Origin of the sequence: Thioclava sp. ES.031, assembly GCF_002563775.1 — a bacterium.
Classification (GTDB): domain Bacteria; phylum Pseudomonadota; class Alphaproteobacteria; order Rhodobacterales; family Rhodobacteraceae; genus Thioclava.
In genome coordinates this window covers 1-110,812 of sequence record NZ_PDJO01000001.1, presented here as the reverse complement: position 1 = coordinate 110,812, position 110,812 = coordinate 1, and the positions used below count along the sequence as shown (strand labels likewise).

The window sequence follows — 110,812 nt, the reverse complement described above, 5'->3', positions numbered from 1 at the left end:
GCGTGTCAGCGGACGGTCGATGCCGGGCGACGACACTTCCAGCGTATACTTGTCCTCGATCGGGTCTTCCACATCGAGAGCCGCGGACACGGCGGTCGAGATCGCGGCGCAATCGTCCACGACGATACCGCCATCGGGACGGTCTGCCATGATCTGAAGCGTGGCCGTCTTGCCGCCCTGCAGCCGCAGCCGCACGAGCTCGAAGCCCAGCCCCTCGATCACGGGGGCCACGATCTCGGCCAGACGCCGGTCGATGGCGGTCTTGGCGATCAGGTCGGTCATGTCTCTCTTTCCGATCCTACAAAAACAAAAAACGGGCCGTTGCGGCCCGTCACACGTTTCCGGTGGGCGTCAGGTTTGGACCCCGGCGCGCCGCTGTTGATGGCGATATAGTCCTGTATTGCAGATTCCGCAAGGGGAATCAGCCGCGCGCACCCGCTCCGGGGTTGTCGCGCCAGACGCGGAAGTTCAGCGCGCCCGCCAATGTCAGCCAAACGAGATAGGGGAAGACCAGCAATCCGGCCAGCATATCGAGCCGCAGGAAGGCCAGCATCATCGCCGCGACGGCGACCCACAGACAGATCAGGACAAGGAGCCCGAGCCACAGCCGATGCGCCCCGAAGAAGACCGGCGTCCAGAGCGTGTTCAGCGCGATCTGCACCGCGAAGAGGGCGAGCGCGATCTGGCTGCCCGCCTCGGGGGCGATGCGTGCCGCAGCATAGGCGACCGAGACGTAGAGATAGGTCCAGGCGACCGGGAAGACCCAGTTGGGCGGCGTGAAGCCGGGCTTCTTCAACCCGACATACCATTCGCCCGGCTTGAAGATGATGCCCGTCGCAGCGGCGGCCGCGGAGGCCACGAGAAACAGCAGGAAATAGGTAAGCGTCATGGCGGCCTCGATCGAAATCTTTCGCTAGATCAGGATCTAAGCTCATCCATCGCGCGGACAAGCCCGGCGGTGATCCCCGGCTCGGAAAGCGCATGCCCCGCCATCGGCACCAGCTGCAGCTTCGCCATCGCCCAGCCCTGCGCCAGCCGATAGGCCGAGGTCGGCGGGCAGATCATATCGAGCCGCCCCTGCACGATGGTCGTCGGGATATGCTCGATCTTGTGACGGTCGCGCAGGATCTGTTCGTCCTCTTCGAGGAAGGCCGCGTTCTGGAAATAGTGGTTCTCGAGCCGGGCGAAGGCGCGGGCGTAATCGGGCGAGGCTTCGCCGGGCGGCCCGTCATAGCGCACCGAGGCCAGCGCGTTTTCCCACATCGCCCAGTGCCGCGCATAGCGCGCCTCGGCCATGTAGTCGCCCGAGAACAGCCGCTTGTGATAGGCCCCGATCAGATCGTGCTGCTCGTCTTCCGGAATCGGACGCCGGAAATTCGCCCAGAGGTCGGGATAGAAATTCCCCGCGCCGCCGCCATAGAACCAGTTGAGCTCGGCCTGCGTCGCAAGGAAGACGCCGCGCAGAATCAGATTCGTCGCCCTGTCGGGATGCGCCTGCGCGTAAAGCAGCGCCAGCGTCGCCCCCCAGCTCCCCCCGAACACCATCCAGCTGTCGATGCCGAGCGTCCGGCGGATCTGCTCCATATCCGCGATCAGATGCCAGGTCGTATTATCCGCGACGCTGGCATGCGGGCGCGACAGACCGCAGCCGCGCTGATCGAACAGGATGACCCGATAATGCTGCGGATCGAAGAATCGCCGCATCGTGGGCGAACAGCCGCCCCCCGGCCCGCCATGGCAGACCACGACCGGCTGCCCCTCGGGGTGACCCGATTGCTCGACGTAAAGGATATGGCCATCGCCCACGTCGATCCGGCGCTGATCGAAAGGCTCGATCGGCGGATAAAGATGGGCGCCCGATGCGCGCTTTTGCCCTGCAGTTCTGTCCATGTCTGGACTATATAGAGCAAAAGGCGCGCCCGCCATGGGCTGCCCTAAAATCAATGCGAGGAGAGCAATGGCAGATCCGGCAAACAGCATCGACCCGTCCGAAGTCGCCAAATTCGAGGCGATGGCCGCCGAATGGTGGGACCCGAACGGCAAGTTCAAACCGCTGCACATGCTCAACCCCTGCCGGCTCGATTACATCACCAAGCAGATCGCCACGCAGTTCGGCCGCGACCTGAAAGCGCCGCGCCCGTTCGAGGGGCTGCGCCTGCTGGATATCGGCTGCGGCGGCGGGCTTCTGTCCGAACCGATGGCGCGGCTTGGCGCCGAGGTCGTGGGCGCGGATGCGGCGGAAGGGAATATCCCCGTGGCGCGGCTGCATGCCGAACAGTCGGGGCTCGAGATCGATTACCGCCATTGCGCGGCGGAAGATCTGGCCACGAACGGCGAGCAGTTCGACGTCGTCCTCGCGCTGGAGATCATCGAACATGTCGCCGACCCGCAGGGCTTCGTGAACACGATCCAGAGCCTGATGAAACCGGGCGGGCTGATGATCTGCTCGACGCTGAACCGCAATCCGAAAAGCTACATGGTCGCGATCATCGGCGCCGAACGGGTGATGCGCTGGCTCCCAGTGGGCACGCATGAATGGTCGAAATTCGTCACGCCCGACGAGCTCTACGAGTTGTCGCGCAACGCCGGCCTCGACCCGGTCGACCGCCGCGGCATGGTGTTCAATCCGCTGAGCTGGACCTGGTCGCTCTCGGCGCGCGATCTTTCGGTGAATTACGCCATCGCAGCGGTGAAGCGGTAAGGGGCGCTGCCCCTCTTCGCTTGCGCGAATTCACCCCGGGATATTTCCGCCAATACGAAGAGAGGCGATTTTCGCCTTGGGTCAAATATCCCGGGGGAGTCTCTGAAAGAGACGGGGGCAGCGCCCCCTTCTCGACCGTTGATTGTCGCCATACGGCGACGGGGGCAGCGCCCCCTCTTACTTTTTCTTCGGACGGAAGGCTTCGATCCGAGCCGGATCGGTCTCGATATAGCCCGCGCCGATCAGGTCGAGGCAATAGGGCACGGCGGCGAAGACCGCATCGAGACAGGTCGCGATGGCCGAGGGCTTGCCCGGCACCATGATGATCAGCGATTTGCCCGCGATGCCCGCCGACTGGCGCGACAGGATGGCGGTCGGCACTTCGAGAAGCGACGCGCGGCGCATTTCTTCGCCGAAGCCCGCCAGTTCCTTCTCGATCACGTCGAAGCAGCCCTCGGGCGTCTCGTCGCGCGGCGCGGGGCCGGTGCCGCCGGTGATCAGAATCAGATCGGCTTCGGCCGCGACCAGTTCGCGGAGTTTCGCCGCGACCGACTCGCGCCCATCGGGGATGATGTGACGCTCGATCTCCAGCGGCGAGGTGACCACGCCGCGCAGGTAGTCTTCGCAGCCCGGACCGCCCTTGTCCTCGTATTCGCCCCGCGACGCGCGGTCGGAGACGGTGACGATGGCGGCCTTGGGCTGCGAAAAGCTCATTTCTTCACTCGCGCGTTGCGGGTTGCGATCAGTTTCAGGCGCAGCGCGTTGAGCTGGATGAAGCCCGCCGCGTCTTTCTGATCGTAGGCACCTGCGTCTTCCTCGAAGGTCACATGGGCCTCGGAATAGAGCGAGTAATCCGACCAGCGCGCCACGGTGCGGGCCGCGCCCTTGAAGAGCATCAGCTTCACCGTGCCGGTGACATATTCCTGCGTCTTGTCGATCAGCGCCTGCAGCGCCTCGCGCTCAGGGCTGAACCAGAAGCCGTTATAGATCAGCTCGGCATAGCGCGGCATGATCGAATCCTTCAGGTGGCCCGCGCCGCTATCGAGCGTAATCTGCTCGATGCCACGGTGCGCTTCCAGCAGGATCGTGCCGCCGGGGGTCTCGTAGACGCCGCGCGACTTCATGCCGACGAAACGGTTTTCGACGAAATCGAGACGACCGATGCCGTGGGTCTTGCCGTATTCGTTGAGCTTGGTGAGGATCGTCGCCGGGCTCATCGCCTCGCCGTTGATCGACACGGCGTCGCCCTTCTCGAACCCGATCTCGATATATTCGGGCTCGTTCGGGGCCTGCGTGATCGGATCGTCGGTGCGCTGATAGACGTAATCGGGCGCCATGTCGGCCGGATCTTCCAGCACCTTGCCCTCGGACGAAGTGTGCAGAAGGTTCGCATCGACCGAGAACGGCGCTTCGCCGCGCTTGTCCTTGGCGATCGGGATCTGGTTCGCCTCGGCGAATTCCAGAAGTTTGGTGCGCGAGGACAGGTCCCATTCGCGCCACGGCGCGATCACCTTGATCGACGGGTCGAGCGCATAGGCGGACAGCTCGAAGCGGACCTGATCGTTGCCCTTGCCGGTCGCGCCATGCGCCACCGCATCGGCGCCGTGCTGATGCGCGATCTCGACGAGATGCTTGGAGATCAGCGGGCGCGCGATCGACGTGCCCAGCAGATACAGCCCCTCATAGACCGCATTGGCGCGGAACATCGGGAAGACGAAATCGCGGACGAATTCCTCGCGCGCGTCGAGAATGTGGATATTCTCCGGCTTGATGCCGAGCATCTCGGCCTTGCGGCGCGCCGGTTCCAGCTCTTCACCCTGACCGAGATCGGCGGTGTAGGTGATGACCTCGCAGCCGTATTCGGTCTGCAGCCATTTCAGGATGATCGAGGTATCGAGGCCGCCCGAATAGGCAAGCACGACTTTCTTGGGCGCGGACATGCGGCATCTCCCGGTTTTCTTGTTCCGCGACGGAATAGAAGCTTTTTTTCCAATGAACAAGGGCCGCCCCGAAGGACGGCCCTTTCGAAAGCGCTCTGCGCGAGATCAGCTCTCGGTGGACGGGTCCACGAGCGGATCGGTCGTGGTGTCCCCGGTCGAGGCGAGATCGCCATCGACGGTCGTCCCGTCGCCGGTCGTTCCGTCACCGCTCGCCACATCGCCCTCCGCAGGTGCCTCTGCGGTCGCGGTTTCCGGCGGGGGCAGATCGAGCAGCTCGTGCAGATAAGCGAGCGCCTCGGGCGAAAGCTCACGCCCGTTCGATGCGGCGAGAAGCGCGTCGTTTTCTTCCGTCGCGGCATTGGCGATCTCGGCTTCCATATCGGTGACCGCCTGCTGGGCAGCGGCCAGATCGGCCTCATAGGTCGTCGCTGCGGCCTTCTCGTCCTCCAGCGTCGTGACCGCTTCGTCATAGCCCTCGGCTTCGGGATCGAGCGCGTCGATATCGGCTTGGATCGCGTCCACGCTGCGGACATCCTGCGCTTCCAGCGCCGCGACAGCGTCCTGCGCGTCCGTCAGGTTCTGCTGGGCCTCAGCCGCAGCCAGCACCGTGTCGCGATAGGTCGCAATCCGGCCCACCTGGCTGTTCGGCGAAGCGTTGGCGAGCGCGGTCGCGCTGGCATGGGCCGCGTTCAGGCCCTTCAGCTCGGAAGCCAAGGCGCCGTGATTGCGCAGCTCACCCTCGCTCACGCTCGGTTTGCCGTTCGGACGCGGCGACTCGTTCACCGCGAATTCGGTCGGAGTGGTCGAGCGCGTCTTGGTCGCGGTGGTCCCGCGCGACGCCGTTTTCACAGTGGCACGGTTCGTGTGCTGCTTCTTCTGCAGCTTGCCGGAGAAGAGATTGTCGAGGAATTTCGCAGGGCCGCCGCCATGGGTTGCCGCTTTGCCGGAATTGCCCGGGCTCGTCGGACGCCCGGCCGATGCGGATTTGCCTGCCGCGCCGGACTTGCCGCCCGCGTTGCCGCCGCCATGGCCACCGCCATTACCGCCGCCGTTGCCACCACCGTTTCCACCGCCATTGCCGCCGCCGTTGCCGTTCTTGGCAAACGCGGCATCCGCGCCGGTGAAATGGCTGGTCGCCACCGGGGCGACGACGAAGCTTGCCGCGACAAGGGCGACGATCGAAGTTTTTCTCAGGCTCATTCGGCCCTCCTCTTTTAATGCTCGCGACACGGTTTCACCACGATTAGCCCCGAAAGTGGGCAGAAAAACGGCAGACTTTGCAAAATGCGCAGAGTTTCGCTCAATGCGCCGCCCCTTCGGCGCGGACTTGCTCTTTTTCGCCCCTATCACACGGAGAATTCACCGAAGGCGCGCAGAACGTGCTTTGACTGCGGTGAGATCTAACCCCAACGGTGAATTATTAAATGACATTCTTTGGGGGCAAAGTGATGAATGTATTGGGGGTTTTCGGACACTCGTTCCGGCAGGTCTTTGGAAATTGGGGGCAGACCCTTCGGATCTCGGCGCTTCTTCTCTTGATCATGATCATCGGGCAGCAATGGCTTATCGAGAGCGTGATGCAGGCCGGAGCATCGCAACACCAGAGTCTCGAAGAATCACTGTTCATTTTGGTTTTCAACACGTTCATCCTGCCGATCCCGATGATCATCGCGGCAGTGAACTGGCACAGGTTCATCCTTCTCGGCGAGCGCGTCGGCTGGCTGCCGCGGATTCATCTGCGCCGCGACGTGAGCTATTTCTGGCGTGGAATAGTGATCACGCTCTGTGCCATGGCAATCATGGTCCTAGGAGCCGCGATTGTTTTTCTTTTCGCCCTCGCGGCGCAGGAAATCATTCCGAACCAGGCCGCTGAAACCGTTCTACTTGCCGTGGTGGGGCTGGCATTCTTCATTGTCGTGTATGCCTTCATGCTCCGTCTCGGAGTATCACTGCCCGGGGCCGCGATCGGCGGCGCCACGATCCGCGACAGTTGGCGCGCGACTCGCGGCCAGTGGCGTGGCTTCGCTTTGCTCACTCTGCTGGCATTTCTCGTGGTACTCCCTTTCTTTGCGGTGAGCATGCTTTCGATGCTGGCGCCACATGATCTCGCGGATGATATGGTCGTGGTCGCACTCAAGCTGCTTTTCGCTGTGCCCACCGTGATGCTGCTGCTGTCGATCCTAACGACGCTCTACGGTCATTTTGTCGAGCAACGCGCCCTCGTCTGAGCTTGCCAAAGCGGGCGGCGCGCGTCACATCTGGCGGTATGAGTGAGTTCGCCCTTTCCGCCCAAGCCGCCACCCGCGCGCTGCGTGCGCTCTTCGAGCCGACGCCGCTGCAACTCAATGCCCATCTGTCGAAACGCTTCGACGCCGAGGTCTGGCTGAAGCGCGAGGACCTGACGCCGGTGCGCTCCTACAAGATCCGGGGCGCTTTTACCGCGATGCGCAAATTGCGCGAGCGCGATCCGTCGGCGGCGCATTTCGTCTGCGCGAGCGCCGGGAACCACGCGCAGGGCGTGGCCTTCGCCTGTCGGCATTTCGGGGTGAAGGGGACGATCTTCATGCCGGTGACGACGCCGCAGCAGAAGATCGACAAGACCAAGACCTTCGGCGGAGATGCGGTCGAGATCGTTCTCACCGGCGATTATTTCGACGACACGCTGGCGTCGGCGCAAGAGTTTTGCCGCGAGGCCGGGGCGCATTTCCTCGCGCCTTTCGACGATCCGGATGTGATCGAGGGGCAGGCGTCGGTCGGGGTTGAGATCCTCGACCAGTTGGGCGGCGCGCCGGATATGGTGATCCTGCCCGTGGGCGGCGGCGGTTTGGCCGCGGGCGTCACCGGTTATCTGCGCGCGACCGCCCCCGACACGGAATTTCGCTTCGTCGAGCCTTTGGGCGGCGCGAGCCTGACCGCTGCGGTCAAGGCGCATGAGCCCGTGACGATCTCGCAGGTGAACAGTTTCGTCGATGGAGCCGCGGTTGCCCGGATCGGCGCGCGCCCCTTCGCGGAGCTTGGTTGGGTCACGCCCGAGCAAGTTCATCTCGCGCCGGAGGATCGCATCTGCATCACGATGCTTGAGATGCTGAACGTCGAGGGCGTCGTGCTGGAGCCCGCCGGCGCGATGTCGATCGACATCCTGCCCGAACTGGCCGAGACGATCCGCGGCAAGCGCGTGGTCTGCGTGACTTCGGGCGGCAATTTCGACTTCGAACGGCTGCCAGAGGTGCGCGAGCGCGCCCAGCGCTATTCCGGCTTGAAGAAGTATTTCATCCTCCGCCTGCCCCAGCGCCCCGGCGCCCTGAAGGATTTCCTGCAGATGCTTGGCCCTGACGACGATATCGCGCGCTTCGAGTATCTGAAGAAATCGGCGCGGAATTTCGGCTCGGTCCTGATCGGGATCGAAACGAAACGCGCCGAGAACTTCACAGAACTCTTCGCGAAGCTCGACGCCGAGGGCTTCGTCTGGCGCGACATCACCGAAGACGAAACCTTGGCTGAGTTTCTTATCTGAGGCCTTCATTTCGATAGAGCGGCCGCCAGACGGACGAAACAAACCGGTCCTTCGCCGTTTTTGCACTGTGGAGCCTTCTCAACTCCTGCGCTCACGGCCCGCGATAGGCACGCGAGTTCCCAAAATATGACCGCACCCGCGCCCAACGGGTGCAACTTCGTGCAATATGTGCTCGGCGCAGCTCAATCTGCTCAGCACCTCGCGCTATGCCGCCGGAGTAAACTCCGATAGCCGCCCCATGAACTGCGTTTTGGACAGGCTATAGGTCTCGCGGATCGCGCTCAGATCGACCTCCACGGCGCGTCCGGCCGCGGCCATTCGTTCTCCCTGCTGACAGGCTCCGCCGAAATCGCGGAACCCGAGATTCCAGGCGGACCCTTTCAAGAAGTGCAAATCTTCTTCGACCCGGTCGGGACGCCCGCCAAGCCCCATCACCACGGCCTCGACCTCGTCGAGAAAAAGGTCCACGACTTCGGCAAAGCCATCGGCGCCAATTTCCGAGCGCAACTCCTGCACCCGTTCCCAATCAATCATTACGCCCTCCAGGCCACTCGTTCCGACTCCACCCGAGACTGACCGTAGCGTCGCACCCTTTCGATTTTCTTAACGTCTGATCAGGGCTGGTTTTCACCGAATCTTAGGGAGTTTGCGGTTTCGTGAGGGCAGAGGTTTCGGATGATGCAGATGGTGCAAAGACAAGAGGCCCCCGCAGATGCGGGCCGACGACCATTGGCGGGCGCTGCGCGGCACGTTCTCGTCGTGGACGACAGCCGCATGCAGCGCCGTATCCTCTCGGCGCAGTTGTCCCGCTCCGGCTATCAGGTGAGCGAAGCAGAAAGCGCAGAAGAGGCGATCGCGATCTGCGCCCAATGCGAGCCCGATATCGTGATCTCGGATTGGATGATGGCGGGGATGAGCGGTCCTGAATTCTGCCACGTCTTCCGGGGCTTACCGAGACGAAGCTACGGGTATTTCATCCTCTTGACCTCCAAGGCCGAGAAGACGGACGTCACGCGCGGATTGGAAAGCGGCGCCGACGATTTCCTGTCGAAACCGGTCAATGGCGCAGAACTTCGGGCGCGCCTGAGCGCGGGCGCCCGCATCCTGACCATGCAGGAGGAGTTGAGCGAAAAGAACCGCCTGTTACGCGAGGCGCAGGAGGTGATCGACCGCGACCTGCAAGAGGCGCGGAAACTGCAGCAAAGCCTCGTGCGGACACGACACGCGCGGTTCGAAGCGGCGGATGTCTCGCTGCTCTTGCGGCCCGCAGGCCATGTCGGCGGCGACCTCGTCGGGTTCTTTCCGATCAATGAGCGCCGGGTGGGCCTATACGGCATCGACGTGTCGGGGCATGGCATCACCTCGGCCCTGATGATGGCGCGGATCGCGGGCTATTTCTCCGGCACCACCCCCAGCCAGAACCTCGCGATTTACCGCAACGCACAGGGCGAATTGCGCGGACGACGCCCGGCGGAGCTCGCGCAGCGCCTCAACGATCTCGTGCTGAGCGAGATGAGCACCGAGAGCTATTTCACCCTTATCTACGCCGATGTCGATCTGCGCACCGGCAAGGCGGAGTTGGTTCAGGCGGGCCACCCCTACCCGGTCCTGCAACGGCGCAACGGCACGGTGGAGTTTTTCGGCGAGGGCGGGCTGCCTATCGGCCTGATCGAAGGCGCCGAATACGAGACGCTCACGGTTCAACTGACCCCGGGCGATCGGCTGGTGCTGGTCTCGGACGGGATTACCGAAGCCAGCGACCGCAGCGGCGAGATGATCGATCAAACCCGGCTGGCCCGGATGCTTCGCAAATTTTCCCAGATGCCGGGGCCCGGGCTTCTGGATGCGCTCTATTGGGCCACCGAGGAATTCGCGGAGGGCGAGATCGGGGATGATGTCTCGGCTGGCGTTTTGGAATTTCACGGCCCCGGCAGCACCGAGCGACGTTCGGAGGGTGCGTCAGACTGCAGAGACCATCCCCGCGGAGAGACTTGAGAGGAGAACGCACCAGTTCAGCTACATCTTAGGCGAACGAAACGCCCGCGCCTTTTCAGCGACGGACGAACCGTTGGAAAAACGCGCGCTCGCCTTCATTCGCTAGCAGTTCGAGCGCTTCTTCGGGATCGGCCCAATGCGCCGTGTGGTGCGGCTCTGGCGGCAGACCGCGCTTCAACACCGGGCGCGCGAGCCAGACGGAGCAAAGCTTTTCCGCCCAGAACTCGTATTCGGGCATATAGGTGAAACGCCGATAGGCCCCGAGGCGGCGCAGCCCCGTAATCGCCCAGCCGGTCTCCTCGAAGACCTCGCGATGCAGCGCCTCGATCGGCCCCTCGCCCGGATCGATCCCGCCGCCGGGCAATTGAAACTCCGGTATGGGATGCGCCTGATGGGTCAGCAGCACCCGCCCGTCGCGGATCAGGATCGCGTAGGCACCGGGGCGCAAACGATACTGCTGACCGGATTTCACCCGCTCTCCAAACCTCGCGATCATGTGCTCTCCCTTGGGTCTGCGGTTGCCGCGCCTATATTGGGGCTGTATGGCAGGCTCCGCGCTGCCCGAAAACCCCTCTGAGCCCCTCAGGAGCACCATGTCCAAGCTATCCCAAATCGCATGGGACGATACAGTTCTGCCGTTTCAGCTCGACCGCTCTGACATCCGCGGCCGGGTTGCCCGCCTCGACGGCGTGCTCGACACCGTCCTGTCGCAACATGATTACCCCCGCGCGGTCGAAATGCTGGTGGCCGAAGCCGCCCTTCTGACCGCGCTGATCGGCCAGACCGTCAAACTGCGCTGGAAACTGTCGCTGCAAATCCGCGGCAACGGCCCGATCCGCATCATCGCCACCGATTACTACGCCCCCGAGAAGGAGGGCGCGCCGGCCCGCATCCGCGCATGGGCGAGCTTCGATGACGAGAAGCTCGATCCCAAGGCCGACCCGTTCGAACAGATCGGGCAGGGCTATTTCGCGATCCTGATCGACCAGGGCAAAGGCACGACCCCCTATCAGGGCATCACGCCGCTGTCCGAAGGCTCGCTGCGCGCCTGCGCCGAGGCCTATTTCGCGCAGTCCGAACAGCTGCCCACGCGGTTCTCGCTGTCCTTCGGGCGCTCGATCCTGCCCGGACAGGGCGAAAGCTGGCGTGCGGGCGGCGTGATGCTGCAGCATATGCCTCCGGCCTCGCCCTTCGTCGCTCAGGAAGGCTCGGGCGATCAGGGTCTGCTGACCGCCGACGACATTCTCGAAGGCGAGGAAGGCGAGAACTGGGCCCGCGCCAATATCCTGCTCGACACGGTCGAGGATATGGAGCTAATCGGTCCGACCGTGCAGCCGACCGAGTTGCTGGTGCGCCTGTTCCACGAGGAAGCGCCGCGCGTCTTCGATCCGCAGCGGGTCGAGTTCGGCTGCACCTGTTCTGCCGATCGTGTGCGTCAGTCGCTCTCGATCTACTCGGCGCGCGACATCGCGCATATGACCACCGATGAGGGCACGGTCACCGCGGACTGCCAGTTCTGCGGCGCGCATTACATTTTCGATCCGCTGACGCTCGGCTTCGAGGCGCAGAAGAACCCCGACGGATCGCTGCGCGAAGCGGGAGACGAGGGAACGAATGAGTGATCCTCTCGCCCCGGTTCTCGACGCCTTGGCGCGACCGGGGCGGCCCTCTTCGGATTACGATCTGAACCCGGAAGTGATCCTGCCCGAGGGCCGCAAGCTGCGGCCTGCGGGCGTTCTCGTCGCCTTCGACACCTTCGGGCCGGAGCCGCGCCTGCATCTGACGAAGCGCAGCTCGCATCTGCGCCATCACCCCGGCCAGATCGCCTTTCCCGGCGGCAAGGTCGATCCAGATGACGAAGGCCCGGTCGGCGCGGCTCTGCGCGAGGCGCAGGAAGAGATCGGCCTGCCCCATGCCCATGTCGAGGTGCTGGGCACGCTCGATCCGCATGAGACCGTGACGTCCTTTCTGGTAACGCCGGTGCTGGCCCGCATTCACACGCCCTTCGAGGTCATCCCCGAAGCGGGCGAGGTGGCCGAGGCGTTCACCGTGCCGCTCTCGCATATCACGCCCGGGAATTTCCGCGTCGAATCGCGCCGCTGGCGCGGCTCCCGGCGCAGCTATTTCGTGGCGCCTTACGGGCCCTATTACATCTGGGGCGCCACCGCGCGTATATTGCGCTCATTGGCGGACCGGATGGCGGAATGAAACTGACCGGAGACTGGATCGAGGCAGAGCCGACCCAACGCGTGCTGAAGATGCTCGAAGAGGGCGGGCATCAGGCGCTTCTGGTGGGCGGCTGCGTGCGCAACAGCGCCTTGGGCGCGCCGGTCAACGATATCGACATCGCCAGCGACGCGCGCCCCGAGCGGGTGATCGAACTTGCGAAGGCGGCCGGGCTGAAGCCGGTGCCGACCGGGGTCGATCACGGCACGGTCACGGTCGTCGCGGAGGGGCATCCGCATGAGGTCACCACCTTCCGCCGCGATGTGGAGACGCATGGGCGGCATGCCACAGTCGCGTTTTCCGACGATATCGCGGAGGACGCGGCGCGGCGCGATTTCACGATGAACGCGCTCTATGCCCGCTCGGACGGCACGGTTCTCGACCCGCTGGGCACAGGGCTGGAGGATCTGGCGGCGCATCATGTGCGCTTCGTCGGCGAGGCGGAGGAGCGGATCCGCGAGGACTACCTGCGCATCCTGCGCTTCTTCCGGTTCACCGCATGGTACGGGCACGACCTCGACCCTGACGGGTTGGCCGCCTGCGCCGAGAATATCGCCGGAATAGAGACGCTTTCGCGCGAGCGCCTCGGCGGCGAGATGCGCAAACTGCTGGCCGCGCCCGATCCCGTGCACGCAGTGGCGGCGATGGCGCAATGCGGGGTCCTCACGGCCGTGCTGCCCGGCGCGGATGCGACCGCGCTCGGACCGCTCGTCCATCTCGAGGGTCGCCCCGCCGATCCGATCCGCAGGCTGGCGGCGATTGGCGGCGAAGACGTCGCCGAGCGTCTACGCCTGTCTAAGAAGGACACAAGGCAGCTCGAGGCCCTGCGCGCCTCGCTGTCCGACAGTGATGACGCGGCGGTCCTTGGATATCGGCTCGGGGCCGAGACCGGGGCCGATGCGCTTCTTCTGCGCCATGCGCTGATGGGGCAGGAAATGCCGGAAGGCTGGCAAAACAGGGTCTATTTCGGCGCAAAACAGCAATTTCCGGTGCAAGCGCGAGACCTGATGCCCCGCTATGAAGGCAAGGCATTGGGAGAGACGCTGAAGACGCTCGAGGCACGCTGGATCGCCTCTGGATTCACGCTGACGCGCGAGGATCTGCTCGCCGCGCTTTGATCCGCGCCGCAACCGCCTATATCGGGAGAGGAAAGAGAGACTCATGTTCGATCCCTTCTCCCCCGCCGAAGGCGCCCCGCCGCGCCAGCTCGGTGCCTTCTTCCGCTGGTGCCTCAAGGGCAGCTGGGGCGCGATTGCCGTGGCCAGCTTTGGCACGACCATCGCCGGCGTGATGGAGGTCGTCTCCGCCTGGCTTCTGGGTCAGGTGATCGACGCGGCGCTGAACAGCGAACGCGCCGCGGTGATCGGGGCGAATCTCGGGCTTCTCGTCCTGTTCGTCGCGTTCTTCCTGCTGATCCGCCCCCTGACTTTCGGCATCAGCTCCGCCACCAACAACCTGCTGATCAGCCCCAACGTCATGCCCTTGGTACTCTCGCGGCTGCATCGCTGGACGATGGGCCAGTCGGTCACCTTCTTCGACAACGACTTTGCCGGGCGCATCGCGCAAAAGCAGATGCAGACCGCGCGCGCCGTCACCGATACCGTCACCGAGATCATCAATACCGGCCTCTTCGCGCTGGCCTCGATCGTCGGCTCGCTGATCGTTCTGGCCCAGATCGACCGCTGGGGGGCGGTGGGCCTCGTGTTCTGGACCTTCGGGCTCTACCTGATCATCCGCCTCTTCCTGCCCCATATCCGCGGACGCTCGCGCGAGCGGGCCTCGGCGCGGGCGATGGTGACGGGGCAGGTCGTCGACACGGTCACGAATATCAAGACGGTGAAGCTGTTCGCCCATGCCGAGCACGAGGATCGCGCGGCGCTGGAGGCAATGCAGAAGTTCCGCGAGAAGACCTATTCCTTCGGCATGATCCAGAGCCTCTATCGGGTGGTGCAGATGGCCTATGCCGGGCTCGTTCCTGTGATGCTGGTGGGCGGCGCGATCTGGCTCTGGTCGCAGGGCGAGGCGACCGCGGGGGCCATCGCCACCTCGGGCGCCATCGCGATCCGGCTGTCGCAAATGTCGGGCTGGGTGAGCCAGGCGCTGATGTCCGTCTGGACCCATATCGGCGAGGCCGAGGACGGGATGCGGACGCTCGCGCATATGCATGACCTGACCGACGCGCCCGACGCACGCACGCTGCGCAACGTCGAAGGCGAGATCCAGTTCGACAATATCGATTTCGCCTATGGCCGTCGCAGCGGCGGGATTGCGGATATCAATCTGACCATCGCGGATGGCGAGCGGATCGGGATCGTCGGGGCCTCGGGCGCGGGGAAATCGACGCTCGTGGCGCTGCTGCTGAGGCTCTATGATCCCGAAAAAGGGTCTATTCTGATCGACGGGCAGGACATTCGCGAGGTCACGCAGGAAAGCCTGCGCCGCAACATCGCGATGGTCACGCAGGAGACCGCGATGTTCAATCGCTCGGCGCGGGAGAACATCCTTTACGGCAAGCCCGACGCCACGGACGAGGAGATGATCGCGGCGGCCAAGCAGGCCGAAGCCGACGACTTCATCCGCGGCCTCGCCGATCACGAAGGCAATCGCGGCTATGACGCCAAGCTGGGCGAGCGTGGGGTGAAGCTGTCGGGCGGCCAGCGCCAGCGGATCGCCCTTGCGCGCGCCTTCCTGAAAAACGCGCCGATCCTTGTGCTGGACGAGGCGACCTCGGCGCTCGACTCGGAAGTCGAGGCGCAAATTCAAACCGCGCTGCACCGGGTCATGGCGGGCAAGACCGTGCTGGCGATCGCCCACCGCCTCAGCACCATCGCCGAGATGGACCGGATCGTCGTGCTGGAGGAAGGCCGGATCGTCGAGCAGGGCAGCCATGACGAGCTGCTGGCGATGAACGGGCTCTACGCGCGCTACTGGGCACGCCAGTCCGGCGGTTTCCTGACCTGCGATGACGCGGAGGATGCGGCGGAATAGGGTCTTTTCTGACCCGCGCCGCGCAGCTAGAGAAGGCGCATGACCTACGAAATCGAGCGACTGTCCCTGCATGCCGACGGCGTGACCCATGGCCCCGAGGGGACCGTGCATGTCGCCATGGCGCTTCCCGGTGAAGTGGTCGAGGGCGAGGTGGTCGACGGCCGCATCGCGCAGCCGAAGATCGTGAAGCCTTCGCCCGACCGCGTCAAAGCGCCCTGCCCGCATTACCGCTCCTGCGGGGCCTGTTCGATGCAGCACGCGTCGGAGGCGTTCACCGCCGAGTGGAAGATGGACGTAGTGCGTCAGGCGCTGGCCGCGCGCAACCTGCCCCAGCCGGAGATGAGCATCGCGACCTCGCCGCTCAATTCGCGCCGGCGGGCGACGCTTTCGGGACGGCGCACCAAGAAGGGCACGCTGGTCGGGTTTCACGCCCGCGCCTCGGACACGGTCGTCGAGATCCCGCACTGCCTGATCCTGCGGCCCGAACTGCTGGCCGCGATCCCGATGCTGCATGAGGCGACCGCGATTGCAGGCTCGCGCAAAGGCGAAATCGCCTTCACCCTGACCCTGTCGGAGGCCGGGCTGGAACTGGCGGCACAGGGCGGAAAAGACCCTGATACGGCCCAATTCGAGGCTTTGTCGGGTCTGGCGCGCAGCCACGATCTCGCCCGGCTCAGCTGGAACGGGCAGGTCATCGCGGGCCGCCGCCCGGCGATCCAGCAATTCGGCAAGGCCAAGGTCGTGCCGCCGCCGGGCGCGTTTCTGCAAGCGACCCATCACGGCGAAGCGGTGCTGACCGCCTTCGCCAAAGCGGCGATTGGCAATGCGAAAAAGGTGGCCGATCTGTTCGCCGGTTGCGGCACCTTCTCGCTGCCGCTGGCCGAACTGGCCGAGGTCCACGCGGTCGAGGGGGTCGCGGCGATGACCGAGGCGCTCGATCAGGGCTGGCGTCAGTCGCAGGGCCTGCACCGGGTCTCCACCGAGGCGCGCGATCTGTTCCGCCGTCCGCTTCTGCCCGACGAGCTGGCGAAGTTCGACGCGGTGGTGATCGACCCGCCGCGGGCAGGCGCGCAGGCGCAGATCGCCGAGATCGCGGCGTCGAAGCTCAAGCGGCTGGTGCATGTCTCCTGCAACCCGGTCACCTTCGCGCGCGACGCCGAGACGCTGATCGCGGCGGGCTTCACGCTCGACAAGCTGCTGGTGGTGGATCAGTTCCGGTTTTCCGCTCATGTGGAGCTTGCGGCCCTTTTCACCCGCTAGATGCGACGCCGAAAATCGGATAGAAAGACTGCAAAACAGCAGTCTCCGAATACAGGCCGAACATGAACCGTCGAACCCTCCTCTTGGGCGGATGCGCCCTTGCCACGCTGGCCGCCTGTGGCGACTCCAGCAAATTCAAATCCTATAACGGCCCCGCCGTGACCCAGATCCAGATCTTCAAGTCTCAGCGGATGATGTATCTGCTGCATGGCGACGAGGTGCTGGAGAAGTACAAGATCGGCCTTGGCGGCGATCCGGTCGGCCCGAAGCAGTTCGAGGGCGACGGCAAGACCCCGGAAGGGCTCTATTACATCAACCGGCGCAATCCGAATTCGGCCTATTACCTGTCGATCGGCATCAGCTATCCGAACCCGCAGCAGGTCGCCTTCGCGGAGTCGCAGGGCAAGAAGGCGGGCGGCGATATCTTCATCCATGGCCGCGACGGGAAGAACAAAGGCAAGGGTCGCGACTGGACCGCGGGCTGCATCGCGGTGAAGGACAAGGAAATCAGCGACATCTACGCGATGGTCCGCGACGGCACGCCGATCTTCATCTTCCCCTGATCGCAGCATCCCCCGGAAATGACAAAGGGCCCCGCGTGGGGCCCTTTTTGATTGCGGCGGGTCTTCGGCTCAGTTGCCGGTGACCATCGTCCACCAGATCTTGCCGGAGGGCTCCTGATACCACGAGAAGCCCATCTGCGTCGCCGCCGGGTTCAGGATCACGTCGCGCGTATCGGCGACCTTCATCCAGGCTGCGAGGGTCTCCATCTCGGTCTCGTAGGTCTCGGAGATATTCTCGCCCAGAACCTGCCCCGGATAGCCGGCACGCTGCGCCCGGGTCAGCGGCGAGGAGCCGTCGGACCCCCAGTGCCACGGGCGGTTCTGCACGGCCATGTCCTTGGAATGGGCCAGCGCCGCCGTGGTCAGCGCGTCGTTCAGCACCAGCGGCGCGGCACCGCGCGCGGAACGCAGGCTGTTCACCGATTCCAGCACGCGCTGCGGGATCACCGAGCGATCGCTCGCAGTGATGTTATAGACTTTCGGCAGCGGCAGGCCATCGGGCCCGAGCTTGGGCTGCGTGTCGGTCGGCTGGCAAGCCGCCAGAGCCACGATCGCGGAGCAAGCAAATACGGTAGCGCGCAACATTTTTGGCCAGTCCCTCGTTAAACCGTCAATCTGCATTACACGCTTGTCCCCATCCGCGCAAACCCCTCTGACGCTTTGCAGGCACATCCTCGCCAGTTTGATTTGCCGCCGCCCCGCGATCACATTATATTTATCGCAATTGACCCCGTCGCGAACCCGGAGCCTCAGATGTCGCATACGCGCAAGCCTTTTGATCGCCGCGCCTTTCTCGGCGCCGCCGCCTGCCTTGGTGCGGGGCTCGCGCTGCCCGCCCGGGCGCAAACGCCCGATTACGGTCAGGAGCAGTTCGAGACGAGCGCCTTCACCAACCAGCGCCGTAATATCTCGAGCTTCCAGAACCGCGACTGGCAGCCCTATTTCTCGAACCTCCGCAACGGGGCGATCCTTGTGGATACCCATTCGCGGGCGCTGCATTACTGGTCGGCGGATCAGTCGATCTACCGTCTCTATCCGACCTCTGTGCCGGTCTCGGAAGAACTCACGCGGCGCGGCCGCACCGAAGTGATCCGCAAGGTCGAAGGGCCGAGCTGGGCGCCGACGCCCTCGATGAAAAAGCGCAACCCGGAATGGCCCGACTACGTCCCGCCGGGCCCCGATAACCCGCTGGGCACCCATGCGCTTTATCTGTCGTGGCGCTATTACCGCATCCACGGCACGCATGACACGCGCAAGATCGGCCGCAAAAGCTCGAACGGCTGCATCGGTCTTTACAACGAACATATCCAGGAGCTGTTCGGCTTCGCGAAGATCGGCACGCAGGTTCTGCTGATCTAAGCCGGACCGCGCGTCGCACAAAGAAAGACCCCCGGCACCGCATAGGTCCGGGGGTTTCAATTTACGCGGCTGCGGTCAGTCGTGCTCGCCGCTGTCGTGCTCGTGGTCGGATCCGTCGCCCGAGCCATCGCCAGAGCCGCCAGACAAGCCGTCGAGCTTGCCGTGGGCGCTTCGCACCATGACTCCAAGCATCTCGTCTTCGCCGGGCGTGTCGACGGATTGCTCAAGGTTTTCCTCGTGATTTTGCGAATAAATCACGTCGTCCTCGGTCGCCCAAGGATTTGCATGACCGGCCCAGGAAGCGCCAGCATAGAGAGCCGCCAAGGCGACCAGTCCCATAGTCTTGATCATTCTCATTCCTTTCTGCTCTGCGCGTCCCGGTCGTTGCCGGTCCGCAGGGTGCGCCTTCACGGCGATCCCTTGCCCCCGCGTCAGAACATATAGGAAGAAAGATTCACAAATCTGTGAGGCAGGTCGTCGCAGATCGAGACAGTTTTATCAGTCGATCCAACCGGCGAGGTTTTCTCCGACCACCTCCATCAGCGCCTTGATGTGCAGGTCGTCGTCGTTGAGGCAGGGGACATAGGTGAATTTCTCACCGCCCGCATGCTCGAACGCCTCGCGGATTTCGCCGTTGATCTCTTCGAGCGTCTCGATGCAATCCGCGCTGAAGGCGGGCGAGATCACCGCGATGTTCTTCTTGCCCTGCTTCGCCAGCTCCGCGACATGCTCGACCGTGTAGGGCTTGAGCCATTCCTCGGTGCCGAAGACCGACTGGAAGGTCGTGTCGATCCCGTCCTTGTCCCAGCCGAGCCGTTCACGCAACAAGCGCGAGGTCTTCTGGCACTGGCAGTGGTAGGGGTCGCCTTCCATCAGATAGCGCTTGGGCATCCCGTGATAGGAGGCGACCAGCACATCGGGCTTCTCGTCGAGCGTGGCATAGACCCGCTCCACCGATTGAGCGAGCGCGTCGATATAGGAGGGCTTGTCGAAATATTCCGGCGCGACGCGCGCGGCGGGCTGGCGCTTCTGCTTCATCAGCGCGCGGAAGAACTGGTCGTTCGCGGTGGCCGAGGTGGCGCCCGCATATTGCGGATAGAGCGGCAGGAACAGGATCTTCTCGCAGCCCTGCGCGACCATCCTGTCGACGACCGACTGGGTCGAGGGATTGCCGTAGCGCATGCAGTAATCGACGACGACCTCCTGACCGTAGCGCGCCGAGACCGCATCGCGCAGCTTCGCGACCTGCTGCTTGGTGATCGTCATCAGGGGGCTTTCGCCCGCCTCGTTATTCCAGATCGTCTTGTAGTTCGCACCCGAGGTGAAGGGGCGCTTCGACAGGATGATGAGTTGCAGCAGCGGCTGCCATTTCCATGCCGGGTAATCGATCACGCGCCGGTCCGAGAGGAACTCGTTCAGATAGCGACGCATCGACCAGTAGTCGGTGTTGTCCGGGGTTCCGAGATTGGCGACGAGCAGACCGATCTTCGCTTCCTTGACGGGCGGGTGATCGGCGGGGGCATGGGCAAGGCGCGGATTTGCGGCGTTGGTCATCGTGTCACTGTCCTGTCGTCATTAATCGCGGAACTCCAACCCGACTTAACGGGTTTCCCGATCTGTGCCAATGCGGCTCTATTCAACCGGGACAGGATCACTTACGGTCTTCACATGGCAATGGATGACATGACCGGGAAAAAACCGGCCCCGCCCGCTCTCGACCCGTCGCGAGATGCGTTGTTCCTCGATTTCGACGGATGTCTGGTGGATATTGCGCCCCGCCCGGATGCGGTGATCGTGCCGCAGGATCTGCCGCGTTTGCTCGAGCAGCTCTCGGATGCGCTCAACGGGGCGCTTGCGGTTGTCTCGGGGCGATCGCTTCACGAGCTGGAGCGTTTTCTCGACGGGTTCGACGGGTTTATGGTCGGCTCGCACGGCTCGGAAGCGCGCGGCATGGAGCCGCCAATGGCCGAGACCCCCCGACATCTGGGCGCGCTGAAAGAGGATATGGCCGGGTTCGCCAAGGACCACGATCTTATCTTCGAGGATAAAAGCCACGGCGCCGCGGTCCATTTCCGCTCCAATCCCGCCAAGCAAGGTCAGGTCGAAGCCTTCACCGAAGAGCTGACCGCGCGCTATGACGGATTCACGATCCAGCCTGCGAAAATGGCGGTCGAAATTCGTCCCGAGGGCTTCTCGAAGGACGGCGCTCTGGCGATCCTGTCAGACCTCGTGCAGTTCGGCGGCCGCAATCCGGTCTATGCGGGCGACGACACGACCGACGAGCCCGCGCTGGCCTGGGCCGAGGCGCATGGCGGTTTCGGCATCAAGGTCGGTGACGGAGAGAGCGTCGCGCGCTATCACCTTGCCGAGCCGATGGATGTGCGCGCCTGGCTCGCCGCTGCCGTGGCACGCTGAATGAGGAACGACGAATGGGCCGCCTGATCTGCATCTCCAACCGTATTCCCACCGGGGCCAATCCTTCGGGCGGGCTGGTCGTGGCGCTTGGCGATGTGCTGGAGGAGACCGGCGGCATCTGGATCGGCACCTCGGGCGAGATCGCCGACAAGCCCGCAGCGGAACTGCGCGAGATCGAGGGCGGGCCGTTCAAGCGCTACTGCTTCGATCTGACTCAGGAAGAACAGGACAACTATTACGCGGGCTATTCGAATTCGGTGCTCTGGCCGCTGTTCCACGGCCGCGCCGATCTGATGGATATTCATCAGGAATATCTGGGCGTCTACAAGCAGGTGAACCGGCGGATCGCGAAGCTCGTGGCGCCGTTCCTGAAGCCCGACGACCGGATCTGGGTGCAGGATTACCATCTGCTGCCGCTGGCCTACGAGCTGCGCCTGATGGGCGTGACCAATCCGATCGGCTTCTTCCTGCACACGCCCTTCCCCGGCCCGACTGCGATGCAGGCCCTGCCCAACGGGCGCGAGGTCTGCCAGTGGATCGCGAATTACGACCTCGTGGGCCTTCAGGCAGAGCGCGACGTGCGTGCCTGTCTCCATTCGATGATCGAGATCGCCGACGCCTCCAATCTGGGCGCCGGCTATGTGCATCTCTCGCCCCGCCAATGCCGGATCGCCGCATTCCCGATTTCGATCGATGCGCGAGAGTTTCAGGAACTGGCGGAGACCGAGTTCGACAAATTGCCCGCCGGGATCGTGAAGGACCATCGTCGGCTGATGATCGGCGTCGACCGGCTGGATTATTCCAAAGGCGTGCCGCATCGCTTCCGCGCTTTCGGCGAGTTTCTCGAGCGGCACGAGGACTGGCATCGTTACGTCTCGCTCTTGCAGATCTCGCCGCCGACCCGCGAGGGCGTGCAGGCCTATGACGATATCCGTGAAGAGACCGAGCATCTTTCGGGCCGGATCAACGGGCAATTCGCCGACATCCAGTGGGTTCCGATCCGCTTCATCAACCGCGCAGTGCCGCGCGAGGTTCTCGCGGGGCTCTATCGCGCCTCGCATGTGGCGCTGGTGACGCCGCTGATGGACGGGATGAACCTCGTGGCGAAGGAATTCGTGGCCGCCCAGAACCCCGACGATCCCGGCGTTCTGATGCTGTCGCAATTCGCGGGCGCGGCCGAACAGATGGATGCGGCACTGATGGTGAACCCGCACGATCCCGAACAGGTCGCGACCTCGATGCTGACCGCGCTGATGATGTCGCGCGGGGAACGTCGGGAACGGTATCGGTCGCTGATGGAGGGGCTGACCACCTATGACGTGCATTGGTGGTCGAAGTCCTTCCTCGACGCGCTAGGCTGAGCCGGGCTTGTCGCCGCTCGGGCGCTCGGTGGTGCCCAGCGCATCGGCGAGCCGCTGTGCCGCGGATCCCGGACGCAACGGTTTTTGCTGATCGGGATGCGGCTTCCAGCCGGTGAGCCAGACCATGTCGAAGGTCGCACGCACCCGACCATCGGGCTCCTGATAGGTCTCGACATACAGCCGCAGCGCCTCGGTCAGAACGTCGCGGCGCAGGAAGCGGCGATCGCGGGCGGCGAGCGCATTGGTCTCGCCCATCGCGCGCAGGTCCGACAGCAGCCGCAGCGGCGTCTCGTAGGTTACCTTGCGCGTCACAGCATCGGCCACCGGCAACGCCAGCCCCGCCCGCTGGATCAGCGCCCCGAGATCGCGAATTTCGCCCATCGGCACGATCCGCGGGCTCAAGCCTCCGGTGATCGCGGCCTCGGCCTGCGCCAGCGCCGCGCGCAGCTCATTGAGCGTCTGGCCGCCAAACATCACACCGATGAACAGCCCGTCGGGTTTCAGCGCGCGCGAAGCCTGCACCAGCTGCCCGACCGGATCATTCGCCCAATGCAGACAGAGCGCGTGGACCACCAGATCATGCGCGCCTTCCTCCAGATCGAGCACATCCGTATCGGCCACGATCTTCGCCTTGGGAAGAATTTCGCGCCACGGCTCGGGAAAAGCGGCGATCAGGGCGGGGGCCGTAAAGGTTCTGTTAACCTCTTGCAGCCTTTCCTCAAGTTCAGCCGCCGCGTCCTCGTGCAGAAACAGTTCGGGCGCACGGGCGGCGCGAAGTCTATGGCGCTCGAGAGCGGCGCGGTCGGTCAGAAGGGGCGGCGTATTCATGGCAGAAACCCTTAACGAGGTTCGAGGCCGGATGCTAGCGGCGGGACGTCTGGGATTGCGCGCGCTCTTTCCGCCGCGCTGCATCGCGTGCGGCGACGCGGTCGGCACGGATTTCGGGCTCTGCGGCGCCTGCTGGTCCGAGGCCACTTTCGCGCGCGGTACGGTCTGCGACGCCTGCGGCACGCCCCTGCCCGGCGAAAGCGACACGGCCATCCTTTGCGACGACTGCCTCGCCCATCCGAGGCCGTGGGCGCAGGGGCGTACGGTGATGCATTACGCGGGCACCGGGCGCGATCTGGTGCTGGCGCTGAAACATGGCGACCGGCTCGATCTGGTGCCGCCGCTGGCGGATTGGATGGCGCGCGCGGCCGGGCCGCTCCTGACGCCCGACACGCTGATCGCGCCGATCCCGTTGCACAGGTTGCGCCTGCTGCGACGGCGCTACAATCAGGCGGCGGAGCTGGCCCGCGCATTGGCCCGGCGCACCGGGCACGCCTATTGCGCCGACCTCTTCACCCGCGCCCGCCCGACGTCGAGCCAAAAGGGGAAAAGCCGCGATGAGCGGCACGCCAATCTCGACGGCGCGATCACCGTCACGCCGCGCCACGCCGCGCTACTGCGCGGGCGTCCGCTCCTGATCGTCGATGACGTGATGACCTCGGGGGCCACGCTTTCCGCCGCGACGGAGGCGGCATTGAGCGCAGGTGCAGAGCCGATCTGCACTGTGACACTGGCACGCGTTGCGAAGGCACCCTAAATCCCTATAGTCTCGCAGACCAAAGGGAATTGAGAATGAAACGCGTCGAAATCTACGTCACCAGAACCTGCCCCTTCTGCATCATGGCCAAGCGCCTGTTGGACAAGAAGGGCATCTCCTACGAGGAAACCGATGTCGGCCGCGAGCCGCAACTGCGCGCCGCGATGACCCAGCGCGCGAATGGCCGCCGGACCGTCCCGCAGATCTTCATCGGCGACGAGCCGATCGGCGGCTGCGACGAGCTGCATGCGCTCGAACATTCGGGCAAGCTCGATCAGATGCTGGCGAGCTGACACGATGAAGGCGGCGCTCGTTCAGCTTTCGGTCACGGATGATCCGGCACAAAACCTGCCGGTCACGCTCGACTTCATCCGCGATGCCGCGTCGAAAGGCGCGCAGCTGATCGCGACGCCGGAATGCACCAATCTGATCTCGTCGGATCGCGCTCATCAGAACGCGGTCCTGCATCACGAGCATCACGACCCGACGCTGGAGGCGCTTTGCAACGAGGCGGAGCGCCTCGGCGTCTATATCCTGATCGGCTCGCTCTGCCTGAAATCCGGAGACGATGCGCGCTTCGCCAATCGTTCGTTCCTGATCGGGCGCAAGGGCAATATCAAAGCCCGCTACGACAAGATCCACATGTTCGACGTGGACGTGTCCGAGACCGAACGCTACCGCGAATCCGAGGCCTATCGCCCCGGGCGCGAGGCGGTTCTGGGCGCCACGAAATACGCCCAGCTCGGCCTGTCGGTCTGCTACGACCTGCGCTTCCCGCATCTCTACCGGACGCTGGCGCAGGCCGGGGCGCAGGTGCTGACGATCCCGGCGGCGTTCAACGACACGACCGGGGCCGCCCATTGGGAGGTTCTGGTGCGTGCCCGCGCGATCGAGAATACCTGCTTCGTGCTGGCGCCCGCGCAATGCGGCACCCATGCCGCGCATGGCGGTCGGCCGCGCCGGACCTGGGGCCATTCGCTGGCGGTCGATCCGTGGGGCAAGGTGCTTGCCGATGGCGGCACCGAGCCCGGCGTGACGCTCGTCGATCTCGATCTCGATCAGGTGGACGCGGTGCGCTCGCGCCTGCGTTCCCTGTTCCATGACCGGAGCTTCGACGCGCCGTGAGCACCCCGCCCGAGAACGATCCGCTCGCCGCGACGCTGTTCGCCGAGGTCTTCATGGCCGATCAGCTGGCGCGCAACGTGGTGAGCCGCGCCCTGCCGAAGGGCATGGAAATCTCGCATTTCTCGGTGCTCAACCTGCTGGCCCATATCAATGAAGAGCGCACGCCCGCCCAACTGGCCGAGGCGCTGCATGTGACCCGCGGTGCGATGACCAACACGCTCGCCAAGCTGGAATGGGCGGGGCATGTGCATATCCGGCCCGACTGGGACGATGCGCGGCGCAAATGGGTGTCGCTCTCGCCCTCCGGCAGGCGGGCGCGCGATGCGGCGCTGGCCTCTCTGATGCCGATCATCGGGGGGATCGTGCGTGATCTCGGCCCCGATAAGGTCCGCGCCACCCTGCCGGTGCTGCGCGAATTGCGCGCCCGCCTCGGCCAGGCCTGAATGCGGCAGGGGCGCTGCCCCTCTGGCCCGCGGCCATTCACCCCGGGATATTTCCGCCAAGCCGAAATCCGGCTCTTCGCTCTTGTGCAAATATCCCGGGGGAGCGCGAGCGCGGGGGCAGCGCCCCTTTTCATCATCGGCACAAACGAAAAGACCCCGCCGTTTCGCACGGCGGGGCAAGGCGCGTGCCGAGGAGCGGCCCTCGGCACCGGCGGTAACTTCTAATTCTTGAGAGAGGGCTGAGCCTCAGTTCATCTCGGCGCGGATCTGCTGGCGCAGCAGGTCGATCGGGACCTGTTTGCCATCGCGCTTGAACGTCCAGTAGGTCCAGCCATTGCAGGAGGGTGCGCCTTCGAGATGGGCGCCGACCTGATGGATCGAGCCTTTCACGTCGTCGCCGATCAGCGTGCCATCGGCACGGACCTTGGCCTTGTGGCGACCGTTGAGCGAGTAAAGCTCTTCGCCCGGGCGCAGCATCCCGCGTTCGACCAGCTGGCCGAAGGGCACGCGCGGCTCGGCGCGTTTCGAGGTGGAAACTTCCAGCGCTTCCTTGTCGAACTTGCGGATCTTGGCGAGGCGCTTGAGCGCGACTTCGCGATACGCTTCTTCGCGCTCGATACCGATGAAGTCACGGCCGAGCATCTTCGCCACGGCGCCGGTCGTGCCGGTGCCGAAGAACGGGTCGAGGATCACGTCGCCGGGATTGGTTGTGCCCACGAGGATACGGTGCAGCAGCGCCTCGGGCTTTTGGGTCGGGTGGGCTTTCTCGCCGTTCGCATCCTTCAGACGCTCGCCGCCATTGCAGATCGGGATCACCCAGTCGGAGCGCATCTGCACCCCTTCATTGAGCGATTTCAGCGCCTCGTAGTTGAAGGTGTATTTCGCGCCTTCGGATTTCGACGCCCAGATCAGCGTCTCATGCGCGTTGGTCAGGCGCTTGCCGCGGAAGTTCGGCATCGGGTTCGACTTGCGCCACACGACGTCGTTGAGAATCCAGAAGCCCTGGTTCTGCAGCTCTGCGCCCATGCGGAACACGTTGTGATAGGAGCCGATCACCCACATCGCGCCATTCGGCTTGAGAATGCGGCGTGCGGCCTTCAGCCATTCACGGGTGAAATTGTCGTAATGCGCGAAGGAGCCGAACTGGTCCCACGCGTCATCGACCGCGTCGACCTTGGAATTATCGGGGCGGTGCAGGTCACCGCGCAACTGTAGATTGTAGGGCGGATCGGCGAAGATCAGGTCCACGCTGTCCTCGGGCAGCGAGTTCATCATCTCGATGCAATCACCATCAAGAATTTCGTTCAGGGGCAGTGCATTTCGCACCACCGGAGCTTTCGTCTTTGCCATTTTTAGCCTCTTAACTGCCCGCCTCAGGGCCCAATATCTGGGAGCCGGCTTTGTGCCGATCTATGGCTATAAAAATGAGTCAAAGGCGATTCATCGTCAATTTCTTTTTTGAATCAAGGAGTTACATTATTCGCTTGGCACAAGATATTGTGGACCGGCTTGAAGCTTCGTCTATGAACGGGGGTGACCCCTAAATCTAGAAGCGCCTGCAGATGATCCTTGGTCGGGTAGCCCGCATTCCGCTCCCAGCCGTAGCCCGGATACTGTTGCGCCAAATCCACCATGAGCAAATCGCGGGCCTCTTTCGCGAGGATCGAGGCCGCCGCGATCGACAAAGAGCGGGCATCGCCCTTCACGACCGGCTCGCTGGACAACTTAAGGTCGCGCGGCACGCGGTTGCCGTCGACAAGCACATGATCGGCGGTGCGGGCCAGCCCTTCGACCGCGCGGCACATCGCGAGATGCGAGGCGTGGTAGATATTGAGTTCGTCGATCTCCTCGACGCTGGCATGGGCCACGCAGAACTCGGCGCAGTCCATGATCTGCGCGGCCAGATCGGCACGGCGCTTCGCGGTGAGCTTCTTCGAGTCGTTGAGCCCTTCGGGAATACGGGCGGGATCGAGAATGACTGCCGCTGCCGTCACCGGACCGCAAAGCGGACCGCGGCCCACCTCGTCCACGCCTGCAACGATGGTCAGGCCGCGCGCGAAGGCGGCTTCTTCGAAAGAGAAATCGGGGTTCTGTGCCATGACTTCGCAATGCCCCGGAACGGCAGGTCTGTTCAATGAAAAAGCGGGGACCCGAAGGCCCCCGCACTGCTCGACGACGCTCTTATGGCGTCTGCCGCATCACTCAACGCCGGCTGAGACGGATCCCGCGATCCTCGAGGCAGTTGCTGCCATAGACTTTCTCGACGCCGTGACGGCCGGTCTTCATCGTGAAGGCGCAATTGGCGGGCAGGCGGCGTTCGGTGCGGCGATCGAGGCAGGAGGCGGAGACCACCTCGCCCCAGCCGTGGCGGGTCTTCACGCGCTGCACGCATTGCGCGGGGAGGCGGATACGGTCGCGGCTGTAGCGATCGCGGTACCGGTCATGGTCGCGGTCGTACCGCTCCTGCGCGCGCTGGCGGCGGGCCTCGGCTTCGCGGCGCTCGCGCTCGCGGCGTTCACGTTCCAGACGACGCTGCCGATCCTGCCAGCTCTCGTAGCGCGGCTGCGCCTTCTTCGCCTTGTGATCCTTCTTGTTCATCCCGTCGAGGATCAGCGCGGCGGCACCGACCCCAAGCAGAATGCTCAGCGCCTGACGGTCCTTCTTGCCCAGCGCGGCGGCGGGCGTCGCGCTGATCGCAACGGAGCCCAGCGCGAGGGCGATGGCGGTGATAGCGGCGGTGGCCTTGGTCTTGAGGCTCATGGCTTCGGTCCTTTCACTCGGCAGCCCGAAGGCCGCATGACGTCGATGAACCGAGATTGGGCCGGGGCGCGAAAGTCAGGCAATAACGGCCCCCTGCTATCGGATAACAGGCGGGCCAACCCCCTTTGGCTATTGAATAACACGGGCATTGCGCGCAGCGTGTTCCACATGAAACACGCAGTCCTCATATTGGCGTTTCTCGCCTCTGCCTCGGCCGCGCAGGCCGAGTGCTATGCCGATTACAAGGCCAAGCGCGACAACCCGTTGCAGCTGCAATACGGGGTGGCGCAGGTCTCGGATTCGGCCTGTTCGAAACAGGCGGCGGCGCGCGAATTGGCGCCGAAGCTGAAAGCCGATGGGTGGACCTTGCTGACGGTTCTCTCCACATTCGGCGCGGAAGGCTTGGAGCAAAGGAAGGCCAGTGCCGGACAATATTTCCTCCGTTACTGACAGTCTGCGATTGGGCTCGCGCGCAGTCGTGGGCGGCATCGTCGCCGTGGTCGCGATTCTCGCCGTGGCCGCGGTGCTGCTGTTTGCGAACCTGCCGAATGCGGATGCGTTCAACGCGCGGGTCGAGCAGATTTTCGTGCAGAACGACAACCTTACCTCGCAGGCCGAGATCAAGCTGCTGGAAGTGCTGGCGCAGTCGGGCACCGCGTTCTCGGACGTGCTGGCGAATTACCGGGTGATCATCTTCATCCTGCTGATCTTCGCCGCGGCATTGCTGATCGCGACGATCGTGTTTTTGCTGCTGCTGATCGCGCTGAACAAGCGGATGACCGAGATTCGCCGCGCCGGAATCGAGGTGCAGAGCCTGCGCATCCTGCGGGGCGAGAACGCGGTGATGCTCAACGATATGGGCTTCACGCTGACCCCGGCCGCGATCGAGACACTGTCGGTACTGGCCGAGGCGCGGATGGATGACGACATCCTCACCGGAGCGCAGATCGAGGCGATGATCTCGGGGCGCGACGAGGCCGATTGCGACGAGGCCGCCGGCGCCACGCGGATCAAACGGCTGCGCGACAGCCTCGGAAATCAGCTCGTCAGCGAGCTTCTCGTGCGCAACATTTCCCGCAAAGGCTATGCACTTAGCGTGGCCAAGGATGCGATCCGAGTCGACTGATCCGGTTGCGCCACTGTCACATGCGCCCTATATCGCAGGGTCTGTTGACACGAGGGAGAGCCATGTCCGACACGCCCTTCTACCTGATCGACGAGGCGCGCCTGCGCGAGAACATGCGCAAGATCGAGCGTCTGCGCGAACGTTCCGGCGCGAAAGCTCTGCTGGCGCTGAAATGTTTCGCCACGTGGTCGGCCTTCGACATCATGAAGCCCTACATGGATGGCACGACCTCCAGCTCGCTGTTCGAGCTGCATCTGGGGCGTGAGAAATTCGGCAAGGAAACCCATGCCTATTCGGTCGCCTGGGCCGATCACGAGATCGACGAGGCTATCGGCTATGCCGACAAGATCATCTTCAACTCGCTGAGCCAGCTGGATCGCTTCGGCGACAAGGCCGCGCATATCGAGCGTGGCCTGCGCCTGAACCCGCGGTTTTCGACCTCCGGCTTCGATCTCGCGGACCCGGCGCGGCCCTTCTCGCGTCTGGGCGAATGGGATGCCGAGCGGCTGGAGGCGGCGATGGATCGCATCTCGGGCGTGATGATCCACTACAATTGCGAGAACGCCTATTTCGCGCTGTTCGACCATCAGCTTTCCCGCATCGAGGCAGAGTTCGGCGATATCCTGAAGCGTCTGAAATGGGTGAGCCTCGGCGGCGGCATCCATTTCACCGGCGACGATTACCCGCTCGACGCGCTCGCCGACCGGCTGAAGAAGTTCTCCGAGGATTTCGACGTGCAGGTCTATCTGGAGCCCGGCGAGGCTTCGATCACGCAAACCGCCTCGCTCGAGGTGACGGTGCTCGACATTCTCGACAACGGTAAGAAGATCGCCATCGTCGATAGCAGCATCGAGGCGCATATGCTCGACCTGCTGATCTATCGCGAGACCGCCAAGCTGCCGCAGCAGGGCGAATATGAATACCAGATCGCGGGCAAGACCTGCCTCGCGGGCGACATCTTCGGCGAGGCGCCGTTCGACAAACCGCTCGAAATCGGCGACCGTATCTCGATTGCCGATGCCGCCGGTTACACGATGGTCAAGAAGAACTGGTTCAACGGCGTGGCGATGCCCGCCATCGCCATCCGCCGCGAAGATGGGAACATCGACCGGATTCGCGACTTCACCTATGAGGATTATCGCGCCTCATTGTCCTGAGGGCCCACAAGAGCCCCCTTCCCCTGTCCGCAGAAAAAGGAGACAGCCGAAGTGAAAAAGAACGTGCTCATCATCGGAGCGGGCGGCGTCGCCCAGGTCGTGGCGCATAAATGCGCGCAGAATAACGACATCCTTGGCGATCTGCATATCGCCTCGCGCACCAAATCGAAATGCGATGCCATCATCGACAGCGTGCACGAAAAGGGCGCGATGAAGGTGGACGGCACGTTCGAGGCGCATGAGGTGGATGCGACCGATTCCGAGGCCGTCGCAGCCCTGATCCGCGAGACCGGCTCCGAGATCGTCATCAACGTGGGCACCGCCTTCGTGAACATGCACGTCCTCGACGGCTGCATCGCGACGGGCGCCGCCTATATCGACACCGCGATCCATGAAGAGCCCGACAAGATCTGCGAAACGCCGCCGTGGTATGCCAATTACGAGTGGAAGAAGCGCGATCTGTGCACCGAGCATGGCGTGACCGCGATCCTCGGCGCAGGTTTCGATCCGGGCGTCGTGAATGCCTACGCGCGTTTCGCCATCGACCAGATGGACGAGGTGAAGTCGATCGACATCGTCGATATCAACGCAGGCTCGCACGGCAAGTATTTCGCGACCAATTTCGACCCCGAAATCAACTTCCGCGAATTCACCGGTGTGGTCTATTACTGGGAAGACCAGCAGTGGAAAGAGACGAGCATGTTCGCCTCGGGCCACAAATGGGATCTGCCCGTCGTCGGCCCGTCGCAGGCCTATCAGTCGGGCCATGACGAGGTGCATTCGCTCGCCACCAACTATCCGCAGGCCGATGTGCGCTTCTGGATGGGCTTCGGCGATCACTATATCAACGTCTTCACCGTGCTGAAGAACCTCGGCCTTCTCTCCGAACAGCCGGTGAAAACCGCGGAAGGTCTGGAAGTCGTGCCGCTGAAAGTGGTGAAGGCCGTGCTGCCCGATCCGTCGAGCCTCGCGCCGAACTACACCGGCAAGACCTGCATCGGCGATCTGGTGAAAGGCACCAAGGACGGCAAGGACGTGGAGTATTTCGTCTATAACGTCGCCGATCACAAAGAGGCCTATGAAGAGGTCGGCTCGCAGGGCATCTCTTACACCGCGGGCGTGCCGCCGGTCGCCGCCGCGATCCTGATCGCCCAAGGGGATTGGGATGCGAAGACGATGAAAAACGTCGAAGAGATGGACCCCAAGCCCTTCTTCACCGAGCTGGACCGCATCGGCCTCCCGACCCGCGTGATGGTCGGCGGTCTCAAGGGCGAGGACAAGGCCTGGACCGAGGTTTAAGCGGTCTCGCCAAGATAAGAAGTCGTCTCGCAAACTCCTGCGAGACGATTTTCTTGGGGACATTTTTGTGGCTAACCTTGGGGGTATCTCGAAAAATCGAGTCCAATCAGTCATTTAGAATTTTTTTGTTAACCCCATGAATCTCAAGTGAATCTTTCCTGCAACAGTTGACTCACAAGAGTGCCCATAGGAGAATCCCAAGTGTTCTGTTAGCCGCGCTGACGAACATGCCATGCGTGACACGGTGATATTCTGCCGGCCGTAACACCAGTTTTTTCTGGGAGTGCTATGTGGGGTTCGAGGCAGGCCCCACCGCATGGCCATAGTTTACCAATGCTGCCGAAGAATAATGCCTTTTTCCAAGGCTTTCCGAATTTTCCTTTTCCGAGTGCGGTGTAGAGTCATCACGTAACTTCTAGTCCTATCATTCGTCACTTTAACAGCCGATACATAGCGCCGGGCCTCAGCCTCGTTCCAATATGAAACGTTGCAAGAGTTTTGCCTGTCAGCGATCCACAATCCCTCACGCAATATGGTTGGGATGAATCGGAGATCGCCTTCGATTATGTGATCTCCGTGGCGATCAAAAATGTGCTGCGCGGATTCTTTCGTCAAAAACACCGCATCGCGCGAGCAACCGAAGTGCTTCGCTACTTCGTAGGGCATAGTACCGACTTGCAGCTCCGGCCGCCGGCCAGCTAGCAAGTCGAAAACCTCATCCGCCGAAATCTGAAACAAACTTCAAAGCCCCAAGCAAAGTCGCTCTGCGAGAATAGTAGTCAGTCTCAAAGAATACCGAGTACCTGTCTATATAGAAGACTTACCCGTATTCCGCTGGCGATCCCGGCAGGATTCGAACCTGCAACCTGCCCCTTAGGAGGGGGCTGCTCTATCCAGTTGAGCCACGGGACCGCGCTGCGCCTTTGATGCCGCCAAAGCGCTTGTGGCGCAAGACCATCGCTGCGCTGCAACAGAAAACCGCGCGCATATTCCTATGCCTGCGTGTCTTGCAGAAATTTCAGGATTTCGGGGGAAGGAGAGAAAAGGGAGCGCAAATTGGCCCACTGCGCCCCCTTTCGCATCCCTCGCCATGACGAATCCGACACTGGCGCGGGTCTGTCCAGGTATCGGGCGGAGATTATCCGACCCTACAACCGTTAACGCTAACATACTTGGCATCATTCGCTTGCGCAAGGGAAATGTTTGGCGCTAACAAGAGGAGAACCTTGAGGAACCGCCCTTGTCTCGCCCTATCGAAACCCGCCGTCCATTGACCCTGCGCGATGTCTCCGAAGCCTCCGGCGTCTCGGAGATGACCGTCAGCCGCGTGCTGCGCAATCGCGGCGATGTCTCTGATGCGACACGCGAAAAGGTCCTGCAGGCCGCGAAAGCGCTTGGCTACGTGCCCAACAAGATCGCGGGCGCGCTGGCCTCTCAGCGGGTGAACCTCGTGGCCGTGATCATCCCGTCGCTGTCGAACCTCGTCTTCCCGAAAGTGCTGTCGAGCGTGTCCGACGAGCTCGAGGATACCGGGCTGCAGCCGGTCGTGGGGGTGACGAATTACTCGCCGGAGAAGGAAGAGCAGGTTCTCTACGAGATGCTCTCGTGGCGGCCTTCGGGGGTGATCATCGCCGGGGTCGAACACACGCCCGCCTCGCGCGCGATGCTGCAGAATGCGGGCATTCCGGTGGTCGAGATCATGGATGTCGATGGCGAGGGGATCGACTCGGTCGTCGGCATCTCGCATCGCCGTGCCGGGCTGCATATGGCCGAGGCGATCGTCGCCGCGGGCTATCGCAAGATCGGGTTCCTCGGTACGAAAATGCCCGAGGATCACCGGGCGCGCAAACGGCTCGAAGGGTTCAAGGAAGGGCTCGCCAAGGCGGGGATCGAACTGGCCGACACCGAGTTCTACGCGGGCGGATCGGCGCTCGCGAAGGGCCGCGAGATGACGGAGACGATGCTCAAGCGCTCGCCCGATCTCGATTTCCTTTATTATTCCAATGACATGATCGGCGCGGGCGGTCTGCTCTGGTGTCTCGATCATGGGATCGACGTGCCGAACAAGATGGGTCTGGCCGGGTTCAACGGGCTGGAGCTGCTCGACGGGTTGTCGGTGCGCTTGGCCTCGATGAATGCCTGCCGCGGCGAGATCGGCCGCAAGGCGGCGCAGATCATTTCGGGGCGCTCGCAAAGCGGGATGATCGGCGGCGAAGTGATCGAGCTCGAACCGACCCTCGATCCGGGCGATACGATCCGCAAGACCTGATCCGCAAAACCTAATCCGACGGCGGCGCAAGCCTCCGTGCTTCAGCGCCGCGCGCCCCAGCTGAGCGACGCGTATTGGCGCGTGTAGAACTCGCCCAGAAGGCCGATCATCAGGATCGCGAGCCCGACATAGAGCGGGTATTCCCAGTTCGAGAAATGCGGATTGTAGTTGATGAAGGTGTAACCCCGCGCCTGATCGATCGTGTGGAACAGCGGGTTCCAGTTGAACAGGATCAGCATCTTGTGCGGCAGGTTGTTGGCGAGGAACATCTTGCCCGAGGCGATCATGTTGGCGCGGGTATAGACCTGCTGGATCACGCCGACCACTTCGGGCGCCCAAGGCTTCGCGGCGAGCAGCACGATCCCGATCGCGAGCCCCGTGAACCACGCCAGCAGCACCATTCCGAACGCGCCGACCCAGTCGTAGATCTCGATCGGTTTGAAGGCCGCGTGGTAGATATAGAGCACCGTCACCATCGACAGCACCTGAATATAAAGCGCGCTCAGCGCCGCCGACGAGATCGAGATCGCGGTGGTCATCGGCGCGTGTTTCATCATCGCCGAAGTGGGCCCTTCCGACCCGAAGACCGCGCCGAGGGTCTTGGTGTGGGTCATGTAGAGGAAGATTCCCGTCATGATGTAGAGCAGGAAATCGCCCCGCACCGAGCTCGACCGCATCCCGAGCACGCTGAACATGATGTAGAAAGAGATGACCAGCAGCATGGTCTGAAACATATTCAGCAACAGACCGATCAACGCATTCCCGTGGTTCTTGCGCAGATTGCGCACGGTGGCGTGATAAATCAGCTCCAGCAGGCTGAAGGTCGTGCCGAGCTTGGTCGTTTTCGTCTCTGGTCTGAACATGTCCCTGCCGATTCGGGCGTCGTTGCGGCCCAAGCTAGGTCGGATTGCTTGCTCAACCCTTGTCGCCGCATCATAAGGGGGGAGTTGGAGCATAGCAATTGGGCCTTAACAAGGCCGGGAGAGGCGTGACGATGGATTTCGAACATCTGATGCGAGTGATGCGGCGACTGGCGCTCGAAGCAGGCGACAAGATCATGGAGATCTACGATTCGCCCGAATTCGAAGTGAAGTCGAAGTCGGATAACTCCCCGGTGACCGAGGCCGACGAGGCCGCCGACGCTTTGATTTCCGCGGGGCTGCGCGCCGAGTTTCCCGATATGCCGCTCGTCACCGAGGAGCAGGCGGCGAGCCATTCGCAGGACGTGTCGACTTTCCTGATCGTCGATCCGCTCGATGGCACGAAGGAATTCGTCAAACGCCGTGGCGATTTCACGGTGAACATCGCCTATGTCGAGAATGGCAAGCCGGTGCGCGGCGTGGTCTACGCCCCCGCCAAGGGACGTCTGTTCTACACGCTGGCAGAGGGCCGCGCGGTCGAAGAGGATGGCCCCTTCGACAAGGAACGCCCCGGCAAGCAGCATCCGATCACCGTCTCGATGCCCGACAATCGCGGGCTGATGGTGGTGGCGTCGAAATCGCATCGCGATCAGGCGACCGACGATTACATCGGCAAATACGCGGTGAAGGACATGGCCTCGGCCGGGTCGTCGCTGAAATTCTGCCTTGTCGCGACCGGCGAGGCCGATCTCTATCCGCGTCTCGGGCGCACGATGGAATGGGACACCGCAGCCGGTGACGCGGTTCTGCGCGGCGCGGGCGGCGAGATGATCCGCTTCGACGATCACGCGCCCTTCACCTATGGCAAGCCGGGCTTCGAGAACCCGTTCTTCATCGCCTACGCCCCCGGCGTTTTGCTGGTGAAGTAATGTCGGTCCTCATCGTCATCCCGGCGCGCTACGCGTCGAGCCGTTATCCCGGCAAACCGCTGGTCGAACTGACCGGCGCCACGGGCGAGAAAAAGACCCTGATCCAGCGCAGCTGGGAGGCGGCGACGCAGGTCGGCGGCGTCGACCGGGTCGTGGTAGCGACCGATGACGACCGTATCCGCGAGGCCTGCGAAGCCTTCGGCGCTGAGGTGGTGATGACCTCCGAGAGCTGCCGCAACGGGACCGAGCGCTGCGCCGAAGCGGCGGCGACCCTTGGCGGCGATTTCGACATCGTCGTGAACCTGCAGGGCGACGCGCCGCTGACGCCCGCCTGGTTCATCGAAGACCTCGTCGCCGGGCTGCGCGCCAATGATTGGGCCGAGCTGGCCACCCCGGTGCTGCGCTGCGAGGGCGCGATGCTCAACAGCCTGCTGGAAGATCGCCAGAACGGTCGCGTCGGCGGCACGACGGCGGTGTTCGGCGCCGGCAATCGCGGGCTCTATTTCTCGAAGGAGGTCATTCCCTTCACCTCCGAGACATTCGCGGACGAGGCCCCGACGCCGGTCTTCCACCATGTGGGTGTCTATGCCTACCGCCCGGACACGCTGGCGGCCTATGCGAGCTGGCCGATCGGGCCTCTGGAGACCCTCGAAGGGCTGGAGCAGCTGCGCTTTCTGGAGAACGGTCGCGCGGTGCTCTGCACAGAGGTCGAGTCGCGCGGACGGCAATTCTGGGAGCTCAACAATCCGTCCGATGTGGCCCGGATCGAATCCATGATGCTGCAGATGCAGCTTCCCTGAACGCACGCAATTTCTCGCCGATCGCACGCAAACTGCGGTTTTTCACGGCATTGCACGAAACAATTTTCGCATTTGCAGCATTTCTTCCCACGGGAGTGCTCAACGCCAAAACCGGTCCCTTGTTGGATCACGGCTTTGGGGACACAATGAACCAACTTTTGACGATTTAATCGTAGCAACCCTATAGGTGACGAATGAAAAGCAAGGTGACGAAGGCGATCTTCCCGGTGGCCGGCCTCGGAACCCGCTTCCTCCCCGCGACGAAGTCGATCCCGAAAGAGATCCTCACGCTGGTGGACCGCCCGCTTATCCAATACGCCATCGACGAGGCGCGTGCGGCCGGTATCGAGGAGTTCATCTTCGTCACCTCGCGCGGCAAATCGGCGCTTGAGGATTATTTCGACAATGCCCCCGAACTGGAAAGCGCGCTGGCGCAGAAGGGCAAGACCGAGATCCTCGAAGAGCTGCAGCAGACCAATATGGACAGCGGCGCGATCGCCTATGTCCGCCAGAACCAGCCACTGGGTCTGGGTCATGCGGTCTGGTGCGCGCGCCGCATGGTGCATGACGAAGCCTTCGCCGTGATCCTGACCGATGACGTCATCGCCGCCGACAAGCCCTGTCTGCAGCAGATGATGGAAGCCTATAACGAGACCGGCGGGAACTATGTCGCGGCGATGGAAGTCCCCGCCGACAAGACCGCGTCCTACGGTGTTCTGGATGTCGGCCCGGGCGACGGTCCGCGTCTGCCCGTCAACGGCATGGTCGAGAAGCCCAAGCCCGAGGACGCCCCCTCGAACCTCGCGGTGATCGGGCGCTACATCCTCACCCCGCGGATCATGTGGAACCTCGATGCGCGCAAGGCGGGGGCTGGCGGTGAGATTCAGCTGACCGACGCGATCGCGCAGGAAATCCACGGCGGAAACTCGGTCTACGCCTATCGCTTCGACGGGCAGCGCTACGACTGCGGCTCGAAGGCGGGCTTCCTGCAGGCAACGGTGGCCTTCGGCCTTCAGCGCCCCGATCTGAAGGACGAGTTCGGCGAGTATCTCTCCGATCTCTCCGCGATGCGGCAGGCTGCCGAGTAAGCAATGAAGCATGTGTTGGTAACGGGTGGTGCGGGCTATATCGGCTCGCACGCCTGCAAGGCGCTGGCCGCGGCGGGATATGTCCCGGTCTGTTTCGACAATTTCTCGACCGGCTGGAAAGAAGCGGTGAAGTTTGGCCCCGCCGAGGAGGGCGATCTGGCAGATCGCGCCCGCCTCGACGAGGTGTTCGCGAAGTATCAGCCCATCGCGGTGATGCATTTCGCGGCGCTGAGCCTTGTCGGCGAGTCGATGCAGAACCCGTCGAAATACTGGCGCACTAACGTGAATTGCGCGCTGAATCTGATTGAGGCGGCCGTCGATGCGGCCTGCCGCAACTTCGTCTTCTCCTCGACCTGCGCGACCTATGGCGATCAGGACGGGGTGGTGCTGAACGAGGACACCGAGCAGCGCCCGATCAACGCCTATGGCGGCTCGAAACGGGCCATCGAAGACATGCTGCGCGATTTCGGCGCGAGCCACGGGCTGAACTCGGTGATCTTCCGCTATTTCAACGTGGCGGGCGCCGATCCCGACGCCGAGGTCGGCGAGCAGCACATCCCTGAGACGCATCTGATTCCGCTGATGCTGGATGCCATCGCGGGCAAACGTCCGGCGCTGACCGTGTTCGGCTCGGATTATGCGACGCGCGACGGCACCTGCATCCGCGATTATGTCCATGTCTCCGATCTCGTCGATGCCCATGTTCTGGGTTTGAAATGGCTCGAGGATGGCAAGCCGTCGCGGGTCTTCTGCCTTGGCTCGGGCAACGGGTTCTCGGTGCGCGAAGTGATCGACGCCTCGCGCGCGGTGACCAATCGCGACGTGCCGATTGTCGAGGGGGACCGTCGTCCCGGCGATGCCGCCGCGCTGGTGTCGGGCTCGAAACGGGCGACCGAGGAGCTTGGCTGGCAGCCGAAGCGGTCGGACCTTTCCACCATGATTTCCGATGCATGGCGTTGGCATCAGGCGGCAGAGTATGAATACTGACCCCGAGGCAGGGTCAGGAGAATGAATGCCATCGCGCCGTGAGCTTTGGGAGGGCTACAGGCTGCGCCTCAAGCGCAAGCATTTCCTGTGGCGCGCCCTGCGCAAACGGCACCAGCTCGACCGCGTCACCAACCGCACTGGCAAGATAAAGCCCGGCGCGATCCTCGCCTTCGCTGTGATGCGCAACGAGGCGCGGCGGTTACCCTTCTTCCTCAAGCATTACCGCAAGCTCGGCGTGGATCACTTCCTGATCGTCGACAATGGCAGCACGGATGGCACCGGCGCGTTACTGGCGGAGGCGCGCGATGTGTCGCTGTGGCAGACGTCGGGCAGCTACCGGGCCTCGCGCTTCGGGCTCGATTGGGTGACATGGCTGATGCTGCGCTACGGGCACGATCACTGGTGCCTGACCGTCGATGCGGATGAGCTGCTGATCTACCCCTATCACGACAGCCGCCCCCTGCCCGCGCTGACCGACTGGCTCGACCGGTCGGAGCAGTGCAGTTTCCCGGCCATGATGCTCGACCTCTACCCGAAAGGGCCGCTTGGCGCGCAGCGCTATGAGGCGGGACAGGACCCGTGCAAGATCCTGAACTGGTTCGACGCCGGGAATTACATGATCACCCGGCAGGCGCAGACGGATGCGCTGTGGATTCAAGGCGGGCCACGGGCGCGGGCGTTTTTCCCCGACAGCCCGCGCCAATCGCCGACCCTGTCGAAGATTCCGCTGGTGCGCTGGCACCGGCGGTGGGCCTATCTGAACTCGACCCATGCGCTGCTGCCGCGCCACCTGAACCAGACTTACGACACGGAGGGCGGCGAGGCGATTTCGGGGCTGCTGCTGCACACGAAGTTTCTCGACGAGATCGTGGACAAGTCGAAGGAGGAGAAATCGCGCGGCGAGCATTTCGGCCAGCCTGCGGAATTCGACCAGTATTACGACGCGCTGGCCGCCGATCCGGAGCTCTGGACGCCGCATTCGACGCGGCTCGGCGACTGGCGGCAACTGGAGGCGCAGGGGCTGATGTCGCGCGGCGGATGGATGTGAATTTGTTGACTTGGGGGCAACATTGCTGACGCAAGCGTTAGGCGTGGCCTTCTCACCAGCGAGCAAACCGGGTAAGTATCGGAAGATATTGATAAGCCGTTGAAAACTTGCCGATTTGAACAGGGCGACCTTTAACGATTTGAGAACTACGATGCGAGTAGCAAGGGACCAGTGCGGCACGGAATGACCGCGACGTCGGAGAGGGACGGCAATTGGGACTGAGAGAGATCGCCAGGCTGCGCCGTAAACGCAGAATTCGGCAGATTCGGGCTTTCCGCAAAAGCCGCGAACTCTCCCTCTATTCCGACCGCACCGGCGACATCCGCCCCGAGGATATCCTCGTCTTCGTTACCGCCCGCAACGAACGCATCCGCCTGCCCTATTTCCTGCGCTACTACCGCGAGATGGGCGTCGGGCACTTCCTGTTTGTCGACAATGGCAGCGACGATGGCAGCGCCGAGTATCTCGCCCAGCAGGAGGATTGCTCGGTCTGGCGCACGGAGGCCTCTTACAAGGCGTCGAATTTCGGCATCGACTGGATGAACTGGCTGCTGCGCAAATACGGCACCGGGCATTGGACGCTGACGCTCGATCCGGACGAGTTCTTCGTCTACCCGTTCTGCGACACGCGGCCCATTCAGGCGCTGACCGACTGGCTCGACACCTATGGCATCCGGTCCTTCCCGGCGATGCTGCTGGATATGTATCCGAAAGGGCCGATCGACGCGCAGCCCTATCGCGAGGGGCAGAACCCGTTCGATCTGGCCTGCTGGTTCGATGCGGGCAATTACATGATCTCGCAGAATTCCGAGACCAACAATCTGTGGATTCAAGGCGGACCTCGGGCGCGCATCTTCTTTCCCGACGCGCCCAAGAAAGCCCCCTCGCTCAACAAGATCCCTCTGGTCAAATGGGAGCGTGGGAACGTCTATATCTCCTCGACCCATATGCTGCTGCCGCGCGGCCTGAACCAGGTCTATGACACGATCGGCGGCGAGATGGTTTCGGGTTGCCTGCTGCATGCGAAGTTCCTCTCAACCCTCGCCGACAAGGTCGAAGAGGAATTGGAACGCAAACAGCATTACGCGGGATCGCGCGAATATCACGCCTATGCCCGCACGATCTCAAAAGAGCCCGATTTGTGGTGCAAATGGTCTGAGAAATATATCAACTGGCGCCAGCTCGAGATCCTCGGGCTGATGTCGAAAGGCAATTGGGCGTGAGGAAACAAGGCGCGTGACAGTCGGATTCATCATGATGTGCCACACCGCGCTCGACCGGGCCGCGCAGGTCGCGCGGTTCTGGTCGGAGGGCGGCTCGCCCGTGGTGATCCATGTCGATGCCCGCGTGACCGCGCATGACTATAACGGCTTCAAGAAGATGCTCTCCGATCTGGAGAATGTCTCTTTCTCGCGGCGCTACAAATGCGACTGGGGCACGTGGTCGCTGGTGGCCGCCAGCCAAGCCGCGGCCGAGCAGATGCTGGCGCTGCATGACGACGTGCGCCACGTCTATCTGGCGTCGGGCTCCTGCCTGCCGCTGCGCCCGCTGCATGAGCTGACCGACTATCTCGACGCGCGGCCCTATACCGATTTCATCGAAAGCGTGACCACCACGGAAGTCGGCTGGACCGTGGGCGGGATCGACATCGAACGCTTCACGCTGCGCTTCCCGTTTTCGTGGAAAAAGCAGCGACGCATGTTCGACCGCTATGTCGAGTTCCAGCGCCGCGTCGGCTTCAAACGGCGCATCCCCGACGGGCTGGTGCCGCACCTTGGCAGCCAATGGTGGTGCCTGACGCGCCAGACCCTGTCGGCCATTCTGGAAGACCCCGATCGCGCGCTCTATGACCGCTATTTCAAGCGCGTCTGGATTCCGGATGAGAGCTATTTCCAGACCCTCGCAAGGCTCTATTCCACCTCGATCGAGAGCCGCTCGCTGACGCTGACCAAGTTCGATTTTCAGGGCAAGCCGCATATCTTCTACGACGATCACCTGCAGCTTCTGCGGCGGTCGGACTGTTTCGTGGCGCGGAAAATCTGGCCGAAGGCGGATAAGCTCTATCGGACCTTCCTCGACAAAAGCCCCGGGCGATCCGTCATGGCGGAGCCGAACCCGGCCAAGATCGACCGGCTGTTTTCCAAGTCGATCGAGCGGCGCACGCGCGGGCGACCGGGCCTCTATATGCAGAGCCGTTTTCCCAAGAAGGACCACGAGAACGGCAAGACCTCGGCGCCCTATTCGATCTTCCACGGCTTCTCGGATCTCTTCGAGAATTTCGACGGCTGGCTCGCGAAATACGTGGGCGCGCGGGTGCATGGACATCTCTACGCGCCCGAGCGCGCCGAGTTCGCGGGCAACGAGCGGATGTTCAACGGCTGCCTGACCGACGACGCGGCGCTGCGCGACTACAACCCGCGTGCTTTTCTCACGAACCTGATCTGGAATTCGCGCGGGGAGCGGCAATGCTACATGTTCTCGCCGCGCGACAATCAGGCGAATAACTGGTTCACCGCGACCGATCCGAATGCGCAGATTTCGGTCATCACCGGCGCCTGGGCACTGCCGCTGTCGCGCAAGAACGAGAATTTCGCGACGATCCGGCGCGAGGCCGCGATGCTGCAGAAACGTGAACTGGAGCATCTGGAAATTCTGCGCTCGATGTATGTGAAGGCGCGCGTGCGGATCTGGACTGTCGCGGATTTCATCGAGAACCCGATGGAGCCTCTGCAGACCATCATCGACGAGATCAGCCCCCGCGCCACCCGCCGCCTGACCGAAGCGCCGCAGATGGTCGATCTGTCGGGGTTCAACCAATTCCTGCAAAATCTCAAGAACCAGGGGATGCAGCCGCTCGTGATGGGGGATTTCCCGCTCGAGCAAAGCGGGAAGCGCGATGCCGCCACCCGCCGCGGTCGCCCCTATCTGGTGAAATAAGACATGCCCAAATTTGACAGTTTCGTCGTTTTCGCCGAGATGCGCACCGGCTCCAACCTGCTGGAAGCCGCGCTGAACGATCTGGACGGCGTGACCTGCCACGGCGAGGCGTTCAATCCGGCGCTGATCGGCTATCCGAACCGCAAGGAGCTGGTGGGCGTCACCAAGGCGCAGCGCGATGACGATCCGCTGGCGCTGTGGGGCGCGATCAAATCGCAGGACGGGCTGAACGGCTGCCGCTATTTCCACGATCACGACCCGCGGATGCTGGCCGTGTTCGTAAACGATCCGAAATGCGCGAAGATCGTGCTGACCCGCAACCCGATCGAGAGCTATGTCAGCCTGATGATCGCGCGCGCCACGGGCCAGTGGAAGCTGGGCGATGCGAAGCACCGCAAGGCCACGAAGGCGCGTTTCGACGCGGAGGAGTTCGAGGCCCATCTGGAAGGGCTGCAGGACTTTCAGGTGACGCTGCAAAACGCGCTGCAACGCTCGGGGCAGACGGCCTTCTATATCGATTACGAGGATGCGCAGTCGGTCGAGGTGCTCAACGGTCTGGCGAATTGGTTGGGCGTCGCGGGGCGGCTCGACAAGCTGCCCGAGACCCTGAAGGTGCAGAACCCCGAGCCGCTGGAGGCGAAGGTCGCGAATTTCCCGGGGATGGAGGCGTCGCTGGCGCGGCTCGACCGGTTCAACCTGTCGAAAACCCCGAATTTCGAGCCCCGGCGCGGTCCCGGCGTCCCCGGTTTCATCGCGAGCCAGGCGGGGCTGCTTTATATGCCGCTCCGGCCCGCGATGGATGCGCCGATCCGCGACTGGCTGGCGACGACCGGCGAACTGGTCGAAGGGTTCAGCCAGAAGACCCTGCGCCAGTGGAAACGCCGCCATCCCGGCCATCGCAGCTTCACCGTGCTGCGCCACCCGCTGATGCGCGCGCATCTCGCGTTCAATGCGGTGCTCAACTGGGACAATATGGACGAGACCCGCGCCGTCCTGCGTCAAAGCTACAAGCTGCCGATCCCGAAGGAGGGGCAGAGCATCGCGCCCGCCGATTATGCCGAGGCGCTGATCGCCTTCTTGGGCTGGCTCAAATCCAATCTCGCGAACCAGACGAGCCTGCCGGTGAACACGCTCTGGGCGACGCAATCGGCGGCGCTTCAGGGGATCGGCCAATTCGCCCTGCCCGACCTTCTGGTGCGCGAGGAGCGGATGGCGGAGGACTTCGCCTATCTCGCCAGCATGGCCGGGGTGGAGGCCCCTGCCTTCGCGCCCGGCGAGACCGACACCGCCTCGATCAAGCTCGCCGATATCTGGACGCCCGACCTCGAGGCCGCCGCGCGCGAGACCTATACGCGTGACATGATGCAGTTCGGCTTCGGCAACTGGCGCGACTGAGCCTGTGCCATGAAAAAAGCGCGCCGGGCGAACCGACGCGCTTTTTCGATTTTCATTCGAGACCGGTTCAGGCCGCCTGACGGCTCTGCGCCTCCGTCAGCACTGCGTGCAGCGTCGACGGATCGGTATTCGCCCGCAGCTTCTCGCAGGTTTCCGGATCGCGCATCGTGCGCGACACGAGGGCCAGCGCCTTGAGATGCTCGACCCCGGAATCCTTCGGCGCGAAGAGCGCGAAGACCAGATCGACCGGCAGCCGGTCCACCGCGTCGAAATCGAGCGGCTTTTCCAGACGCAGGAAGACACCCACGACTTCGCTCAGCCCCTCGAGCCGCGCATGCGGAAGCGCAACGCCGTGGCCGACACCGGTCGGCCCGAGGCTTTCACGCTCCTGCAGCGCATCGACAGTCTCCGCGGCGTCGATCTTGTAGCACGCCGCCGCGATGTCACCGAGATCCTGAAACAGGCGTTTCTTGCTCGTGACATTCGACAGCACTTTGACCGCGCCAGGCACGAGAAGTTTAGATAGGTCCATGAACTCGTCTACTCCGCGCCCGTTCCGGGCCGCTCATTTGCTGTTGCGCGGGTCGATCCAGCCGACATTGCCGTCTTCACGCCGATGAACGACGTTGACCCCGCCATGTTTCTCGTTGCGGAAGACGAGTAGCGACGCATCAGACAGCTCCATCTGCATGACCGCTTCACCGACCGAGAGAGTGGGAACCTTGGTTTCCATCTCGGCTACGATCATCGGAGCGCCTTCACGCGTCTCGCCGGTATCGTCATCCTCTTCCGAGGCGAGCACATACAGACCTGCGGCTTCGAATTCAACTGGTTCGGCACGGTCGCGGTGATGATCTTTCAATCTGCGCTTGTGACGCCGCAGCTGCTTGTCCATCTTTTCGCGCGCCGCATCGAAGGCCGCATAGATTTCCGTGGCATGGCCCTTGGCCGAGGCGGTGAGCCCGGTGGACAGGTGCACCGTCGCCTCGCAGATAAACTCATGCGCATCGCGCGAGAAGGTGATCTGCGCGTCGGTGGGACGCTGCATGTATTTCTCGGCGACCTCGCCCAGCTCCGACTTCACATGAGATTGCAGGGCCTCTCCGACATCGATTTGTTTGCCGGTGATTTGGTAACGCATGGATTTCCTCCTTCACGCATTGGGCCAGTGACCCCAGCCTCCTCGGCAGGGGTTTCGGGCCGGTTAATCTCTTGGAAAGTCGCGTTGAGTCTGAATTCGCCCGGGCCCTCTTTCGGGGACCTTCCGCGCGCCGGACCCCTCTCGGGGGCCGCAAGCGCGCCCGGGGAGTGGGGGCGAACATTACGCATCTCTTATGTATTTGGGGATGGATCGCGGGGGGTGTCAACGGGTCTCCCTCGCTGCGGTGCAAAACTGCCGCTGGAGAGAGGTGCGGTCGGCGTCCCTTCGATCACGATCAGAGGATGCGGAAATGCTGGCCGAGATAGACCCGGCGGACGTTTTCGTCCTGCACAACCTCTTCCGCGGTGCCCGACATCAGCACCGTCCCGTCGTGCAGAATATAGGCGCGATCTACGATCTCGAGCGTTTCGCGCACATTGTGATCGGTGATCAAAACGCCGATACCGCGATCCTTGAGCTGCGCGACGAGCGCGCGAATCTCCGACACCGCGATCGGATCGACGCCCGCAAAGGGTTCATCCAGCAGCAGATATTTCGGATCGGCGGCCAGACAGCGCGCGATTTCGCAGCGTCTACGCTCGCCGCCCGACAGCGCCAGCGCGGGTGCCTGGCGCAAATGGCCGATCGAGAAATCGCCCAGCAGTTCTTCCAGACGCTCGCGGCGGGTATGGGGATCTGATTCCGCCACCTCCAGCACCGCCATGATGTTGTCTTCGACCGAAAGCCCGCGGAAAATCGAGGCTTCCTGCGGCAGATAACCGATCCCGAGCCGGGCGCGGCGATACATCGGCAGCCCCGTCACATCGCGCCCGTCGATCAGAACCTCACCCGCATCGGGGCGGATCAGACCGGCGATATTGTAAAAACAGGTAGTTTTCCCCGAACCGTTCGGCCCCAGAAGCGCCACGACCTCGCCACGCGACAGGTCGAGCGAGACGTCGCGAATCACGGGGCGGCGCTTGTAGCTCTTGCGCAGCCCCCGGACCTGCAAACCGCCTTGGCCCGCGACCGGGGCCAGCCCGGCGTCGCTTTTGACGGCATCCTCGGCCATCACTTGCTCCCGGCGGGCTTCAGAAGCGTGCGCACACGCCCGTCCATCGTGCCGGCGCCGGTGCTCAGATCGACGTTGAGCTTGTTGCCGGACATCACGTTGTCGCCTTGGGTCAGCAGCACCTTGCCGGTCATCACGACGGTGCCCGCCTTCACGTCGTAGACGGCTTCGTCGGCCTCGGCCGCCTCGGTCGGCGACACCAGCGTGACGCCACCCGTCGCGTGCAGCTTCGTGATCTCGGTGCGTTTGTCGCTGGCGTAGAACACCTCAAGCTCGGCGGCTTTCATGTGCATGTCGCCCTGCGTGACCTCCACATTGCCGGAGAACACCGCCTGACCGCTTTCCTGATTGACGTTGAGCGAGTCGGCCGTGACTTCGACCGGAGCGGTCTTGTCGGCGCGCAGCCCGCCGAAATCGACGCTTTGCGCCATCACGAGAACCGGGAACGAAACCGCCATCGCACAGGCGGTGAAGAAACGCGCTCGAAACATCCACACCCTCATTGTTGCGGCTGATATACCAGCTTCACACCCTGTTTGAAAACAAGATCGTGACTGCTGCCATCCGCCGTCGGGACCATCTGCATATAGCCCGCATCGAGCGTTCCGAAAGGGGACGTTCCATGGATCGGGCCGGGCGAGGTCAGGATACTGCTATCGGTCTGCAACTCGACCTTGTCGGAGTTCACCCGGTAGCCGTCGGAGGTCTGCATCGCGACCTTGCCAATCAGATCGATCCGGTTCGAATTGGGCTGGAATAGACCCTTATTCGCGTTCAGATCGGTGACATGGCCATCGGGCGCGGTCAGCTTCGCCGCGACCTGATCGGCACTCGCGCCCTGATCCTGCTGGGGCTGGGTTCGGGCCTGCGCGGCGGTCACCGACAGCGTCGCACCGGTATCGGTCACGCCGGAATATTCGGGCCGGGTGACCGCATTTTCGCGCGCGAGCTTCTCGACATCGACCTTGGCATAGGGAATCGCGGCGCTCGGATCGATCCGGCGCGAGACGAGAAAGATCGTCGACAACAGCGCCAGCGCGAGCAGCGGCAGGACGATCTTCGCCCAGTTCACCAGTCGCGTATGGCTGTTGTCATACATCATCAGACGATCCCGGCCCTCAGGCAGTCATGGATCTGCAGGAAGCCCACGGGCTTTTCATCTTCGACCACGAAAAGCGCGGTGATCTTGCGCTCGTTCATCTGCGCCACGGCGGCCTCGGCCAGTTGCCCGGGCGCAATGGTGCGCGGATTGGCGGTCATCACCTCCGAGACCTTATGCTCCAGCAGACCCTGCATATGACGCCGCAAATCGCCGTCGGTGACGATCCCGGTCAGGCGGCCCGCCTCGTCGGTGACGCCGACCACGCCGAAACCCTTCTGGCTCATCATCAAGAGCGCATCGGGCATCGGCGTGTCTTCCGCCACCAGCGGCATATCGCGATGCATCAGGTCAGAGACTTTCGACAGGCGCGCACCCAGCTTGCCGCCCGGATGGAAGGTGCGGAAATGCTCGGCGGTGAATTCGCGATGCTCCATCAAAGCGACGGCCAACGCATCGCCCAGCGCGAGCGTCATCGTCGTCGAGGTGGTGGGCACCACGCCCGTCCCGCAGGCTTCCTCGGCCTTGGGCAGCACCAGCGCCAGATCGGCCTGCCGCAGCAGGGTCGAGTCCGGGCGGCTCGCGACGCCGATCAGCGGAATCTGAAAGCGCCGCGTATGGGCGATCATATCGGCAAGCTCCGGCGTCTCCCCGGAATTCGACAGGACCAGCGCCAGATCGTGCCGGGTGACCATACCCAGATCGCCGTGGCTCGCCTCCGCCGGATGCACGAAATGCGCAGGTGTCCCGGTCGAGGCCAGCGTCGCCGCGATCTTGCGCCCGATATGGCCCGATTTTCCCATGCCGGAGACGATCACGCGCCCCTCGGTCTTTAGGATCATCGCCACCGCGCGCGAGAACTCGCCATCGAGGCTCGCCGCCAAGGCTTCCAGCCCGGCGACCTCGATGCCGATCACGCGACGGGCGATGTCGGAATAATCAGTGGTGGAAGATGTCATTGGGTTCATCCCAGCCCAGCAGATCGAGCTTCGCACGCGTCGGCAGGAAATCGAAACAGGCCTGCGCCAGTCCGAGCCGGTTCTCGCGCTCCAGCCGTGCCACGAGTTCGGCTTTGATCTGATGCAGGTAGAGCACGTCCGAGGCCGCATATTCCATCTGCGCGTCGGTCAGCTCCGCCGCGCCCCAGTCCGAGCTTTGCTGCTGCTTGGAGATGTCGACGCCGACAAGCTCCTGCACCAGCACTTTCAGCCCGTGGCGATCGGTAAAGGTCCGCACCATTTTCGAGGCGATCTTGGTGCAGAAAACCGGCTTCGTCTCCACCCCGAACGCATTGTAGAGCGCGGCCACGTCGAAGCGCGCGAAGTGGAACAGCTTCTCCACCGACGGATCGGCCAGCATGCGGCACAGGTTCGGCGCTTCGGTCTGACCTTGGGCGATCTTCACCAGATGCGCGTCGCCATCGCCCGCCGAAAGCTGCACGAGGCAGAGCCGGTCGCGGCGCGGGTCGAGGCCCATCGTCTCGGAGTCGATGGCCACGACGGGACCGAGATCGAGCCCGTCGGGAAGGTCGTTTTGATGCAGGTGGATTGCCACGGCGTGTCCTTCTTTAACGTCTTGCCGGGCATATAAGCCTTTTGCCGCGTTCTTGCCAACGCGAGATGGCAAAACCCGGCTTAGGTGTCGCTCGCGCGCGGAAGTTCAGCTCTCGTGCGCGGGCGTGGCGCCGCTGGGGTCGTCGGTCTCTCTCAGCGGCTTCCAGGTGATCACCCGATAGGCGTAGAGCAGGACGAGCACCACGATCACGCCGGTCGAGACCGGGTTCACCCAGCTTGCGACTTCGCTGTACTGCTTTCCGAGCAGATAGCCCGCGACGGTCAGCAATGCGGTCCAGAGCGCGCTGCCCAGCGTGGTGTATGCGAGGAACGGGACAAACGGCATCCGCGCCATGCCCGCCGGCACCGAGATCAACGTGCGGACGCCGGGAAGCATGCGTCCGAAGAACACGCCCACCCAGCCGTGTTTGTCGAACCATTTCTTGGTCCGGGTAATGTCGCGCGGGGTGATGCCGATCCAGCGGCCATGGCGGCTCGACAGGTGGCACAGGCGCTTGATCCCGATCTTGAGGCCGATCCAGTACCAAAGGAGCGCGCCCAGCACCGAACCGATGGTGCCCGCGACGATCAGCCCAGTCAGCGAGAATTTCCCCTGCGCCGCCATATAGCCCGCGAGTGGCATGATCAGCTCGGACGGAATCGGCGGAAACACGTTCTCCAGCAGCATCAGCCCCGCGATGCCGAAATAGCCGAAGGACGCGATGACGCCGGTGATCCAGTTGAACATGATGTCTCCTTTGGCGCCTGAAGCCGGAACGGCGCGCCGTGTTCGGTTATATCGGACGACAGGTCTCGCAAAGCCTCATCCGGCGGCCTCGTGCGGAGCGTCAGTCTGGCGATCCTTTTCGCTTTGTCTCTGGCGGTGTCGCAGCTGTTGCAGCTCTGCGCCACGCTCGCGGCGTTGGCCGTCTTCGCTGGTCAGGAAAGCGCGCGCTTCGTGCTCCAGCATTTCCTTCAGCCGCGACGCCAATTCGCGACGTTTGCGGAAACTGCGCAGTTGCACCGTCGATGAGGTCTGCGGCAAGAAGCGCTGGTGCTCGCCGGCGTGATAGACATCGAGACAGAGCCGCCCGGCGGTCAGGATATTGTCGCGACTTCCCTCTGCCAGAACGGTGAAAACCACCGTTTCCACCCGTTTCGCGTCTTCGGGAAGGTCCGAGAATTCCAATGCGACGTCCACAAGATCGGAGATGCGGCCGAGATCGCGATATTCCGCGGTTTTCAGCGGGCCCTTGATCGACTCGTTGGGGCTGGACTCCGCGAATGGGGCAAACCCGCCGGAATCGCTGGCGATCGAATGATAGGTTTTCCCGTCGATCACGAGATCGGCCAGAAGGGCTTTCACGAAAATCGGCTCGGCGCCCATATTGCCCAGCATCAGGTGCCCGCGCTCATGGCCGCCCGCGACCCGGGTGAGCAGCAGTTTCGAGCGACGCTCCCGCCGGAAATTCTGCAGCAGAAGTTGCAGATAGATAATCCAGACGAGCGCGGTGACGATCTGCACCGCGATACTCACCACCTGATTATGATCGACGAGCCACTCCATTTTCATCCTTCTGCATCGGTCGCAAGTTGCGTTCTATCGGCAACGCGGCAGAAGCGACTCCGGGTCCGAAAACCCGGAAAAAAGAGGGGCGCAGGCGTGTTTTCTCGTCGTCAGTCGGCCAGAACCAGCAGATCGCTGCTTGCGACGCTGACCTCGGCCTCGGTGCCGACCTTGGGCGGCGGATTGCCGGGGCGGTTGAACGTGTCGAGCGCGATAAGCTGCCCTTCCACTTCCATTCTCACCCGCAGGATCGAGCCGAGGAAATGCGTCTCGACGATCCGCCCGGTGAACACCGTGTCATTGCCCTCGCGGCGGCCCAGCGCCAGAACTTCGGGCCGCGCAGCCAGCGTGACTGGAGCGCCTTGGCCCGCGGTGACCGGCTCGGACAGGATCACCTCGGTATTGCCGACGCGCAGAGCGCCGCGCGCCGGATCGGCCACTTCGGCCTCGAGCGCGTTCAGCGTGCCGACGAATTGCGCGACGAAACGGGTCTTCGGCTGGTTGTAGATCTCGAAGGGCGCACCGATCTGCTCGGCCACACCGCCATTCATCACCACCACCCGATCCGAGATCGACAGCGCCTCTTCCTGATCGTGGGTTACGAAGATCGTGGTGATGCCCAGACGGCGCTGAATGTCGCGGATTTCCTCGCGCAAGGAGACGCGGATCTTCGCGTCAAGCGCGGAAAGCGGCTCGTCGAGCAGCAGCACGCGCGGCTGGATCGCGAGCGCGCGGGCCAGCGCCACACGCTGCTGTTGCCCGCCCGACAGCTGGAACGGATAGCGATTGCCCAGATCGGGCAGGCCGATCAGCTCCAGCATCTCGGCCACACGGGCCTTGATCTCGGCGCGCGGACGTTTCGCCACGCGCATCCCGAAGCCCACGTTCTGCGCGACGGTCAGGTTGGGAAACAGCGCATAGGCCTGGAACACCATGCCGATATTGCGCTGGTTCGCCCCCAGATGCGTCACGTCCTGCCCACCGATGCGGATCGCGCCGCCCGAGGGGCTCTCGAAGCCCGCCACCATCCGCAGCACGGTCGTCTTGCCGCAGCCCGACGGGCCGAGCAGCGAGATAAATTCGCCCTCTTCGATGGAGAGGTTGAAATCCTTCACCACGCGGTTCGCGCCGAAGGATTTTTCCAGATGTTCGATCTCGAGAGAGGCCATGGGTTACCGCTTTGCGTTCGTATGTTTGGAAAACCGGGTGACGAGTTGGATCAGCCCCATGCAGATCCAGGTGATCGAGAAGGCGATCACCGCAAGCGCGGCGGGCTCGTAAGCCTTATTCGCGCCGGTCAGCTGCATGTAGGGGCCGAATGCCGGCCGGTTGAGGAGCGAGGCGAGGACGAACTCGCCGATGACGATGGCGAAGGTGATGAAGGCGCCCGAGAGCACCGCGACCAGCACGTTCGGCAGGATGACGCGGGCGAGGATCGTGCTCCACCCGGCGCCGAGGCTTTGCGCGGCTTCGGTCAGCGTGCCGACATCGATCGTGCGCAGCCCGGTATCGACCGCGCGATACATGTAAGGCAGCGAGAGCGTGGCGTAGCCCAGCATCAGCAGGAGGTTGGTGCCCGTCGTCGTGCCGGTCATCGGCAGGATCGACGAGGTGTTGTAGAGCCGGATATAGCCGAAGACGATCACGATCGGCGGAATCACCAGCGGCAGGAGCGTGATGAACTCCACCACCGGGCGCCAATGCGGCAGCTTGAGACGCACCCAATAGGCCGTCGGCACCACGATCAGCGCGCCCACGAGGATCGTGAAGATCGCCATCACGACGGAGTAGCTGAAGGTCTCGCGGAATTGCGGATCGGCCAGCACCGAGCGGTAAGCGTCGAGCGAATAGACCCCGCGCCGCGCGCGCAGCGAGAATTCCAGCGTACCGAGCAACGGCAGCGCGAAATAGAGCGCGCCGAAAGCCAGCGCGAGCCAGGACCAGAGTTTCTTGGATTTCATCGCATCCACCTTTCGGAGCGTACGCGGAGCCAGACATAGGCGAGGTTGGCGAGGCCGGTGATGACGATCATCCCGAAGGCCAGCGCGTAGCCCAAATGCGGGTCCTGCAGCACATCGCCGCGGATTTGCGCGTAAAGCATGATCGGCACGATCGACATCGACGAGCCGGTGAGCGCATAGGCCGTCGCCACCGCGCCGAAGCTGTTGGCGAACAGCAGCGCCAGCGTGCCCAGCAGCGACGGCCAGAGGATCGGCAGCGCGACGATGCGCCAATATTGGAAGCCGGTCGCGCCGAGGATGCTCGCCGCCTCTTTCCATTCGCGCTTCAGACCGTCCAGCGCGGGGGTGATGATCAGAACCATCAGCGGGATCTGGAAGAACAGATAGGTGATCGTCAGACCGAAGAAGCTGAGCAGGTTGAAGCCATGCGTGTAGATGTTGAAGCCGAACCACGACTTCAGCAGCACGGTCACGAGACCCAGACGCCCCAGTGTCGCGAGGAAGGCAAAGGCCAGCGGCACGCCTGCGAAGTTCGAGGCCACGCCGGAGAAGGTCATCACCGGGCCGCGCAGCCAGTTCGGCAGGCCGCCCAGCGTGACGGCGGCAGCCAGCGCGAAGCCGATCAGGCAGCCTACAAGCGCAGTGGCGAGGCTGATCTTGATCGAGATCCAGTAGCTCGCGAGGATCGTCGGTTGAAACAGGTTCACGAGGTTCGACAGCGTGAAGCCCCCGTCACTCGTCCTAAACGCGCCCACCACGATATACATCGTCGGTGCGATCAGGAACAAAAGCGCGAAGAGCGTGAAGGGAACCATCCCCACCCAAGTCAGCGGCAGCTTGCGGCTTTGCATCGGGCCTCGCCTTACAGAATTTCTAATAAAGTCGCCCCGCGCGATCAGGCGCGGGGCGTGTGTTTATGCGGGTTCGGTTACTGGACGTTCGCGCCGACGACGCTATCCCAGCCGCCGGTCACGACTTCCTTGTTCGCAGCCTGCGCGTCGAGCGACGGGAAGACCGCCTTGGCGTAGCCCTCGGCGGGCGGCATCGCGTCGAGCATCTTCTGCGGAACCTTGCCGTTGGCCGACAGGTCGTTGAAGCGGATCGGGTGGCAATAGCCTTCCAGCCAGCCGAGCTGACCTTCGTCCGAATAGAGGTATTCCATCCAGAGTTTGGCTGCGTTCGGGTGCGGCGCATAGGCCGAGATCGCCTGAACGTAGACACCGGCGACAACGCCCGATTTCGGCACGACGACGTCGACCGGCGGGTTGCCGTTCAGCGTGTCGCGACCGGCCAGAGCGTTATAGTCCCACTCGACGACGATCGGGGTCGCGCCCTGTGCCAGCGTCCCGGTCTTGCCGATGACGGGCACGAAGTTGCCGTTCTTGTTCATCTCGGCGAAGTATTTCAGGCCGGCTTCACCCGAGGCTTTGCCCGGCTCGCCGCCTGCTGCGACGCCCGCGGCCAGAACGCCGAGGATCGCCTGGTTCGAGGCGCGCGGATCGCCCGCGAGAGCCACCGAGTTCGCGTATTCCGGCTTGAGCAGGTCCGACCAGTCCTGCGGCACATTGTCGACGATGTCCTTGTTCACCGCGAACGACAGCACGCCGTAATAGTCGCCATACCAGTAGCCTTCAGCATCCTTGGCGCTGTCCGGGATCGTGTCCCAGGTCGAGACCTTGTAGGGCTGGATCAGCCCCTCGTCCTTGGCCGCCGGGCCGAAGGAAAGGCCCACGTCGATCACGTCGGGCGCCTGCGGACCCTTGTTGTCCTTGTTGGCGCGGATCGCTTCGAGTTCGTCAGCCGAGCCCGCATCGGGGTTCAGTTCGTTCACGGTGATCCCGGGATACTTCTTCTTGAAGCCGTCGATCACGCCCGCGTAGTTGCACCACGAATGCGGCAGCGCGATCGTGGTCAGGCTGCCTTCTTCTTTCGCAGCAGCGTAGAGGTCATCCATGCTGTCGGCGAAGCTGACGCCGGTGCTGGCAGCAAGGGCCATGGCGCTGGCCGCTGCAAGATAACGGAACTTGAAGGTCATTTTCAGGTCTCTCCCCGTTGATGGAGGGCGGTGCCGCCTCATGCGGTCCTGTCTCCCCCGAGCTAATGTCTTTCGACGGTTGTGCCGTCCGGTTGGCTCCGGCATCGGCGACCCTTTATGCGGGCGTTGTAACAGATTTTTGGCAGTACAGATGTTGAAGCAAAATTCCTCATCAACACTAGTTACAGACGCGTGATCCGCGCCGACGAGCGAGGGCCGCAGCCCCCGCTCGCGCCGATATCAAAGGCACGCCTCGAAAAGCGCGCGGGTATTCTCGGCCGTCATCTCGACCGGGTTGCCGCCACAGGACGGATCTTCCAGCGCCATCGCGACGAGCATGTCGAGATCTTCGCGCTTCACGCCCATCTCGGTCAGGTTCGCCGGGATGGACAATTCGGTGCGCAGGCTTTCGATCCGGGCCTTGAAGCCCTCGAAGCCGCCCGCGATGCCCAGATAAGCCGCCGCGCGGTTGATCCGCTCCTCGATGGCGGCGCGGTTGAAGTCGAGCACCATCGGCATCACGCAGGCATTGGTCGTGCCGTGATGGGTGCCGTAGACCGCGCCGACCGGATGGCTCAGCGAGTGGATCGCGCCGAGGCCCTTCTGGAACGCCACCGCGCCCATCGCCGCCGCCGACATCATGTTGGCGCGCGCCTCCAGATCGTCCGGCGTCGTATAGGCGCGCGGCAGGTTCTCGAACACGAGCCGCATCCCTTCGAGTGCGATGCCCTGGCTCATCGGGTGGTAATGCGGGCTGCAGAACGCCTCGAGGCAATGCGCCAGCGCGTCCATCCCGGTGCCCGCCGTGATGAAGGGCGGCATACCGACCGTCAGCTCCGGATCGCAGATCGTGATCGCGGGCATCAGGTTGGGGTGGAAGATGATCTTCTTCTTATGGGTCTCGGAATTGGTGAGAACGCCCGCGCGGCCCACTTCCGAGCCGGTCCCGGCGGTCGTCGGCACCGCGATGATCGGCGCGATGGCATCACCATTGGCGCGCGTCCACCAGTCGCCGATATCCTCCAGATCCCAGACGCTCAGCGAAGCGTCCTGCCCTGCCATCAGCGCGATCATCTTGCCCAGATCGAGCGCGGAGCCGCCGCCGAAGCAGATCACGCCGTCATGGCCGCCCGCTTTGAAGACCTCGATCCCGGCGGCCATGTTGCCCTCGTTCGGGTTCGGATCGACCTCGGAGAAGACAGCGCGGCCAAGGCCCGCCGCGTCCAGCACGTCGAGCGCCCCGGCGGTGATCGGCAGCGCGGCCAGCGCCTTGTCGGTCACCAGAAGCGGCTTCGCGATACCCACGGATTTGCAGTGATCGGCCAGTTCCGAAATCCGGCCGGGGCCGAATTTGATCGTGGTCGGATAGGACCAGTTTGCGGTGGGGGCAGTCATTTCGTCACCTTCTTGAGATGGTAGGATTTCGGACGCGTCAGCGCGTGATAGCCCAGCACCGAAAGCGAGCCGCCACGGCCCGTTTCCTTGCAGCCGGTCCAGCACAGCGCCGGGTCGAGATAGTCACAGCGGTTCATGAAGACGGTGCCGGTCTGCAGCCGCTTGCCCATCGCCTCGGCGCGGGCGGGATCGGCGGTCCAGATCGAACAGGTCAGCCCGTAATCGCAATCGTTCATCGCGGCGATCGCTTCCTCGTCATCCTTCACCGGCATGATGCCGACGACGGGACCGAAGCTTTCCTCGCGCATCACGCGCATCTCGTGGTTCACGTCGACGAGGATCTGCGGCGCGAGATAGGCGCCACCATCGTCTGCCGGGAACAGCTCGGGGTCGAGCAACGGCTTCGCGCCATCGGTGATCGCATCCTCGATCTGGCCACGCACCACTTCGGCGAAACGCTTGTTCGCCATCGGGCCCAGCGTCGTTTCCGGCTCGAACGGATTGCCGAGGGTCAGCTTGCTCGCCCAAGCGGCGGCCTTTTCCACGAAGGCGTCGTAGAGGCTGGCATGGACGTAGATCCGCTCGATCCCGCAGCAGCACTGGCCCGCGTTGAACAGCGCGCCATCCATCAGCCCGTCGACCGCCGCGTCCAGATCGGCATCCGCCGCGACATAGCCCGGATCCTTGCCGCCCAGTTCGAGGCCCAGCCCGGTGAAGGTGCCTGCCAGCGCGCGCTCCACCGCGCGGCCGCCACCGACCGAGCCGGTGAAGTTGACGAAATCGAACGCCTTCGCGCCCATCAGCTCTTCCGACACCTCATGCGTCAGGTAGACGTTCTGGAACACGTCCTGCGGCACGCCCGCCGCGTGGAAGGCTTCGGCGATGCGCTCGCCCACCAGCATGGTCTGCGTCGCGTGCTTCAACATCACCGTGTTGCCCGCGATCAGGGCCGGGACCAGCGAGTTGATCACCGTCATATAGGGGTAGTTCCACGGCGCGATGATGAAGACGACGCCGACCGGCTCGCGCGCGATCTGGCGCAGGAAGCTGTCGCTCTGCTCGACCACCATCGGGGCCAGCGCCTCTTCGGCGATCGAGGCCATGTAGCCCGCGCGCTCGTTCATGCCGCCGAATTCGCCGCCATAGCGGGTCGGGCGGCCCATCTGCCACGCGAGCTCCTCGATCACGAGATCCTTCATCTCGTTGAGCTTGGCGATGCCCGCCTCGACGAGCGCGATACGCTCGGACAGCGGGCGCTCGGCCCATGCGGGCTGCGCGGCGCGAAGGCCTGCTGCCAGTGCCTGCGCGTCGGAGGCGCTCAGCGCGTCGCGTTCGGCATAGACCTGCCCGTCGACGGGCGAGATACATTTCAGGGTCTTGGTCATCATGTCTCCTTGCGGGGTGTAGGGCCCCGCGGGTCTGTCAAAACTCAGGCGCGTTCGAAACCGCGCATCCGCTCCCAGTCGGTCACAACTCGGTTCTGTTCTTCGATTTCCCAGCGGGCGGCGCGCACGTAATGGGCCATCACGTCCTCGCCGAAGGCGGATTTGAGCATGTCCGAACCTTCCAGAGCGCCCAGCGCCTCGGTCAGCGATTTCGGCACCTCGGTCACTTCGCCCGCCTTGTAGATGTCGCCCGCGGCTTCCGGGCCCGGGTCCATCTCGCCCTCGATCCCGGCGAGCCCCGCCGCGAGAAGCGACGCGCAGGCGAGATAGGGGTTCAGGTCGGCCCCGCCGATGCGGCATTCGACGCGGATGGATTTCGTGCCCTCGCCGCAGATGCGGAAGCCCGCCGTGCGGTTGTCCAAAGACCAGACCGCTTTCGTCGGCGCGAAAAGCCCCTCGCAGAAGCGCTTGTAGCTGTTGGTATAGGGCGCGAGGAAATAGGTGATCTCACGCGCATGGGTCAGCTGACCGGCGAGGAACTGGTGCATCAGTTCGGACATGCCATTCGGCGCGTCCTTGTCGAAGAAGGCAGGTTTGCCGCCCTTCCAGAGCGACTGGTGCACATGGCTCGACGAGCCCGCCTTGTCAGTGTGGTATTTCGCCATGAAGGTCGCCGAGAGCCCGTGGGACTGCGCGACTTCCTTGGCGCATTGCTTGACCAGCACATGCATGTCGGCGGTCTGAAGCCCGCCCGCATATTTCACGTTCAGCTCTTCCTGACCGCATTCGGCCTCGCCCTTGGAGCATTCGACCGGCACGCCCGCCGCATAAAGCGCGTTGCGCATCGCCCGCATCGCCGGTTCGGCGCGCGAATTGCCCATCAGCGAATAGTCGACATTGTAGCGCGCGACCGGGGTCGGATCGGGATAGCCCGCGTCGAAAAGCTGCGGATAGCTTTCCTCGAACAGGAAGAATTCCAGCTCGGTCGCCATCATCACTTCAAAGCCCATGTCCTTGGCGCGCTTGAGCTGCGATTTCAGCATCTGGCGCGGCGAATGGGGGATCGGCTCGTGGCTGTGATGATCGAGCAGATCGCAGATCACCAGCGCCGTGCCCGGAACCCACGGGATCAGCCGCAGCGTCTCCATGTCGGGCTTCATCACGTAATCGCCGTAGCCGCGCTCCCAGCTGGACGCGTCATAGCCCGGCACGGTGACCATCTCCATGTCGGTCGCCAGCAGGTAGTTGCAGCAATGGGTCTCTTCCCATGCGCTGTCGATGAAATGCGCCGCGTGGAACCGCTTGCCCTGAAGCCGTCCCTGCATATCCACAAGGGCTGCGATGACCGTATCGACCTCGCCTGCATTGACCGATTTCTTGAGCGCGTCGAACGATAATTTGCGCGACATGAGTTCCTCCGGGATCAAGATCACCGCGCGAGATTGCCGCGCGGTGCGGGGCCCCACAAGAGGGCAAATGTTGCGTCGTAGGGGCAGCGTTTCCGCCGCCCCCGCTTTGCTTAGCCGCAGCGATAGGGCGGGCCTGCCTTCGCCATCGTCGCGTTGTATTTCTTGAAGATGTCGACGACCTTGGCCTTCAATTCGCTCTCGGCCGCGATCTCGTCCCAGAACTTGTGGGCGGCGTCTTCGACCTTCTGCCACTCGGCGTCCGGAATGGTCGTCAGCTCCATCTCGGTGCCTTCGACGCGCAGCTTCGCCTCGCCCGACCAGTACCAGTACTGGCGGTGGTAATGCGATTGGTCGAAGCAGGTCTTCATCAGCGTCTTCAGACGGTCCGGCACTTCGTTCCAGCGATCCATGTTGGCGAAGAAGTGGCCGATCCACGCGCCCGAGATGTTGTTGGTCAGGAAATAGGGCGCGTTCTTGCCCCAGCCCGAGGTGTAATCCTCGGTGATGCCCGACCATGCGACGCCGTCCAGCTCGCCGGTCTGCAGCGCGACTTCCACGTCTTCCCACGGGATCGTCACCGGCACGACGCCGAATTGCGCGAGGAAGCGCCCGGCGGTCGGGAAGGTGAAGACCCGCTTGCCGTTGAGATCATCGAGCGACTTCACCGGCTCTTTCATGGCGAAGTTGCACGGATCCCACGAGCCCGCCGAGATGTGCTTCACGCCGACGGCCGAATACTGCTCGTCCCAGATCTCGTTGAGACCCCATTCGTTGAACAGCGTCGGCACGTCGAGCGAGTAGCGCAGACCGAAGGGGAAATAGCCGCCGAAGACGGTGACTTCGGTGGGCGAGGCCATCGAGTCATCGTCGGATTGCACGGCGTCGATCGTGCCCGACTGCATTGCGCGGAACAGCTCGGAGGTCGGCACCAGCTGGTCGGCGTAGTAAAGTTCGATCTCCATCTCGCCATCGGCGATTTCGTTGAAGGTCTTGATGCAATTGTCCACGACCTGTTCGGCCAGCGCGGGGCCGGCATAGGTCTGCATACGCCACTTGATCGGTGTGGTCTGCGCGACGGCCGGGGCCGCAAGGCCCGCCGCAGCCGCACCCACCGCACCGGTGGTGAGGAACTGTCTTCTTGTCGTCATCACTCTCTCTCCTTGTTGGTTGATCCCGGTTTTTCCGGGTTATGGTTATCTTCCAAGCACCGCATGCGGCAGCCAGAGCGCCAGCTGCGGAAAGATCATCACGAGAATTAGCGTCAGAACCATTACGCCCACGAAGGGGATCACCGAGGCGTAGATCACCGGCAGGGTGAAATCCTTCGGCGCCATCGCCTTCATCAGGAACAGATTATAACCGAAGGGGGGTGTCAGATAGGCAACCTGACAGGTGATGGTATAAAGGACACCATACCAGATCATGTCGAAGCCCAGATGCCGGGCGAGCGAGACATAGACCGGGGCCACGATCACCAGCATCGCCGTGTCGTCGAGGAACATCCCCATCACGAGGAAGCTCAGTTGCATCAGGATCAGGATCTGCCACGGGCCGAGGCCGAGGCTGTCGGTGAAGAAATCCTCAATCGCGCGGCCCGCGCCCAGACCGTCGAACACGGCCCCGAAGGACAGCGCCGCGGTGATGATCAGCATGAACATCACAGTGATCTTGAGCGTGTTCTCGGTCGCGACCTGAAACACTTGCCAGGTGAAACGCCGCTTGATCGCCGCCGCGAAGACAGCCGCCAGCGCGCCGATCACCGAGGCTTCGGTCAGGCTCGCCCAGCCTTTGAGAAAAGGCACCATCATCGCAACGAAGATGAAGACCGGCATCAGGCCCGCGCGCAGCAGGCGCAGCTTCTCGCGCATGGTGATCGCGGCGCGCTCTTCCGCATCCATCGGCGGTGCAAGGTCCGGGTTCAGTTTGCAGCGGATCACGATATAGGCGACGAAAAGCGTGGCCATCAGCAGCCCCGGCACCGCGCCCGCCAGCCAGAGTTCCGACACCGGCTGCCGCGCGATCAGCGAGAACAGCACCAGCACGACCGAAGGCGGGATCAGGATGCCCAAGGACGACCCGGCCTGAATCACCCCCGAGATCATCAGCTTGTCGTAGTTCCGGCGCAGCAGTTCCGGCAGCGCGATCGTTGCCCCGATCGCCATGCCAGCGACCGACAGCCCGTTCATCACCGAGATCATCACCATCAGCATGATCGTCCCGATGGCGAGCCCCCCAGGTAAGGGCCCGAACCAGACGTGGAACATGCGATAGAGGTCTTCGGCCAGACGGCTCTCGGACATCACGTAGCCCATGTAGACGAACATCGGCAGCGTCAGCAGCGGCGTCCATTTCATCAGCTTCATCACCGAGCCGAAGCCCATCTGCGTGCCGCCCGGCCCCCAGAGCCAGAACGCCGCGACGACCGCGACGAAGCCGATCGCGCCGAAGACGCGCTGACCGGTCAGCATCATCAGCAGCATCGTCGAGAACATCAAAAGGGCGATGGTATTGTGATCCATCAGATTTCCTCTCCGCGAATAGTCGCGACATCGCGGATCAGAAGCGCCACGGCCTGCAGGAACAGAAGCGCGAAGCCCGAGGTGATGATGACCTTGATCGGCCACAGCACCGGGCGCCACGCGGTCGGGTTCCGCTCGTTATATTCGAAGGAATAGACCGTGGAATCGAAGGCCGAGTAGACCATGATCCCGAGGTAGAACATCAGCGCGAAAACGGTGAAGGCATCCCACCAGGCCTGCCCTTTCGGCGACCAGCGGGAATACAGCAGGTCCATCCGCACGTTCGTGTCGCCCTGCAGCGTCCACGGCGCGCCGAGCATGTAATAGGCAACCAGCGTGAACTGCGCCATTTCGAGCGTCCAGAGCGCGGGAATCTCGAAGATCTTCGTCACCGAAGAGAACAGCATGATCGCCATCATCACGTAGAGCAGATACATCGCCACTTTGCCCAAGCGGCGGTTGAACGCTTCGATCAGGCGGACATAGGCGACACTCCAGCGCGGCATCAGGCGGCCTCCCCGTTATTTGCGGTGATCTGCGACAGCGCGGCTTGCAGCACCGGGGCAAGCGTCGCGGCCATCGCCTCTTGCGCGGCGGGATCGGCGATCAGATCGTTGCGCAGCTCCAGCATGACATTCGGCAGCCCCATCGGCGTGGCGTGCAGCGCGAGCGTATGACAGACGCCATCCGCGCCGGAGTAAGGTTCGTTAAGACGCGCATCGAGCTGGGTCACACGGCGGGCTTCATCGAGGACCGCCTCGGCCAGGCTCGGATCGGAATCGTGAATCACGCCGAGCTCGACCGCGCGCGGCTTGCCGAACCAGATCGGCGTGAAGGAATGCACGGTGATCAGCGTCGTCGGCCTGCCGCGTGCCAACCGCTCGGCGATGAGACCGCGCAGCGCGGCGTGGAACGGCAGGTAAAGCGCCTCGGTGCGGGCGCTGCGATCCTCGGGCGAAAGCTCCGCATTGCCGGGAATGTCGTGAATCTCGGAGGTCACGGGCATTGCGCCCGGATGATGCGGCGGGCGGTTGAGATCGTAGATCAAGCGCGACTGGCGGGCCGCGACCAGCGGCGCGTGCAGTTTTGCCGCCAGACCGCGCGCAAGGCCCAGCGCGCCGGGATCCCAAGCGATATGCGCCTCGCGCTGATCGGGGGTCAGACCCAGATCGCCCCAAGGCGCCGGAAAAACATTCGACGCATGTTCGCAGACCAGAACGACCTCACCCGGTCGATCCGCGCCTTCGATTTCCACCGCTACATGCGCGCTGTTCAAATCGGTCCCTCTCTGTTGAGCGGCGCGATTCTACGTCGCGTCCTGCGGTCAGGCTCGCTCCGCCATGTCGCATCTGTCAAGAAAATTTCAGAGAAGAAAATTCTGTTACAATCATTTCTAACTTGATTCGCACGGGGGTGCCCGATTTGTCAGCAGCGACGCAAAGCATCGAAGACAGGCTCCGGACGGGCATCGAAGAGATGACCCGGACCGAGAAGCAACTCGCCGGACATATCCTGCGCCACTATCCGATGGCGCTTCTGGGGTCGGTGGCGCAACTGGCGCGGGCGGCCGAAGTGTCTTCTCCCACCGTGGTGCGATTGGCGCAGAAGATGGGCTATGGCGGCTATCCGGGGCTGCAGCAGGCGGTGCGCGACGAGTTGGAGGCGCAGCTTGTCTCGCCGCTGGTCAAACACGATCGCTGGGCGGGGGATGCGCCCGACACCCATATGATCAACCGCTTCGCCGATACGGTTCTGGGCAATCTGCAGGCGACGCTTAAGCAGATCGACCATGCCGAGTTCGACGCCACCGCCGCGCTGATGGCCGATCCGAAACGCCGCATTTTCGCGACCGGGGGCCGGATCACCGGCCCGATCGCGGCCTATTTCGTGGCGCATATGAAAGTGATCCGCCCCGGCGTCGAGCTGCTCGAGCCGCTATCGAACAGCTGGCCGCCCGCGCTTCTGGAGATGCAGAAGGGCGACGTGCTCTTGGTTTTCGACATTCGCCGCTACGAATCGAGCGTGCTGCAACTGGTGGAGATGGCGGTCGAGCAGGGCGCGGAAGTGGTGCTGATCACCGACCCTTGGGTCTCGCCCGCCGCGGCCCATGCGCGCTATCGCTTCTCGGCGCAGATCGAAGCGCCCTCGGCGTGGGATTCGACGGTCGCGATTCAGGTTCTCGTGGAAACGCTCATGGCGGCGATTCAGTCGCTGACCTGGGAAGAAACCTCGGCCCGGATGGCGCGGCTCGAGGCGCTTTACGACCGCGCGCGCTTCTTCCGCAGGAAATAAGCCGCAGCGCGCGCGTCCCTGCGCGAAAACGCTCAGCCCGGAAACGAAAAAGTCGCGCAACCCGGATGAGTTGCGCGACTTTTTGAGTAATGGTGCCCAGGAGAGGACTCGAACCTCCACGCCTTGCGGCACACGGACCTGAACCGTGCGCGTCTACCAATTCCGCCACCTGGGCAGGTGTCGTGGAGCGCGAGATACAGAGCGGCGCTGGGACTGTCAACGGGGATCGACACGAAAAATTCGCAAGCTTCGACTCTTCGGGTCTTTGGCCTTGTTCCCGCGGGGGCGAGGCGGTAATCAAAGAACGAAATTCTTGCAAGGAAAGGCCTCTGCCCATGTCCAAGCTGGTTACGATCTACGGCGGTTCGGGGTTCGTCGGGCGCTATATCGCGCAGCGCATGGCAAAGGACGGTTGGCGGATTCGCGTTGCGGTCCGGCGTCCGAACGAGGCGCTTTTCGTCAAACCCTATGGTGCGGTCGGGCAAGTCGAGCCGGTCTTCTGCAATATTCGCGACGATGCCAGCGTGCGCGCGGCAATGCAGGGCGCGGATGCGGTGATCAACTGCGTCGGTATTCTCGTCAACGAAGGCAAAAACAAGTTCGGCGCCGTGCAAGCCGAAGGTGCGGGCCGCGTGGCGCGGATCGCCGCAGAGATGGATGTGCCGAAACTGGTGCAGATCTCGGCCATCGGCGCCAATCCCGACAGCGAGAGCGAATATGCCCGCACCAAGGCTGCAGGCGAGAAGGCGGTGCTGGATGCCTATCCGCAGGCCGTGATCCTGCGCCCCTCGATCATTTTCGGCAACGAGGACGGGTTCTTCAACAAATTCGCCTCGATGTCGCGCTTCACCCCGATCCTTCCGATCACGGGTGGCCACACGAAATTCCAGCCGGTCTTCGTCGATGATGTCGCGAAGGTCGCCGTGATGGCGGCGGATGGGGAAGTCTCGCCCGGCACCTATGAACTCGGCGGGCCGGATGTGGAGACCTTCCACGACCTGATGAAGCAGATGCTGACGGTGATTCACCGCCGCCGTCTCGTGCTGTCGCTGCCGCGCTGGATCGCGAGCATCCTCGGCGGCGTCTTCGATCTGGGTCAGGCGGTCACCGGCGGGCTGTTCACGAACCGCATCCTCACGCGCGATCAGGTTAAGAACCTGCAGGCTGACAATGTCGTGTCCGAGGGCGCCAAAGGCTTTGCCGATCTCGGAATTCAGCCTATGGCAATGGAAGCTGTGATGCCCGGTTACCTGTGGCGCTTCCGTCCCGGTGGCCAATATGACGACATCAAAGCTTCCGCGAAGAATCTTCGCAAGACATAACCCCTCCTCCCCGCGTTGCCTGCGGCGCGCTTCTGACATAGGCGGTATTCTTGAGCTATCTGAACGATGTTTTGCTCGGTGTCATCGAAGGGATCACCGAGTTCCTCCCGATTTCGAGCACTGGTCACCTCATTCTTGCCGAACATTGGCTCGGCACACGCTCGGATACCTACAATATCGTCATTCAGGCCGGGGCGATCCTCGCCGTCACGCTGATCTACTGGCGTCGCCTGATGGAGCTGCTGTTCAACTGGCGCAATCCGGAGAACCGCGACTATCTCGCGAAGCTGACCGTCGCTTTTCTGATCACCGCCGTTCTGGGCCTGATCGTGAAGAAGATGGGCTTCGAGTTGCCGACAACGATCCAGCCCGTCGCCTGGGCGCTGGTGATCGGCGGTTTCTGGATGCTGTTTGCGGAACGCGTCGCGGATCGGCAGGCCGATAACAGCCAGATCTTCTGGCGCGTCGCGATCGCGGTCGGGATTGCGCAGATCGTGGCCGGGGTCTTTCCGGGCACTTCGCGCTCGGCGACGACGATTTTCGTGGCGATGCTTCTGGGCACCTCGAACCGGGCCGCGGCGACCGAATTCGCCTTCCTCGTCGGCATTCCCACCATGTACGCGGCGAGCGGTTACGAATTGCTCAAGCAACTGAAGGACGGGACCGGCGGCAACGAGGATTGGGCCGGGCTCGGCATCGCTTTCGTCGTCTCGACCGTCACGGCTTTCGTCGCGGTGAAATGGCTCCTTGGCTACATTCAGGGGCACCGTTTCACCATCTTCGCGATCTACCGGATCGTGTTCGGCGGGCTCTTGCTGAGCCTTGCGGCGGTCGGTGTGCTAGGCTGACCGGGAGCGAATCGCTTTTCGGCAGCACGCCATCCTCAAGAAAATCAGGGTAAAGCAGCAATAAAGTAAACGAAGCTGACCTATTTTGAGCGAATTTGAGGTGCCTTCCAGCGCGCCTCTCGCAAAAAACACGCATTTAGGTCAGTCTTGCTTACTTTTATTGCTGTGGAAGGCGGTGTAGCAATGCGCACCCACCGGTTTTCTAGGGAGGCGCCACAATGGCCAAGCAACCGATGCTCAAGTTCGTCAAGACGGCGAAAGAGATGCCTCAGAAGCGCGACGCGAACGTGCGCTCCCATGATTTCAACGAAATCTATCGCGAATTCGCGGCCGAAAAGGCTGCCGAGCAGGCGAGCCGCTGCAGCCAGTGCGGCGTGCCCTATTGCCACACGCATTGCCCGCTCCACAACAACATCCCCGACTGGCTGCGCCTGACCGCCGAAGGCCGTCTGCAGGAAGCCTACGAGCTGAGCCAGGCCACCAACACCTTCCCGGAAATCTGCGGCCGCATCTGCCCGCAGGACCGTCTGTGCGAAGGCAATTGCGTGATCGAACAGTCGGGCCACGGCACCGTCACCATCGGCGCGGTCGAGAAATACATCACCGACACCGCCTTCGACATGGGCTGGGTGAAGCCGATCAAACCGGCGACCGAGCGCGCCGAGAGCGTCGGCATCATCGGCGCGGGCCCGGGCGGTCTGGCGGCCGCCGACGCGCTGCGTCGCGCTGGCGTTCAGGTCACCGTTTATGACCGTTACGACCGCGCGGGCGGGCTGATGACCTATGGCATCCCCGGCTTCAAGCTGGAGAAAGACATCGTCATGCAGCGCGTGAAGCAGCTGGAAGATGGCGGCGTCGAGTTCGTGCTGAACTGCAATGTCGGCACCGATATTTCCTTCGACGCGATCCGCGGCAAGCATGACGCGGTTCTGATCGCGACGGGCGTCTACAAGACGCGCGAGCTGACCGACGAAGGCGCGGATGCCGCCGGGATCGTGCGCGCGATCGACTATCTCACCGCCTCCAACCGCAAGAGCTTCGGCGACGACGTGGCCGAGTTCGAAGACGGCACGCTGAACGCGGAAGGCAAGCGCGTCGTCGTCATCGGCGGCGGCGACACCGCGATGGACTGTGTGCGCACCGCGATCCGTCAGGGCGCCAAGTCGGTGAAATGTCTCTACCGCCGCGACCGCGCCAACATGCCGGGCTCGCAGCGCGAAGTGCAAAACGCCGAGGAAGAAGGCGTGGAATTCGTCTGGCTCTCCGCGCCTGCGGGCTTCTCGGGCAACCCGGTCACCAACTGCTCTGTGCAGCAGATGCGTCTCGGCGCTCCGGATGCGTCCGGCCGTCAGAGCCCCGAGAAGATCGAGGGCGGCATCTATGACGAAGAGGCCGATCTGGTGATCAAGGCGCTCGGCTTCGAGCCCGAGGACCTGCCCGGCGCTTGGGAGGCCGACGATCTGGAGACCACCCGCTGGGGCACCGTGAAGGCTCAATTCGGCACCCACGCGACCTCGATCCCCGGCGTCTACGCAGTCGGCGACATCGTGCGCGGCGCGAGCCTCGTCGTCTGGGCGATCCGCGACGGGCGCGAAGCAGCGGGCTCGATCCTGCGCTATCTCGAAAACGTGGCGGCGGTGGCGGCGGAGTGATCCGCGCCCTGTCGATCTGAAAAGGAATGCATGCGATGCGGTCGAATTTTCTCGGCATGGCGATCTGCGGGGGGCTGTTCAGCGCCCTGCCGGCGCATGCCGCGGATTTCGCACCGCCGCAGGGCTGCGAGGTCTTCATGACCGTGCAGATGCATAACTGTCAGGTTGCCAATTACTACCGCTGCGCCGCCGATCCGGAGGGCGATCTGTGGACCGCCTTCGCCGATGGCGAGGGCATCTATTACCTGAGCCATATCGATGCCGAAACGCGCTGGCTCGAAAGCGTGTCGACCGATACCGGCGAGATCGAGGTGTTCGATCCGGGCGCGTCGAAAGACGCTCCCTCGTTCTCGGCGCTCCTGTCGGAGGGCACGGACGATTACGATTTCGTCACGCGGTCGAATTTTCGCGGGCTGCGCCGCTTTGTCGGCAGCGATACCCTTACGGGAAAATCGCTCAGCATCGACGATGTCCCGCTCGAGACGATCACCTTCGATCTGCGCGAGGATGACCAGAACGGCCAGACCGTCGCGACCCGCACCGGCACGCAATATATCTCGCGCAAGTATCGCGTGTTCTTCAGCGGCGCGGAGCGGTTCGAGAACGATCAGGGCGATGTCGTGAGCTACGACGACAGCCCCGTGCGCTTCGACTTTCCCGGCGATCCCGGTTTCTCGACCGAGACGCCCGAATATGACTGCGACCTGATGATGACGCAGGCCGATCTTCGGCCCACGCAAGTCAGCCTCGCCCCCCTTTCCCGCTCTTTCTCCAAGGAGGCACTGCAATGACCAAATATGACGAAGCCTGGGTGGCCGCCGAGGAAGCGAAACGCCAGTGGATGAACGAGAATTCACTGTGGAAGGAAGAAGACGAGAAGGCGTCCTGCGGCGTCGGCCTCGTGGTGTCGATCGACGGCAAGGCCTCGCGCCGCGTCGTGGAGAACGGCATCGACGCGCTGAAGGCGATCTGGCACCGCGGCGCGGTCGATGCCGACGGCAAGACCGGCGACGGCGCGGGCATCCACGTCCAGATCCCCGCCCCCTTCTTCTACGACCAGATCCGCCGCACCGGCCACGAGCCGGACATGGAGAAAATGGTCGCCGTCGGTCAGGTCTTCCTGCCGCGCACCGATTTCGGCGCGCAGGAGCGCTGCCGCACGATCGTGGAATCCGAAGTTCTGCGGATGGGTCACTACATCTACGGCTGGCGCCACGTTCCGGTGAACACCGAAGTGCTGGGCGAGAAGGCCAATTCGACCCGCCCCGAGATCGAGCAGATCCTGATCCGCAACGACAAGGATATCGACGAGGAGCAGTTCGAGCGCGAACTCTACATCATCCGCCGCCGCATCGAGAAAGCGGCGATCGCGGCACAGATCAACGGGCTCTACATCTGCTCGCTGTCGTGCCGCTCGATCATCTACAAGGGCATGATGCTGGCCGAGCAGGTCGCGGAATTCTATCCCGACCTGAAGGACGAGCGCTTCGAATCCGCCTTCGCGATCTATCACCAGCGCTATTCCACCAACACTTTCCCGCAATGGTGGCTGGCGCAGCCCTTCCGGATGCTGGCGCATAACGGCGAGATCAACACGATCAAGGGCAACACCAACTGGATGAAGAGCCATGAAATCCGCATGGCCTCCTCGGCTTTCGGCGACAGCGCCGAAGACATCAAGCCGATCATCCCGGCGGGGGCGTCCGACTCCGGCGCGCTCGATGCGGTGTTCGAACTGATGGTCCGTTCGGGCCGCAACGCGCCGATGGTGAAGACCATGCTCGTCCCCGAGCCGTGGTCGAAATCCACCGACACTATGCCCTCCGCGTGGCAGGACATGTATGCCTATTGCAACGCCGTGATGGAGCCGTGGGACGGCCCCGCCGCGCTCGCGATGACCGATGGTCGCTGGGTCTGTGGCGGTCTCGACCGCAACGGTCTGCGTCCGCTGCGCTATGTCATCACCGGTGACGGCGTTCTGATCGCAGGCTCGGAAGCGGGCATGGTGCCGGTGGACGAGGCGAGCGTTGTCGAGAAAGGCGCGCTTGGTCCGGGTCAGATGATCGCGGTCGATATGCGCGACGGCAAGCTCTACCACGACACCGAAATCAAGGACAAACTGGCCGCCGCTCAGCCCTTCGGCGAATGGGTCGGCAAGGTCACCGATCTGAACGCGATCCTCGTGGACGTGCCGGAGAACCCGAAATTCTCGGGCAGCACCCTGCGCAAGCGTCAGGTCGCGGCAGGCTATTCGGTCGAAGAGATCGAACAGATCCTCGCGCCGATGGCCGAGGACGGCAAGGAAGCCATCGCCTCGATGGGCGACGACACGCCGCCTGCGGTTCTGTCCAAGCAATACCGCCCGCTGAGCCATTTCTTCCGTCAGAACTTCAGCCAGGTCACCAACCCGCCGATCGACTCGCTTCGCGAAAGCCGGGTGATGTCGCTCAAGACGCGGTTCGGCAACCTCAAGAACGTGCTGGACGAAGATAGCTCGCAGACCGAGATCTGGATTCTCGAAAGCCCGTTCCTCGCGAATTCCGAATTCGATCACATGCTCAACGAATTCGGCGAGCAGGTGACGATCATCGACTGCACCTTCCCGGCCAATGCCGATCAGGAGGCGCTGCGCGAGGGTCTGACCCGGATTCGTCAGGAAGCCGAGGATGCGGTGCGCTCGGGTGCGCTTCATATCGTGCTGAGCGATGAAGAGCAGGACGAGGACAAGGTCGCGATGCCGATGATCCTCGCGACCTCGGCCGTGCATAGCTGGCTGACGCAGAAAGGCCTGCGGACCTTCTGCTCGATCAACGTGCGTTCGGCGGAATGTATCGACCCGCATTACTTCGCAGTGCTGATCGGCTCGGGTGCGACCACGGTGAACGCCTATCTCGCACAGGACACGCTGGCCGACCGGATCGACCGCGGCCTCCTGGGCGGCACGCTGGTCGACGCGATGCGCAAATATCGCGATGCGATCGACGCCGGCCTGCTGAAGATCATGTCGAAGATGGGGATTTCGGTGATTTCCTCCTATCGCGGCGGTCTGAACTTCGAAGCCGTGGGTCTGTCCCGCGCAATGGTCGCGGAATACTTCCCCGGCATGCATTCGCGCATCTCCGGCATCGGTCTGCACGGTATCCAGCACGCGCTGGAAGGTGTGCACGCCAAGGGCTGGAAAGGCGGTCAGGACGTGCTCCCGATCGGCGGCTTCTACAAGGCCCGCCGCACCGGCGAGGCCCATGCCTGGGGTGCGCAGTCGATGCACATGCTGCAATCGGCCTGTAACCGCGCGAGCTACGATCTGTGGAAGCAATACAGCTCGATGATGCGGGCGAACCCGCCGATCCATATCCGCGACATGCTGGATATCAAATCGTTGGGCAAGCCGGTGCCGATCGAAGAGGTCGAGTCGATCACCTCGATCCGCAAGCGCTTCGTGACGCCGGGCATGTCGCTGGGGGCCCTGTCGCCCGAGGCGCACAAGCTGCTGAACGTCGCGATGAACCGGATCGGCGCGAAGTCGGACTCGGGTGAAGGCGGGGAAGACCCGGCGCATTTCGTGCCCGAGCCCAATGGCGACAACCCGTCGGCGAAGATCAAGCAGGTGGCTTCGGGTCGTTTCGGTGTGACCGCCGAGTACCTCAACCACTGTGAAGAGCTTGAGATCAAGGTCGCTCAGGGCGCCAAGCCCGGCGAAGGCGGTCAGCTTCCGGGGATGAAGGTCACCGACCTGATCGCGCGTCTGCGGCACTCGACCAAGGGCGTGACCCTGATCTCGCCGCCGCCGCACCACGACATCTACTCGATCGAAGACCTTGCGCAGCTGATCTACGACCTCAAGCAGATCAACCCGAAGGTCAAAGTGACGGTGAAGCTGGTGGCGTCCTCGGGCGTCGGCACGATTGCGGCCGGGGTGGCGAAGGCGAAAGCCGATATCATCCTGATCTCGGGCCACAATGGCGGCACCGGGGCATCGCCTGCGACCTCGATCAAATATGCCGGTCTCCCGTGGGAGATGGGTCTGACCGAGGCGCATCAGGTGCTCGCGATGAACAACCTGCGCGAACGCGTCACCCTGCGGACCGATGGCGGTCTGCGCACGGGCCGCGACATCGTGATGGCCGCGATGATGGGCGCCGAGGAATACGGCATCGGCACCGCCGCGCTGATCGCGATGGGCTGCATCATGGTCCGTCAGTGTCAGTCGAACACCTGCCCGGTGGGCGTCTGCACGCAGGACCCGGAGCTGCGCGCCAAGTTCACCGGCTCCGCGGACAAGGTGGTGAACCTCATCACCTTCTACGCTCAGGAAGTACGCGAAATCCTCGCCTCGATCGGTGCGCGTTCGCTCGACGAGGTGATCGGCCGTGCCGATCTTCTCAGCCAGGTGAGCCGCGGTTCGGCCCATCTCGACGATCTGGACCTCAATCCGCTCCTGATCACCGTCGATGGCTGGGACAAGATCGTCTACGACCGTTCGAAGCCGCGTAACTGGGTCTCGGACACGCTCGATGCGGAGATCATCAAGGATGGTCATCGCTTCTTCGAGGAAGGCGAGAAGATGCAGCTCTCCTACGCGGTGCGCAACACGCTGCGCACCATCGGGACGCGCGCCTCTTCGCACATCGTGAAGAACTTCGGGATGCGCAACGCGCTGCAGTCGGACCACCTGACGGTGAAGCTGACCGGTTCCTGCGGTCAGTCGCTGGGCGCTTTCGCAGCCCCGGGTCTGAAGATCGAAGTGTCGGGCGATGCCAACGACTATGTCGGCAAGGGTCTCTCGGGCGGCATGATCGTCGTGCGTCCGCCGATGGCCTCGCCGCTGGTCGCCTCCGAGAACACGATCATCGGCAACACCGTGCTTTACGGCGCAACCGAGGGACACCTGTTTGCGGCAGGCCGCGCAGGCGAGCGCTTCGCGGTGCGCAACTCGGGTGCGAAAGTGGTGATCGAGGGCTGCGGCTCCAACGGTTGTGAATACATGACCGGCGGCGTCGCGGTGATCCTCGGCTCGATCGGCCCGAACTTCGGCGCGGGCATGACCGGCGGGATGGCCTATCTCTACGATCCGGACAACACGGCGGAAGAGCTGATCAATCTCGAAAGCCTCGTCACCTGCGGTCTGGGCCACGAGCATTGGGAAGCCGAGCTGAAAGGCCTGATCGAGCGTCACGTCGCCGAGACGGGCTCGCGCAAAGGCGCCGATATTCTCCAGCACTGGGAGACCGAGAAGGCGAACTTCCTGCAGGTCTGCCCGAAGGAGATGCTGGCGCATCTGTCCTACCCGCTCAGCGACGAACCGCAGGCGATGCCGGCGGAATAAGGGAACTCTTTCCCCTACGGAACCGTTTCAGAGGGCGAAGCACATGCTTCGCCCTTTGTTCTGTCTGGAGGTAACGATGTCCGAACTGTTGGTGATGGCGCATGAAACCGAGGCCGCGGGCTTCGCGACGCGCGAGGAACTCAGAGCGCTGGAAAAAGAAGGATTTTTCCGGTCGCAGGATATTGTCGTCGTGACCCGCGACGAAAGCGGCGAGATTAACGTTCATGAAAACAGCAACACGATGGCGCTTGGCGCGATCGGTGGCGCTGTCTGGGGCGGGCTGCTCGGGCTCGTCTTCCTGTCGCCGGTCGTTGGCGCGGCAATCGGCGCGGGCGCGGGCGCTGTGTCCGGCAAGTTCACCGACCTTGGGTTGAACGACTCTTTCCTGCGCGAAGCGGGCGAGAGCCTACCGCAAGGCGGCTCGGCTGTGTTCATCTTGCTTAAGAAGGGCACCGCCGCCGAAATCCTCGAGCGGATGAAAACGCTGGGCCATGCGAGCGGTCGCGTGCTGCAGATCCCCTTGCCGGAAGATTTCCACGAACGGCTCGAATCCGCCCTGTCTTCGGGGGGCACCACAGCCTTCACCGGCGAGGAAATCACCGAAGGTGCCACCGGAAATCTCGCGCGGATGGTGGGCCCCTCGGCCCTCTAAACGCGCTGTGACCGGGATGTCACTCTTTAACCCGTAGTTAACTTTGCGCCGCACAGGCGCCTTTGTGTCGCCCTGATCTCTGCTTACCAAGTAACGAATAATTCATAATAACATTACTCGAGCAGCGAAAATGGCAACCTATTACGACCAGTTCTACGTCATGGATCCGGGCAATCCGCCCGCGGAAGGTACGGCGCTTTCGCCGACGACATATGAAATTGTCGATCGGAATAATGACAATTGGATCTCCAGCAGCAACGGCGCCCGCGACACGATCAACGGCCAACGCGTCGAAGATGTCTGGCGTGGCGACACGATCACCATCGAGCGTCCGAACGGCGTGCAAGAGACGATCACCGGCGACACGTTCTACCTGCGCGACGGGAGCGCCGTGTTCACGCCGTCCGACGGCACGATCCTCCACAACGCGACCTTCATCAGCTCCACCTATGTCACGCAGAGCACTCAGGCGCCGATCGGCGATCTGGGGCCGGAATGCTTCCTCGCCGGGACGCGGATCGACACGCCCGAGGGACCGCGACCGGTGGAGCGGCTCAAGGCGGGCGATCTCGTCATGACCCAGGACGACGGGCCGCAGCCTCTCCTTTGGACGGGTGGCAGGGTCTGTCGCGGCGTCGGGGCCTATGCGCCGATCCGGTTCGCGCCGGGGGCTATGGGAAATCGACGCGCGCTTTACGTGTCTCAACAACATCGGATGTTGCTGCGCGGCTGGCGCGCCGAGATCGCCTGCGCCCATAGCGAAGTTCTGGTCGCCGCCAAGCATCTCGTGAACGGCAAGAGCATTCGGGTGGCTCCGCGCCCGCGCGTGCAGTACCGCCACCTGCTTTTCGCGCGCCATCACATCCTCATGGCCGAGGGCGCGCCGACCGAGAGCCTGTTTCCCGGCAATGTCGTCCTCGAAGACGACCACAGGGTCGCGCGCGAGATACGCGCCGCGTGGAAACGGGTGTCCGATGCGCCGATAGAAACCATGGTAACCGCGCGACAGGTCGCGCGTGGACCGGAATTGGCTCTGCTTGTCGCTTGACCCCTCGGGGCGCGCTGTGACTTATACGCACATGGCTAAGAGCAAGAAAAAACCGGGCCGCAAACCCGCCAAACGCAGCACGAAATCGAGCGTTTCCAGCAGCATGCGCGCGCCTTTCCGCACCGCCCTGAAATGGGCGCTGCGGGGCGTGATGGGGCTCGTTGCGCTGGTGCTTGTGCTGATGGTCCTGTTCAAGTTCGTTAATCCGCCGACCACCTGGACGATGTGGAGCGAACGCCAGCGTCTTGGCGCAGTCGATCAGAAATGGGTGCCGATCGAGGATATCGCGCCCGTGTTCGCGCGCTCCGTCGTCGCGGCGGAGGATGCGAATTTCTGCAACCACTGGGGCTTCGACATGCGCGCGATCCGCAAGGCAATCGACGATGGCGCCAATCGCGGCGCCTCGACGATCACGCAGCAGACCGTGAAGAACGTGTTCCTCTGGCAGGGTCGAAACTGGCTGCGCAAGGCGCTTGAGGCGTCGATGACGCCGCTGGCCGAGGCGATCTGGGGCAAGAAGCGGATTTTGGAAATCTATCTTAACGTCGCTGAATTCGACGAAGGCGCGTTTGGCGTCGATGCCGCCGCGCATCGCTATTTCCGCACCACGCCCGACAAGTTGAGCGCCCGCCAATCCGCTCTGATCGCTGGCGTCCTGCCGGACCCGAAGGACCGTTCGGCGGCGAAGCCCGGCAGCTTCCTGTCGCGCCGCGCGCAGTCGATCATGGACGGCGCGGCGACGATTCAGAAAGACGGGCGCGCAAGCTGCTTCGAGTGATCACTCGGCCGGTTCGGTCATCGGGCGCATGACGGCGAACAGCTCCGCCACCTTGATCCCGAATTTGCGCATCTGCGACCGGTTCAGCAGCGTCCCGTCCGGCATCAGGTAGATCCAGTCGGTCACGTCGAGCACGTGGCCGCCCGCATCCTCGGGCAGCCGCAGCCGATAGCGCATCCGCAGCGCATTGCCCGACTGCTCCATCTCGGCGCGCCCTTCGATATCGTCGGCGGTCGAGCTGATCTCGCCATTCGGCCCGAACTGGATATTCCAGGCGCGGCTCTGTCGCCGACCGGAGGCATATTCGAACTCCTCCTCGATCACGCCCCCCTCATTGGTGAACCGCCCGGTCATCACGGCACGGAAGCGCGAGGTGACGCGACCGTCGGGGCCGTAGATCATGCCATGCGCCTCGACGGGGCCCTCGAACGCCCGGCGAATGTCGAATTCCGGGCTCTCGGCCGCGTAATCCGCAGACTTTTGCGCCGGGAAAGAGAAGAAGAAATGCCGGATCAAGAGAGCCGCCAGGATCAGAACCGCGAGGGTGAAAAGCAATTTTAACATCATGTTACGCCCTCGCATGTGCCAGTTGGACCTGCACCACATCGGTATGGCCGACCGCGAATGCCGCCGCGCAGGCTTCGAGATAATAGGTCCAGTTGCGCAGGAACTCTGGCCCGAAGCCAAGCTCGGTGGCCCGCGCGCTGCGCTCTTTCAAACGGGTGGCCCATTGCCGGCAGGTCTCGGCATAGTCCTGCCCGAAGGCGAAGCTTTCCTTCACCGCCAGCCCGGCCTTCGCCGCCTGATCGCGGATCACCCCATCGGACAGAAGCATGCCACCCGGGAAGGTGTATTGCCGGATGAAATCGGAGGTCTCGCGATACTTCGGAAAGTAGGAATCAGACACTGTTATGGCCTGAATCATCGCAGAACCGCCCTCCGCCAAGCGATCTTTCACGGTTTGGAAATAGTTCGGCCAATAGCGCTCGCCGACCGCTTCGATCATCTCGATCGAGACGATATGGTCGAATTTTCCCGGCGTGTGGCGATAGTCCTGCAGCCGGATATCGGCCCGCCCGTCGAGCCGCGCATCGGCATAGCCTTTCTGGCTGGGCGAGATCGTGATCCCGGTGACGCGACGCCCCTGCTCGGCCGCGCGTTCGGCGAAATGGCCCCAGCCGCAACCGATTTCCAGCACCTGCTCCCCGTCGCCCATCTGGTCGAGAATGCGGTCGAGCTTGCGGTTCTGCGCCCGGTGCAGATCGTTATCCCCCGGCGCGAACAGCGCAGAGGAGTAGCTCATCCCCTCGTCGAGCCAGAGCTGGTAGAACTCGTTCCCCACGTCGTAATGCGCCCGGATGTTGCGCGACGCGCCGCGCAGCGAATTGGCCCGCATCAGCCGGTCGATCAGGCGGAACTTCAGGTTCGACCAGAAGCCCGCATAGGCATAACCGTCGACGACCTTGAGGTTTTTCAGCGCAAGCGAGAGAAGCGCCTCGATCGAGGACGTCTCCCACAACCCCGCGATATAGGCCTCACCCAGCCCGACATCGCCGCGAGACGCCATCGCCACCACGGCTTGCCAGTCGCAGATTTCCATGTCGGCCTGCGGCTCTCCGCGACCGAAGCGGCGCACGGCACCATCGGGCAGGCGCAGATAGAGCGTCCCATGCTCGATCTTCTCGCAGGTCGCGAGGAATTCGCTGCGGATGCGGTTGGTCAGGAAAGGCATCATTGGCTGATCTCCTCGCTGGGGGGTGTGGGCCGCGACAGGTAGCGGGCGCCTTTGAGCTTGAGCCGCAGGGCCTGCCAGTAGATCAGGCCGAGTGTACGGATTGGGGTGAGCGGACGGCGCAGCGCCATACCGAGAAGCGCCGCCGAAGTCAGTTTGCGGCGCTGCGTCGCGAGGGTCGCGACGACGCCCTCCTCGCCATTGCGGTGATCGATGCGAATGCGGATGTGCTCGGCTCCGATGTCGAAGCGGAAACGATACTCCCCGGCAATGGTCTGGAACGGGGAGACGTAGAAGATTTTCGCGGCGTGAAGCTCGGTTTCTGCTGAAATAGGGTCGAAATTGGGGGTGGCACAAAGATAAGAGTGCCGATCGCCGAAGGTATTGTTCACCTCAGCGATCACGGCACGCAGGTCGTCTTGCGCGTCATAGGCCAGCCAGAAATTCACCGGGTTGAACCCGGCCCCGAGGATCTTCGGCTGTGTCAGAAGCCGCAGCCGCGCGATCTCTGGCGCAGCGTGACGCGAGAGCTGCTTGCGGACCCACGCGGCCCCCGCGCCGCGACCGGGAGCGCCGCCGTAATCCTTGTCATGCACCGTCGCGAGGTTACGCCCGCGACGCGAGAAAATCCGGGGCCACGGACCCGGCGCGTCGGGGTCGATCATCACGTAATCGACGTGATAGCGGAACTGGTGGGAAATCGCGCCCCGCCGGGCATGAACCGTATGACCGGGGCAAAACTCACCACTCATGCGGGCACCTTTTCGAAGTCGATCTGCGGCTGCGCCCCGCGGTTAAGCTCGCGCGCGACACGAACCGCCGAAGCGAACCCATCCTCGTGGAAACCATGACGGAGCCACGCGCCGGCGAACCACGTCCGATTCAGACCCTGTATCGACTGAATTTCGCCCTGCGCCCGCAGCGCCGCGCGATCGAAGACCGGGTGCCAGAAGACCTCGTGATCGTAGATCGTCTCCTCGGCAATCGGCGCGTCGGGGTTCAGCGTGACGAATAGCGGATCGCTCTCGCGAATGTTCTGCAGCTTGTTCATCCAATAGGTCACGCCAAGACGCGTCTCATTCGCGCGGGTCTGCGCCTGATAGACCCAGCTCGACCAGCAAGCGCGTCGGCGCGGCATCTGCGCCGCGTCGCGATGCAGATAGACGTCGTTGGGCTGATAGCGGACCGCCGAAAGCGCCGCGTGTTCCTGCGAGGTCGGCTTGGCCAGCAGCTTGAGCGCCTGATCGGAATGGGTGGCGATGATGACCTGGTCGAACTGATCCGGAAGAGCCTTTTCCGCCGAAATAGTGACTGAATTGCGCTGCCGCTCGATCGTGGTGACCGGGGTGCCGGTGCGGAATTCGACGCCGCGCAGGCGCAGGGCGGCCTCCAGCCGCTTCACATATTCAATTGATCCACCCGAGACCGTCCACCATTGATGCTGACCGGTCGCCGACAACAATGCGTGGTTCTCGTAGAAACGGAGCAAGCTTTTCGCGGGGAACGCGCCGATCTGATCGGCGGGCGTGGACCAGATCGCCCCGCAGATCGGCAGCAGGTAATAGCGCCGGAACCACTCGCCCAGGTTCAACTCATCCAGAAGGCCATCAATCGTCACCTCATCGCTTTGCGCGACAGAGACGGCCTTGGCGTTGAACTTCGCGATATCCGCGACCATGCGCAGAAAGCCCGGCCGGGCGAGGTTCCGCTTCTGCGCAACAAGGCTGTTCAGGTCGCGCAGAGCATATTCGATCCGGCCCTGATCGATCGTCACGCCAAAGCTCATATCGGATTTCTCGACCGGCACGTCGAGCTCGGAGAACAGGCGAGTCAGATGCGGATAATTCGCGTAATTGAACACGATGAAGCCAGTATCGACCGGCTGATCGCCGTTGCGCCCCGCCGTGATCGTGCGCGAATGCCCCCCAAGCCGCGTCTCCGCCTCATAGATGGTGACGCGATTATGCGGGGCGAGTTGCCACGCCGCCGCCAGGCCGGAAATCCCGGATCCGATGATCGCGATGCGTTGCGCATGTGGATGCAGGGCATCAAATGACATTCGAATTCTCCCAAACTCTTGAAGGCGTAACGGTGCATATTACCGTTTGGATCAGAAGTTTTTTCGCATCGCATGTGAACCACTATCTCATAAGCTGCGTATCGGTCACATGCTGAGAGATGCGACCATCAACTTCGACACCACAGGGACCCCGCCAATCGCGGCGGGTCAGGCCTTTGCCGGGAAGAGAATGGACGACAGGAAATCAGCGAAACCGACGCCCGAGGCGGCTTGCGAGCAGACCGATTGGCTCGTCGCCGTTCGCGACAAGCGTGACAAACTGGCCTTCGCGCGGCTCTATGATCACTTCTCGCCGCGACTGAAGGGGATGCTGGTTCGCTCCGGCATGACGCAGGCGGCGGCAGAGGATGTAGTTCAGGACGTGATGCTCACGATCTGGCGGAAGGCACATCTTTACGACGAGACGCGGGCACGCGCCTCGGCATGGATTTACCGGATTGCACGCAATCGGCAGATTGATGTGATCCGAAGACGGCCTCGGCCCGTTCCAGACGAGCTGATCGCCGAGGCCGAGACGCGGGAAACCCGCGAGGCCGATGCGGCGATCGGGCTGGAACAGGAAGCGGCGCAGCTGCGCGAAGCGATCGAGGCGCTGCCGGAAGCGCAGCGCGAGATCATCGAGCGGGCCTATGTGGGCGAACTCACACAGGCCGAAATACGCGAGGCGACGGGTCTCGCCCTTGGGACGATTAAATCGCGGATCCGGCTGGCGCTGGAGAAGCTTAGACACGAGTTAAGGGATCTGAGAGAAGAATGACCGAGATTACGCATCACTTGCCCGATTGGTTGGTTCGGTCCTACGCGACCGGCTCGCTGGGTCATGCGTTTTCGCTGGTCGTGGCGGCGCATGTGAGCCAGTGCGACGAGTGTCGCGCACGGCTCGAAGCAGAGGAACTGGCGGGCGGGCTGGTTCTGGATGACTTGAAAGGCATGGCCCCCAGCGACGATTTGCGGCGACGTGTGTTTGACGGGTTGGACGACGACGATGTGATCGTCGCTGAGCAACCCGCGCGCGCCGGGATCTATCCGGGGGCTGTGGTCGAGGCGATGGGCGCCGACAGTCCGCGCTGGCGGGCCTTGGGCGGCGGCATCAAGCAGGCCATTCTGAGCGAGGACAAAGAAGGGTCGGCCCGACTTCTGTATATTCCGCCGGGGATGGCGGTGCCGGATCACACGCATGGCGGGCTCGAATTGACGCTCGTGTTGCAGGGGTCCTTCTCGGACGAGACCGGGCGCTTTGGCGTCGGCGATGTGGAAGTGGCGGATGACGATCTCGATCACACGCCGATCGCGGGGATGGAGGATGTCTGCATCTGCCTCGCCGCCACCGATGCGCCGCTGAAGTTCAAGGGTCTTCTGCCGCGCTTGCTGCAGCCGATCTTCCGGATTTAAGACCCTAAATCCGCCGAAACACGGCCCCGATCCAAAGGACAAGCGTTGCCGCCCGGCTTTGGCGATAGAGCCTCAGCCGGGCGAATTCTTTCAGACGGGTCGCAAACGCCGCTTCGCGCATCCTAACAAAGCGATCGAAAATGGCCCGGTTCTCGGGCGTGAACCGATGCGCCGATGCAGTGAGCGCTGCACATTGCTCGTCAATCCAGCACCGCCAATCGCCGGACAGCATGCGCCCGAGTCGCGAGATCTTGGCGCGCATTTTGACATTCGCCCCTTCCGCGTTGCCCCCGTGTTGGCGGTAGAGAACCGTGGGCTCCGCATCATTGGTGACCCGCGCGCCGCACCCGGTGAACAGCTGATAGAGCCACCAGTCATGACGCGGCGCGGCCTGCAATTCGCGCGCCGCAGAGATGGCGAGTTCGGCCCCGGCCGGGTTCAGGAGAATGGTGTTTCCCGCCGCGATATTCTGCACCAGTGCATTGCGGAACGACGGCGGGCGGGTGTGTCGGATGGAAAGGCGCTTGTCCTCCAGATCAGCGTTGCAGACCCAAGTCCGGCTGCAATAAAGCGCAGCTTCCCCTTCGCCCAAACTGGAAATCCCGCGCGCGAGACGATCCGGCAGCCAGACATCATCTTGATCGCAAAAGGCGATGAAATCCTGCTGCCCGCTGTCGATCCCCCGCAGCAGAGACAGGAAATTTCCTCCCGCGCTGGTCCGCGGACCTCTCACGATCTGCACATCATGGCTGCGCGCGAACTCAGCGAATAGGTCGCGCGCGACGTCGCTTTGGCTGTCGTCACCTACGATCAACAGCCAATCCCGATGGGTTTGCGCCGCGAGGCTTTCCAGTTGATCGCGCAGCTCCGGACCCGGATCGCGTGTCGCCATCAGGATCGTCACCCGCGCCACGGTCGCTTACTCGATCAGGCGCAGCAGGTACTCACCATAGCTGTTCTTGCCGAATTTCTTCGCCCGGTCGGCCAGTGCGTCGGCACTGATCCAGCCTTTCTCGAAGGCGATCTCGTCGGGCGAGCCGCTTTGTAGTCCCTGCCGCTCTTCCAGCGTGCGCACGAAATTCCCCGCATCGAGCAGGCTGCCATGCGTTCCGGTGTCGAGCCAGGCAAAGCCGCGGCCCATCTGGGTGACCGAGAGCGCGCCGTCATGCAGGTAGGTTTCGAGAAGAGACGTGATCTCCAACTCGCCACGGGCGGAAGGCGTGATCGTCTTCGCCCGGTCCGGCGCAGTTTCATCGAGGAAGTAGAGCCCGGTGACCGCGAATTGCGAGGGCGGCACTTCGGGCTTCTCGATGATCGCGCGCACGGTGCCGCTCTCGTCGAAATCCACCACGCCGTAGCGTTCGGGGTCGCGGACGCGGTAGCCGAAGACGGTGCCGCCGCCTGTGGTCGCATTCGCCGCTTTCAGGATCTCGCCGAGACCCGCGCCGAAGAAGATGTTGTCGCCCAGAACCATCGCCGAAGGCGCGCCCGCAAGGAACTCCTCGGCCAGCAGATAGGCCTGCGCCAGACCGTCGGGCGAGGGCTGCGTGATATAGGTCAGGCTCAGCCCCCATTGGCTGCCATCGCCGAGCGTGCGGATGAACTGCTCCTGATCATGCGGCGTGGTGATCACCGCGATCTCGCGGATACCGGCTAGCATCAGCGTGGTGAGCGGATAGTAAATCATCGGCTTGTCATAGACCGGCAGAAGCTGCTTCGAGACGCCCATCGTGATCGGATAGAGCCGCGTGCCCGAGCCGCCCGCCAGAATGATCCCCTTGCGCATCACTTCGCCCCCAATTCGGTCAAAACCTCGTCCAATCCCGATCTCCAATCGGGTCTGTTCAGGCCGAACACGGCCAGATCGCTGCAGTCGAGCCGCGAATTGAGCGGTCGTTTCGCAGGCGTCGGATAATCGGCGGTGGGAATATCCTCCACCGTCACGCCGCGCCCGGCCCGCGCGAAGATCTCCCGCGCGAAGCCTGCCCAGCTTACATCGGGAGAGCCTGAGAAATGGTAAACGCCGCTCTTCTCGGGCGCACGCTGCAACTGCGTCGCTATCGTCAGGCAAGCCTCGGCGATGGCCTTGGCCGGTGTCGGTCCACCGATCTGGTCGGCGACGATCGTCAGGTGATCGCGGTTTTCCGACAGGCGCAGCATCGTCTTCACGAAATTCCCACGATGGGACGAGAAGACCCAGCTGGTGCGCAGGATGGCGAAGGGACCGCCCGTCGCCCGGATCACCTGTTCACCCGCAAGCTTGGTGCGGCCATAGGCGCCCAGCGGGCCGGTCGGGTCGGTGGGTTTGAACGGCGCATCGCCCGAGCCGTCGAAGACGTAATCGGTGGAGATGTGAACGAAGGGGATGCCGAGGTCGCGGCAGGCTTCGGCCATAGCAGCGGGAGCCGCACCGTTGACCACCTGGGCGAGCGCCTCTTCTTCTTCAGCTTTGTCGACAGCCGTATAGGCCGCGGCGTTGATCACGGCCTCGGGCTTGGCCTCCCGGATCGCCTGTGCGGCGGCGTCAGGGTCGCTCAAATCGACCCTATTCCGGCCTAAAAACGCCGCATCTGGCGCGAGGCGCTGTAGTTCCTGCGCGACTTGACCGGTCTGTCCGAAGATGAGGATCATGCCTTGCCCAACCTTTCGCCGACGCCGTGCCGCTCCAGCAGCGGGCGCCACCAAACCTCGTTCTCGAGATACCAGCGCACCGTGCATTCCAGCCCTTCCTCCACCGTCACGCTCGGCCGCCAGCCCAACTCCTCGCGGATGCGGGTCGGGTCGATCGCGTAGCGGGCATCGTGTCCGGGGCGGTCGGTGACGAAAGTGATCAGATCGGCGTAAGGCGCATCGCCCGGACGCAGCTTGTCGAGAATGGTGCAGATCGTCTGGACCAGCTCGAGGTTCGACCGCTCGTTCTCGCCACCGATATTGTAGCTGCGCCCCAAGGCGCCCTTCTCCAGCACCAGCAGCAGCGCATCGGCGTGATCCTCGACATAGAGCCAGTCGCGCACGTTCGAGCCGTCGCCGTAGATCGGCAGCGGCTTGCCCGCGAGCGCGTTCAGGATCACGACCGGGATCAGCTTTTCCGGGAAGTGGTAGGGGCCGTAATTGTTCGAGCAGTTCGTGAGCACGACCGGCAGGCCATAGGTCTCGTGCCAGGCGCGCACGAGATGGTCCGAGCCCGCTTTCGAGGCGGAATAGGGACTGTTCGGCGCGTAGGGCGTCTCTTCGGTGAACTGGCCCGTGGGGCCGAGCGTGCCGTAAACCTCGTCGGTCGAGATGTGGTGGAAGCGGAAGCTCTCGGGGCGACCCTCGGCCTCCCAAAAGCTGCGCGCCGCTTGCAGCATGTTGTAGGTGCCCATCACGTTCGTCTCGATGAAGGCGCCGGGACCGTCGATCGAGCGATCCACATGGCTCTCGGCCGCGAGATGCATCACCGCGTCGGGCTTGTGACGGGCGAAGATCGCCGTCAGCGCCTCAGGATCGCGAATATCGGCCTGCTCGAACGCGTAGAGCGGGCTATCGGCGACGGGCGCGACGTTCTCGAGGCAGGCGGCATAGGTCAGCGCGTCGAGGTTCACCACCTCATGGCCGAGCGAAACGGCGAGACGGACGACCGCGGAGCCGATGAACCCGGCACCGCCGGTGACGAGGATCTTCATGCTGCGCCCTCCCAGGTGAAGGGGCTGTCGAGCGCGGCGAAGAACGGCGCTTCCGCGTCCTTGCCGGACAAAACAGGCTCTATTCCTGCTGAAAGCGGCCAGTCGATGCCCAGATCCGGGTCGTCCCAGCGGATCGCGCCTTCACAGTCGGGCGCGTAGTAATCCGAGCATTTATAGACGATCTCGGTTCCCGGCTCGAGCGTCACGAACCCATGCGCAAACCCCGCCGGGATCAAGAGCTGCTTGCCGTTCTCGAAGCTCAGCTCCGTGCCGAACCACTGGCCGTAGGTCGGGCTAGACTTGCGGATATCCACCGCGACATCCCAAAGCCGCCCACGCCCACAGCGCACGAGCTTCGCCTGCGCGTGCGGCGGGGCCTGAAAATGCAACCCGCGCACCGTGCCCACGGTCTCCGAGACCGAATGGTTGTCCTGCACGAAACCGATCTCGATCCCGGCCTCGGCAAATCGCTTCGCCGAATAGCTCTCGGAGAAAAATCCGCGGTGATCGCCGAATCGCTTCGGCGTGATCACCAGAACGCCGCTGAGAGGAGTTGGTTCGACCTGCATTCGCCCTGCCTTCATTGCTTCGGGAAAGTTGTGCCAAAGCACGGCCCGAAAGGCCAGCGACATCGCTGGAAGCCAAGAAATCAGGGGAAATCGGGAAAATGGTCGGAGCGAGAGGATTCGAACCTCCGACCCCCTGCTCCCGAAGCAGGTGCGCTACCAGGCTGCGCTACGCTCCGACCGTGGGCGGGGAATTAGCCGCTTCATGCGGGTTTTGCAAGGGGGTCTGAGTCAGCTTCTTGAATTGCGTGCACGAAGGCCCAAAACGCGACCCAGAAGCGACGATCGCGGGGCGGTGACGGTTTCCGACCGGCCCCTTGTGCGCAGCACCGGCTGGTTCTCGGAGACACGCGTCTCGCGGATGACGATGTAGATGCCAGACAGGATCACCACGCCCGCGCCGACAAGCGTCGGAATGTCCACTCTCTCGTGGAAGATGATCCAGCCGTAGAAGACCGCCCAGAGGATCTGCGAATATTGCATCGGCGCGACGATGGCGGCCTCGCCCGCGCGATAGGCGAGGATTTGCAGGAAGGAGGCGGTGAGGCCGAAGATCGCGATCACCGCCATGAGGCCGAGATCACCGATCTGCAGCGGCTGCCAGACGAAGGGCAGAAGGATCGCCATGACGATCACATTGCCCAGAAGCGGCGAGAGCAGCAGCACGACGGAGCGCTCCTCCGACCCGATCTTGCGCACGATGACCGACGCCAGCGCCCCGGTGACCGCCGCCGTCATCGCCGCAAAGTGGCCCGGCGCGAGATCCGCCTGTCCGGGGCGCACCACGATGACCACGCCGATCAGGCCGAGAATGACAGCGGCCCAGCGGTGAATGCCGACCTTCTCGCCCAGGATCGGGATCGAGAAGACGGTGACCAAGAGCGGCATCGCGAAGAGGAGCGGATAGACCTGCGCGAGCGGCAGGGTCGAGAAGGCGTAGAAGGCGCAGAGCCCGGTGACGACGGTGGTGACGACCCGCCCGACGACCCAGCCGGGATGAACCGGGCGCAGGCTTCCCCCGCGTTTGTCGTTGAGCAGGATCACCGAGAGCAGCGGGAAGGACAGGAGCGCCGCGAAGAACACGATCTGAACCGGCGAATAGGTCTGACCCAGATGTTTGATGATGACGTCATGCGTGGCGAAAATCGCCATCGAGGTCAGGCCGAGCGACGCACCGCGTGCGTTTGATTTTCCGCCGAAATCGGGCATGGGAGGCTCCCGGTGTTATCGCTCACATCTTGAGCGGATGTTCGGGAGTTGCAAGGCCGCGGCATGAAAAAGGCGCGAGCTTGCGCCCGCGCCTTTCATAAAACTTCTCTTGTGGATCAGAGCGAGGCGTCGAGCGCTTCGATGATCTTGTCGCCCATCTCGGAGGTCGAGACCGGAGTGCCGCCTTCGGGGCCCATCAGGTCCGCGGTGCGCACGCCATCGGCCAGCACTTTCTCGATCGCGGTTTCCAGACGGGTCGCCTCGTCGCCCTGATCGAAGCTGTAGCGCAGCGCCATTGCGAAGCTGAGGATACAGGCGATCGGGTTGGCCTTGCCCTGCCCCGCAATGTCGGGGGCCGAACCGTGGACGGGCTCGTACATCGCTTTCGGGCGACCGTTCGCCATCGGCGCGCCGAGCGACGCGGAGGGCAGCATCCCGAGCGAGCCGGTCAGCATCGCCGCGCAGTCGGACAGGATGTCGCCGAACAGGTTGTCGGTGACGATCACGTCGAACTGCTTGGGCGCGCGCACCAGCTGCATCGCGCCGTTATCCGCATACATGTGGCTCAGTTCTACTTCCGGGTATTCCTCGCCGACGCGGGTCACGACCTCGCGCCAGAGGATGCCGGACTCCATCACGTTGGCTTTCTCCATCGAGCAGAGCTTCTTGTTGCGCTTCATCGCCAGGTCGAAAGCGGCGCGGGCGGCGCGCTCGATCTCGGACTCGGTGTAGCGCTGGGTGTTGATGCCGACGCGCTCGTTACCTTCCTCGAAGATGCCGCGCGGCTCGCCGAAATAGACGCCCGAGGTCAGTTCGCGCACGATCATGATGTCGAGGCCTGCAACCACGTCCTTCTTCAGCGAGGAGAAATCGGCCAGCGCGTCGAAGCATTGCGCGGGGCGCAGGTTGGCAAACAGGTCCATCTCCTTGCGCAGGCGCAGCAGGCCGCGCTCGGGCTTCACCGAGAAGTCGAGCACGTCGTATTTCGGACCGCCCACGGCGCCGAGCAGAACCGCGTCCACTTCCTGCGCCTTGGCCATCGTCTCATCGGCCAGCGGCACCCCGTGCTTGTCATAGGCCGCACCGCCGACGAGGTCTTCGCTGACATCGAAGGCGAGATCGCGCTTGGCACCGTACCAGTCGATGACTTTGCGAACCTCGGCCATGACTTCGGGGCCGATCCCGTCGCCGGGCAGGATGAGGATGGAGGGGTTGGACATGAGGATAATCTCCCAAGAAAACAGGGTCTCGAAGGGCGTATCCCCTGCCCGCCCCGTGGTCAAGCGGCACAGATCGCGAAACCGTGTATGGACGATCGGCAAGCGGTTGCCGAGGCTTCGGCGGGCTTTTGCGGATCAGGTGGTTGGCGAGTGGCCCCCGCACGCGTATGAGCGCATGCTAGAGTTTAGAGCAGGCAGACGACACATGAGGGCTAAATGAATCGCAGGGTATTGATCCTGGGAATGGGCGGTTTGTTCGGATCTGCTGCGGCACGGTCCTTCAGGGCCGCTGGCTGGGACGTCGATCGCTATCGCCGGGGCACCGACATGGCGATCGCGGCGCGAGGTGCGCGGTGGATCGTGAATGCGATGAACCCGCCGAATTACCACGACTGGGCGAACCAGATCCCCCAGATCACCAAGCAGGTTCTGGCCGCGTCGCGCGATAGCGGGGCCTCCGTGATGGTGCCGGGCAATGTCTATGTCTACGGGCGCGAGCCGTCGCCGTGGAGCGCCTCTACCCCGCATCACGCCTGCACCCGCAAGGGCAAGATCCGCGCAGAGATGGAGGCGCGCTACCGCGCCCATGCCGAAGAGGGCCGTTCGGTCGCGATCCTGCGTGGCGGCGATTTCATCAATGCCGAAGCCCCCGATACGCTGCTCAACCGGGTGATGCTGAAGGATTTGCGCAAGGGCAAGATCACGTCGCTCGGCAAGCCCGATGCGCAGCGCGTCTATGCCGATCTCGAGGATATGACGCGCGTCGCGGTGCAACTGGCCGAGACCGAGGATCATACGCCCGGCCTGCTCGACCTCGGGTTTCCCGGCACCCGGTTCTCCGCGCGTGAACTGGCCGAGGAATTCTCGCGCCAGATGGGGCGCGACATCTCGATCAAGAAATTCCCGTGGACGGCGCTGCTGCTTGCCTCGCCCGCGTGGGAGCTGGCGCGCGAGCTGCGCGAAATGCGCTACCTGTTCGACATGAGCCACGAGATCGACGGCACCGACTTTCACGCACGCTTCCCGGAATTCACGCCGAAGACGCTGCAGCGCGTGGTGTTCGAGCATCTCTATATCCGGGGCCTCAAGGTCGTGCCCGATCAGGGCAACGCGATGTCGACCCAGACCATCTTGTGACGCGAGGCGGCTTCGGCCGCCTTCGCTAAGGGCGCGCCCGGCTTCGGCCAGACGACACCCGCCCCCGTCACCCTCAAGTCGGTCGACGGCAGAACGTAGTCGAGCCGCAGATTGCCCGGCCCGTCGTAGTCGGCGGTATCGAGGCCCGGATCGCCCTGATGCGCGGGATCGGCGGCTTGCGTCGCGCCATCGCTGCGCGGCTGCGGGTCCTGCAGATGCGGGCCGTTCAGCAGCAGATCAAGCGCGTCGCGCCGCCCCTCCCCGTCTTTCGGATCGAGATTGGCATCGCCCAGCAGGATCACCGGCGCCTCGGGCGGCAGCACATCGAGCTCCCCATCCAGATAGCGGAGCCAAAAGGCGCTCTCATCACGATTGCGGCGTCCGTTGCGGTCCTCGGGTCCGTCGAAAACCGGCGGCGTCGCGGCGAAGGCCAGAAGATGCAGCTGCGCGCCCGACGGCAGTTTGAGCGGCACATCCCAATGCGCGGTCGAACTGAGACGCTGCACGGACAAAGCCTCCGGCGACAGATCCGCCCCTGCGCTCTGCCCGTCGGGCAGGTCCTTCCACAGCATCTTGGAGAAATCGCGCGTCCGATCCGCCTCGATCGGGTAACGCGACAGAAGCGCCAGACCGCCCTGCCCCGGAAACCGCCCGTAGCCGTGCCCATCGCGCGCTTCACCAAGCTTGCCGTTGCCGTCGAGATCCGCCCCGCTCTGCCAGCCGCTATTGGGGCGCGGCGCAAAGAGATGCGGATAGGGCTGCGCGAAAGTCTCATTCAACGCGGCCAGCGCCTGCCCGTCATGGTCCCAGTCGATCCCGGTCAGCAAAAGCACATCCGGCGCGATCGCATCGACGATGCGGGACACAGCCGCGACCTGCGCTGTGTCATTCCGGATATCTTTCAGCAAAAGCCCCGGACCCCGGCGCGACAGCCCGGCATCCCATGTCGCCACGCGCAGGCTCTCGGCCGCGGCGGGCAGCGCCAGAAAGGCCGCGATCAGGCCGGCAAGTAGTCGCTCGCCCCAGAGGTGCGCCGCTTGTTTTCGATCATTTGCGCCACCCGCGCCAGCGCGATGCCGCGCATGAACAGGCTTGCGGGAAGGAAGGCCCATGCCGTCACCATCCAGATCATCGTGTGGGGCACTTCGAGCGTCACGATCACGAAACTGACCGAGACGAGTTTGAGCACCGCTGGAATAAGGAAGGGCAAAAGGAAGCCCAGCGCAATGTTGAACCAGGAATCGCGGCGCAGACGCTCGACCACGTCGCCGCCTGCGGTCGGGTCGAAAGTCGGCAGATTGACCCAGACGTTGAATTTCGTATGCGCCTGCGGCCAGCCCATGATCCGCATGACGATGACGAAATAGCCAAGGGTCAGCAGCGAGATCAGGTAGGCCATCCCCGCAGCGGTGCGCACCAGCGCAACCTGATGCAGAGAGGCATCCGCCGGCAGCGCGAGTTGCAGCAGGCGCACGGGGCTGTAAGGCACGTCGATGGAGCCTGCGACCGTGGTGCCCAACACCTCGATCAGCCGGGTGAGCGTCGAGGCGTGATATTGCGACTGCACGGCAAGCGAGAGCAGCAGAACGGTCAGGAACAGCGACATGAAGCGGATGCGGTTGAAAGGCGGCGCATCGCGGAACTCGATCAGACCGGGATAGACCGAGGCATATTCGAAAAGGGTCAGTGCGAAACCGAACAGCGCCATCAGCGCCACGATCTGTGCGGTGTCACTGCTTGTATCGGGCAGAATGAGCGCGGGGGTGCAGATCACCACCGCGACGAGGATCGCGCGAAAGAGCGCCCCTGAGAGACGTGAGAACACAGTTACCCTACCCTTCCCTGCGGTCGGATGCGGTACATTGCCGATCCTTTTACCCGCAAGACGCGCGCCAACTGTGGCGCGCTGCCTCAAACTTGCCATGATTTTGCCCAAGTTCCCGATCCAAGCAAATACACTTTTCAGACTCTCTGCCGTATTCGGGCATTTTCTGGAAAGACCTGGTGCGACATTGCATCAATAAAGGTGCAAAAATGTGGCAGCCTAGGGGATGGAACCATATTTTGTGGATCAAGGGGTTAGCGGATCAAAAACCCTCAGGAGTCGCGATTGGCAAAGCCGAGTGCGGCAAGCCCGACACCATCCGCCAAGAGCTGAATGCCAAGCAATAGTCCAAGGATTTGTGTCGCAATCTGATCGAATGCGGAGAAGATCAGCACGCCGATCAGGATCGAAACCGCGCCCGACAGCACGAGCATCCACCGCAGGCGCGGCCCGGCAAGGCGCAGCCCGATGAGCAAGCGCAGCGCCCCGATCAGCAGGAAGAGCACGCCGACCACCGCCGCGAGCGAAACCGTGCCGGACATCGGATCGGCCATCAGCCAGACGCCGACGACGATGTTGAGAAGGGCGATCAGCGCATGCCACGCCCGATGCGCCCCGTCGCGGTCGTTGAAGGCGAGCCACGCCTGCACCACCCCGGCGATCAGGAAGAGGATGCCGACGAAGGTGGTCAGGGCTAGCGAGGTCGCGAAGGGATTCGAGATGGCCGCAACGCCGAGAACGATGAGCACGAGGCCGGTCACAAGAAACAGGGTCGAAACGCGCATCGCATCATCCTCTCGATCTACGTCAAATGATGAACCCTACCATGGGCGCCGGGTTCCCGCGCCCCCTCTCATGTAAAAAGCCGCCCCGGTCGGAGCGGCTTTCCACGTGGCGATGCGTCGTGGGTTACACCCAGGGACGCGCCTGATGCATCTGCGTCTCGAACGTGTCGATGGCCGCGGCCTTCTCCAGCGTCAGGCCGATATCGTCGAGACCTTCGAGCAGGCAGTGCTTCTTGAAAGCGTCGACGTCGAACTTGATCGTCTCGCCTTCCGAGGTCGTGATCTCCTGGTTCTCGAGATCGACGGTCATCCGCGCGTTCGAGCCCTTCTCGGCATCCTTCATCAGCATGTCGACCTGCTCCTGCGGCAGCACGATCGGCAGCATCCCGTTCTTGAACGAGTTGTTGTAGAAGATGTCGGCGAAGGAGGTCGAAATGATCACCTTGATACCGAAATCCGCGAGCGCCCACGGCGCGTGCTCACGCGAGGAGCCGCAGCCGAAGTTGTCGCCGACCACGAGGATCTGCGCTTCGCGATATTGCGGCTTGTTGAGCACGAAGTCCGGGTTCTCGTTGCCCTGACGGTCGTAGCGCATCTCGTCGAACGCATGCACGCCGAGCCCGGTGCGCTTGATGGTTTTCAGGAAGCCCTTGGGGATGATCATATCGGTGTCGATATTGACCAGCGGCATGGGGGCGGCGATCCCGGTAACTTTTTCGAACTTTTCCATTCTCGTCGCTCCTTACGCGTCTTCCAGTTCCATCAGCTTGCGCACATCGGTCAGATGACCGGTGACAGCAGCTGCGGCGGCCATGGCCGGGCTCATCAGATGGGTGCGGCCCTTGTAGCCCTGACGCCCTTCGAAGTTGCGGTTCGAGGTCGACGCGCAACGCTCGCCCTCGGCCAGCTGGTCGGGGTTCATCGCGAGACACATCGAGCAGCCCGCCATGCGCCATTCGAAGCCTGCGTCGAGGAAGATCTTGTCCAGACCTTCTTCCTCCGCCTGCGCGCGCACGAGACCCGAGCCCGGCACGACCATCGCGCGGACGCCATCGGCCAGCTTGCGGCCTTTGACGACTTCGGCGGCAGCGCGAAGATCCTCGATCCGGCCGTTGGTGCAGGACCCGATGAAGACCACGTCGATCTTGATGTCGGTCAGCTTGGTGCCAGCTTCGAGGCCCATGTAGTCGAGCGCACGCTTGGCCGCGTCGACCTTGCCGCCGGTGAAGTCTTCCGGCGCCGGAACGAAGCCCGAGATCGGCAGCACGTCTTCGGGCGAGGTGCCCCAGGTCACGACGGGCTCGATCTCTTCGGCCTTGATGGTCACGACCTTGTCGAAATGCGCGCCCTCATCGGTGTAGAGTTGCTTCCACCAATGCAGGGCCGCTTCCCATTGCGCGCCTTTCGGAGCGTGGGCCCGGCCTTTGACATACTCAAACGTCTTCTCGTCCGGGGCGATGAGGCCCGCGCGTGCGCCGCCTTCGATCGCCATGTTGCAGACGGTCATGCGGCCTTCCATCGACAGATCGCGGATCGCTTCGCCGCAATATTCGATGACGTGGCCGGTGCCGCCGGCGGTGCCGGTCGCGCCGATGACCGAGAGCGTGATGTCCTTGGCGGTGACGCCCGGACGCAGCTTGCCGGTGATCTCGACCTTCATGTTCTTCGACTTCGACTGGATCAGCGTCTGGGTGGCCAGAACGTGCTCCACTTCCGAGGTGCCGATGCCGTGGGCGAGCGCGCCGAACGCGCCATGGGTCGCGGTGTGGCTATCGCCGCAGACGACGGTCATGCCCGGCAAGGTCCAGCCCTGTTCGGGGCCGACGATATGCACGATGCCCTGACGCACGTCGGAGACCGGGTAATAGTTCACCCCGAAATCCTTGGCGTTCTTGTCGAGCGCATCGACCTGAATCCGGCTCTCCTCGTTCTCGATCCCCTTGGCCCGGTCGAGCGTGGTCGGCACGTTGTGATCCGGAACGGCGATCGTTTTCTCCGGCGCGCGTACCTTGCGGCCCGCGATGCGCAGCCCTTCGAAGGCTTGCGGCGAGGTCACTTCGTGGACGAGGTGACGGTCGATATAGAGCAGGCTGGTGCCGTCTTCGTCTTCGGACACGACATGCGCGTCCCAGATCTTGTCATAGAGGGTCTTCGGAGCAGACATGGCTCTCACTTTCTTTGGATAGCTGATTTTGGACATGGGTATGCGGGCGCGAACGCCCAAGGGCGGCGCGCCGTCAAAGTCGTGCCAGCACCGAGCGGCTTTCGCCGTAGAAGCGCTCGCGGAGGCGGGCGCGGTCATCCATGTCGAAAACGAGTGTCATGGGGCGCTAAATACGGCGAATCCGACGCTGAGGCAATCGAAGAGTCCGTGTTTGGACTGATCGCAAAACCGGGCTAACGTCATTTCCATGGATTTCGCGAATGGGGACATCGTCAAGATATTGGCTTCGATCTGGGCACAGATCGAAATCTTCCTCAATTCGATGGTGTTGCCCTCGCGGCTCTGGCAATTCGGGATCATCGCGGCATGTTTCGCGCTGGCCCATCTCGGACGGATCTGGCTTGCGCCGAAAGTCGACGACTGGGGGCGGAGGCGCGAGCTTTCGACCCGCCAGCTACGCCTGCTGATCCTGTTCCGCCAACGTCTGCGCGGCTTCCTCTTCGTTCTTTTCGCTTGGGGCTCGGTTTTCGTGCTCGAGGCGACAAAGGGGTTTTATTCCTGGCGCTTCCTCGTGGTGCTGGCGGCGACGCTGGTCACGGCGTGGCTGGTCGTCGGCCTTGTCGCGCGGTTGATCCGCAACGCGCTTCTGCGCCGCATCGTGCGCTGGGGCGCGTGGATCTGGGTGACGCTCTATTACCTCGGGCTGTGGGACGAGACCGTGCGGCTGTTGAACGGCACGGCGGTCGAGTTCGGGGATTTCCGGATCACGGCCTACGGCGTTCTCAAGGCGCTGGTGCTGACGACGATCCTTCTGTCGGTCGCGCGGATCGTCTCGGGGCAGACCTCGGCGCGGCTGCGCACAAACGAGGATATCAGCCCCTCGATGTCGGAGCTGGTCATCAAGGTGATGCAGGTTCTGCTCTATGGCGCGGCACTGTTCATCGGGATCAAGGCGGTGGGCTTCGACCTGACCGGGCTTGCGGTTCTGTCGGGTGCGATCGGCGTGGGCCTTGGCTTCGGTCTGCAGAAAGTCGTGTCGAACCTCGTCTCGGGCGTGATCATCCTGCTGGATAAATCGATCAAGCCCGGCGACGTGATCAGCCTCGGCGAGACCTTCGGCTGGATCAATTCGCTGGGCGCGCGCTACGTTTCGGTCGTCACGCGCGACGGCAAGGAATACCTGATCCCGAACGAAGACCTGATCACCGGGCAGGTGGTCAACTGGTCGCATTCCAATGAATTCGTGCGGATCGACCTGCCCTTCGGCACCTCCTATCACGACGACCCGCACGTGGTGCGCAAGCTGGCGGTGGAGGCCGCGCAATCGGTGAACCGCGTTTTGAAGAACCGCCCGACCGTCTGTCACGTGACCGGTTTCGGGGACAGTTCGGTCGATTATCTCCTGCGGTTCTGGATCACCGACCCCGTCGAAGGGCTGACGAACGTGCGCGGGCAGGTGTTCCTCGCCTTGTGGGATACGTTCAAGGCGAACGGCATTTCGATCCCGTTCCCGCAGCGCGAAGTGCGCGTGCTCGAAGGTTCGCAACTGGACTTGCAACCCGGGCCGGAAACGCATAGCGAAAATTCGCCGCATGAAAATTGAAATTGAACCTTCGGGATGCTATTTTCGAAGGACGTCCAGCGCCGGGGCCATTTCGGCGCGTAACATCTGGAGGACCATGTCCTGTCTCATCTTTCCATCGTGCCGAGTGATGCCGGCACAAAGGCAGCGGCCATGAGTGCAAAGGCCACGAATGCCGAAGCGACGAGCGAGCAAATCCTCGCGCGCGTCATCTCTTCCCTCGAAGACGATAAGGCCGAAGATATCGTGACCATCGACCTGCGCGGTCGGTCGTCGATCGGTGACTACATGGTGATCTGCTCCGGGCGCAGCACGCGTCAGGTCAGCGCCATCGCCGAGAAACTGACCGAACGGCTGAAGCACGATTTCGACCGGGCTTGCAAAGTCGAGGGCAAGGACCAGGGCGACTGGGTGCTGATCGACAGCTCCGACGTCATCGTTCACGTCTTCCGCCCGGAAGTGCGCGAGTTCTATCAGCTGGAAAAGATGTGGATGCCCGCGGGCGCCCCCGTCTGAGTTCGGCTGCATGAAGATCACGATCTGCGCGGTGGGCCGCTTGCGCAAGGGGCCCGAGCGCGAGTTGATCGACGACTACCTGAAACGCTTCGAGAAATCCGGGCGCGCCTTCGGGCTCGGCCCGGCTTCCGTCGTTGAAGTCGAAGACAAGAAAGGCCTGGGGCAGGGCGCGGAGGCCGACCTGCTGAGCCGCGCCATTCCCGACGGATCGGTGATCGTCACGCTCGACGAGCGCGGCAACCTGATTTCCTCGCCGGAATTCGCCACGAAGCTGCAAGGCTGGCGCGATCAGGCGCGCGATGTGGCTTTCGTGATCGGCGGCGCGGACGGGATCGACCCGTCCCTGCGCAGCCGCGCGGAGTTCTCCATCTCCTTCGGAAAGATGGTCTGGCCGCATCTGCTGGCCCGCGTCATGCTGACCGAGCAGATTTACCGCGCCGGACAGATCATCGCCGGCACCCCCTATCACCGCGTCTGATCAGCACATCTTAACCTGTGCCATTTTATCCTGAGCTCTCATCAACGGCTTGCGCCGTGTCGCGGCAACGTTACGCTGCGTCAGAAAATGATGTCCAGCAGGTCAGGCTCCATGAATACACTTCGCGACATGAACATTTCCGGCGCGTCCATTTCGCGCGAGGCGATGATGCTGATGGGCTTCCAGCGCACGCGCCAGATTTCCGGCACCGCGCGCAAGGCCTGGGAAGCTGGCGACAGGGAGCCCGCGCTGGAAGAAGTCGGGGCCCGCAACGAGGAGATCTTCCGCGGGGCGCTCGCCGAGGTCTTCACCGAGTATCTCCCGCTACGCAAGGCGCTTCAGGAAACCAGTCGACGCCCGACCCATGTGATCGACATCGGCTGCGGACAGGGTCTCAACGACGCGTTGCTGATCAAGGATTACGATTGCGCCGTGACCCTGATCGATATCGAGGAAACCCCGGAGCAATACCATTTCTGGAGCGATACCGGAGCGGGCTATGCTTCGCTCGACGCGGCGGCGGCGTTTCTGCGCGACAATGGCGCCGACGCTGTCGAGACGCTCAACCCGGTCAAGCAGCCTGATGCTCTGGAGGGGGTCACGGGCGATCTCGTCACCAGCCTGATTTCCTGCGGTTTCCACTATCCGATCGGCGACTATCTCGACCTTATGATGCGGGTGATCCGAGATGGTGGCGCGGTCGTGCTGGACCTGCGTCGGCGCTACATGAACAAGCCAGACGCGGCGCTCTCGACGCTACTCGAGGCCACGCGACAGACCGAAATCCTCAGCTATGAGAAGAAAGCCCGGCGGATCATGTTCCAGGCCTGAGGCGCACAAGCCCCCGGTTGCCGCGACGGCTTGCGAGGCGTATGAGGGGGCAACAGATTAGGAGGCCGCCATGACCCGCCCGAAACCCGTCGTCCTGTGCATTCTCGATGGCTTTGGCGAGCGAAAGGAGCGCGAAGGCAACGCGCCCCTGCTGGCCGATACCCCGAACCTCGACCGTGTCCTGTGGAACAACCCGGCGAAATCGACGCTGGTGACCTTCGGCCCCGATGTCGGTCTGCCGAGCGGTCAGATGGGCAATTCCGAGGTCGGCCATACCAATATCGGCGCAGGCCGGGTGGTGGCGATGGATCTGGGCCAGATCGATCTGGCGATCGAGGACGGGTCTTTCTTCAAGAACGAGGCGATCCTGTCCTTCATCGACACGATGAAAGAGAGCGGCGGGCGGGCGCATCTGATGGGCGTCATCTCGGACGGTGGCGTGCATGGCCATATCGAACATACGCTCGCCGCGGCAAAGATGGTCTCGGAGGCGGGCGTTCCGGTGCTGATCCACGCGATCACCGACGGGCGCGATGTGGCACCCGATAGCGCGAAGTCCTTCGTCTCCGATCTCTGCGACCGGCTGCCCGAAGGCTGCACGGTCGTCACGGTCGATGGGCGCTATTACGCGATGGACCGCGACAATCGTTGGGAGCGCGTGGGCCTTGCCTATGACGCGATGATCAACGGCAAAGGGCAGGGGGCCGACACCGCCGTGGCCGCGGTCGAAGCCAGCTACGACAAGAAGGAAATGGACGAATTCATCAAGCCCACCGTGATCGGCGATTACGAGGGCGCAAAGGATGGCGACGGGTTCTTCTGTCTCAATTTCCGCGCTGACCGGGCCCGTGAAATCCTGCGCGCGATCGGCGAGCCGGACTTCTCGGAATTCGAGACCGGCTCGCGTCCGAAATGGGCGGCGCTGCTGGGGATGGTCGAGTATTCCGACAAGCATAACGCCTATATGAAGACCGCCTATCCGAAGCGCGAGATCGTCAACACGCTCGGCGAATGGATTTCGAAACAAGGGCTTAGCCAGTTTCACCTCGCCGAGACCGAGAAATACCCGCATGTGACCTTCTTCCTCAACGGCGGCAAGGAGGAGCCGTGGGAAGGCGAAGACCGCTACATGCCGAAATCGCCCAAGGTCGCGACCTATGACCTGCAGCCCGAGATGAGCGCACCGGAAGTCACCGACAAATTCGTCGAGGCGATCGAGACCGGGTACGACCTGATCATCGTGAACTACGCCAATCCCGATATGGTCGGCCATACCGGCTCGCTGGAAGCCGCGATCGCTGCGGTGGAAGAGATCGACCACGATATCGGCCGCGTCGTCGAGGCGCTGGAGGCTGCGGGCGGCGCGATGATCATTACCGCCGATCACGGCAATTGCGAAACCATGATCGATCCGGAAACCGGCGGGCCGCATACTGCGCATACGACGAACCTCGTTCCGGTCTCACTGGTCGGTGGACCCGAGGGCGCCAAGCTGCGCGAAGGTCGGCTCGCGGATCTCGCGCCGACGCTGCTGGAACTCATGCAGATCGAGCAGCCCGAGGAAATGACCGGAAAGAGCCTGATCGTATCGTGATCCGTGCCGCCCTCGCAGCTCTACTGATCTCGGCCGGGCCGCTTTGGGCGGAAGGATCGGGCGACGCCGCACTCAAGGCCTCGGCCGATCTGCGCAAAGCGATCACCGCGCTCGATGCGGCGCAGTCGAAATCCGACCGCATCGCGGCGCTGACGAAAACGATCCACGCCTATGAACAGGGGCTGAGCGCGTTGCGCGACGGGTTGCGCCGGGCCGCGATCCGCGAGCGCGAGATCAAGCAAGGGTTCGACGCGAAACGCGAGGAGCTTGGCGGGCTGCTGGCCGTGATGTCGACGATGCAGCAATCCGACGGGCCGCTTCTGTTGTTGCATCCCTCGGGTCCCGAAGGCTCGGCCCGCTCGGGGATGGTGCTGTCTTCGGTCGCGCCGGCCTTGCAGGAAGAGGCGCAGAAGCTGAGCGTCCACCTCAAGGAGATCGCGACGCTCCGCAAGCTGCAGGAAAACGCGCGTGAGACGCTGGAAGCGGGGATGGTTTCGGTGACCAAGGCGCGCACCGCGCTGTCCGAGGCGATCTCGGAACGCCGTGAGAAACTGCCCCAGCGCTATCTCGAAGAACCCGAGGAGCTGACCGCGCTGGTGCAAAGCGCCGATACGCTCGAAGGCTTCGCGACGGGCCTGAGCGATATGGAAAACGATATCGGCCCGCCGCGCGGCGACTTCGCGGGCGCGAAAGGCACGCTGAATCTCCCGGTGATCGGCTCGGTTCTGCGGAGCTTCAACGAGCCCGATGCCGCGGGGATCAAACGTCCCGGCCTCGTGATCGCAAGTGAGCCGGGCTCCTTGGTCACAACGCCCTGGGCTGCGACAATTCGCTACCGTGGTCCGTTGCTCGACTACGGAAATGTGATGGTTCTCGAACCCGCAGATGGATATCTTCTGGTTCTTGCGGGCCTCGGAACCGTCTATGGTGAGGTCGGAGACGTGCTGCCAAAGGGCACGCCCATTGGTTTGATGGGCGGAATTCAGCCGGGAGCGAAGGAATTCGGCAAGGAATTCGTGCAGGCGGCGACAGATGGCGCTGGTGCAGATCGCAGCGAGACGCTTTATTTGGAACTGAGAGAGGGCGGTAAGCCCGTGGACCCGACGCCGTGGTTCATCCAGACAAAAGACGACAAGGGTTGAGTATGAAAAAGTTCATGATGGCAGCGGTTGGCGGCACGCTCGCGGGGGCGCTTTTGTCCACGCAAGTCGCGGCGCCGCTGATGGCCGAAGAAACGAAACGCAACGAGACCGTCTACCAGCAGCTGGACCTGTTCGGCGACATTTTCGAGAAAATCCGCCAGGACTACGTTGAGCCGGTGGACAGCAAGAAGCTGATCGAAGCCGCGATCAACGGCATGCTCAGCTCGCTCGATCCGCATTCCAGCTACCTGCCGCCCTCCGATTACAGCGACATGCGCGTCCAGACGCGCGGCTCCTTCGGCGGTCTCGGCATCGAGGTCACGCAGGAAGACGGCTTCGTGAAAGTCGTCTCGCCGATGGACGGCACGCCCGCGGCCGAGGCTGGCATCAAGTCCGGCGATTTCATCACCGCGGTCGATGGCGAGTCCCTGATGGGTATCCCGCTCGATCAGGCGGTGGACAAGATGCGCGGGCCGGTCGGTTCGGACATCACCGTGACCATCGTGCGCGAAGGCGAGCAGGATCCGTTCGACGTCACGCTGACCCGCGACACGATCAAGCTGACCGCCGTGAAGGGCCGCCATGACGGCGATACCGTCATCCTGCGCATCACCACGTTCAACGACCAGACCTTCCCGAACCTCGAATCCTCGATCAAGGAGCAGGTGAAAGAAGTCGGCGGCATGGACAAGGTCGATGGTTTCATCGTCGATCTGCGCAACAACCCCGGCGGTCTGCTGACGCAGGCGATCAAGACGGCGGATGCGTTCCTCGACAAGGGCGAGATCGTCTCCACTCGCGGCCGGAACCCGCAGGATAGCGAGCGCTTCAACGCGACCGCAGGCGACATGGCGGACGGCAAGCCGATCGTCGTGCTCATCAACGGTGGTTCGGCCTCGGCGTCGGAAATCGTTACCGGTGCGCTGCAGGATCATCACCGCGCGATCGTCGTCGGCACCAAGAGCTTCGGTAAAGGCTCGGTCCAGACGGTCATGCCGATCCAGGGCGAGGGCGCGATGCGTCTGACCACCGCGCGCTACTACACGCCGTCGGGCCGCTCGATCCAGTCGCTGGGCATCGCCCCCGACGTGGTCGTGCCGCAGCCCGATCAGCCGAAATCCGAGGATAAGGCCGCCGAAGGCGATAACGCCCGCAAGATGACCTCCGAGGCCGATCTGAAGGGTGCGATCACCAACGACTCGATGACCGAGGACGAGAAGCAGCAGGCCGAGGACGAGCGCGCGAAAGCCGAAGAGGCCGCGAAGCGCCGGATGGAAGATTTCCAGATGTCCTACGCAATCGACCTGATCAAAGGCCTCTCGGCCATCGCCCCCGAGACGACGGCTGACACCGCCTCGACGCAGAAGGCCGAAGCGCCCAGCGACGATGGCAAATCCGACACGCAGCAGAATTGAGGGAAGGGGCCTTCGGGCCCCTTTTTCATATGACCCCCGAAGAGATCGTTAAACTTCCTTACCGCCGCAATGTCGGCGTCGTGTTGATGAACCCCGCTGGCCTCGTGTTCGCAGGCCAGCGCATCGACAATCCCGGCCCGGCGTGGCAGATGCCGCAAGGCGGGATCGACAAGGGTGAGAAGCCGAAAGAAGCAGCCCTACGCGAGCTGGAAGAAGAGACCGGGGTGAACCCCGATCTCGTCGAAATCGTCGCCAAAACCTCCGATTGGGTGCGCTACGACCTGCCGAATGATCTTGTGCCAAAAATCTGGAACGGTCGGTGGCGTGGGCAGGAGCAGAAATGGTTCCTGATGCGCTTCCTCGGCTCCGACGATCAGGTGCAGATCGAGACCGACCATCCCGAATTCTCGGTCTGGCAGTGGATGCCCTTCGACGAGCTGGTCGAGAATATCGTGCCCTTCAAACGCTCGGTCTATGAGGCCGTGCGCGCCGAATTCAGAGACTATCTCGGCTGAATTCTCAGAAATCGAGGCCCAGATCGAGCGTCCGGGCCGAATGGGTGAGCGCACCGGAGGAGATGTAATCCACACCGGTCGCCGCCACTTCGGCGATCCGCTCGAGCGTCATGTTTCCCGAGGCTTCCAGAACCACGCGGCCCGCATTCAGCGCCACGGCCGCGCGCAGTTCCGCGCTGTCCATATTGTCGAGTAGAATGACATCGGCCCCGCCGATCTTCAGCGCCTCTTCCATCTGGCGCAGCGTGTCGACTTCCAGCTCGATCCGCATCATGTGGCTGCGCGCCGCTTTCGCCGCTTCGAGCACCGCGCGCACGCCACCAGCCGCCGCGATATGGTTGTCCTTGATCAGGATCGCGTCGGACAGGCCGTAACGATGGTTAAAACCGCCACCATGGGTCACTGCGGCCTTCTCCAGAACACGCAGCCCCGGCGTGGTCTTCCGCGTACAGGTGATACGCGCCTTGGTGCCTTCGGTTTTCGCGACAAAACCCGCGGTTTTCGTGGCGATCCCGCTCAGACGGCCCGCGAAATTCAACGCAACACGCTCCGCCATCAGAATCGAGGCCGCCGATCCGTCGACCGTCAGCAAGGTCTCCCCAGCCTTGCACGGTTTGCCATCGGCGATCAGGATCGACACGCGCAGCGTCGGATCGACCAGCCGGAACGCCATCGCCGCGACCTGCATTCCCGAAACAACGCCATTTTCGCGCGCTTTCAGCCGCGCGGAATAGGTTTTGCCCGCCGGGATCACCGCATTGGTCGTCGCGTCGCCCATGGGCGAAAGGTCTTCGACCAGCGCGGCGCGGACAATCGGTTCGATCAGCAAATCGGGCAGCATGTCAGTCCTCCAAGGCTGCGGCGCGGATTTTCAGCGCCTCCTCCAGCGTAATTTTCGTTCTTTCCGCCAGCTTCGGGTTCATCTCCGGGAAATCCGAGCGGAAATGTCCCCCGCGGCTCTCTTCGCGTGCAAGGGCCGCCGCAGCAATCAACGTGGCCGTGGCGGTCATGTTCCGCATCGTTTCCGTGCGGGCCTCCGCTTCGATCTGCGAAATAACGCGAAGCGCGGCTTTCAAACCGTCCGCATCGCGCACGACGCCGACGCCGTCGGTCATCGCTTTTCGCAGGACCTGAACGGCTGGCTCATTCACCGGGACATCGCCTTGCGGGAAATCTGGGTTAACCGTTTCGACGTCGGGAATCTCCCCAAGCTCCGCGGCGATCCCGACAGCGCAAATTCGCGCGAAGACCAAGGCCTCCAGCAATCCGTTCGAAGCCAGACGGTTCGCCCCATGAAGCCCGGTCGACGACGCCTCGCCACAGACCCAAAGCCGATCGAGAGAACTGCGCCCTTCGAGATCAGTATCGATCCCGCCCATGTGGTAATGCGCGGCGGGCGCAACGGGAATCACGCCGGAAACAGGGTCTATTCCAGCCCTTTCGCAAGCTTCGGCGACGGCCGGGAAACGCGTTAGAACCTCGGCCCCAAGGGCTGCGCGCGTATCCAGAGCTGGCTCTCGACCGGCTTTGCGTTCCAGATACACCGCCCGGGCCACGATGTCGCGCGGCGCAAGCTCGGCATCTGGATGAACCGAAAGCATGAAGCGTTCGCCATCCGCGTTAACGAGTGTTGCGCCCTCACCGCGCAGCGCTTCGGTCGCAAGCGGGGCAGGGTCTTCACCACTTGCGATCGCGGTCGGATGGAACTGCACGAATTCCGGATCGGCGATCCGCGCCCCGGCGCGCGCCGCCATCCCGATCACCTGCCCACGAATGCGCGGCGGGTTCGTCGTGACGGCAAACAGCCCTCCCGAGCCGCCGCCCGCCAGCAAGACCGCCGGGCTTTTGATCAGCACGGGCCCCGAGGGTTCAACTGCGCGCTCGATCCAGACGCCGGTGACGCGCCCATCCTCCGTCTCCAGATGCGTCGCCAAAACGCCCTCGAGAACCTGAACCGATGGGGTCTGCCGGACCGCGGCCACGAGGGTCTGCATGATCTCGCGCCCGGCCTGGTCGCCCTTCACCCGAACGACGCGCGCGTGGCTATGCGCCGCCTCGCGCGACATCACATAATCGCCCTCCGGATCGCGGTCGAAAGGCGTGCCGAGTTCGGTCAATGCGAGGATGTGCTGACGCGCTTCTTCGGTCACCAAATGCGCGATTTGCGGTGAAACAGTGCCTGCTCCGGCGATCATCGTGTCGCGCGCATGGGAGGCGGGCGTATCGCCAACCGACATCGCGGCCGCGACACCTCCCTGGGCCCAGGCCGAGGAGGCGCCTTCGCCCAAAGTCTCCGGCGAGATGATGAGAACGGGGCGGGGCGCAAGGCTGAGCGCCGCATAAAGCGCCCCCAGACCGGCGCCGACGATGATGATCCGTCGCGTTTCGATCACTTCGCGAGGGTCCGGGACAGCTCGATCATCCGCTCGACCGCGACGCGCGCCTTTTCGGCGATCTGCGGATCGACGATCACTTCCTCGGTCCCGGTATGCAGCGACCACAGGATTTTCTCGAGCGTGATCTTCTTCATGTAGGGGCACATATTGCAGGGCCCCACAAAATCTACTTCCGGCAAGGCGTCTGCGATGTTGGACGCCATCGAGCATTCCGTGACCAACATCGCCTCTTTCGGCTTGTTGGTTTCGACGTAGTTGATGATGCCCGACGTCGAGCCCGAGAAATCCGACGCCGCGACGACGTCGGGCGGGCATTCGGGGTGCGCGATGATCCTTGTGTCGGGATGCATCGAGCGGAAGTCATTGATATCCTTAGCAGTATACTGCTCGTGGACGATGCACGAGCCCTCCCACCAGACGACATTCTTCTCGGGGACCTCGTTCGCCACGTTCTGCGCGAGATACTGGTCCGGGGTCATGATCACCGTGTCGCTCTCCATCGCGCGCACGATCTGCGCAGCGTTGGACGAGGTGCAGCAGATATCGGACGCCGCTTTCACCTCGGCGGTCGTGTTAACGTAGCTTACAACGGGCGCACCGGGATATTTGGCGCGCATCTCCGCGATACCGTCGGCGGTGATAGACTCCGCCAGCGAACAACCGGCTTTCATATCAGGGATGAGGACAGTCTTGGCGGGGTTCAGGATCTTCGACGTCTCGGCCATGAAGTGCACGCCACATTGGACGATCGTCCCGGCCTGAACCTTCGTGGCCTCGATGGCGAGCTGCAGACTGTCACCCACAACATCTGCTACGCCGTGATAGATTTCCGGCGTCATGTAGTTATGCGCGAGGATAACCGCGTTTTTCTCTTTTTTCAGACGATTGATCGCGCGGATGTAGGGCGCGTAGCGCGCGAAGTCCGGCAAGGGGATAACGCGATCCATCTTTGCATGGATGTCCCGCATTTCCTCTGCCAGCTCAATGGATGGCGCAAGATCGTACGTCTCGGCCAGCGTGGCACGCATTTCGGTCAGGTCCAGCATGGACGGTCCTCCCGCTCTCTCCCTAAGAAGCCCCCGATTTAAGGGAGGTTGACGCTCGGTTAAATGGAAAACTTGCGTATTATGTCAGAAAACCCGACGTTTTCAGTCGTAGCGGTTCCAGATCGCAGCTTCGCCGAGCTGGGCTACGAAGGCAGCATGCGCCTCGGCCTCCTCGGCAGTCAAGCGCGGGGGCAGGGGCTCGGGGCGAGGCTTCGGGCGCCAGTCTTGATTGGCTCCCGCCTGACGTTTCTGTCCCGTTTCAACGGGTTGCAACCCAAATCCCGGCTGCCGGCCACCGATCAGCTCAAGATAGACCTCGGCCAGAATCTCACTATCGAGCAACGCGCCGTGCAGAGTCCGCGACGAGTTGTCGATGCTGAAACGGCGGCACAGCGCATCGAGCGTCGCGGGCGAGCCCGGAAATCTCCGCCGCGCCATTGCCAGCGTATCGAGCGCGCGATCGTCCGGGATCAGTGGCATTCCGGCCCAGCCAAGCTCGGCATTCAGGAATTTCATGTCGAACTTGGCATTGTGGATCACGAGGACCGAGTCCGTGCCGATGAAATTCAGAAATTCGAGGCCGATCTGGGCGAATTTGGGTTTGTCCGACAGGAATTCGTCGCCCAGCCCGTGCACCTGAAAAGCTTCCTGCGGCATCGACCGCTCAGGGTTAATGTACTGGTGATAGGTGTTACCGGTCGGCATGTGGTTGAAGAGCTCAACCGCACCGATCTCGACGATCCGGTCGCCTTCTCCCGGCTCGAAGCCCGTGGTTTCGGTATCGAGAACGATTTCACGCATCTTGCTCACCCCTGATCTTCGCAATCAGGTTTCGCACATCTTGGCGGGTCTGCTCAAGATCGAGGGTTTCGATGACGAAGGTTGCGCGACGTCGTTTCTCCGCATCCGGCATCTGGCGCGACAGAATGAAATCGAGCTGAGCCTCGGTCATGTCAGGCCGTTCGAGAACACGCGCGCGCTGAACCTCTGCCGGGGCGGTGACCACGAGCGTTGCATCGCAGGCGGCATCGGCCCCGGTCTCGAACAAAAGCGGAATATCGAGGAGGATCAGATCCGCCTCCGGATGCGCGGCGATGAAGTCGCTTCGCGAGGCCGTGGTGAGCGGATGAACGATCGATTCAAGGCGGGTTAGAGCCTTTTTATCGCTGGCGAGCAGCTTTTTCAGCTCGGCCCGGTCCACCGCTCCATCCTTGACCGCAGACGGAAAGGCCGCGGCAATCGGCGCAACGGCCTCTCCACCCTTGGCGTAGAGATCGTGCACCGTCCGATCGGCATCCCACACGGGAATTCCCGCTTCGGCAAACATCGCAGCCGTCGTGGATTTTCCCATCCCGATGGAGCCGGTCAGCCCGAGCAGGAAAGGATTGCTCATGCCCCGAGCACCGCGTTGCGGACAGTTTCGGTCACCTCCGGGCGCTGACCGAACCAGCGCTCGAACCCGGGGACGGCTTGATGCAGAAGCATTCCGAGGCCATCGACCACGGTGCATCCCACATCTTCAGCCTCGGCGAGGAATTTCGTCTTAAGAGGTGTGTAGACGAGATCGCAGCAGGTCGCGCTTGGCCGCAACGCATCGAGCGGAACGCGGAATTCCGATTTGCCGACCATGCCGAGCGAGGTCGTGTTCACGACGGTCGCGGCATCTTCGAGCATATTGCCCGCCTGCACCCAATCGTAAACGACGAGACGCGCGCCGAATTCCTGACGCAGCGCATCTGCGCGCGCACGGGTGCGGTTCGAGATACGAATTTCCGGCGCGCCACTTTCAAGAAGCGAGGCGACGATGGCACGCGCAGCGCCGCCAGCGCCCAGAACTGCGGCCGGGCCGGACTTGGGATCCCAGTTCGGCGCATTCTGCCGCAGATTGGCAATGAACCCGTAACCATCTGTATTATCGGCGTAAATCTTTCCGTCAGGACGGAAGACCAAGGTATTCGCAGCCCCGATCAGTGCCGCGCGATCGGAAATGACATCGGCGATCTCGAGCGCGCGGATCTTGTGCGGGATGGTGACATTGGTGCCGACGAACCCCGCTTTCGGCAGGCTCCGCAGCACGGTTTCCAAATCGTCTCTCGTCACATCCATCGGAATGTAGAACCCGTCGATTCCATATTCGGCAAGCCAGGTCCGGAACAGGAGCGGCGAGCGCGAATGCGCGACCGGCGATCCGATGACGCCGGCGAGGGGAATACGCGGATGATCCGTCATGTCGTGAAATCTCCTCGGGCGTGCAGCCAGTTCAGGAATTCGATCAGGGGAAGGCCCAGGACGGCAAAATAGTCGCCTTGGACGCGGGAGAAAAGACGGACGCCTTCTTCCTCGAGTTTGTAGCTGCCGACCGACCAGCGGATGCTGTCCCAGTTGCGGGCGACGTAATCGTCGATGAACGGCTCCGACAGCGTGTGCATCGTGAGACGCACTTCGCCGACATGCCGCCAAAGCGGCTCGCCATCCCGGATCGCGACCATCGCGGAAAGAAGTTTGTGGGTCTGGCCGGAGAGGGCGCGCAGCTGCGATTTCGCATCTTCCGGCGTTTCCGGCTTCGACAAAACCGCGCCTTTGAGCTCGAGAACCTGATCCGCGCCGATCACCAATTCCCCGGGGTGGCGCGCCGAGAGCTTCGCCGCCTTCATCTCGGCAAGCAGGTCCGCCACATCGCGCGGCTTCGCCTCTTCGGCCTCCAAACTCCGGCGGATCATGTCTTCATCGATGCGCGCAGGGGTCACGGTCACGGACAGGCCGGCGTTGCGCAAAAGCTGCGCGCGGATTTCTGAGGCGGAGGCGAGGAGGATGTTCATGAACTTGTGGATAAGCGGGCGCAGAAGTCTCGGGGTCGAATTGGGCATAACGCGGATCGGCGGATTACTCCACCGGATCGGCGCGTTTCATGGCAGATTTGCGAAACTTGTCCACCTGTGGAATTCGGATTCGAGCCGTTGGGGACATGCCGGGGATTTCACAATTTTCTCCCAAGGGTTATCCACAGGGTGACGTTGTGACTCTCCAAAAAAGAATCACGCGATATCAATATTTTACGAAACATGTATCGAGTAAAAGATTAGTGCTCGCCGGATGTTTTCCGCCTGTGGAGAAAGTCTTGATAAAGTGTTAATCCACATCATCAACAGGCCCTACATCATCATCATCTTTTTCTTTAAAGAATCTTTTTTGAAGATGATGGCAGCTGTCAGCCGGAGGCGAGATGACCGATTTCCTGAGCACTTGGTATTTGTGGATCAAAGCACTGCATGTGATGGCGATCATCACCTGGATGGCAGCCCTGTTCTATTTGCCGCGACTTTACGTTTACCACGTCGAGGGGCTGAACAAGGCGGGCATGGAGCGCGATAGCGACCAGGAGCTTCTGTTCCGGCATCAGGAACGGCTTCTTCTCAAGGCGATCATGAACCCGGGGATGATCGCGAGCTGGCTCTTCGGTCTGATGCTGGTCTTCACGCCGGGGATCGTCGACTGGTCGAGCATCTGGCCGTGGACGAAGGCAGCCGCCGTTCTCGGCATGACCTGGTTCCACATGTGGTGCGCGAAGGAACGCAAGGCGCTCGCAGAGGGCAGGGCGAACCGCAGCGGGCGCTACTACCGGATGATGAACGAGATCCCGACCATCTTCATGATCGTTATCGTCGCCTCGGTCATCGTGAAATTCTGACTTTCGTTGACTCAGCGACTCTTTGTGCTTATCTGCGGGATCAAGCCACGGCCGTCCTGGTCGACCGGTTTTTCTGAGACACGACGAATTTTCGCGCCCACCGCTCTGGTGAGGCGCCAGCTGCAGGTGATCCGATGAGTGATGAACGCCTCAATCTCTCCGATTTGAAAGCCAAGAGCCCGAAGGAACTTCTGGCGCTGGCCGAAGAGTGGGAGATCGAAAACGCCTCGACGATGCGCAAGGGCGAGATGATGTTCTCGATCCTGAAGGAACATGCCGAGGATGACTGGGTCATCGGCGGCGATGGCGTGCTGGAAGTGTTGCAGGACGGCTTCGGCTTCCTGCGCTCGACCGAAGCGAACTATCTGCCAGGTCCCGACGATATCTACGTTTCGCCAGACATGATCCGCCAGCACAGCCTGCGCACCGGCGATACCGTCGAAGGCGTGATCCGTGCGCCTGGTGAGAACGAGCGCTATTTCGCGTTAACGAAGGTTGAGCGGATCAACTTCGAGGAACCGGAGAGGGCGCGCCACAAGGTCGCTTTCGACAACCTCACGCCGCTCTATCCCGACGAGCGTCTGAAGATGGAAATCGAGGATCCGACGATCAAGGATCGCTCGGCCCGGATCATCGACCTCGTCGCCCCGATCGGGAAGGGCCAGCGTTCGCTGATCGTCGCGCCGCCGCGGACCGGTAAGACGGTTCTGCTGCAGAACATCGCGACGTCGATCGAGCGCAACCACCCGGAATGTTATCTCATCGTCCTGCTGATCGACGAACGCCCGGAAGAAGTTACGGACATGCAGCGCTCGGTGAAGGGCGAGGTGATCTCCTCGACCTTCGACGAACCGGCGACGCGCCACGTTGCGGTCTCCGATATGGTCATCGAAAAGGCCAAGCGTCTGGTCGAACATAAGCGCGATGTCGTTATTTTGCTGGACTCGATCACCCGTCTGGGTCGCGCCTTCAACACCGTTGTTCCGAGCTCGGGCAAGGTGCTGACCGGTGGTGTGGACGCCAACGCTCTGCAACGCCCCAAGCGCTTCTTCGGGGCTGCGCGGAACATCGAAGAGGGCGGCTCGCTGACCATCATCGCGACCGCGCTGATCGATACCGGCTCGCGGATGGACGAAGTCATCTTCGAAGAATTCAAGGGCACCGGTAACTCTGAAATCGTGCTGGACCGCAAGGTTGCCGATAAGCGCGTCTTCCCGGCGATGGACATTCTCAAATCCGGCACCCGGAAAGAGGATCTGCTCGTCGATCAGAAGGATCTTCAGAAAACTTACCTTCTGCGCCGCATCCTGAACCCGATGGGAACGACCGATGCGATCGAGTTCCTGATTTCGAAGCTCAAGCAGACCAAGACGAACTCGGAATTCTTCGACTCGATGAACGGCTGAGGCCGTCCTATCTTCCGCAGGGAAGAGGATTGCTATGGACACGATCTATGCACTGGCCACGGCCCGCGGAAAAGCGGGCGTGGCCGTCATTCGTATTTCAGGACCGCTGGCGTGGCAGGCGGCGCGAGACTTGGCGGGGACCCTGCCGGAACCGCGTGTCGCCGGTCTGCGGCGGTTGCGGCTCGCGGGTGAGGAGCTCGACGAGGCGGTGGTGCTGTGTTTCGAGCGCGGCGCCAGCTTTACCGGTGAAGAGGTCGCGGAACTGCATATCCACGGCGCGATTGCGACGATTTCTGCCGTTCTGCGCGCGCTTGGGCAGATCGATGGGTTGCGGCTTGCGGAACCGGGAGAATTTACTCGGCGGGCGTTGGAGAACGAACGGCTCGATCTGGCGCAGGTCGAAGGGCTGTCCGATCTGATCGAGGCGGAGACCGAAGCGCAGCGCAAGCAGGCATTGAAGGTTCTGTCGGGTGCGGTTGGCGCTCTGGTCGAGGATTGGCGCGCAAAGCTGATCCGGGCGGGGGCGTTGATCGAAGCCACGATCGACTTCGCGGATGAGGAAGTTCCGGTCGATGTCTCGCCCGAGGTGTTGGAGCTGATCGACGCGGTCAGCGCCGGAATTCGCGATGAATTGCGCCGGCTTGGCGCGGCGGAGCGTATTCGCGAAGGGTTCGAGGTCGCGATTGTCGGGCGTCCCAATGCCGGGAAATCAACCTTGCTTAACGCGCTCGCGGGGCGAGAAGCGGCGATCACTTCCGAATTCGCAGGAACGACGCGCGACGTCATCGAGGTGCGGATGGAGATTGGCGGGCAGGCGGTGACGTTGCTCGACACCGCTGGCCTGCGCGAAACCGACGATGTCGTGGAAGCGATCGGGGTGGAACGGGCGCTCGACCGCGCGCGTCAGTCCGATCTGCGCGTTTTCCTGCTCGACGGCGAGGAAGTCCCGCTGATCGCGCCGGAGCCGGGCGATCTGGTGGTGCATGGCAAAGCCGATATCGCTGCGCATGATGGGCTGAACGTCTCCGGTAAAACGGGGGCGGGGCTTGGCGAATTGCTCTCTGCGATCGAAGAACGTCTGTCCGGGCTTGGCGAAGGCGCCGGCGTAATGACGCGCGAACGGCACAGGGTTGCGATGCAGCGCGCATTCGGGGCTTTGGAATCGGCGCGAGATGAGGTATTGCGCGGGTCCGACCGAAGCGAGCTGGCAGCGGAATCACTGCGCCAGGCGGCTTGGGCGCTCG

112 protein-coding genes and 3 tRNA genes (1 of these 115 cut by a window edge) are annotated in these 110,812 nt (G+C 63.1%); 53 read left to right on the top strand and 62 right to left on the bottom strand.

Features of this window, described 5'->3' with window-relative positions; genetic code table 11:
• The 3 genes from rimP to pip form a co-directional block, all read right to left on the bottom strand.
• Nucleotides 1-282: the start of a ribosome maturation factor RimP gene (gene rimP / locus AXZ77_RS00580; protein ID WP_098409628.1), read on the bottom strand. 300 nt of this gene lie to the left of the window's left edge; only the first 282 of its 582 coding nucleotides appear in the window; its start codon is at nt 280-282; its stop codon lies beyond the left edge, outside the window.
• 139 nt (nt 283-421) lie between these two features.
• Nucleotides 422-889, bottom strand: coding sequence for a TspO/MBR family protein (locus AXZ77_RS00575; protein WP_098409627.1), 468 nt, complete (start codon nt 887-889; stop codon nt 422-424).
• Between the two features lie 29 nt (nt 890-918).
• Entirely contained in the window at nt 919-1,890 is a 972-nt protein-coding gene (gene pip, locus AXZ77_RS00570) for a prolyl aminopeptidase (RefSeq protein WP_098409626.1), read from the bottom strand.
• Between the two features lie 67 nt (nt 1,891-1,957).
• Between pip and ubiG the strand changes: the two genes are divergently transcribed.
• The gene (ubiG, locus tag AXZ77_RS00565) at nt 1,958-2,701 is read left to right on the top strand and encodes a bifunctional 2-polyprenyl-6-hydroxyphenol methylase/3-demethylubiquinol 3-O-methyltransferase UbiG (protein WP_098409625.1); all 744 of its coding nucleotides are present in this window, start codon (nt 1,958-1,960) and stop codon (nt 2,699-2,701) included.
• Between the two features lie 177 nt (nt 2,702-2,878).
• On the opposite strand, the gene mog is transcribed toward ubiG, so the two are convergent.
• From mog to AXZ77_RS19215, 3 genes are all read right to left on the bottom strand, one after another.
• The gene (gene mog / locus AXZ77_RS00560; protein WP_098409624.1) at nt 2,879-3,415 is read right to left on the bottom strand and encodes a molybdopterin adenylyltransferase; all 537 of its coding nucleotides are present in this window, start codon (nt 3,413-3,415) and stop codon (nt 2,879-2,881) included.
• Nucleotides 3,412-4,641, bottom strand: a complete 1,230-nt coding sequence (locus tag AXZ77_RS00555) for an argininosuccinate synthase (RefSeq protein ID WP_098409623.1) — start codon at nt 4,639-4,641, stop codon at nt 3,412-3,414. The genes mog and AXZ77_RS00555 overlap by 4 nt, the downstream gene beginning before the upstream one ends.
• Before the next feature lie 105 nt (nt 4,642-4,746).
• The gene (locus AXZ77_RS19215) at nt 4,747-5,841 is read right to left on the bottom strand and encodes a hypothetical protein (RefSeq protein WP_141536197.1); all 1,095 of its coding nucleotides are present in this window, start codon (nt 5,839-5,841) and stop codon (nt 4,747-4,749) included.
• Between the two features lie 224 nt (nt 5,842-6,065).
• Between AXZ77_RS19215 and AXZ77_RS00545 the strand changes: the two genes are divergently transcribed.
• On the top strand, nt 6,066-6,869 hold the full coding sequence (locus AXZ77_RS00545; protein WP_098409622.1) for a hypothetical protein: 804 nt from the start codon (nt 6,066-6,068) through the stop codon (nt 6,867-6,869).
• A 38-nt stretch (nt 6,870-6,907) separates the two neighbouring features.
• A complete protein-coding gene (gene ilvA, locus AXZ77_RS00540; protein ID WP_098409621.1) occupies nt 6,908-8,155 on the top strand; it encodes a threonine ammonia-lyase IlvA in 1,248 nt (415 codons plus the stop codon).
• A gap of 204 nt (nt 8,156-8,359) precedes the next feature.
• On the opposite strand, the gene AXZ77_RS00535 is transcribed toward ilvA, so the two are convergent.
• Nucleotides 8,360-8,689: a histidine kinase gene (locus AXZ77_RS00535; protein WP_078541587.1), complete on the bottom strand. Its 330-nt coding sequence runs from the start codon at nt 8,687-8,689 to the stop codon at nt 8,360-8,362.
• Between the two features lie 141 nt (nt 8,690-8,830).
• Between AXZ77_RS00535 and AXZ77_RS00530 the strand changes: the two genes are divergently transcribed.
• Nucleotides 8,831-10,150 carry a PP2C family protein-serine/threonine phosphatase gene (locus AXZ77_RS00530; RefSeq protein WP_369679762.1) on the top strand — a complete coding sequence of 440 codons (1,320 nt, stop codon included), beginning with the start codon at nt 8,831-8,833 and terminating at the stop codon, nt 10,148-10,150.
• A 55-nt stretch (nt 10,151-10,205) separates the two neighbouring features.
• On the opposite strand, the gene AXZ77_RS00525 is transcribed toward AXZ77_RS00530, so the two are convergent.
• Nucleotides 10,206-10,646 (bottom strand): NUDIX domain-containing protein, encoded by a 441-nt coding sequence (locus AXZ77_RS00525; RefSeq protein WP_078550942.1) that lies wholly within the window; start codon nt 10,644-10,646, stop codon nt 10,206-10,208.
• A gap of 97 nt (nt 10,647-10,743) precedes the next feature.
• Between AXZ77_RS00525 and AXZ77_RS00520 the strand changes: the two genes are divergently transcribed.
• The 6 genes from AXZ77_RS00520 (at nt 10,744) to AXZ77_RS00495 (ending at nt 17,187) form a co-directional block, all read left to right on the top strand.
• Nucleotides 10,744-11,772 carry an Hsp33 family molecular chaperone HslO gene (locus AXZ77_RS00520; RefSeq protein WP_098409620.1) on the top strand — a complete coding sequence of 343 codons (1,029 nt, stop codon included), beginning with the start codon at nt 10,744-10,746 and terminating at the stop codon, nt 11,770-11,772.
• Nucleotides 11,765-12,358 carry a CoA pyrophosphatase gene (locus AXZ77_RS00515; protein ID WP_078550944.1) on the top strand — a complete coding sequence of 198 codons (594 nt, stop codon included), beginning with the start codon at nt 11,765-11,767 and terminating at the stop codon, nt 12,356-12,358. The genes AXZ77_RS00520 and AXZ77_RS00515 overlap by 8 nt, the downstream gene beginning before the upstream one ends.
• Nucleotides 12,355-13,494, top strand: a complete 1,140-nt coding sequence (locus AXZ77_RS00510; RefSeq protein ID WP_098409619.1) for a CCA tRNA nucleotidyltransferase — start codon at nt 12,355-12,357, stop codon at nt 13,492-13,494. The genes AXZ77_RS00515 and AXZ77_RS00510 overlap by 4 nt, the downstream gene beginning before the upstream one ends.
• A gap of 43 nt (nt 13,495-13,537) precedes the next feature.
• Nucleotides 13,538-15,364 carry an ABC transporter ATP-binding protein gene (locus tag AXZ77_RS00505; protein ID WP_098409618.1) on the top strand — a complete coding sequence of 609 codons (1,827 nt, stop codon included), beginning with the start codon at nt 13,538-13,540 and terminating at the stop codon, nt 15,362-15,364.
• A 39-nt stretch (nt 15,365-15,403) separates the two neighbouring features.
• Complete coding sequence (locus AXZ77_RS00500) at nt 15,404-16,624, top strand: class I SAM-dependent RNA methyltransferase (protein ID WP_098409617.1); 1,221 nt, start codon at nt 15,404-15,406, stop codon at nt 16,622-16,624.
• Nucleotides 16,625-16,686: 62 nt separating this feature from the next.
• Entirely contained in the window at nt 16,687-17,187 is a 501-nt protein-coding gene (locus AXZ77_RS00495) for a murein L,D-transpeptidase family protein (RefSeq protein ID WP_098409616.1), read from the top strand.
• Nucleotides 17,188-17,256: 69 nt separating this feature from the next.
• Here AXZ77_RS00495 and AXZ77_RS00490 read toward each other — a convergent pair whose 3' ends face one another.
• On the bottom strand, nt 17,257-17,772 hold the full coding sequence (locus AXZ77_RS00490) for a CAP domain-containing protein (RefSeq protein WP_098409614.1): 516 nt from the start codon (nt 17,770-17,772) through the stop codon (nt 17,257-17,259).
• A 168-nt stretch (nt 17,773-17,940) separates the two neighbouring features.
• On the opposite strand from AXZ77_RS00490, the gene AXZ77_RS00485 reads away from it, so the two are divergent.
• The gene (locus tag AXZ77_RS00485) at nt 17,941-18,546 is read left to right on the top strand and encodes a L,D-transpeptidase (RefSeq protein WP_098409612.1); all 606 of its coding nucleotides are present in this window, start codon (nt 17,941-17,943) and stop codon (nt 18,544-18,546) included.
• A 75-nt stretch (nt 18,547-18,621) separates the two neighbouring features.
• Here the strand turns inward: AXZ77_RS00485 and AXZ77_RS00480 are convergent, their stop codons facing one another.
• Nucleotides 18,622-18,897: a hypothetical protein gene (locus tag AXZ77_RS00480; protein WP_098409610.1), complete on the bottom strand. Its 276-nt coding sequence runs from the start codon at nt 18,895-18,897 to the stop codon at nt 18,622-18,624.
• A gap of 147 nt (nt 18,898-19,044) precedes the next feature.
• Entirely contained in the window at nt 19,045-20,100 is a 1,056-nt protein-coding gene (gene hemH, locus AXZ77_RS00475; protein WP_098409608.1) for a ferrochelatase, read from the bottom strand.
• Between the two features lie 114 nt (nt 20,101-20,214).
• Here hemH and otsB point away from each other — a divergent pair, with 114 nt between their 5' ends.
• Nucleotides 20,215-20,961, top strand: a complete 747-nt coding sequence (gene otsB / locus AXZ77_RS00470; protein WP_176535925.1) for a trehalose-phosphatase — start codon at nt 20,215-20,217, stop codon at nt 20,959-20,961.
• 14 nt (nt 20,962-20,975) lie between these two features.
• Nucleotides 20,976-22,322, top strand: a complete 1,347-nt coding sequence (locus tag AXZ77_RS00465) for a trehalose-6-phosphate synthase (RefSeq protein WP_098409606.1) — start codon at nt 20,976-20,978, stop codon at nt 22,320-22,322.
• On the opposite strand, the gene AXZ77_RS00460 is transcribed toward AXZ77_RS00465, so the two are convergent.
• Nucleotides 22,314-23,150: a methyltransferase domain-containing protein gene (locus AXZ77_RS00460; protein WP_098409604.1), complete on the bottom strand. Its 837-nt coding sequence runs from the start codon at nt 23,148-23,150 to the stop codon at nt 22,314-22,316. The two genes, AXZ77_RS00465 and AXZ77_RS00460, sit on opposite strands and share 9 nt — an antisense overlap.
• Between AXZ77_RS00460 and AXZ77_RS00455 the strand changes: the two genes are divergently transcribed.
• The 4 genes from AXZ77_RS00455 to AXZ77_RS00440 are packed head-to-tail and all read left to right on the top strand — an operon-like array spanning nt 23,149 to nt 25,475.
• Nucleotides 23,149-23,907 (top strand): ComF family protein, encoded by a 759-nt coding sequence (locus tag AXZ77_RS00455; RefSeq protein WP_255266377.1) that lies wholly within the window; start codon nt 23,149-23,151, stop codon nt 23,905-23,907. The genes AXZ77_RS00460 and AXZ77_RS00455 overlap by 2 nt on opposite strands.
• A 35-nt stretch (nt 23,908-23,942) precedes the next feature.
• Nucleotides 23,943-24,200: a glutaredoxin 3 gene (grxC, locus tag AXZ77_RS00450; RefSeq protein ID WP_078550954.1), complete on the top strand. Its 258-nt coding sequence runs from the start codon at nt 23,943-23,945 to the stop codon at nt 24,198-24,200.
• 4 nt (nt 24,201-24,204) lie between these two features.
• Nucleotides 24,205-25,032 (top strand): carbon-nitrogen hydrolase family protein, encoded by an 828-nt coding sequence (locus AXZ77_RS00445; RefSeq protein WP_098409601.1) that lies wholly within the window; start codon nt 24,205-24,207, stop codon nt 25,030-25,032.
• 53 nt (nt 25,033-25,085) lie between these two features.
• Nucleotides 25,086-25,475 (top strand): MarR family winged helix-turn-helix transcriptional regulator, encoded by a 390-nt coding sequence (locus tag AXZ77_RS00440; protein WP_078541755.1) that lies wholly within the window; start codon nt 25,086-25,088, stop codon nt 25,473-25,475.
• Nucleotides 25,476-25,721: 246 nt separating this feature from the next.
• Here AXZ77_RS00440 and AXZ77_RS00435 read toward each other — a convergent pair whose 3' ends face one another.
• The 3 genes from AXZ77_RS00435 to AXZ77_RS00425 all read right to left on the bottom strand — a co-directional run bounded on the left by AXZ77_RS00435 (nt 25,722) and on the right by AXZ77_RS00425 (nt 28,235).
• A complete protein-coding gene (locus AXZ77_RS00435) occupies nt 25,722-26,825 on the bottom strand; it encodes a site-specific DNA-methyltransferase (protein WP_098409599.1) in 1,104 nt (367 codons plus the stop codon).
• A gap of 113 nt (nt 26,826-26,938) precedes the next feature.
• Nucleotides 26,939-27,574 (bottom strand): ribonuclease HII, encoded by a 636-nt coding sequence (locus AXZ77_RS00430; protein ID WP_098409598.1) that lies wholly within the window; start codon nt 27,572-27,574, stop codon nt 26,939-26,941.
• A gap of 103 nt (nt 27,575-27,677) precedes the next feature.
• Nucleotides 27,678-28,235 (bottom strand): hypothetical protein, encoded by a 558-nt coding sequence (locus AXZ77_RS00425; RefSeq protein WP_098409596.1) that lies wholly within the window; start codon nt 28,233-28,235, stop codon nt 27,678-27,680.
• A 168-nt stretch (nt 28,236-28,403) separates the two neighbouring features.
• Here AXZ77_RS00425 and AXZ77_RS00420 point away from each other — a divergent pair, with 168 nt between their 5' ends.
• From AXZ77_RS00420 to AXZ77_RS00405, 4 genes are all read left to right on the top strand, one after another.
• Nucleotides 28,404-28,685, top strand: coding sequence for a hypothetical protein (locus AXZ77_RS00420; protein ID WP_098412385.1), 282 nt, complete (start codon nt 28,404-28,406; stop codon nt 28,683-28,685).
• Nucleotides 28,657-29,361, top strand: a complete 705-nt coding sequence (locus AXZ77_RS00415; protein WP_098409595.1) for a helix-turn-helix domain-containing protein — start codon at nt 28,657-28,659, stop codon at nt 29,359-29,361. Before AXZ77_RS00420 ends, AXZ77_RS00415 begins: the two co-directional genes overlap by 29 nt.
• Nucleotides 29,362-29,423: 62 nt before the next feature.
• Nucleotides 29,424-30,518, top strand: a complete 1,095-nt coding sequence (nspC, locus tag AXZ77_RS00410) for a carboxynorspermidine decarboxylase (protein WP_098409594.1) — start codon at nt 29,424-29,426, stop codon at nt 30,516-30,518.
• Nucleotides 30,519-30,569: 51 nt separating this feature from the next.
• Entirely contained in the window at nt 30,570-31,817 is a 1,248-nt protein-coding gene (locus AXZ77_RS00405) for a saccharopine dehydrogenase family protein (protein ID WP_098409592.1), read from the top strand.
• 835 nt (nt 31,818-32,652) lie between these two features.
• On the opposite strand, the gene AXZ77_RS00395 is transcribed toward AXZ77_RS00405, so the two are convergent.
• A tRNA-Arg gene (locus tag AXZ77_RS00395) sits at nt 32,653-32,729 on the bottom strand.
• Between the two features lie 328 nt (nt 32,730-33,057).
• Between AXZ77_RS00395 and AXZ77_RS00390 the strand changes: the two genes are divergently transcribed.
• Nucleotides 33,058-34,086, top strand: coding sequence for a LacI family DNA-binding transcriptional regulator (locus AXZ77_RS00390; protein ID WP_255266376.1), 1,029 nt, complete (start codon nt 33,058-33,060; stop codon nt 34,084-34,086).
• Between the two features lie 41 nt (nt 34,087-34,127).
• Here the strand turns inward: AXZ77_RS00390 and AXZ77_RS00385 are convergent, their stop codons facing one another.
• Nucleotides 34,128-34,949 (bottom strand): ABC transporter permease, encoded by an 822-nt coding sequence (locus AXZ77_RS00385; RefSeq protein ID WP_098409589.1) that lies wholly within the window; start codon nt 34,947-34,949, stop codon nt 34,128-34,130.
• A 131-nt stretch (nt 34,950-35,080) separates the two neighbouring features.
• On the opposite strand from AXZ77_RS00385, the gene cysQ reads away from it, so the two are divergent.
• The 8 genes from cysQ (at nt 35,081) to AXZ77_RS00345 (ending at nt 44,130) form a co-directional block, all read left to right on the top strand.
• Complete coding sequence (gene cysQ / locus AXZ77_RS00380) at nt 35,081-35,875, top strand: 3'(2'),5'-bisphosphate nucleotidase CysQ (protein WP_098409588.1); 795 nt, start codon at nt 35,081-35,083, stop codon at nt 35,873-35,875.
• Nucleotides 35,875-36,675: a 3-deoxy-manno-octulosonate cytidylyltransferase gene (kdsB, locus tag AXZ77_RS00375; protein WP_098409586.1), complete on the top strand. Its 801-nt coding sequence runs from the start codon at nt 35,875-35,877 to the stop codon at nt 36,673-36,675. Before cysQ ends, kdsB begins: the two co-directional genes overlap by 1 nt.
• Nucleotides 36,676-36,869: 194 nt before the next feature.
• A complete protein-coding gene (galU, locus tag AXZ77_RS00370; protein WP_098409585.1) occupies nt 36,870-37,763 on the top strand; it encodes a UTP--glucose-1-phosphate uridylyltransferase GalU in 894 nt (297 codons plus the stop codon).
• Between the two features lie 3 nt (nt 37,764-37,766).
• The gene (gene galE, locus AXZ77_RS00365) at nt 37,767-38,750 is read left to right on the top strand and encodes a UDP-glucose 4-epimerase GalE (RefSeq protein WP_098409584.1); all 984 of its coding nucleotides are present in this window, start codon (nt 37,767-37,769) and stop codon (nt 38,748-38,750) included.
• A 25-nt stretch (nt 38,751-38,775) separates the two neighbouring features.
• Entirely contained in the window at nt 38,776-39,798 is a 1,023-nt protein-coding gene (locus tag AXZ77_RS00360; protein WP_098409582.1) for a glycosyltransferase family 2 protein, read from the top strand.
• A gap of 212 nt (nt 39,799-40,010) precedes the next feature.
• Nucleotides 40,011-41,021, top strand: coding sequence for a glycosyltransferase family 2 protein (locus AXZ77_RS00355; RefSeq protein WP_098409580.1), 1,011 nt, complete (start codon nt 40,011-40,013; stop codon nt 41,019-41,021).
• 13 nt (nt 41,022-41,034) lie between these two features.
• The gene (locus tag AXZ77_RS00350; protein WP_078541563.1) at nt 41,035-42,735 is read left to right on the top strand and encodes a beta-1,6-N-acetylglucosaminyltransferase; all 1,701 of its coding nucleotides are present in this window, start codon (nt 41,035-41,037) and stop codon (nt 42,733-42,735) included.
• A 3-nt stretch (nt 42,736-42,738) separates the two neighbouring features.
• The gene (locus tag AXZ77_RS00345; RefSeq protein ID WP_098409578.1) at nt 42,739-44,130 is read left to right on the top strand and encodes a nodulation protein NodH; all 1,392 of its coding nucleotides are present in this window, start codon (nt 42,739-42,741) and stop codon (nt 44,128-44,130) included.
• A 67-nt stretch (nt 44,131-44,197) separates the two neighbouring features.
• Here the strand turns inward: AXZ77_RS00345 and AXZ77_RS00340 are convergent, their stop codons facing one another.
• The 20 genes from AXZ77_RS00340 to AXZ77_RS00245 all read right to left on the bottom strand — a co-directional run bounded on the left by AXZ77_RS00340 (nt 44,198) and on the right by AXZ77_RS00245 (nt 62,542).
• On the bottom strand, nt 44,198-44,662 hold the full coding sequence (locus AXZ77_RS00340) for a PTS sugar transporter subunit IIA (protein ID WP_078541561.1): 465 nt from the start codon (nt 44,660-44,662) through the stop codon (nt 44,198-44,200).
• A gap of 33 nt (nt 44,663-44,695) precedes the next feature.
• Nucleotides 44,696-45,271 carry a ribosome-associated translation inhibitor RaiA gene (gene raiA / locus AXZ77_RS00335; protein WP_098409576.1) on the bottom strand — a complete coding sequence of 192 codons (576 nt, stop codon included), beginning with the start codon at nt 45,269-45,271 and terminating at the stop codon, nt 44,696-44,698.
• Between the two features lie 295 nt (nt 45,272-45,566).
• A complete protein-coding gene (gene lptB, locus AXZ77_RS00330) occupies nt 45,567-46,343 on the bottom strand; it encodes an LPS export ABC transporter ATP-binding protein (protein WP_078541560.1) in 777 nt (258 codons plus the stop codon).
• Complete coding sequence (gene lptA / locus AXZ77_RS00325) at nt 46,343-46,834, bottom strand: lipopolysaccharide transport periplasmic protein LptA (protein ID WP_255266375.1); 492 nt, start codon at nt 46,832-46,834, stop codon at nt 46,343-46,345. The genes lptB and lptA overlap by 1 nt, the downstream gene beginning before the upstream one ends.
• A gap of 8 nt (nt 46,835-46,842) precedes the next feature.
• A complete protein-coding gene (lptC, locus tag AXZ77_RS00320; protein ID WP_141536196.1) occupies nt 46,843-47,445 on the bottom strand; it encodes an LPS export ABC transporter periplasmic protein LptC in 603 nt (200 codons plus the stop codon).
• Nucleotides 47,445-48,401 (bottom strand): SIS domain-containing protein, encoded by a 957-nt coding sequence (locus AXZ77_RS00315; protein WP_098409572.1) that lies wholly within the window; start codon nt 48,399-48,401, stop codon nt 47,445-47,447. The genes lptC and AXZ77_RS00315 overlap by 1 nt, the downstream gene beginning before the upstream one ends.
• Entirely contained in the window at nt 48,382-48,996 is a 615-nt protein-coding gene (locus AXZ77_RS00310) for a ribonuclease D (protein ID WP_078522186.1), read from the bottom strand. The genes AXZ77_RS00315 and AXZ77_RS00310 overlap by 20 nt, the downstream gene beginning before the upstream one ends.
• Nucleotides 48,997-49,101: 105 nt before the next feature.
• The gene (locus AXZ77_RS00305) at nt 49,102-49,743 is read right to left on the bottom strand and encodes a DedA family protein (protein ID WP_098409570.1); all 642 of its coding nucleotides are present in this window, start codon (nt 49,741-49,743) and stop codon (nt 49,102-49,104) included.
• Nucleotides 49,744-49,818: 75 nt separating this feature from the next.
• Complete coding sequence (locus AXZ77_RS00300; RefSeq protein ID WP_098409568.1) at nt 49,819-50,562, bottom strand: hypothetical protein; 744 nt, start codon at nt 50,560-50,562, stop codon at nt 49,819-49,821.
• A gap of 110 nt (nt 50,563-50,672) precedes the next feature.
• A complete protein-coding gene (locus AXZ77_RS00295) occupies nt 50,673-51,731 on the bottom strand; it encodes an ABC transporter ATP-binding protein (RefSeq protein WP_098409566.1) in 1,059 nt (352 codons plus the stop codon).
• Between the two features lie 3 nt (nt 51,732-51,734).
• The gene (locus AXZ77_RS00290; protein WP_098409564.1) at nt 51,735-52,523 is read right to left on the bottom strand and encodes an ABC transporter permease; all 789 of its coding nucleotides are present in this window, start codon (nt 52,521-52,523) and stop codon (nt 51,735-51,737) included.
• Nucleotides 52,520-53,374: an ABC transporter permease subunit gene (locus tag AXZ77_RS00285; protein WP_078522181.1), complete on the bottom strand. Its 855-nt coding sequence runs from the start codon at nt 53,372-53,374 to the stop codon at nt 52,520-52,522. Before AXZ77_RS00285 ends, AXZ77_RS00290 begins: the two co-directional genes overlap by 4 nt.
• Before the next feature lie 77 nt (nt 53,375-53,451).
• Nucleotides 53,452-54,558 (bottom strand): ABC transporter substrate-binding protein, encoded by a 1,107-nt coding sequence (locus AXZ77_RS00280; RefSeq protein WP_078541552.1) that lies wholly within the window; start codon nt 54,556-54,558, stop codon nt 53,452-53,454.
• Nucleotides 54,559-54,798: 240 nt separating this feature from the next.
• The gene (locus AXZ77_RS00275; RefSeq protein WP_098409562.1) at nt 54,799-55,953 is read right to left on the bottom strand and encodes an iron-containing alcohol dehydrogenase; all 1,155 of its coding nucleotides are present in this window, start codon (nt 55,951-55,953) and stop codon (nt 54,799-54,801) included.
• Nucleotides 55,950-57,338, bottom strand: a complete 1,389-nt coding sequence (locus AXZ77_RS00270; RefSeq protein ID WP_098412382.1) for an aldehyde dehydrogenase family protein — start codon at nt 57,336-57,338, stop codon at nt 55,950-55,952. Before AXZ77_RS00270 ends, AXZ77_RS00275 begins: the two co-directional genes overlap by 4 nt.
• 44 nt (nt 57,339-57,382) lie before the next feature.
• Nucleotides 57,383-58,747: a glutamine synthetase family protein gene (locus AXZ77_RS00265; RefSeq protein WP_098409560.1), complete on the bottom strand. Its 1,365-nt coding sequence runs from the start codon at nt 58,745-58,747 to the stop codon at nt 57,383-57,385.
• A gap of 110 nt (nt 58,748-58,857) precedes the next feature.
• The gene (locus AXZ77_RS00260) at nt 58,858-59,895 is read right to left on the bottom strand and encodes a TRAP transporter substrate-binding protein (protein WP_098409558.1); all 1,038 of its coding nucleotides are present in this window, start codon (nt 59,893-59,895) and stop codon (nt 58,858-58,860) included.
• A gap of 45 nt (nt 59,896-59,940) precedes the next feature.
• Complete coding sequence (locus AXZ77_RS00255; RefSeq protein ID WP_078522176.1) at nt 59,941-61,266, bottom strand: TRAP transporter large permease subunit; 1,326 nt, start codon at nt 61,264-61,266, stop codon at nt 59,941-59,943.
• The gene (locus tag AXZ77_RS00250) at nt 61,266-61,772 is read right to left on the bottom strand and encodes a TRAP transporter small permease subunit (protein ID WP_098409556.1); all 507 of its coding nucleotides are present in this window, start codon (nt 61,770-61,772) and stop codon (nt 61,266-61,268) included. Before AXZ77_RS00250 ends, AXZ77_RS00255 begins: the two co-directional genes overlap by 1 nt.
• Nucleotides 61,772-62,542, bottom strand: coding sequence for an N-formylglutamate amidohydrolase (locus AXZ77_RS00245; RefSeq protein ID WP_098409554.1), 771 nt, complete (start codon nt 62,540-62,542; stop codon nt 61,772-61,774). Before AXZ77_RS00245 ends, AXZ77_RS00250 begins: the two co-directional genes overlap by 1 nt.
• A 146-nt stretch (nt 62,543-62,688) precedes the next feature.
• Here AXZ77_RS00245 and AXZ77_RS00240 point away from each other — a divergent pair, with 146 nt between their 5' ends.
• Nucleotides 62,689-63,558 (top strand): MurR/RpiR family transcriptional regulator, encoded by an 870-nt coding sequence (locus AXZ77_RS00240; RefSeq protein WP_078570834.1) that lies wholly within the window; start codon nt 62,689-62,691, stop codon nt 63,556-63,558.
• Between the two features lie 90 nt (nt 63,559-63,648).
• Here the strand turns inward: AXZ77_RS00240 and AXZ77_RS00235 are convergent.
• Nucleotides 63,649-63,733, bottom strand: a tRNA-Leu gene (locus AXZ77_RS00235).
• A 160-nt stretch (nt 63,734-63,893) separates the two neighbouring features.
• Here AXZ77_RS00235 and AXZ77_RS00230 point away from each other — a divergent pair.
• From AXZ77_RS00230 to mtgA, 8 genes are all read left to right on the top strand, one after another.
• On the top strand, nt 63,894-64,880 hold the full coding sequence (locus tag AXZ77_RS00230; protein WP_098409552.1) for a complex I NDUFA9 subunit family protein: 987 nt from the start codon (nt 63,894-63,896) through the stop codon (nt 64,878-64,880).
• A gap of 50 nt (nt 64,881-64,930) precedes the next feature.
• The gene (locus AXZ77_RS00225; protein WP_098409550.1) at nt 64,931-65,728 is read left to right on the top strand and encodes an undecaprenyl-diphosphate phosphatase; all 798 of its coding nucleotides are present in this window, start codon (nt 64,931-64,933) and stop codon (nt 65,726-65,728) included.
• A 218-nt stretch (nt 65,729-65,946) separates the two neighbouring features.
• Complete coding sequence (locus tag AXZ77_RS00220) at nt 65,947-67,380, top strand: NAD(P)-dependent oxidoreductase (RefSeq protein WP_098409548.1); 1,434 nt, start codon at nt 65,947-65,949, stop codon at nt 67,378-67,380.
• A 35-nt stretch (nt 67,381-67,415) separates the two neighbouring features.
• The gene (locus tag AXZ77_RS00215) at nt 67,416-68,171 is read left to right on the top strand and encodes a hypothetical protein (RefSeq protein WP_255266373.1); all 756 of its coding nucleotides are present in this window, start codon (nt 67,416-67,418) and stop codon (nt 68,169-68,171) included.
• On the top strand, nt 68,168-72,706 hold the full coding sequence (gene gltB / locus AXZ77_RS00210; protein ID WP_098409544.1) for a glutamate synthase large subunit: 4,539 nt from the start codon (nt 68,168-68,170) through the stop codon (nt 72,704-72,706). Before AXZ77_RS00215 ends, gltB begins: the two co-directional genes overlap by 4 nt.
• 76 nt (nt 72,707-72,782) lie before the next feature.
• The gene (locus AXZ77_RS00205; protein ID WP_176535924.1) at nt 72,783-73,358 is read left to right on the top strand and encodes a DUF1269 domain-containing protein; all 576 of its coding nucleotides are present in this window, start codon (nt 72,783-72,785) and stop codon (nt 73,356-73,358) included.
• Between the two features lie 130 nt (nt 73,359-73,488).
• Nucleotides 73,489-74,406, top strand: a complete 918-nt coding sequence (locus AXZ77_RS00200; protein WP_098409540.1) for a Hint domain-containing protein — start codon at nt 73,489-73,491, stop codon at nt 74,404-74,406.
• A gap of 31 nt (nt 74,407-74,437) precedes the next feature.
• Nucleotides 74,438-75,184: a monofunctional biosynthetic peptidoglycan transglycosylase gene (mtgA, locus tag AXZ77_RS00195; RefSeq protein ID WP_098409538.1), complete on the top strand. Its 747-nt coding sequence runs from the start codon at nt 74,438-74,440 to the stop codon at nt 75,182-75,184.
• Here mtgA and AXZ77_RS00190 read toward each other — a convergent pair whose 3' ends face one another.
• Genes AXZ77_RS00190 through AXZ77_RS00175 form a run of 4 tightly spaced genes read right to left on the bottom strand, consistent with a single transcriptional unit; the run spans nt 75,185 to nt 78,975 of the window.
• Nucleotides 75,185-75,751, bottom strand: a complete 567-nt coding sequence (locus tag AXZ77_RS00190; protein ID WP_098409536.1) for a DUF3833 domain-containing protein — start codon at nt 75,749-75,751, stop codon at nt 75,185-75,187. It lies immediately after the preceding gene.
• 1 nt (nt 75,752) lies between these two features.
• The gene (locus AXZ77_RS00185) at nt 75,753-76,916 is read right to left on the bottom strand and encodes a cyclopropane-fatty-acyl-phospholipid synthase family protein (RefSeq protein ID WP_098412381.1); all 1,164 of its coding nucleotides are present in this window, start codon (nt 76,914-76,916) and stop codon (nt 75,753-75,755) included.
• Complete coding sequence (locus AXZ77_RS00180) at nt 76,916-77,668, bottom strand: DUF1365 domain-containing protein (protein ID WP_098409534.1); 753 nt, start codon at nt 77,666-77,668, stop codon at nt 76,916-76,918. Before AXZ77_RS00180 ends, AXZ77_RS00185 begins: the two co-directional genes overlap by 1 nt.
• Nucleotides 77,665-78,975 carry an NAD(P)/FAD-dependent oxidoreductase gene (locus AXZ77_RS00175; RefSeq protein WP_098409532.1) on the bottom strand — a complete coding sequence of 437 codons (1,311 nt, stop codon included), beginning with the start codon at nt 78,973-78,975 and terminating at the stop codon, nt 77,665-77,667. The genes AXZ77_RS00180 and AXZ77_RS00175 overlap by 4 nt, the downstream gene beginning before the upstream one ends.
• Nucleotides 78,976-79,021: 46 nt before the next feature.
• Here AXZ77_RS00175 and AXZ77_RS00170 point away from each other — a divergent pair, with 46 nt between their 5' ends.
• Together AXZ77_RS00170 and AXZ77_RS00165 are read left to right on the top strand one after the other, a co-directional pair.
• A complete protein-coding gene (locus tag AXZ77_RS00170; RefSeq protein ID WP_369679761.1) occupies nt 79,022-79,753 on the top strand; it encodes a sigma-70 family RNA polymerase sigma factor in 732 nt (243 codons plus the stop codon).
• Nucleotides 79,750-80,388, top strand: coding sequence for a ChrR family anti-sigma-E factor (locus AXZ77_RS00165; RefSeq protein ID WP_098409528.1), 639 nt, complete (start codon nt 79,750-79,752; stop codon nt 80,386-80,388). The genes AXZ77_RS00170 and AXZ77_RS00165 overlap by 4 nt, the downstream gene beginning before the upstream one ends.
• Nucleotides 80,389-80,392: 4 nt before the next feature.
• On the opposite strand, the gene AXZ77_RS00160 is transcribed toward AXZ77_RS00165, so the two are convergent.
• The 8 genes from AXZ77_RS00160 to leuB form a co-directional block, all read right to left on the bottom strand.
• On the bottom strand, nt 80,393-81,292 hold the full coding sequence (locus AXZ77_RS00160) for a glycosyltransferase (protein WP_255266550.1): 900 nt from the start codon (nt 81,290-81,292) through the stop codon (nt 80,393-80,395).
• A 15-nt stretch (nt 81,293-81,307) separates the two neighbouring features.
• Nucleotides 81,308-82,174, bottom strand: coding sequence for a glucose-1-phosphate thymidylyltransferase RfbA (rfbA, locus tag AXZ77_RS00155; protein ID WP_098409524.1), 867 nt, complete (start codon nt 82,172-82,174; stop codon nt 81,308-81,310).
• Nucleotides 82,174-83,019 carry a dTDP-4-dehydrorhamnose reductase gene (gene rfbD / locus AXZ77_RS00150; protein ID WP_098409522.1) on the bottom strand — a complete coding sequence of 282 codons (846 nt, stop codon included), beginning with the start codon at nt 83,017-83,019 and terminating at the stop codon, nt 82,174-82,176. Before rfbD ends, rfbA begins: the two co-directional genes overlap by 1 nt.
• Nucleotides 83,016-84,053: a dTDP-glucose 4,6-dehydratase gene (gene rfbB, locus AXZ77_RS00145; RefSeq protein ID WP_098409520.1), complete on the bottom strand. Its 1,038-nt coding sequence runs from the start codon at nt 84,051-84,053 to the stop codon at nt 83,016-83,018. The genes rfbD and rfbB overlap by 4 nt, the downstream gene beginning before the upstream one ends.
• Complete coding sequence (gene rfbC, locus AXZ77_RS00140; RefSeq protein WP_098409519.1) at nt 84,050-84,622, bottom strand: dTDP-4-dehydrorhamnose 3,5-epimerase; 573 nt, start codon at nt 84,620-84,622, stop codon at nt 84,050-84,052. Before rfbC ends, rfbB begins: the two co-directional genes overlap by 4 nt.
• Nucleotides 84,623-84,721: 99 nt before the next feature.
• Nucleotides 84,722-84,798: transfer RNA gene (locus AXZ77_RS00135), tRNA-Pro, on the bottom strand.
• Nucleotides 84,799-84,850: 52 nt separating this feature from the next.
• The gene (locus AXZ77_RS00130) at nt 84,851-85,828 is read right to left on the bottom strand and encodes a DMT family transporter (RefSeq protein WP_098409517.1); all 978 of its coding nucleotides are present in this window, start codon (nt 85,826-85,828) and stop codon (nt 84,851-84,853) included.
• Between the two features lie 116 nt (nt 85,829-85,944).
• Nucleotides 85,945-87,048 (bottom strand): 3-isopropylmalate dehydrogenase, encoded by a 1,104-nt coding sequence (leuB, locus tag AXZ77_RS00125; protein WP_098409515.1) that lies wholly within the window; start codon nt 87,046-87,048, stop codon nt 85,945-85,947.
• Nucleotides 87,049-87,264: 216 nt separating this feature from the next.
• Here leuB and AXZ77_RS00120 point away from each other — a divergent pair, with 216 nt between their 5' ends.
• Entirely contained in the window at nt 87,265-88,185 is a 921-nt protein-coding gene (locus tag AXZ77_RS00120; protein ID WP_098409513.1) for an epimerase, read from the top strand.
• Here the strand turns inward: AXZ77_RS00120 and AXZ77_RS00115 are convergent.
• The 5 genes from AXZ77_RS00115 to leuC form a co-directional block, all read right to left on the bottom strand.
• Entirely contained in the window at nt 88,149-89,297 is a 1,149-nt protein-coding gene (locus tag AXZ77_RS00115) for an endonuclease/exonuclease/phosphatase family protein (RefSeq protein WP_098409511.1), read from the bottom strand. The two genes, AXZ77_RS00120 and AXZ77_RS00115, sit on opposite strands and share 37 nt — an antisense overlap.
• A complete protein-coding gene (locus AXZ77_RS00110; protein ID WP_141536194.1) occupies nt 89,183-90,010 on the bottom strand; it encodes a hypothetical protein in 828 nt (275 codons plus the stop codon). The genes AXZ77_RS00115 and AXZ77_RS00110 overlap by 115 nt, the downstream gene beginning before the upstream one ends.
• Before the next feature lie 272 nt (nt 90,011-90,282).
• A complete protein-coding gene (locus AXZ77_RS00105) occupies nt 90,283-90,795 on the bottom strand; it encodes an HdeD family acid-resistance protein (RefSeq protein ID WP_098409509.1) in 513 nt (170 codons plus the stop codon).
• A gap of 124 nt (nt 90,796-90,919) precedes the next feature.
• Nucleotides 90,920-91,525, bottom strand: coding sequence for a 3-isopropylmalate dehydratase small subunit (gene leuD, locus AXZ77_RS00100; RefSeq protein ID WP_078551010.1), 606 nt, complete (start codon nt 91,523-91,525; stop codon nt 90,920-90,922).
• 12 nt (nt 91,526-91,537) lie between these two features.
• Nucleotides 91,538-92,959: a 3-isopropylmalate dehydratase large subunit gene (gene leuC, locus AXZ77_RS00095; protein ID WP_098409507.1), complete on the bottom strand. Its 1,422-nt coding sequence runs from the start codon at nt 92,957-92,959 to the stop codon at nt 91,538-91,540.
• A gap of 247 nt (nt 92,960-93,206) precedes the next feature.
• On the opposite strand from leuC, the gene AXZ77_RS00090 reads away from it, so the two are divergent.
• From AXZ77_RS00090 to AXZ77_RS00055, 8 genes are all read left to right on the top strand, one after another.
• Nucleotides 93,207-94,562, top strand: a complete 1,356-nt coding sequence (locus tag AXZ77_RS00090) for a mechanosensitive ion channel family protein (protein ID WP_098409505.1) — start codon at nt 93,207-93,209, stop codon at nt 94,560-94,562.
• A gap of 132 nt (nt 94,563-94,694) precedes the next feature.
• Complete coding sequence (gene rsfS, locus AXZ77_RS00085; protein ID WP_098409503.1) at nt 94,695-95,057, top strand: ribosome silencing factor; 363 nt, start codon at nt 94,695-94,697, stop codon at nt 95,055-95,057.
• Between the two features lie 10 nt (nt 95,058-95,067).
• Nucleotides 95,068-95,535, top strand: a complete 468-nt coding sequence (gene rlmH, locus AXZ77_RS00080; protein WP_098409501.1) for a 23S rRNA (pseudouridine(1915)-N(3))-methyltransferase RlmH — start codon at nt 95,068-95,070, stop codon at nt 95,533-95,535.
• 111 nt (nt 95,536-95,646) lie between these two features.
• Nucleotides 95,647-96,366 carry a class I SAM-dependent methyltransferase gene (locus AXZ77_RS00075; RefSeq protein ID WP_098409499.1) on the top strand — a complete coding sequence of 240 codons (720 nt, stop codon included), beginning with the start codon at nt 95,647-95,649 and terminating at the stop codon, nt 96,364-96,366.
• Nucleotides 96,367-96,436: 70 nt separating this feature from the next.
• Nucleotides 96,437-97,960 carry a 2,3-bisphosphoglycerate-independent phosphoglycerate mutase gene (gene gpmI, locus AXZ77_RS00070; RefSeq protein WP_098409497.1) on the top strand — a complete coding sequence of 508 codons (1,524 nt, stop codon included), beginning with the start codon at nt 96,437-96,439 and terminating at the stop codon, nt 97,958-97,960.
• Nucleotides 97,957-99,102, top strand: a complete 1,146-nt coding sequence (locus AXZ77_RS00065; RefSeq protein WP_098409495.1) for a murein hydrolase activator EnvC — start codon at nt 97,957-97,959, stop codon at nt 99,100-99,102. The genes gpmI and AXZ77_RS00065 overlap by 4 nt, the downstream gene beginning before the upstream one ends.
• A 2-nt stretch (nt 99,103-99,104) precedes the next feature.
• Nucleotides 99,105-100,517, top strand: a complete 1,413-nt coding sequence (locus tag AXZ77_RS00060) for a S41 family peptidase (RefSeq protein ID WP_098409493.1) — start codon at nt 99,105-99,107, stop codon at nt 100,515-100,517.
• A 29-nt stretch (nt 100,518-100,546) separates the two neighbouring features.
• Nucleotides 100,547-101,032 carry an RNA pyrophosphohydrolase gene (locus AXZ77_RS00055; RefSeq protein WP_098409491.1) on the top strand — a complete coding sequence of 162 codons (486 nt, stop codon included), beginning with the start codon at nt 100,547-100,549 and terminating at the stop codon, nt 101,030-101,032.
• Between the two features lie 4 nt (nt 101,033-101,036).
• Here AXZ77_RS00055 and nadC read toward each other — a convergent pair whose 3' ends face one another.
• From nadC to AXZ77_RS00020, 7 genes are all read right to left on the bottom strand, one after another.
• Nucleotides 101,037-101,873, bottom strand: coding sequence for a carboxylating nicotinate-nucleotide diphosphorylase (gene nadC / locus AXZ77_RS00050; RefSeq protein ID WP_098409490.1), 837 nt, complete (start codon nt 101,871-101,873; stop codon nt 101,037-101,039).
• A gap of 1 nt (nt 101,874) precedes the next feature.
• On the bottom strand, nt 101,875-103,425 hold the full coding sequence (locus tag AXZ77_RS00045; protein WP_098409489.1) for an L-aspartate oxidase: 1,551 nt from the start codon (nt 103,423-103,425) through the stop codon (nt 101,875-101,877).
• Nucleotides 103,422-104,474: a quinolinate synthase NadA gene (gene nadA, locus AXZ77_RS00040; protein ID WP_098409488.1), complete on the bottom strand. Its 1,053-nt coding sequence runs from the start codon at nt 104,472-104,474 to the stop codon at nt 103,422-103,424. The genes AXZ77_RS00045 and nadA overlap by 4 nt, the downstream gene beginning before the upstream one ends.
• Before the next feature lie 102 nt (nt 104,475-104,576).
• Nucleotides 104,577-105,275: a DNA polymerase III subunit epsilon gene (gene dnaQ / locus AXZ77_RS00035; RefSeq protein WP_098409487.1), complete on the bottom strand. Its 699-nt coding sequence runs from the start codon at nt 105,273-105,275 to the stop codon at nt 104,577-104,579.
• The gene (coaE, locus tag AXZ77_RS00030; RefSeq protein WP_098409486.1) at nt 105,268-105,867 is read right to left on the bottom strand and encodes a dephospho-CoA kinase; all 600 of its coding nucleotides are present in this window, start codon (nt 105,865-105,867) and stop codon (nt 105,268-105,270) included. The genes dnaQ and coaE overlap by 8 nt, the downstream gene beginning before the upstream one ends.
• On the bottom strand, nt 105,864-106,703 hold the full coding sequence (locus AXZ77_RS00025) for a shikimate dehydrogenase (protein WP_098409484.1): 840 nt from the start codon (nt 106,701-106,703) through the stop codon (nt 105,864-105,866). Before AXZ77_RS00025 ends, coaE begins: the two co-directional genes overlap by 4 nt.
• Complete coding sequence (locus AXZ77_RS00020; protein WP_255266372.1) at nt 106,700-107,341, bottom strand: nucleoside triphosphate pyrophosphatase; 642 nt, start codon at nt 107,339-107,341, stop codon at nt 106,700-106,702. The genes AXZ77_RS00025 and AXZ77_RS00020 overlap by 4 nt, the downstream gene beginning before the upstream one ends.
• Nucleotides 107,342-107,697: 356 nt before the next feature.
• Here AXZ77_RS00020 and AXZ77_RS00015 point away from each other — a divergent pair, with 356 nt between their 5' ends.
• From AXZ77_RS00015 to mnmE, 3 genes are all read left to right on the top strand, one after another.
• On the top strand, nt 107,698-108,162 hold the full coding sequence (locus AXZ77_RS00015; RefSeq protein ID WP_078541497.1) for a CopD family protein: 465 nt from the start codon (nt 107,698-107,700) through the stop codon (nt 108,160-108,162).
• Between the two features lie 134 nt (nt 108,163-108,296).
• Nucleotides 108,297-109,568, top strand: coding sequence for a transcription termination factor Rho (gene rho / locus AXZ77_RS00010; RefSeq protein ID WP_075776732.1), 1,272 nt, complete (start codon nt 108,297-108,299; stop codon nt 109,566-109,568).
• Between the two features lie 34 nt (nt 109,569-109,602).
• Nucleotides 109,603-110,812 (top strand): tRNA uridine-5-carboxymethylaminomethyl(34) synthesis GTPase MnmE (mnmE, locus tag AXZ77_RS00005; protein ID WP_098409482.1); only part of this gene is annotated, 1,210 nt, incomplete at its 3' end.

What these genes read in the sequence shown, in the direction of transcription:
- AXZ77_RS00575 (WP_098409627.1), bottom strand. Translation starts at nt 889, where the DNA reads ATGACGCTTACCTATTTCCTGCTGTTTCTCGTGGCCTCCGCGGCCGCC.
- pip (WP_098409626.1), bottom strand. Translation starts at nt 1,890, where the DNA reads ATGGACAGAACTGCAGGGCAAAAGCGCGCATCGGGCGCCCATCTTTAT.
- ubiG (WP_098409625.1), top strand. Translation starts at nt 1,958, where the DNA reads ATGGCAGATCCGGCAAACAGCATCGACCCGTCCGAAGTCGCCAAATTC.
- mog (WP_098409624.1), bottom strand. Translation starts at nt 3,415, where the DNA reads ATGAGCTTTTCGCAGCCCAAGGCCGCCATCGTCACCGTCTCCGACCGC.
- AXZ77_RS00555 (WP_098409623.1), bottom strand. Translation starts at nt 4,641, where the DNA reads ATGTCCGCGCCCAAGAAAGTCGTGCTTGCCTATTCGGGCGGCCTCGAT.
- AXZ77_RS19215 (WP_141536197.1), bottom strand. Translation starts at nt 5,841, where the DNA reads ATGAGCCTGAGAAAAACTTCGATCGTCGCCCTTGTCGCGGCAAGCTTC.
- AXZ77_RS00545 (WP_098409622.1), top strand. Translation starts at nt 6,066, where the DNA reads ATGACATTCTTTGGGGGCAAAGTGATGAATGTATTGGGGGTTTTCGGA.
- ilvA (WP_098409621.1), top strand. Translation starts at nt 6,908, where the DNA reads ATGAGTGAGTTCGCCCTTTCCGCCCAAGCCGCCACCCGCGCGCTGCGT.
- AXZ77_RS00535 (WP_078541587.1), bottom strand. Translation starts at nt 8,689, where the DNA reads ATGATTGATTGGGAACGGGTGCAGGAGTTGCGCTCGGAAATTGGCGCC.
- AXZ77_RS00530 (WP_369679762.1), top strand. Translation starts at nt 8,831, where the DNA reads ATGATGCAGATGGTGCAAAGACAAGAGGCCCCCGCAGATGCGGGCCGA.
- AXZ77_RS00525 (WP_078550942.1), bottom strand. Translation starts at nt 10,646, where the DNA reads ATGATCGCGAGGTTTGGAGAGCGGGTGAAATCCGGTCAGCAGTATCGT.
- AXZ77_RS00520 (WP_098409620.1), top strand. Translation starts at nt 10,744, where the DNA reads ATGTCCAAGCTATCCCAAATCGCATGGGACGATACAGTTCTGCCGTTT.
- AXZ77_RS00515 (WP_078550944.1), top strand. Translation starts at nt 11,765, where the DNA reads ATGAGTGATCCTCTCGCCCCGGTTCTCGACGCCTTGGCGCGACCGGGG.
- AXZ77_RS00510 (WP_098409619.1), top strand. Translation starts at nt 12,355, where the DNA reads ATGAAACTGACCGGAGACTGGATCGAGGCAGAGCCGACCCAACGCGTG.
- AXZ77_RS00505 (WP_098409618.1), top strand. Translation starts at nt 13,538, where the DNA reads ATGTTCGATCCCTTCTCCCCCGCCGAAGGCGCCCCGCCGCGCCAGCTC.
- AXZ77_RS00500 (WP_098409617.1), top strand. Translation starts at nt 15,404, where the DNA reads ATGACCTACGAAATCGAGCGACTGTCCCTGCATGCCGACGGCGTGACC.
- AXZ77_RS00495 (WP_098409616.1), top strand. Translation starts at nt 16,687, where the DNA reads ATGAACCGTCGAACCCTCCTCTTGGGCGGATGCGCCCTTGCCACGCTG.
- AXZ77_RS00490 (WP_098409614.1), bottom strand. Translation starts at nt 17,772, where the DNA reads ATGTTGCGCGCTACCGTATTTGCTTGCTCCGCGATCGTGGCTCTGGCG.
- AXZ77_RS00485 (WP_098409612.1), top strand. Translation starts at nt 17,941, where the DNA reads ATGTCGCATACGCGCAAGCCTTTTGATCGCCGCGCCTTTCTCGGCGCC.
- AXZ77_RS00480 (WP_098409610.1), bottom strand. Translation starts at nt 18,897, where the DNA reads ATGATCAAGACTATGGGACTGGTCGCCTTGGCGGCTCTCTATGCTGGC.
- hemH (WP_098409608.1), bottom strand. Translation starts at nt 20,100, where the DNA reads ATGACCAACGCCGCAAATCCGCGCCTTGCCCATGCCCCCGCCGATCAC.
- otsB (WP_176535925.1), top strand. Translation starts at nt 20,215, where the DNA reads ATGGCAATGGATGACATGACCGGGAAAAAACCGGCCCCGCCCGCTCTC.
- AXZ77_RS00465 (WP_098409606.1), top strand. Translation starts at nt 20,976, where the DNA reads ATGGGCCGCCTGATCTGCATCTCCAACCGTATTCCCACCGGGGCCAAT.
- AXZ77_RS00455 (WP_255266377.1), top strand. Translation starts at nt 23,149, where the DNA reads ATGGCAGAAACCCTTAACGAGGTTCGAGGCCGGATGCTAGCGGCGGGA.
- AXZ77_RS00460 (WP_098409604.1), bottom strand. Translation starts at nt 23,150, where the DNA reads ATGAATACGCCGCCCCTTCTGACCGACCGCGCCGCTCTCGAGCGCCAT.
- grxC (WP_078550954.1), top strand. Translation starts at nt 23,943, where the DNA reads ATGAAACGCGTCGAAATCTACGTCACCAGAACCTGCCCCTTCTGCATC.
- AXZ77_RS00445 (WP_098409601.1), top strand. Translation starts at nt 24,205, where the DNA reads ATGAAGGCGGCGCTCGTTCAGCTTTCGGTCACGGATGATCCGGCACAA.
- AXZ77_RS00440 (WP_078541755.1), top strand. Translation starts at nt 25,086, where the DNA reads ATGGCCGATCAGCTGGCGCGCAACGTGGTGAGCCGCGCCCTGCCGAAG.
- AXZ77_RS00435 (WP_098409599.1), bottom strand. Translation starts at nt 26,825, where the DNA reads ATGGCAAAGACGAAAGCTCCGGTGGTGCGAAATGCACTGCCCCTGAAC.
- AXZ77_RS00430 (WP_098409598.1), bottom strand. Translation starts at nt 27,574, where the DNA reads ATGGCACAGAACCCCGATTTCTCTTTCGAAGAAGCCGCCTTCGCGCGC.
- AXZ77_RS00425 (WP_098409596.1), bottom strand. Translation starts at nt 28,235, where the DNA reads ATGAGCCTCAAGACCAAGGCCACCGCCGCTATCACCGCCATCGCCCTC.
- AXZ77_RS00420 (WP_098412385.1), top strand. Translation starts at nt 28,404, where the DNA reads ATGAAACACGCAGTCCTCATATTGGCGTTTCTCGCCTCTGCCTCGGCC.
- nspC (WP_098409594.1), top strand. Translation starts at nt 29,424, where the DNA reads ATGTCCGACACGCCCTTCTACCTGATCGACGAGGCGCGCCTGCGCGAG.
- AXZ77_RS00385 (WP_098409589.1), bottom strand. Translation starts at nt 34,949, where the DNA reads ATGTTCAGACCAGAGACGAAAACGACCAAGCTCGGCACGACCTTCAGC.
- cysQ (WP_098409588.1), top strand. Translation starts at nt 35,081, where the DNA reads ATGGATTTCGAACATCTGATGCGAGTGATGCGGCGACTGGCGCTCGAA.
- kdsB (WP_098409586.1), top strand. Translation starts at nt 35,875, where the DNA reads ATGTCGGTCCTCATCGTCATCCCGGCGCGCTACGCGTCGAGCCGTTAT.
- galU (WP_098409585.1), top strand. Translation starts at nt 36,870, where the DNA reads ATGAAAAGCAAGGTGACGAAGGCGATCTTCCCGGTGGCCGGCCTCGGA.
- galE (WP_098409584.1), top strand. Translation starts at nt 37,767, where the DNA reads ATGAAGCATGTGTTGGTAACGGGTGGTGCGGGCTATATCGGCTCGCAC.
- AXZ77_RS00360 (WP_098409582.1), top strand. Translation starts at nt 38,776, where the DNA reads ATGCCATCGCGCCGTGAGCTTTGGGAGGGCTACAGGCTGCGCCTCAAG.
- AXZ77_RS00345 (WP_098409578.1), top strand. Translation starts at nt 42,739, where the DNA reads ATGCCCAAATTTGACAGTTTCGTCGTTTTCGCCGAGATGCGCACCGGC.
- AXZ77_RS00340 (WP_078541561.1), bottom strand. Translation starts at nt 44,662, where the DNA reads ATGGACCTATCTAAACTTCTCGTGCCTGGCGCGGTCAAAGTGCTGTCG.
- raiA (WP_098409576.1), bottom strand. Translation starts at nt 45,271, where the DNA reads ATGCGTTACCAAATCACCGGCAAACAAATCGATGTCGGAGAGGCCCTG.
- lptB (WP_078541560.1), bottom strand. Translation starts at nt 46,343, where the DNA reads ATGGCCGAGGATGCCGTCAAAAGCGACGCCGGGCTGGCCCCGGTCGCG.
- lptA (WP_255266375.1), bottom strand. Translation starts at nt 46,834, where the DNA reads ATGTTTCGAGCGCGTTTCTTCACCGCCTGTGCGATGGCGGTTTCGTTC.
- lptC (WP_141536196.1), bottom strand. Translation starts at nt 47,445, where the DNA reads ATGATGTATGACAACAGCCATACGCGACTGGTGAACTGGGCGAAGATC.
- AXZ77_RS00315 (WP_098409572.1), bottom strand. Translation starts at nt 48,401, where the DNA reads ATGACATCTTCCACCACTGATTATTCCGACATCGCCCGTCGCGTGATC.
- AXZ77_RS00305 (WP_098409570.1), bottom strand. Translation starts at nt 49,743, where the DNA reads ATGTTCAACTGGATCACCGGCGTCATCGCGTCCTTCGGCTATTTCGGC.
- AXZ77_RS00300 (WP_098409568.1), bottom strand. Translation starts at nt 50,562, where the DNA reads ATGGAGTGGCTCGTCGATCATAATCAGGTGGTGAGTATCGCGGTGCAG.
- AXZ77_RS00295 (WP_098409566.1), bottom strand. Translation starts at nt 51,731, where the DNA reads ATGGCCTCTCTCGAGATCGAACATCTGGAAAAATCCTTCGGCGCGAAC.
- AXZ77_RS00290 (WP_098409564.1), bottom strand. Translation starts at nt 52,523, where the DNA reads ATGAAATCCAAGAAACTCTGGTCCTGGCTCGCGCTGGCTTTCGGCGCG.
- AXZ77_RS00285 (WP_078522181.1), bottom strand. Translation starts at nt 53,374, where the DNA reads ATGCAAAGCCGCAAGCTGCCGCTGACTTGGGTGGGGATGGTTCCCTTC.
- AXZ77_RS00280 (WP_078541552.1), bottom strand. Translation starts at nt 54,558, where the DNA reads ATGACCTTCAAGTTCCGTTATCTTGCAGCGGCCAGCGCCATGGCCCTT.
- AXZ77_RS00275 (WP_098409562.1), bottom strand. Translation starts at nt 55,953, where the DNA reads ATGACTGCCCCCACCGCAAACTGGTCCTATCCGACCACGATCAAATTC.
- AXZ77_RS00270 (WP_098412382.1), bottom strand. Translation starts at nt 57,338, where the DNA reads ATGACCAAGACCCTGAAATGTATCTCGCCCGTCGACGGGCAGGTCTAT.
- AXZ77_RS00265 (WP_098409560.1), bottom strand. Translation starts at nt 58,747, where the DNA reads ATGTCGCGCAAATTATCGTTCGACGCGCTCAAGAAATCGGTCAATGCA.
- AXZ77_RS00260 (WP_098409558.1), bottom strand. Translation starts at nt 59,895, where the DNA reads ATGACGACAAGAAGACAGTTCCTCACCACCGGTGCGGTGGGTGCGGCT.
- AXZ77_RS00255 (WP_078522176.1), bottom strand. Translation starts at nt 61,266, where the DNA reads ATGGATCACAATACCATCGCCCTTTTGATGTTCTCGACGATGCTGCTG.
- AXZ77_RS00250 (WP_098409556.1), bottom strand. Translation starts at nt 61,772, where the DNA reads ATGCCGCGCTGGAGTGTCGCCTATGTCCGCCTGATCGAAGCGTTCAAC.
- AXZ77_RS00230 (WP_098409552.1), top strand. Translation starts at nt 63,894, where the DNA reads ATGTCCAAGCTGGTTACGATCTACGGCGGTTCGGGGTTCGTCGGGCGC.
- AXZ77_RS00220 (WP_098409548.1), top strand. Translation starts at nt 65,947, where the DNA reads ATGGCCAAGCAACCGATGCTCAAGTTCGTCAAGACGGCGAAAGAGATG.
- AXZ77_RS00215 (WP_255266373.1), top strand. Translation starts at nt 67,416, where the DNA reads ATGCGGTCGAATTTTCTCGGCATGGCGATCTGCGGGGGGCTGTTCAGC.
- gltB (WP_098409544.1), top strand. Translation starts at nt 68,168, where the DNA reads ATGACCAAATATGACGAAGCCTGGGTGGCCGCCGAGGAAGCGAAACGC.
- AXZ77_RS00205 (WP_176535924.1), top strand. Translation starts at nt 72,783, where the DNA reads ATGTCCGAACTGTTGGTGATGGCGCATGAAACCGAGGCCGCGGGCTTC.
- AXZ77_RS00200 (WP_098409540.1), top strand. Translation starts at nt 73,489, where the DNA reads ATGGCAACCTATTACGACCAGTTCTACGTCATGGATCCGGGCAATCCG.
- mtgA (WP_098409538.1), top strand. Translation starts at nt 74,438, where the DNA reads ATGGCTAAGAGCAAGAAAAAACCGGGCCGCAAACCCGCCAAACGCAGC.
- AXZ77_RS00190 (WP_098409536.1), bottom strand. Translation starts at nt 75,751, where the DNA reads ATGATGTTAAAATTGCTTTTCACCCTCGCGGTTCTGATCCTGGCGGCT.
- AXZ77_RS00185 (WP_098412381.1), bottom strand. Translation starts at nt 76,916, where the DNA reads ATGCCTTTCCTGACCAACCGCATCCGCAGCGAATTCCTCGCGACCTGC.
- AXZ77_RS00180 (WP_098409534.1), bottom strand. Translation starts at nt 77,668, where the DNA reads ATGAGTGGTGAGTTTTGCCCCGGTCATACGGTTCATGCCCGGCGGGGC.
- AXZ77_RS00175 (WP_098409532.1), bottom strand. Translation starts at nt 78,975, where the DNA reads ATGTCATTTGATGCCCTGCATCCACATGCGCAACGCATCGCGATCATC.
- AXZ77_RS00165 (WP_098409528.1), top strand. Translation starts at nt 79,750, where the DNA reads ATGACCGAGATTACGCATCACTTGCCCGATTGGTTGGTTCGGTCCTAC.
- rfbA (WP_098409524.1), bottom strand. Translation starts at nt 82,174, where the DNA reads ATGCGCAAGGGGATCATTCTGGCGGGCGGCTCGGGCACGCGGCTCTAT.
- rfbD (WP_098409522.1), bottom strand. Translation starts at nt 83,019, where the DNA reads ATGATCCTCATCTTCGGACAGACCGGTCAAGTCGCGCAGGAACTACAG.
- rfbB (WP_098409520.1), bottom strand. Translation starts at nt 84,053, where the DNA reads ATGAAGATCCTCGTCACCGGCGGTGCCGGGTTCATCGGCTCCGCGGTC.
- rfbC (WP_098409519.1), bottom strand. Translation starts at nt 84,622, where the DNA reads ATGCAGGTCGAACCAACTCCTCTCAGCGGCGTTCTGGTGATCACGCCG.
- AXZ77_RS00130 (WP_098409517.1), bottom strand. Translation starts at nt 85,828, where the DNA reads ATGCCCGATTTCGGCGGAAAATCAAACGCACGCGGTGCGTCGCTCGGC.
- leuB (WP_098409515.1), bottom strand. Translation starts at nt 87,048, where the DNA reads ATGTCCAACCCCTCCATCCTCATCCTGCCCGGCGACGGGATCGGCCCC.
- AXZ77_RS00120 (WP_098409513.1), top strand. Translation starts at nt 87,265, where the DNA reads ATGAATCGCAGGGTATTGATCCTGGGAATGGGCGGTTTGTTCGGATCT.
- AXZ77_RS00115 (WP_098409511.1), bottom strand. Translation starts at nt 89,297, where the DNA reads ATGGGCCTTCCTTCCCGCAAGCCTGTTCATGCGCGGCATCGCGCTGGC.
- AXZ77_RS00105 (WP_098409509.1), bottom strand. Translation starts at nt 90,795, where the DNA reads ATGCGCGTTTCGACCCTGTTTCTTGTGACCGGCCTCGTGCTCATCGTT.
- leuD (WP_078551010.1), bottom strand. Translation starts at nt 91,525, where the DNA reads ATGGAAAAGTTCGAAAAAGTTACCGGGATCGCCGCCCCCATGCCGCTG.
- leuC (WP_098409507.1), bottom strand. Translation starts at nt 92,959, where the DNA reads ATGTCTGCTCCGAAGACCCTCTATGACAAGATCTGGGACGCGCATGTC.
- AXZ77_RS00090 (WP_098409505.1), top strand. Translation starts at nt 93,207, where the DNA reads ATGGATTTCGCGAATGGGGACATCGTCAAGATATTGGCTTCGATCTGG.
- rsfS (WP_098409503.1), top strand. Translation starts at nt 94,695, where the DNA reads ATGAGTGCAAAGGCCACGAATGCCGAAGCGACGAGCGAGCAAATCCTC.
- rlmH (WP_098409501.1), top strand. Translation starts at nt 95,068, where the DNA reads ATGAAGATCACGATCTGCGCGGTGGGCCGCTTGCGCAAGGGGCCCGAG.
- AXZ77_RS00075 (WP_098409499.1), top strand. Translation starts at nt 95,647, where the DNA reads ATGAATACACTTCGCGACATGAACATTTCCGGCGCGTCCATTTCGCGC.
- gpmI (WP_098409497.1), top strand. Translation starts at nt 96,437, where the DNA reads ATGACCCGCCCGAAACCCGTCGTCCTGTGCATTCTCGATGGCTTTGGC.
- AXZ77_RS00060 (WP_098409493.1), top strand. Translation starts at nt 99,105, where the DNA reads ATGAAAAAGTTCATGATGGCAGCGGTTGGCGGCACGCTCGCGGGGGCG.
- AXZ77_RS00055 (WP_098409491.1), top strand. Translation starts at nt 100,547, where the DNA reads ATGACCCCCGAAGAGATCGTTAAACTTCCTTACCGCCGCAATGTCGGC.
- nadC (WP_098409490.1), bottom strand. Translation starts at nt 101,873, where the DNA reads ATGCTGCCCGATTTGCTGATCGAACCGATTGTCCGCGCCGCGCTGGTC.
- nadA (WP_098409488.1), bottom strand. Translation starts at nt 104,474, where the DNA reads ATGCTGGACCTGACCGAAATGCGTGCCACGCTGGCCGAGACGTACGAT.
- dnaQ (WP_098409487.1), bottom strand. Translation starts at nt 105,275, where the DNA reads ATGCGTGAAATCGTTCTCGATACCGAAACCACGGGCTTCGAGCCGGGA.
- coaE (WP_098409486.1), bottom strand. Translation starts at nt 105,867, where the DNA reads ATGAGCAATCCTTTCCTGCTCGGGCTGACCGGCTCCATCGGGATGGGA.
- AXZ77_RS00025 (WP_098409484.1), bottom strand. Translation starts at nt 106,703, where the DNA reads ATGACGGATCATCCGCGTATTCCCCTCGCCGGCGTCATCGGATCGCCG.
- AXZ77_RS00020 (WP_255266372.1), bottom strand. Translation starts at nt 107,341, where the DNA reads ATGCCCAATTCGACCCCGAGACTTCTGCGCCCGCTTATCCACAAGTTC.
- AXZ77_RS00015 (WP_078541497.1), top strand. Translation starts at nt 107,698, where the DNA reads ATGACCGATTTCCTGAGCACTTGGTATTTGTGGATCAAAGCACTGCAT.
- rho (WP_075776732.1), top strand. Translation starts at nt 108,297, where the DNA reads ATGAGTGATGAACGCCTCAATCTCTCCGATTTGAAAGCCAAGAGCCCG.